The organism is Corallococcus sp. BB11-1, assembly GCF_026626625.1.
Taxonomy (GTDB): domain Bacteria; phylum Myxococcota; class Myxococcia; order Myxococcales; family Myxococcaceae; genus Corallococcus; species Corallococcus soli.
On the sequence record NZ_JAPNJY010000014.1, the window covers coordinates 1 to 102,536 of the forward strand.

The 102,536-nt window shown below is 70.0% G+C and carries 82 protein-coding genes; 33 read left to right on the forward strand and 49 right to left on the reverse strand.

Features of this window, described 5'->3' with window-relative positions; genetic code table 11:
* On the reverse strand, positions 1-1,792 hold a 1,792-nt coding region (locus OV207_RS12765; protein WP_267555352.1), incomplete at its 3' end, for a type 2 lanthipeptide synthetase LanM family protein.
* 100 nt (positions 1,793-1,892) lie between these two features.
* Positions 1,893-2,090: a DUF6229 family protein gene (locus tag OV207_RS12770; RefSeq protein WP_193348798.1), complete on the reverse strand. Its 198-nt coding sequence runs from the start codon at positions 2,088-2,090 to the stop codon at positions 1,893-1,895.
* Positions 2,091-2,465: 375 nt separating this feature from the next.
* Between OV207_RS12770 and OV207_RS12775 the strand changes: the two genes are divergently transcribed.
* Both OV207_RS12775 and OV207_RS12780 read left to right on the forward strand, forming a co-directional pair.
* Positions 2,466-3,923 carry a C25 family cysteine peptidase gene (locus tag OV207_RS12775; protein ID WP_267555353.1) on the forward strand — a complete coding sequence of 486 codons (1,458 nt, stop codon included), beginning with the start codon at positions 2,466-2,468 and terminating at the stop codon, positions 3,921-3,923.
* Between the two features lie 15 nt (positions 3,924-3,938).
* Positions 3,939-5,309: a metallophosphoesterase gene (locus tag OV207_RS12780; RefSeq protein ID WP_267555355.1), complete on the forward strand. Its 1,371-nt coding sequence runs from the start codon at positions 3,939-3,941 to the stop codon at positions 5,307-5,309.
* 3 nt (positions 5,310-5,312) lie between these two features.
* On the opposite strand, the gene OV207_RS12785 is transcribed toward OV207_RS12780, so the two are convergent.
* Both OV207_RS12785 and OV207_RS12790 read right to left on the reverse strand, forming a co-directional pair.
* The gene (locus tag OV207_RS12785) at positions 5,313-6,506 is read right to left on the reverse strand and encodes an MFS transporter (RefSeq protein ID WP_267555356.1); all 1,194 of its coding nucleotides are present in this window, start codon (positions 6,504-6,506) and stop codon (positions 5,313-5,315) included.
* Positions 6,507-6,587: 81 nt separating this feature from the next.
* Positions 6,588-7,499: a glutaminase gene (locus OV207_RS12790; RefSeq protein ID WP_267555359.1), complete on the reverse strand. Its 912-nt coding sequence runs from the start codon at positions 7,497-7,499 to the stop codon at positions 6,588-6,590.
* A 71-nt stretch (positions 7,500-7,570) separates the two neighbouring features.
* On the opposite strand from OV207_RS12790, the gene OV207_RS12795 reads away from it, so the two are divergent.
* The 3 genes from OV207_RS12795 to OV207_RS12805 all read left to right on the forward strand — a co-directional run bounded on the left by OV207_RS12795 (position 7,571) and on the right by OV207_RS12805 (position 9,824).
* A complete protein-coding gene (locus tag OV207_RS12795) occupies positions 7,571-8,968 on the forward strand; it encodes an alpha/beta hydrolase family protein (protein WP_267555360.1) in 1,398 nt (465 codons plus the stop codon).
* Positions 8,969-9,195: 227 nt separating this feature from the next.
* A complete protein-coding gene (locus OV207_RS12800) occupies positions 9,196-9,453 on the forward strand; it encodes a hypothetical protein (protein WP_267555361.1) in 258 nt (85 codons plus the stop codon).
* Between the two features lie 2 nt (positions 9,454-9,455).
* A complete protein-coding gene (locus OV207_RS12805) occupies positions 9,456-9,824 on the forward strand; it encodes a DUSAM domain-containing protein (protein ID WP_267555363.1) in 369 nt (122 codons plus the stop codon).
* Positions 9,825-10,074: 250 nt separating this feature from the next.
* On the opposite strand, the gene OV207_RS12810 is transcribed toward OV207_RS12805, so the two are convergent.
* The 7 genes from OV207_RS12810 to OV207_RS12840 form a co-directional block, all read right to left on the reverse strand.
* Positions 10,075-11,088, reverse strand: a complete 1,014-nt coding sequence (locus OV207_RS12810; protein ID WP_267555365.1) for a phosphotransferase enzyme family protein — start codon at positions 11,086-11,088, stop codon at positions 10,075-10,077.
* A gap of 8 nt (positions 11,089-11,096) precedes the next feature.
* Positions 11,097-12,845 carry a hypothetical protein gene (locus tag OV207_RS12815; protein WP_267555366.1) on the reverse strand — a complete coding sequence of 583 codons (1,749 nt, stop codon included), beginning with the start codon at positions 12,843-12,845 and terminating at the stop codon, positions 11,097-11,099.
* A gap of 6 nt (positions 12,846-12,851) precedes the next feature.
* Positions 12,852-14,348 carry a TolC family protein gene (locus OV207_RS12820; RefSeq protein ID WP_267555367.1) on the reverse strand — a complete coding sequence of 499 codons (1,497 nt, stop codon included), beginning with the start codon at positions 14,346-14,348 and terminating at the stop codon, positions 12,852-12,854.
* The gene (locus OV207_RS12825; RefSeq protein WP_267555368.1) at positions 14,345-16,456 is read right to left on the reverse strand and encodes an ABC transporter ATP-binding protein; all 2,112 of its coding nucleotides are present in this window, start codon (positions 16,454-16,456) and stop codon (positions 14,345-14,347) included. The genes OV207_RS12820 and OV207_RS12825 overlap by 4 nt, the downstream gene beginning before the upstream one ends.
* Positions 16,453-19,182 carry an ATP-binding cassette domain-containing protein gene (locus tag OV207_RS12830; protein WP_267555369.1) on the reverse strand — a complete coding sequence of 910 codons (2,730 nt, stop codon included), beginning with the start codon at positions 19,180-19,182 and terminating at the stop codon, positions 16,453-16,455. The genes OV207_RS12825 and OV207_RS12830 overlap by 4 nt, the downstream gene beginning before the upstream one ends.
* A gap of 2 nt (positions 19,183-19,184) precedes the next feature.
* On the reverse strand, positions 19,185-20,402 hold the full coding sequence (locus tag OV207_RS12835; protein ID WP_193348786.1) for an HlyD family secretion protein: 1,218 nt from the start codon (positions 20,400-20,402) through the stop codon (positions 19,185-19,187).
* 628 nt (positions 20,403-21,030) lie between these two features.
* A complete protein-coding gene (locus tag OV207_RS12840) occupies positions 21,031-21,351 on the reverse strand; it encodes a hypothetical protein (RefSeq protein WP_267555370.1) in 321 nt (106 codons plus the stop codon).
* A 303-nt stretch (positions 21,352-21,654) separates the two neighbouring features.
* Between OV207_RS12840 and OV207_RS12845 the strand changes: the two genes are divergently transcribed.
* Positions 21,655-21,909 (forward strand): DUSAM domain-containing protein, encoded by a 255-nt coding sequence (locus OV207_RS12845; RefSeq protein ID WP_267555372.1) that lies wholly within the window; start codon positions 21,655-21,657, stop codon positions 21,907-21,909.
* A 138-nt stretch (positions 21,910-22,047) separates the two neighbouring features.
* Here the strand turns inward: OV207_RS12845 and OV207_RS12850 are convergent, their stop codons facing one another.
* The 3 genes from OV207_RS12850 to OV207_RS12860 all read right to left on the reverse strand — a co-directional run bounded on the left by OV207_RS12850 (position 22,048) and on the right by OV207_RS12860 (position 24,300).
* The gene (locus OV207_RS12850) at positions 22,048-23,259 is read right to left on the reverse strand and encodes a hypothetical protein (RefSeq protein ID WP_267555373.1); all 1,212 of its coding nucleotides are present in this window, start codon (positions 23,257-23,259) and stop codon (positions 22,048-22,050) included.
* 193 nt (positions 23,260-23,452) lie between these two features.
* Entirely contained in the window at positions 23,453-23,830 is a 378-nt protein-coding gene (locus OV207_RS12855; protein ID WP_267555374.1) for a VRR-NUC domain-containing protein, read from the reverse strand.
* Between the two features lie 209 nt (positions 23,831-24,039).
* On the reverse strand, positions 24,040-24,300 hold the full coding sequence (locus tag OV207_RS12860) for a site-specific DNA-methyltransferase (RefSeq protein WP_267555375.1): 261 nt from the start codon (positions 24,298-24,300) through the stop codon (positions 24,040-24,042).
* A gap of 140 nt (positions 24,301-24,440) precedes the next feature.
* Between OV207_RS12860 and OV207_RS12865 the strand changes: the two genes are divergently transcribed.
* The 3 genes from OV207_RS12865 to OV207_RS12875 all read left to right on the forward strand — a co-directional run bounded on the left by OV207_RS12865 (position 24,441) and on the right by OV207_RS12875 (position 26,445).
* Entirely contained in the window at positions 24,441-25,343 is a 903-nt protein-coding gene (locus tag OV207_RS12865) for a hypothetical protein (RefSeq protein ID WP_267555377.1), read from the forward strand.
* A 473-nt stretch (positions 25,344-25,816) separates the two neighbouring features.
* On the forward strand, positions 25,817-26,071 hold the full coding sequence (locus tag OV207_RS12870) for a hypothetical protein (RefSeq protein WP_267555379.1): 255 nt from the start codon (positions 25,817-25,819) through the stop codon (positions 26,069-26,071).
* Positions 26,071-26,445, forward strand: coding sequence for a DUSAM domain-containing protein (locus OV207_RS12875; protein WP_267555486.1), 375 nt, complete (start codon positions 26,071-26,073; stop codon positions 26,443-26,445). Before OV207_RS12870 ends, OV207_RS12875 begins: the two co-directional genes overlap by 1 nt.
* 12 nt (positions 26,446-26,457) lie before the next feature.
* Here OV207_RS12875 and OV207_RS12880 read toward each other — a convergent pair whose 3' ends face one another.
* A complete protein-coding gene (locus tag OV207_RS12880) occupies positions 26,458-27,219 on the reverse strand; it encodes a ParA family protein (RefSeq protein WP_193348778.1) in 762 nt (253 codons plus the stop codon).
* A gap of 215 nt (positions 27,220-27,434) precedes the next feature.
* Here OV207_RS12880 and OV207_RS12885 point away from each other — a divergent pair, with 215 nt between their 5' ends.
* From OV207_RS12885 to OV207_RS12900, 4 genes are all read left to right on the forward strand, one after another.
* Positions 27,435-28,271: an MBL fold metallo-hydrolase gene (locus OV207_RS12885; RefSeq protein ID WP_267555381.1), complete on the forward strand. Its 837-nt coding sequence runs from the start codon at positions 27,435-27,437 to the stop codon at positions 28,269-28,271.
* The gene (locus OV207_RS12890) at positions 28,268-29,878 is read left to right on the forward strand and encodes a sigma 54-interacting transcriptional regulator (protein WP_227027185.1); all 1,611 of its coding nucleotides are present in this window, start codon (positions 28,268-28,270) and stop codon (positions 29,876-29,878) included. Before OV207_RS12885 ends, OV207_RS12890 begins: the two co-directional genes overlap by 4 nt.
* Positions 29,879-30,086: 208 nt before the next feature.
* Positions 30,087-31,511 carry a sugar porter family MFS transporter gene (locus OV207_RS12895; protein WP_267555387.1) on the forward strand — a complete coding sequence of 475 codons (1,425 nt, stop codon included), beginning with the start codon at positions 30,087-30,089 and terminating at the stop codon, positions 31,509-31,511.
* Between the two features lie 141 nt (positions 31,512-31,652).
* On the forward strand, positions 31,653-33,431 hold the full coding sequence (locus OV207_RS12900; protein ID WP_267555390.1) for a DUF4215 domain-containing protein: 1,779 nt from the start codon (positions 31,653-31,655) through the stop codon (positions 33,429-33,431).
* Positions 33,432-33,486: 55 nt separating this feature from the next.
* Here the strand turns inward: OV207_RS12900 and OV207_RS12905 are convergent, their stop codons facing one another.
* The 4 genes from OV207_RS12905 to OV207_RS12920 all read right to left on the reverse strand — a co-directional run bounded on the left by OV207_RS12905 (position 33,487) and on the right by OV207_RS12920 (position 39,694).
* Positions 33,487-34,383: a hypothetical protein gene (locus OV207_RS12905; protein ID WP_267555393.1), complete on the reverse strand. Its 897-nt coding sequence runs from the start codon at positions 34,381-34,383 to the stop codon at positions 33,487-33,489.
* A 116-nt stretch (positions 34,384-34,499) separates the two neighbouring features.
* On the reverse strand, positions 34,500-36,947 hold the full coding sequence (locus OV207_RS12910; RefSeq protein WP_267555395.1) for a serine/threonine-protein kinase: 2,448 nt from the start codon (positions 36,945-36,947) through the stop codon (positions 34,500-34,502).
* A 13-nt stretch (positions 36,948-36,960) separates the two neighbouring features.
* Entirely contained in the window at positions 36,961-38,634 is a 1,674-nt protein-coding gene (locus OV207_RS12915; protein ID WP_193348772.1) for an adenylate/guanylate cyclase domain-containing protein, read from the reverse strand.
* Between the two features lie 124 nt (positions 38,635-38,758).
* On the reverse strand, positions 38,759-39,694 hold the full coding sequence (locus OV207_RS12920) for a hypothetical protein (protein ID WP_267555398.1): 936 nt from the start codon (positions 39,692-39,694) through the stop codon (positions 38,759-38,761).
* 72 nt (positions 39,695-39,766) lie between these two features.
* Here OV207_RS12920 and truD point away from each other — a divergent pair, with 72 nt between their 5' ends.
* The 7 genes from truD (at position 39,767) to OV207_RS12955 (ending at position 48,449) form a co-directional block, all read left to right on the forward strand.
* The gene (gene truD, locus OV207_RS12925; protein WP_267555400.1) at positions 39,767-41,683 is read left to right on the forward strand and encodes a tRNA pseudouridine(13) synthase TruD; all 1,917 of its coding nucleotides are present in this window, start codon (positions 39,767-39,769) and stop codon (positions 41,681-41,683) included.
* Positions 41,684-41,761: 78 nt separating this feature from the next.
* A complete protein-coding gene (locus OV207_RS12930; RefSeq protein ID WP_193348987.1) occupies positions 41,762-42,352 on the forward strand; it encodes an RNA polymerase sigma factor in 591 nt (196 codons plus the stop codon).
* Entirely contained in the window at positions 42,349-42,849 is a 501-nt protein-coding gene (locus OV207_RS12935) for a hypothetical protein (protein WP_267555402.1), read from the forward strand. Before OV207_RS12930 ends, OV207_RS12935 begins: the two co-directional genes overlap by 4 nt.
* Before the next feature lie 8 nt (positions 42,850-42,857).
* Positions 42,858-44,348, forward strand: a complete 1,491-nt coding sequence (locus OV207_RS12940; protein WP_267555405.1) for a hypothetical protein — start codon at positions 42,858-42,860, stop codon at positions 44,346-44,348.
* Between the two features lie 209 nt (positions 44,349-44,557).
* Positions 44,558-45,904: a 2Fe-2S iron-sulfur cluster-binding protein gene (locus OV207_RS12945; protein ID WP_267555408.1), complete on the forward strand. Its 1,347-nt coding sequence runs from the start codon at positions 44,558-44,560 to the stop codon at positions 45,902-45,904.
* The gene (locus OV207_RS12950; protein ID WP_267555411.1) at positions 45,901-47,388 is read left to right on the forward strand and encodes an FAD-dependent oxidoreductase; all 1,488 of its coding nucleotides are present in this window, start codon (positions 45,901-45,903) and stop codon (positions 47,386-47,388) included. Before OV207_RS12945 ends, OV207_RS12950 begins: the two co-directional genes overlap by 4 nt.
* 293 nt (positions 47,389-47,681) lie before the next feature.
* Positions 47,682-48,449 carry a trypsin-like serine peptidase gene (locus tag OV207_RS12955; RefSeq protein WP_420715208.1) on the forward strand — a complete coding sequence of 256 codons (768 nt, stop codon included), beginning with the start codon at positions 47,682-47,684 and terminating at the stop codon, positions 48,447-48,449.
* Positions 48,450-48,466: 17 nt separating this feature from the next.
* Here the strand turns inward: OV207_RS12955 and OV207_RS12960 are convergent, their stop codons facing one another.
* The gene (locus OV207_RS12960) at positions 48,467-49,339 is read right to left on the reverse strand and encodes an SDR family NAD(P)-dependent oxidoreductase (RefSeq protein WP_267555417.1); all 873 of its coding nucleotides are present in this window, start codon (positions 49,337-49,339) and stop codon (positions 48,467-48,469) included.
* 140 nt (positions 49,340-49,479) lie between these two features.
* Here OV207_RS12960 and OV207_RS12965 point away from each other — a divergent pair, with 140 nt between their 5' ends.
* Positions 49,480-49,947: a universal stress protein gene (locus OV207_RS12965; RefSeq protein WP_267555421.1), complete on the forward strand. Its 468-nt coding sequence runs from the start codon at positions 49,480-49,482 to the stop codon at positions 49,945-49,947.
* Positions 49,948-49,959: 12 nt separating this feature from the next.
* Here OV207_RS12965 and OV207_RS12970 read toward each other — a convergent pair whose 3' ends face one another.
* From OV207_RS12970 to OV207_RS12985, 4 genes are all read right to left on the reverse strand, one after another.
* Entirely contained in the window at positions 49,960-50,640 is a 681-nt protein-coding gene (locus OV207_RS12970) for a Fe2+-dependent dioxygenase (protein WP_267555424.1), read from the reverse strand.
* A gap of 40 nt (positions 50,641-50,680) precedes the next feature.
* Positions 50,681-52,972 carry a TonB-dependent receptor gene (locus tag OV207_RS12975; RefSeq protein ID WP_267555426.1) on the reverse strand — a complete coding sequence of 764 codons (2,292 nt, stop codon included), beginning with the start codon at positions 52,970-52,972 and terminating at the stop codon, positions 50,681-50,683.
* A 343-nt stretch (positions 52,973-53,315) separates the two neighbouring features.
* On the reverse strand, positions 53,316-54,713 hold the full coding sequence (locus OV207_RS12980) for a PepSY-associated TM helix domain-containing protein (RefSeq protein WP_267555428.1): 1,398 nt from the start codon (positions 54,711-54,713) through the stop codon (positions 53,316-53,318).
* Between the two features lie 22 nt (positions 54,714-54,735).
* A complete protein-coding gene (locus OV207_RS12985) occupies positions 54,736-55,611 on the reverse strand; it encodes an energy transducer TonB (protein ID WP_267555431.1) in 876 nt (291 codons plus the stop codon).
* Between the two features lie 194 nt (positions 55,612-55,805).
* Here OV207_RS12985 and OV207_RS12990 point away from each other — a divergent pair, with 194 nt between their 5' ends.
* The 3 genes from OV207_RS12990 to OV207_RS13000 all read left to right on the forward strand — a co-directional run bounded on the left by OV207_RS12990 (position 55,806) and on the right by OV207_RS13000 (position 59,474).
* Entirely contained in the window at positions 55,806-56,309 is a 504-nt protein-coding gene (locus OV207_RS12990) for a hypothetical protein (protein ID WP_267555434.1), read from the forward strand.
* A gap of 457 nt (positions 56,310-56,766) precedes the next feature.
* Positions 56,767-58,860: a cation:proton antiporter gene (locus OV207_RS12995; protein WP_267555435.1), complete on the forward strand. Its 2,094-nt coding sequence runs from the start codon at positions 56,767-56,769 to the stop codon at positions 58,858-58,860.
* An 80-nt stretch (positions 58,861-58,940) separates the two neighbouring features.
* Positions 58,941-59,474: a polymer-forming cytoskeletal protein gene (locus OV207_RS13000; RefSeq protein WP_267555437.1), complete on the forward strand. Its 534-nt coding sequence runs from the start codon at positions 58,941-58,943 to the stop codon at positions 59,472-59,474.
* A gap of 24 nt (positions 59,475-59,498) precedes the next feature.
* On the opposite strand, the gene OV207_RS13005 is transcribed toward OV207_RS13000, so the two are convergent.
* Together OV207_RS13005 and OV207_RS13010 are read right to left on the reverse strand one after the other, a co-directional pair.
* Positions 59,499-60,140: a cysteine hydrolase family protein gene (locus tag OV207_RS13005; protein WP_267555440.1), complete on the reverse strand. Its 642-nt coding sequence runs from the start codon at positions 60,138-60,140 to the stop codon at positions 59,499-59,501.
* A gap of 23 nt (positions 60,141-60,163) precedes the next feature.
* The gene (locus OV207_RS13010; protein ID WP_267555442.1) at positions 60,164-61,165 is read right to left on the reverse strand and encodes a WD40 repeat domain-containing protein; all 1,002 of its coding nucleotides are present in this window, start codon (positions 61,163-61,165) and stop codon (positions 60,164-60,166) included.
* 163 nt (positions 61,166-61,328) lie between these two features.
* On the opposite strand from OV207_RS13010, the gene OV207_RS13015 reads away from it, so the two are divergent.
* The 4 genes from OV207_RS13015 to OV207_RS13030 all read left to right on the forward strand — a co-directional run bounded on the left by OV207_RS13015 (position 61,329) and on the right by OV207_RS13030 (position 65,845).
* Complete coding sequence (locus OV207_RS13015; protein ID WP_193348754.1) at positions 61,329-61,532, forward strand: cold-shock protein; 204 nt, start codon at positions 61,329-61,331, stop codon at positions 61,530-61,532.
* A 164-nt stretch (positions 61,533-61,696) separates the two neighbouring features.
* Positions 61,697-62,344: an SRPBCC family protein gene (locus OV207_RS13020; RefSeq protein WP_267555445.1), complete on the forward strand. Its 648-nt coding sequence runs from the start codon at positions 61,697-61,699 to the stop codon at positions 62,342-62,344.
* Between the two features lie 156 nt (positions 62,345-62,500).
* Positions 62,501-64,993, forward strand: a complete 2,493-nt coding sequence (locus OV207_RS13025) for a hypothetical protein (protein WP_267555446.1) — start codon at positions 62,501-62,503, stop codon at positions 64,991-64,993.
* Positions 64,994-65,470: 477 nt separating this feature from the next.
* Entirely contained in the window at positions 65,471-65,845 is a 375-nt protein-coding gene (locus OV207_RS13030) for a DUSAM domain-containing protein (RefSeq protein ID WP_267555448.1), read from the forward strand.
* Between the two features lie 99 nt (positions 65,846-65,944).
* Here OV207_RS13030 and OV207_RS13035 read toward each other — a convergent pair whose 3' ends face one another.
* The 19 genes from OV207_RS13035 to OV207_RS13125 form a co-directional block, all read right to left on the reverse strand.
* On the reverse strand, positions 65,945-70,369 hold the full coding sequence (locus OV207_RS13035; protein WP_324291525.1) for a discoidin domain-containing protein: 4,425 nt from the start codon (positions 70,367-70,369) through the stop codon (positions 65,945-65,947).
* Positions 70,370-70,662: 293 nt separating this feature from the next.
* Positions 70,663-71,343 (reverse strand): hypothetical protein, encoded by a 681-nt coding sequence (locus tag OV207_RS13040; RefSeq protein WP_267555451.1) that lies wholly within the window; start codon positions 71,341-71,343, stop codon positions 70,663-70,665.
* Between the two features lie 8 nt (positions 71,344-71,351).
* Positions 71,352-71,906, reverse strand: a complete 555-nt coding sequence (locus OV207_RS13045; RefSeq protein WP_193348749.1) for a hypothetical protein — start codon at positions 71,904-71,906, stop codon at positions 71,352-71,354.
* A 13-nt stretch (positions 71,907-71,919) separates the two neighbouring features.
* Positions 71,920-75,231: a glycoside hydrolase family 2 TIM barrel-domain containing protein gene (locus OV207_RS13050; RefSeq protein WP_267555454.1), complete on the reverse strand. Its 3,312-nt coding sequence runs from the start codon at positions 75,229-75,231 to the stop codon at positions 71,920-71,922.
* Positions 75,228-76,598, reverse strand: a complete 1,371-nt coding sequence (locus OV207_RS13055) for a GH1 family beta-glucosidase (RefSeq protein ID WP_267555456.1) — start codon at positions 76,596-76,598, stop codon at positions 75,228-75,230. The genes OV207_RS13050 and OV207_RS13055 overlap by 4 nt, the downstream gene beginning before the upstream one ends.
* The gene (locus tag OV207_RS13060) at positions 76,579-77,574 is read right to left on the reverse strand and encodes an ABC transporter ATP-binding protein (RefSeq protein ID WP_267555457.1); all 996 of its coding nucleotides are present in this window, start codon (positions 77,572-77,574) and stop codon (positions 76,579-76,581) included. The genes OV207_RS13055 and OV207_RS13060 overlap by 20 nt, the downstream gene beginning before the upstream one ends.
* Positions 77,571-79,340: a dipeptide/oligopeptide/nickel ABC transporter permease/ATP-binding protein gene (locus OV207_RS13065; RefSeq protein ID WP_267555459.1), complete on the reverse strand. Its 1,770-nt coding sequence runs from the start codon at positions 79,338-79,340 to the stop codon at positions 77,571-77,573. Before OV207_RS13065 ends, OV207_RS13060 begins: the two co-directional genes overlap by 4 nt.
* Positions 79,333-80,316 carry an ABC transporter permease gene (locus OV207_RS13070; RefSeq protein ID WP_193348744.1) on the reverse strand — a complete coding sequence of 328 codons (984 nt, stop codon included), beginning with the start codon at positions 80,314-80,316 and terminating at the stop codon, positions 79,333-79,335. Before OV207_RS13070 ends, OV207_RS13065 begins: the two co-directional genes overlap by 8 nt.
* Before the next feature lie 2 nt (positions 80,317-80,318).
* Positions 80,319-81,962 (reverse strand): ABC transporter substrate-binding protein, encoded by a 1,644-nt coding sequence (locus OV207_RS13075; RefSeq protein ID WP_267555460.1) that lies wholly within the window; start codon positions 81,960-81,962, stop codon positions 80,319-80,321.
* Positions 81,959-82,819 (reverse strand): glycoside hydrolase family 16 protein, encoded by an 861-nt coding sequence (locus tag OV207_RS13080; protein ID WP_267555462.1) that lies wholly within the window; start codon positions 82,817-82,819, stop codon positions 81,959-81,961. Before OV207_RS13080 ends, OV207_RS13075 begins: the two co-directional genes overlap by 4 nt.
* On the reverse strand, positions 82,816-84,030 hold the full coding sequence (locus OV207_RS13085; protein ID WP_267555463.1) for an ROK family transcriptional regulator: 1,215 nt from the start codon (positions 84,028-84,030) through the stop codon (positions 82,816-82,818). Before OV207_RS13085 ends, OV207_RS13080 begins: the two co-directional genes overlap by 4 nt.
* A gap of 65 nt (positions 84,031-84,095) precedes the next feature.
* Positions 84,096-84,857, reverse strand: a complete 762-nt coding sequence (locus OV207_RS13090; RefSeq protein ID WP_267555464.1) for a hypothetical protein — start codon at positions 84,855-84,857, stop codon at positions 84,096-84,098.
* A gap of 412 nt (positions 84,858-85,269) precedes the next feature.
* The gene (locus OV207_RS13095; protein WP_267555465.1) at positions 85,270-85,650 is read right to left on the reverse strand and encodes a hypothetical protein; all 381 of its coding nucleotides are present in this window, start codon (positions 85,648-85,650) and stop codon (positions 85,270-85,272) included.
* Positions 85,651-85,676: 26 nt separating this feature from the next.
* The gene (locus OV207_RS13100) at positions 85,677-86,042 is read right to left on the reverse strand and encodes a response regulator (protein ID WP_267555467.1); all 366 of its coding nucleotides are present in this window, start codon (positions 86,040-86,042) and stop codon (positions 85,677-85,679) included.
* 2 nt (positions 86,043-86,044) lie between these two features.
* A complete protein-coding gene (locus OV207_RS13105; protein WP_193348737.1) occupies positions 86,045-87,607 on the reverse strand; it encodes an ATPase domain-containing protein in 1,563 nt (520 codons plus the stop codon).
* 143 nt (positions 87,608-87,750) lie between these two features.
* On the reverse strand, positions 87,751-88,530 hold the full coding sequence (locus OV207_RS13110; protein WP_193348736.1) for a lysophospholipid acyltransferase family protein: 780 nt from the start codon (positions 88,528-88,530) through the stop codon (positions 87,751-87,753).
* A gap of 29 nt (positions 88,531-88,559) precedes the next feature.
* Positions 88,560-89,345 carry an exodeoxyribonuclease III gene (locus tag OV207_RS13115; RefSeq protein ID WP_193348735.1) on the reverse strand — a complete coding sequence of 262 codons (786 nt, stop codon included), beginning with the start codon at positions 89,343-89,345 and terminating at the stop codon, positions 88,560-88,562.
* Positions 89,346-89,430: 85 nt separating this feature from the next.
* Entirely contained in the window at positions 89,431-91,275 is a 1,845-nt protein-coding gene (locus OV207_RS13120) for a lamin tail domain-containing protein (protein ID WP_267555469.1), read from the reverse strand.
* Between the two features lie 179 nt (positions 91,276-91,454).
* Complete coding sequence (locus OV207_RS13125; RefSeq protein ID WP_267555470.1) at positions 91,455-92,396, reverse strand: alpha/beta fold hydrolase; 942 nt, start codon at positions 92,394-92,396, stop codon at positions 91,455-91,457.
* A gap of 131 nt (positions 92,397-92,527) precedes the next feature.
* Between OV207_RS13125 and OV207_RS13130 the strand changes: the two genes are divergently transcribed.
* On the forward strand, positions 92,528-93,325 hold the full coding sequence (locus OV207_RS13130) for a phytanoyl-CoA dioxygenase family protein (protein WP_193348732.1): 798 nt from the start codon (positions 92,528-92,530) through the stop codon (positions 93,323-93,325).
* Between the two features lie 20 nt (positions 93,326-93,345).
* Positions 93,346-94,191 (forward strand): WbqC family protein, encoded by an 846-nt coding sequence (locus OV207_RS13135; RefSeq protein ID WP_193348731.1) that lies wholly within the window; start codon positions 93,346-93,348, stop codon positions 94,189-94,191.
* Here OV207_RS13135 and OV207_RS13140 read toward each other — a convergent pair.
* On the reverse strand, positions 94,134-96,056 hold the full coding sequence (locus OV207_RS13140) for an ATPase (protein WP_267555471.1): 1,923 nt from the start codon (positions 96,054-96,056) through the stop codon (positions 94,134-94,136). The two genes, OV207_RS13135 and OV207_RS13140, sit on opposite strands and share 58 nt — an antisense overlap.
* Positions 96,057-96,121: 65 nt before the next feature.
* Here OV207_RS13140 and OV207_RS13145 point away from each other — a divergent pair, with 65 nt between their 5' ends.
* Both OV207_RS13145 and OV207_RS13150 read left to right on the forward strand, forming a co-directional pair.
* Positions 96,122-97,783: an acyl-CoA dehydrogenase family protein gene (locus OV207_RS13145; protein WP_267555472.1), complete on the forward strand. Its 1,662-nt coding sequence runs from the start codon at positions 96,122-96,124 to the stop codon at positions 97,781-97,783.
* 56 nt (positions 97,784-97,839) lie between these two features.
* Positions 97,840-98,589, forward strand: a complete 750-nt coding sequence (locus OV207_RS13150) for a phytanoyl-CoA dioxygenase family protein (protein WP_267555474.1) — start codon at positions 97,840-97,842, stop codon at positions 98,587-98,589.
* Between the two features lie 18 nt (positions 98,590-98,607).
* On the opposite strand, the gene OV207_RS13155 is transcribed toward OV207_RS13150, so the two are convergent.
* Complete coding sequence (locus OV207_RS13155; RefSeq protein WP_267555477.1) at positions 98,608-98,889, reverse strand: hypothetical protein; 282 nt, start codon at positions 98,887-98,889, stop codon at positions 98,608-98,610.
* Between the two features lie 184 nt (positions 98,890-99,073).
* Positions 99,074-99,826 (reverse strand): hypothetical protein, encoded by a 753-nt coding sequence (locus tag OV207_RS13160; RefSeq protein ID WP_267555479.1) that lies wholly within the window; start codon positions 99,824-99,826, stop codon positions 99,074-99,076.
* A gap of 215 nt (positions 99,827-100,041) precedes the next feature.
* Here OV207_RS13160 and OV207_RS13165 point away from each other — a divergent pair, with 215 nt between their 5' ends.
* Positions 100,042-100,572: a hypothetical protein gene (locus tag OV207_RS13165; RefSeq protein ID WP_267555482.1), complete on the forward strand. Its 531-nt coding sequence runs from the start codon at positions 100,042-100,044 to the stop codon at positions 100,570-100,572.
* Here the strand turns inward: OV207_RS13165 and OV207_RS13170 are convergent.
* Positions 100,566-102,536: error-prone DNA polymerase (locus OV207_RS13170; RefSeq protein WP_267555484.1), on the reverse strand; the 1,971-nt coding region annotated here is incomplete at its 5' end. The genes OV207_RS13165 and OV207_RS13170 overlap by 7 nt on opposite strands.

The following is a 102,536-nucleotide window of genomic DNA, read 5'->3' on the forward strand; positions in this document are numbered from 1 at the left end:
CGCCCTGCCCGCTGTAGAGCTCCGCGGAGAGCGGCCGCACCGCCCAGCCGAACTCCGCGAGCACCGGGCTGATCCACGTCACCGTGCCGTCCGGCCCGCGCACGGCCGCGTCGAGCACGCGGCGGACCAGGGCGGACAGCTGCGCCCGTCGCCGCGAGTCCAGCCGCTCCCGCCGAGGCGGCGCCGCGGGGGCCGTGACACGCGGGGGCAGCGACTTCTCGTTGAGGTAGGCGCTCACCAGCGTGCTCCGGATGGTCGCCTCCTCCAGCGCCACGTCCACCGAGCGCCAGACGGACAGCGTCGATTCGAGCAGCACCCGGGACACGGGCACGGTGAACACGGGGATGTCGCCGGAGCACAGGTCGGCGATCTCCTCGTCGATGAGCGGCAGCGTGGCGGGCGCGCCGGGAGACACCTCCGCGTTGCGGCGCATCACGTCCCTCGCGTGCGCCTGCGCCCTGGGGGCGTCATGCAGCGAGGCCGGGTGCCAGAGCATGCGCATCAGCTCCGCGTACGTCTGCGTGGGCCGCAGGATGCGCCGGACCACCGCGCCCATGAACGGCTCCAGCAGCGGGCGCAGGTCGCCGTGCGCATCCAGGGACTTCATGCGGGAGGTGAGCTCGCCAAAGCCCTCGATGACCTGATCCCAGTAGCGGCCGAGCACCGGCTCCCGACTGGGGTGGTTCTTCGCCGGAGGGCGCTCCAGGAGCACCATGCCCAGGTGGGCCCCGTCGGTGCCTCCGCCGACGATGGTGGGACCGGGGATGCGCGGTTGCTGACCGGGGAGCGATCCCGCCGCGGAGATGTCCAGCCCACCCAGGCCCGGCCCGCCGCTGCGCACGGGGAGCAGGCCGGTGCGCAGCACGGTGCCCCGGATGGCCTTCGCGGCGATGTCCACCGCCAGCCCGCGGCCGGCCGGCGGCACGGGGGGATCCGGGGTGAAGAGGCTCTCCACGTCCACCACCACGGGCACGGGCCCCCGCGCGATGAGGTTCTCCGAGTGCAGGTCGGTGCCGCCCAGCAGGCGCATCACCGCCAACCAGTGCCCCAGGTTGCGGTAGAAGCGCGCGAGTTCGGCGTCGCCCTCGCAGGCGCGGTGCTCCACGAACTCCGCCCAGCCGTAACCCGCGCGCACCAGCACGGCGGGGACACGGATCCGCGTGGCGCTGGGATCCGGCGCGAGCAGCCGCCCCAGGAGCTCCTCCAGCGCGCGGTCCACGCGCATGCAGCGGGGCTTGTAGAGCACCGTCCCGTCTTCCAGCTCCAGCAGGGCCACCGTCTGGCCCCCCCGGTGGGCATCCCCCTGGCCCAGCCGCAGGCGGGTGAGCGCGCCGCGAGGCCTGCCCGGAAGGGTGCCGAGCGCGTCCCGGTCCACGACGAACCGGTCCACCAGCCGCTGCACCGCCTGCGTCTGGAGCCGGCCCACGGTGGACAGCCGGGTGAGGAGCGTCGGGTAGCGCTCGCGCAGGTGCGCATGGAAGCCAGGGGTGCAGGCGTGGTCGAGGAACTGCGCCCACCGTCCTGGTGAGTCCGGGGCGTCCAGCCGCCCCTCCAGCCCCGCCGCGTGCAATTCCAACAGCAGCACGCGGTTGAGCTTGAGCTGGGCGCTGAAGCCCAGCGCCTCCCGGGCGGCGGAGTCCACCGCTTCGCGCTCGGAGGACGCAAGGTCCTCCATCCGGGACAGACGCTCCGTCAGCGCATCCAGGTGGGGCGCGAGCAGGACGTTCACCGGGCGCGCCAGCCAGCCGGTGGGTGGGATGTCGGAGGCGACCGTTGCTTCCTCGTGGACCATGCGGTGGGGCTCCCTGGGGGTGGGAACTGGAGAGGACACACGGGAAGGACCTCCGGCGCCGGAACGGGCGATCCGGGCCGGAGGGGACGTCAGCGGGGCGTCAGCAACAGTGGACGTGGAGGGACGCGGTGCAGCTGCTGCAGCCCGTGTCCGCCACCAGCTGGGACTCGGTGAGCGCCTGCTCCGTGCGCGCACCTCCCACGAACAGCGGGCCCGCCGGGTTCTCCATCCCGTGGGACGACTCGGCGCCGGACAGCCAGCCCTTCACCACATCCAGGACTTCGGGATTCTTCGTCATGGGTGTTCTCCCAAGCGGCCAGCCACGAGGGCGAGGGGTGCCATCGCTCCGGACGCGGAACGAAGCTGAACACAGACATTCCCTCCAATGCCAGACGCAGCGGGCCAAAGCCCTGACGAAATCAAAGGCACGCATCCTCACGCCACAACTCCAGCCAGACGCGAACCACGTGCGGGAAGGCCGTAGGGGTTTGCCACGACGCTGACGCGCGCCGGTGCCCCGTGGGGCAGGCAGGATGGTGGGTGCTCGACAGATGGCCCTGGAGTCGGAGGTCGAGGTCGGCGGGCAACCAGGCCCCGCGGTCAAGCGCCTTGAGCCCGACATGGCGGGGGCATCCGCGTTCCCTGGTGGGCGGGACCGCCTAGACTGGGAGCCATGTCCAATCCCGAAGAACCGCTGGTCCTCAACGGCATCGACGGCGTCACCGGTCAGTACCTGGTGCCGCCCGTCGAGCTCCCGGCGGCCGCGGAGGTGGCCGACCCCAAAGGGGATGCCCCCTACTTCGACGCGTGGAAGCAGTGGCTCCAGGTCGTGCCCATGGGCGCCAAGACCTTCCTGCCCTTCGACGTGGACCCCACGAACCCCGTCCAGGCCGGCTGGGGCGTGGTGTTCCACGCGCAGGCGTCAGAGGAGCTCCGCAAGAGCCTGGAGCCGCTCATCGCCCACCGTCGCGGCCTCGTGGAAGCGGACCGGATGCACGTCCTCACCTACCAGCCCGGGGAGACATCCCATCAGTTCCTGGCGCGCTACGCGGTCGGCGTCGGCGACGTGGAGCCCACGCGCGTGCCGGCCTACCTGCTCCTCGTGGGCGGACCGGACGACATCCCGTACGACGTGCAGCACGCGCTGTCCCTCTCCTACTACGTCGGTCGCCTCTCCTTCGAAACCCCCGCGGAGTACATGCGCTACGCGGAGAGCGTCGTCTCCTACGAGACGGCGGCCACGGTCCCCAACCACCGACAGGTGAGCTGGTGGGCCCCGAAGCACCTGGGCGACCGGTCCACGCACCTCAGCGCGGACGAGTTGGTCACGACGCTCGCCCGGGGCGCCCCCGCCAACGAGAAACCCCACTACACGAAGACGATCGCCGCGAAGCTGCGCTACACCAACACCGCCGCCATCGAAGACGACGCGACCAAGGAGTGGCTGCTCGGCGCGCTCCACGGCCGGGAGTCGCGTCCGGCCGTGCTCTTCACCGCCTCTCACGGCCTCGGTTTTCCCGCGAAGGATCCGCGCCAGTTGACGGACCAGGGGGCGCTGCTGAGCCAGGACTGGAGCGGCTTCGGCGCGATGTCTCCCGCGCACTACGTGTCGGCGGCGGACATCCAGGACGACGCCCGGCTCCACGGGCTGGTGGCCTTCTTCTTCGCCTGCTTCGGCATCGGCACGCCCTCCCATGACGAGTTCCCGCTCGACCCCACCCGCCGGGGCGAAGCGCTCGCCCAGGCCGCCTTCGTCGCGGCCCTGCCCCGGAGGCTGCTGTCCCACCCTGGCGGGGGCGCGCTGGCGGTCATCGGCCATGTGGAGCGGGCCTGGGGCTTCTCCATCAAGCCCTTGAACCTGGTGCAGTCCAACGTCCAGCCCTTCAACAACTCGCTCGCGTTGATCATGTCCGGCCAACCCGTAGGCTATGCGCTGCGCGACTTCCGCGACCGCTACTCCAATCTCAACAACCTCCTGCTGACCCACCTGGATGCCAACACGCCCAACGGGAAGATGACGCCCCGCGAGCTCATCCACCGGTGGATTGAACGCAACGACGCGCGCAACTACGTGATGCTCGGCGATCCGGCCGTGCGCGTCCGCCACACCGACCTGCAAGTGATTCCCTGAAAGGAGCATGACCCCATGCGAACGCTCATTCTCAGCGACCTCCACCTGGGCAACGGCGGGCCCTACGACATCTTCGCGGGCGCCGCGGAGTTGCCCGCCCTGCTGGACACGTTCGCCGACATGCCCACCCACGTGGTGCTCAACGGGGACAGCTTCGACTTCCTGCTCAACGACGACCCGCTCGCGGTGGACCTCCAGCGCACCGTCGAACAGGCCCGGGCGCTCGTGAACTCCGCGCAGACGGCGCCGTCACTCCAGGCCCTGGGCCGGGTGCTGGCCGGGGGCGGCCGGGCCACGATGGTGGTGGGCAACCACGACCTGGAGCTCGCCCTGCCGGAGGTCCAGGCCGTGGTGCGCGCCGCGCTCGCCCAGCCCCCCCACGTGGCCTCGAGGCTGGAGTTCCGGGATGGCACCGCGCCCCTCCAACTGGACGTGGGTGGCGCCCGCGTGCTCGTCACCCACGGTGAGCACACCGACGTGGCGAACCGCATCGACTACGACTCGCTCCTGTCCCCGAAGCGCGACAGCCTCTTCCGCTACCCGCCGGGCTCCGTGCTGGTGAAGAGCCTGCTCAACCCGCTCAAGCACCAGCACCGCATGCGGTACATGGACCTGCTGAAGCCGGACTTCCAGGGGGCGGTGATGGTCGCGCTCGGCGTGAAGCCGGACGCGCTCAAGGTCCTGCTGACGTCCGGCACCCTCACCCTCCTGCGCCGGCTGATCCAGAACAAGGGCGTCGCTCCGGCCTTCGCCTTCCCGCCCACGGGCGAAGCACCCGAGGCGTCGGAGGCGGAGTCGCACCTGGCGCAGGCGATCGCGGACGTGAACCTGGAGGACGACGAGGTGGACGCGCTGCTGTCCGCCCTGGATCCGCAGCAGCTCAACGCCTTCGACAGCCCGGGAGCCCTGGGCCGTGCCCGCTTGAAGCTGTGCAAGGCGGGCTTCGCGCTCTACGCCCGCCTGCACCGGACGGTCGCGGGCAGGACGGGCACGGACTACTTCGCGCTCGAACCGGCCAGGGACGAGCTCGCGGAGAGCGAGCGGCTGGGCAAGAAGTTCGGCCCGCAGGCCGTGGTGATGGGCCACACCCACGCGGCGCGGTGGCACGAGGGCGACGGGCGCGTGTTCGCGAACACCGGCACCTGGATCTCCCTGCTGCGACTCCCGGCTCCGGACGCGCCCGACGAGGACTGGAGCGCGTACCTCCAGGAGCTCCAGAGCAACCCCGCGCTGGAGCCCTCGCGCCAGAAGCTGGCCCGGCTGGAGCACCGCTTCACCTGCGTGGAGGTCGCGCCCAACGCTTCGGGAGCGACCCTGCGCCTGGCCCAGTGGAAGGACCAGGGGCTGCACACGCTGGGCAGCGCGGAGCTGAAGGCAGGACGCTGAGCCTCAGCGTGCCACGGGCCTGTCCGCGGACGCGGACAGGATGCCGTGCAGCACGGTCAGCATCACGGCGCACGCGAGGATGTGGGGCGCGACGTACGCCAGCCCCCACTTCTCCGCGATGACGCCCGCGAGGCTCGGCAGCGCGGCCACGCCCGCGGTGGCCGCGCTCACCTGGAAGCCCACCGCGTGCGCGGAGACGTCAGTGCCCACCCGGCGGGGCGTCTCCGACATGAGGCCCGGGAAGATGGGGGCCAGCGCGAACCCCAGCAGCATCAGGCCCAGGACGGGCGGCACGCTGGGGATCGCGAACAGCAGCGCGCCCACCACCGCCAGCGCCGTGCTCCCGCGCAGCATCCGCACCGACCCCAGATGGTCGACGATGAAGCCCGAAAGGACGCGCCCCACGAGCAGGCTGCCCCAGTAGAGGCTCACCCACGTACCGGCCTCCGCCGTGGGCAGGCCCCGGCCCTCCGTGAGCACCGTGAAGCTCCACTGCCCGGCCGTCACCTCCACGCCCGTGTAGAAGAAGAACGTGGCGATCTGCAGCCACACCCGGGGGCGCCGCAGCGCTTCGGCCGCGCTGGCGGTGGGCACCCCCGCGCTGGCCTCGTCGCCGGTCCGCGCCGGGCCATCCCACTGCCGGCGCATCACCAGGAACGTCAGCGCGAGCAGGCCCAGCACCACGCCGATGACGGCGTACCCCGAACGCCACCCGGCGCCCCGCGTGAGCAGCGCCGTCATCAGCACCGGCCCCAGCGCCGCGCCCACGCTGTAGGCGGCATGCAGCCAGTTCATGTGCCGGGGCCCGAAGTTCTGCGCCGCGTAGTTGTTGAGCGCGGAGTCGATGGCACCTGAACCGAACCCGATGGCGCACGCCGCGAGCAGGAACAACGCGAACACCGACAGGGTCGCGTACCCCGCGAGCCCCAGGGCCACCAGCCCCGTGCTCAGGGCCAGCAGCAGGCCCAGCTTGAGCAGGCGCATCAACCGTCCCGCGAGCAGCCCGGAGGTGAAGTACGCGATCGCCGCCGCGGAGAGGATGGCTCCCATCCCCGCCTGCGACAGGCCGAAGGTGCTGCGCAAGGAAGGCCACGCGACGCCGAGCACCGCGTCCGGCAACCCCAGGCTGATGAATGCCAGGTAGGCGAGCGTGAGGAGCGCGGGACGCGGACGGGGAACGGGCACGGAAGGAGTCACGGCCGCGCAACCTAGACCGCGCCCGAGCATTCCCTCCGGGCATTTCCATGGATTTGTTCCCCCACCGCGTCCCTCGCTCCTTCAGAAGATGGACAGGCCCGTCAGCGTCGTGAACCGATCCAACGCCTCCATGCCCGCCACCGAGTTGCCCTGGGCATCCAGCCCGGGGCTCCACACGCACAGGCCGCAGCGGTTGGGGATGACGGCGATGATGCCCCCGCCCACGCCGCTCTTGCCGGGCAGGCCCACGCGGTAGGCGAACTCCCCCGCCGCGTCGTAGGTGCCGCAGGTGAGCATCACCGCGTTGACCTGCTTGGCCTGGCTGCGCGTGAGCAGCCGCGCTCCGTCCTCGCGCTCCCCGTGGCGCGCGAGGAACCCGCACGCCCGGGCCAGGTCCGCGCAGCTCATCGCCAGCGAGCATTGCCAGAAGTAGTGCTCCAGCACCTCCGCGACGGGGCTCTGCATGTTGCCGTAGCTCGCCATGAAGTGGGCCAGCGCGCGGTTGCGGTGGCCGTGCTCCGCCTCCGACGCGGCGATCACCGGATCGAAGTCCACCGACGGGTTGCCGCTCTCCGCGCGAAGGAAGTCGCGCAGCGCGCCGCGCGCGTCCCCGGTGAGCTGCTGCAGGCGGTCGGTGATGACCAGCGCGCCCGCGTTGATGAACGGGTTGCGCGGGATGCCGTGCTCGTACTCCAACTGCACCAGGGAGTTGAATGGATTGCCGGAGGGCTCCTTGCCCACCCGGCGCCACAACGCGTCCCCGTCCCGTGACAGGGCCATGGCCAGCGTGAACACCTTGGAGATGCTCTGGATGGAGAACGGCTCGCGCCAGTCACCCACGCCGTACACGTCGCCCTCCACCGTCGCGAGCGCCATGCCGAAGCGGCGCGGATCCACCGCCGCCAACGCCGGGATGTAGGTCGCCACGCGGCCCTGCCCCAGCACCGGCCGCACCGCATCCCACACGTCGTGCAACACCGCCTGGTAGTCCATGCGCCCCCATCCTCGTCCGGAAAGGGCGCGATGCCTTTCAGAAAATCCGCGTCGCGGTGTCTGCTGGGTTCATGCGCCTCTTCTCGTCCACCCTGCTCTCCCTCGCCCTGCTCGGCACCCTCCCCACGGCCTGCTGCAGCACCACGGATTCGGCCTCCAACTCCTGCCAGGGCCCGGGTCAAACCCCCACCGACCCGGGAGGCGTCCAGGTCACGCGGATTGGCGGGGGCGAGCTGAACGCCGCGGGCCAGACCTGGCCCTACCAGCTCCTGAGGCTGGAGGTGCCCGGCCGGGCCGCCACCTACGCCCAGTGGTTCCCGCCCCGGAAGCCGGGCGTGTCCCCCACGGTGATGCTCACCAAGCCGTATGACGGCATCTCCTGGACCGGTGAGGCCGTGGACGCGAAGTGGGCCTCGCGCGGCAATGGCCTGCACCCGGACGACAGCGAGCCCCACCACGGGCCGGGCTCGTCACCCATCGCCTTCACGCCAACGACACCGGAGATCATCGCCGGCGAGGCGTTCGTCTACCTGTTCCATGACTTCGGCGTGCTCGCCGTCTTCGGCCGGTTCTACGCGGGTGGCGACCTCCAGAACGACCGCGACGACATGAACGCGGGCATGCGCTTCCTCGCCCAGGCCTCCAACGTGGACACGACCCGCATCGGCGTCTTCGGCGGATCCTGGGGCGGCTACGAGGCGCTCTACGCCGCGGCGGATGCACCGGCCACCGTGACGCCGCGCGTGGGCGTCGCCCTGTCTCCCCTGTCCGACTTCGCCCAGGAGGTGGACTACGTGAACCGCGTCGTCCCCTCGCGCGTGAGCGACCCGGCGATGCGCACGCGCTACCAGCAGTTCTTCGAGCCCTACTTCCGCCGCATCTTCGCCACCACCGGCGGCGACCCGGTGACGACGTCGGGCACGGACTACTCGCGCTGGGATGCGGCCCACCTCGTCGACCAGGTCCAGACGCCGTTCCTCATCCTCCACGACGACTGGGACACCCTCATCCCCTTCGAGCACACGCGCGCCCTGGCGTCCCTTGCGCCCCAGCGCTTCACGCCGCTGTACTTCCAGAACACCGGTGCCGTGAACTGGAACACGCTGGCCCCGGACCACGGGCCCACGCTCGCCGCCAACGGCAGCGTCGCCATCACGCTGGGCGTGGGGCACCTCCTCCTGAAGCTGGGCGCGGCGGAGCAGACGCTGCTCATCCCCCATGCGGACGGCGGAGTGCGCGCGTGGCTCCAGGGTGTGCGCGCGCTCCAGCAGCAGGACCGCGACGTGCGCGACGTGGCGCCCCGGCTCCTGGAGCTCACGGATGCGCGCGTGCAGATGTTCGAGGCCACCGTGGGCAGCGTGCAGCCGGGCGCCGCCTTCGTCGCGGCGCAGGTCAATGCCGTCTGGGGCACGACCTTCACCGACGCCACCATCCGCGCGGCGCTGGAAGCCGGTCTGCCCACGCCGTAGCGGGCCAGAGCGGACATGGAGCTTGATGAGGCTCTACCACTCGGAAGCCAGATAGACCGCCATCCATGACCCAATGGAACATCCGTTCATGGAGCACGCGAGTGGTCCTCGGGCTCGCCCTGGCGACGACGGGGCTTGGGGGTACGGCTCGCGCCCGGGCCAGCAACGCGGCGGTGTCCCTGGCACAGGCGCCGTGCACCTCGAAAGACTCCACGGTGAGTTGCTGCGTGAAGACGCACCCGACGGCGCCGGAGCGCTGTGGCGCCACGAAGGTGGAGGCGGCGGAAATCCTCTTCGCCGCCAAGCTATCCGCCGAACTGGCCAGGCCCGACCTTCCGAAATGGAAGAAGCTGTGTCTCGAAACCTACGTCGCCTGCAAGGAGGAGAACTGGAAGGGCTCCTGCTACGACTGCTTCAGATCTTGCGAGGGACAGCAGGGTGAGTGGCCGGAAGACAAATGCCGCCCACGGAAGAAGGGATCGTGAGCATGACCGATGACATCAACTGGGACGGCGTGCGCGAACTCGCAGCCCGCATCGAGGCAGGCGAGGCATTGGTGCTCTCCCCCGACGTACGGGAGCTGCTGTTGCGTACAGCACGCGAGGTGGCGATACCCGCCACCGACGCCCAGGCAGCAGTCCAAGACGTGGCCACCGCGACCATTCTCCTGCGCGAAGCCCGGGCGCGGATCCGCGAGGGCTCCATGCGGCTGATGGTCGTGAGGTCCGAAGTCCGGCGTCTCCGGCAGGAGGGCGACTCCGCTGGCGCGCGGAAGGTGCTGGAGGACCTGCTCGCAGAGGAGGTGGTGCCACTCTATCGCGAGCAGGCAGAGTTGGCGCTGGAGGACCTGGACTGACGGCCGGCCCTCCGCGCGGCACTGGAATCCGGCCGACCGCCAGGTGAGTTGCTGCGTGAAGACGCACCCGACGGCACCGGGGCGCTGCGGCGCCACGAAGCTGGAGGCGGAAGAAATCGGCCCTGTGCGCCTCAACCCCAGGCAGTGGGGTGTTGAGGCTCAAGACAGCCAACAGGCCCAGGCTCCTGCCACGCACCTGATGGGAGCGCGGCCTGGGCAGGCGTGTGCCGCAGGGGCACGCAATTCTGCGCTAGTAGCTCGTGAAATCAATCTGCAGGATGGGTGTGTCCGCTTCGATGTCGCGCCGGAACCGCCCCCACCTGTCGAGCGTGCTCTCGTCGAGCACGGCCGGGTCGCGATACTGGTGGAACAGCGCGTAATTCATCGAGCGCTGGAGCGCGAGCAGGTCCGGCACGGCCGCGAGCCACTCGCGCTCCATCCGTCGGAGCTCCCGATACCCTTCGAGGAACGGCCCCAGGAACGCAGCGGCCGCTTCGTCGCGCGCCTCTCGGGCCTCGCCTCGCGCGATGTAGAAGAGGAGTACCGCGATGTCCTTGACGAACCACGCGTATTCGCAGTTGTCGAAGTCGAACGCGGTGATCTGCCCTTCGGCGAAGCAGAAGTTGTGCATGTGGAGGTCGGCGTGGATCAGCCCGTAGCTCTCCGGTGTTCGCGGTAGCCGGTTCAATCGCGCGATGATGGCCGCGGTGCGCTCGCGAACGAGCTTCTCCTCGGGGGGCGCGAACCGGTCGATGTCGACCACGTCGTACTCATGCCATTCCTGGCGCTTGAGCCTGGGGCTCGAAGGCGCGTAGGTCCCGGCGCGGTTGTGGAGCCGCGCGAACAGCCGGCCCAGGTCGCGGAACAGGGGCGGCTTCCAGTAGCGCTCCTTGAGCGGAGGCGCGTCGTCGAAGACGATGCCCGGCGCGCGCTCGAACGCGGTGGCGACGAAGTAGCTGCCGGGCTCGCGGTCTTCGATCCGCTCCACGAATTGCCCCGAATCGGAGAGGATCGGCGAGGCGATTGGAATGCGCGCGGCGGCCAGATAGCGAACGAACTCGACCTCACCCAGCGTGTAGTCGATCGTTCGCCGCGTGCTGTGCGAGATGCGCAAGATGATGCCTTCGCCGTCGTCGTTCTCCGCCTCGTAGACGAAGTTCTCGAAGGCCGCGAGTTCGGTGAGCTGCTCGGGCGACAGGCCATACCGGCGCGCAGCCTCATCGCGAATCGGTTCGTGGAAGCGGCGGACGAGCTCTGGATGCATCGAATCCTCTAGTCCTTCAACGTGAGGTTGCTCTCACCGTAGCCCAGCACGGTCGAAGCAGAGTCGCTGGTGACCGAGACGCCCAGGCCGCGCGCGAGGGTCTCCGCCAACGGGGGGCCATTGCGCGGCCGCGTGAACACTGCCAGGTCCGTGCCGGTCAGGGGGTGATCCGGGCGCCGGAGCCGCTGATTCAGCATCGCTTGCTCGCGCTCGACGACGCGCAGGCACCGGCGCTCGAGGGCGAACGCGCTGGCAGCGACGCCAGCGAGCTCACCGCAGAGGGGCTCCGCCACGACCTTGTCTCCCGGCAGCCCATGCGCGAAGAACTCGGCCAGCCGCCGCTGGCTCGTGGCCTGCTCGGCGGGATCCAGCTTCGCCAGCTCGTCCAGCGAGGTGCCCTGTGGCGTGCCGGGGAACGCCTCGCCGATGCGCGCGAACAACCAGCGGCTGAGCTTGATCTCGCGCTGGTATGTCTCGGCGAGCGGGAAATCGTCCCGGAGCAACGGGTAATGCGCGACATCGATGGGCGCCTCCACGCACTCTTGCAGCGCGGTGCGCGGGGGGTGTCCGGCGAACGCCGCCCGGAGCCGTTCGTGGAGCAGCCCCTGGGTCGCGCCGAGGAAGCGGACCACCGATTCGACGCGCTGCCCGAGCAGGCCGTAATCGAGCGCGGCGTCGAGATCGCCGAGGCGCGCTGCGATGTCGGGCTGGGCCTCGATGGGTGCCGGGGCCGCGCCGGTCAACACCTGCAGGTATTCGTTGATCAGCGCCGGCGGCCCGGCGCACACGCCGTGCGGACCATGGAAGACCGCGTGACGCTCGGCATAGTCCATGATCGTTTGCGCGGTGACGGGCTGCTCGGGGGCGTCGCGCACCAGGTCGTTGGTGACCAGGCGAACTCCGTCGATCAGCCGGAACATGGCCGCGAGCCCATTGTCGAGCTCTCCGTTCGGCACCGGATGGGTGCCCCGCACCAGCACATACCCGACCGACGCGAGCGTGCAGACGACCATCATGTGGAGTTCGCCCGCAGTGAGCACGCCCGGGGTCCGGGGCGGCATGCGCGCGAGGAAGGCCTTGCGGAACTGCTCGGTCAGCGAGAGCAGGTCTGGCCACTGACGCGCCATGGCCTTCATCGCGGTCACGTTCATCGGGAGCTCGTTCTGGTACCGGCTCCCCGCGTATTGGCACTGCTTGCGCACGGTCGGAAGATCGAGGAACAAGGTGCGCGGTGCGACGTTGTTCTCGCCCACCTGGCGGCCGTCACCGTCGAGCGCCGGATGCGCCACGCGGTAGACCGGCACGACCACCTCGAGGTTCGAGAGCGCGAACGCCCGCCCGAACGCCTGTTCGGTCAACACGGGGCAACGATTGTCGTGGGCGCTGAACGTGAGCGGCTCGCGCCCGGCTGGCACCTCGCCCAACCGCTCAGGGTAGGACACCGTGGTGCGGCCCGTGGGCGCATCCGAGACCCGCCTCAACACCCGCTGTTCGATCAATGCTTCGAGCAGGTCCCGGATCTTGTCCCAGGAATGGGGCGCGCCGTCCGACCACGCCATGGCGTCGGAGGCTTGAAATTGCTCGACCTGGAGCAGCTTCTCGCCCAAGGGCGCGATGTCCGGCTCGTCGAAGATGAGCTCCACCTCGCCATAGAAGAGGTGCAGGACCTGCTGGCCATTCCCTGCGTCGAGCCGGTCGTGCGTGAGCCGCCTTCGGTTGGGAATGTAGAGCATCTCATCCGCTTGCAGCTGTGCCATGGCTTCTCACTCCCGCTCCAGTGTGACGTCGCGCGACCAGGTGCCGCCGAGCGAACGATAGACCTCGACGCGATGGTTGAGCAGCAGCCGTTGCGCTTGCAGACTTGCGCGCTCAAGCCCGACCAGATTCGTCAGGGCGCTGAGCACCGTCAGATAGTCCGACTGCCCCTGCTCGAAGATCCGCCTCGCCTCATCCAGGAGCTGCCGCCCGAGCTGGACCTGCGCGCGCAGGCTGCGCAGGCTCGTCGCCTCGTTCTCCTCCTGGACCACGGCATCCTGCACCCGTCCGATCGCGGTGTGCAGCGCGAGCTGGTATTGGACATGGCGACGCTGGAGCTGGATCGGCAGTCGCAAGTACTCGGTGACCCGCCTTCCATCGAACAGGGCCCAGGTCAGGCCCACCCCGACGACGGACTCGCCCAGGACCGGCTCCTCCGAGAAGCCGAACTTCGAAGCGCCCACGTTGCCCACCAGTTCAATCGTCGGAAGCCAGCTCGCCAGGTTCGCGTTGATGCGGTGCTCGACCTCGGCGACGCGCAGCTCCGCGAGCCGCATCTCTGGCGTGTTCACGTTCAGGTCGCCCGGCGTTCCGAGTTTCGGTGGGGGCGGGAGGTCGGGAAGCCGTCGATCGAGTGGAACGACGTCGTCGGCGGGGCTTGGTACCCGGCCCAGCAGCGCCTTCAGCTCCGAATTCAAGAGCGCGTTCCGGGTGGCGATCAGCGGCACCTGCGATTCGAGGTTCAGCAGCAGCTGCTCCTGCTGCAGCACCACGAGCCGGGGCGTGAGGTGCTGCTCGAACCGCGCTCGAATCAGCTGGAGCAGCTCCTTGTTGTAGTCGATCTGCCGCAGCGTGAGGTCCCGGAGCGCGCGGGCCTCGAGGATGTCGAACCAGATCTGGGTGATCCGCACCGCGAGGTCCTGGACGCGGCCCTCGGTGAGCTGCCGCTGCTGCTCGGCGAAGTTCAATCCCGCGCGCCGCTGCGCATCAAGGGCTCCAAACAGGTCGACCTGGTAGGCCACGCCGACACTGGCGGTGGCGACGCTGTACTCGGTCCGGGTTGGCGGCGCGGGCGGAAGGTTGGCAACGACATGACGCAGCCCCGCCGGGTTCAGGATGCCGACCTGGAGCGGGTACCACCAACCTTGCGGCACGGCGGGGTCGAGCTGGTTCTCATAGATCAGCTCCCGCGCGTCGCGCAGGGCCAAGTTGTCGCCGAAGCACTCCTGGATGGCCGTGTCGAGAGCCGGATCGGCGAACGCCGACCACCAGACTGCGTCCTGGGTGACGCGCTCGGCTGGCTGCGCGGGCACGCCCTCCTCCGACGGCTGCGGGCTTGGAACCCCGCCCTCGGGTGCGCTGGACGGTTGGGGCGGCTGGGTGCGCAGATCGACGGCGGTCGAGTAGCTGCTCGGCGCCAGAGGCGGTTCGACGACGACGGGACGGATCAGCTCGCAACCGGAGCAGAGCGTCGCGAGGAGGGCGAGCGTAAATCGAAGTCTCATGGGTGACTGACGACCACGAGGGCTTTCGCGTGGTTGAGGACGCAGCGCTGCGCGACCCGCATGGTCTCGGGATCGAGGGAGGCGAAGCTCTCATCGAGGATGACCAGCTCGACCCCCTGCAGCAGCGTGCGCGCGATGTAGAGCCGGCTCTTCTCGCCGTGCGAGAGTTGCCAGCCGGTCTCGCCGATCATCTCCTCGAGGCCGGCGGGCATCTTGGCGACCAGCTCGTCCAGCCCGAGCTCCTTGCACAGCGCGGCGGCTTTGGTCCGCAGCTCGGGCGAGGTCGGCCACTCGCGCCCGAGCAGGAGATTGTACGCGAAGCTGCCGGACAGGACGTGGTTCTCGTGGAACTGCGGCGCGGCGGTGATGCGCTTGCGCCAGCCCGAGGAGCCGAACGTCGCGCGGTCCAACGCGTGCAGCAGCATCACACCGCCCTGCGGCGCCCTCAGGCCCGTCAACAGCGACACCAGCGTCGACTTGCCACCGCCCGATGGGCCCTCCAGCAGGATGCGGTCGCCCTGCGCGATCTGGAACGAGCAGTTCTCGAGCACCGGCCGGGTGCGCGCGTCGTGCCGGAAGGTCACGCCTCGCGCCTCGATGAGGGTTCCGCCGGCGGCGTCGGTGGGCTTGCCTCCCTCCATTTCGAGAGGGACTTTCGATTCGAGCTCGGGGCGGCCCACCGCGAGCAACAAGTCGCGGATCTGCTCGAACGACACCGCCGCCTGGGAGACCTGCTGGAAGTAGACGGCGACCTCGTCGAAGGCTCGCAGCGCGAGCAAGATGCCGCCCACGGACACCGCCAGCGCGCTGGCATTGGCCGTACCGCTGCTGAACGCCGGCAGCAAGGTCAGCAGGGCGAGCACCAACCAGCCGTCGCGCAGGAGCGCGGTCAGCTGCATGGTCCGGCGATCCATGACCTTCGAGATCTCGGAGTAGGAGCTCAAGCGGACGTCTTCACCATCATGCCAGCGCTCGAGTGGAAGCTGCGCCAGCCGCGTTCGATGGCCGAGCATGCGCTCGAGCAGGTCGTGGGTGATCTCGACGCGCGCGCTCGACCACGCCCGCTGGACGCCGTAGTGGCGGCGCGCGAGAACGAGCGCGACCACGACCCACAGGGCGAGCACCATCGCCTGGGGCCACCCTCCCGCCCCGAGCACGAGGATGACGCCCGCCAGGATCAAGTCGACGAGCGACAACACCGCGAGCAGGGCGCCGCCGACCGCAAGCTGCTCGACGACCTCGGCCTCGGCGACGCGGCCGAAATGGCGGCCGATGCCGTCGAGCCGCACCTCGTCGGGGGTCAGCTTGAGGGTTCCCGCCAGGAGCTGCTGCTTCAGCAGCGTTCCGAGCCGGATCGAGAACACGCCCTGCCACCACACCTCGAGCATGCGCAGCGGGATCGCGCACGCGATCACGGCGATCCACCCCAGGAACCAGCCGGTCTCGAGGTGGGCCTGGAGCGCGGCGCGGCCGAGCAACCAGAACGAGCCCGCCAGCACCAGCGAGAGGAGCGTGTGGCTCACGAGGATGCCGGCGGCGAGCGACGGGATGTCGCCGAGCAGCGTCCGCCGGCTCGCGGTGCGCCTGGGGCGCATGATCCAGCCGGTGCGCAGCTGCGCCTGGCCCAGCCGCTGCAACAGCATCTTTGAGCGGGCGTGCTCGCGCGCACGGGGCGACATCTCCACGCCGCCGAGCAGCTGGTCCACCTCGGCGACGGTGGCTTCCTGCTCTTCGCGCAGGAGCGCGAGCGCGCTCTTCGTCTGGACCGAAACCACCGTGGCGTCGCGCGCGAGCAGGCGCAGCTTCCCGCGCCGCGTCCCCAGCAGCACCAGATAGGACGGGACGCCGTCTCGCCGGACCTGGAGGATGCAGGGCGCGGCGCGTTCGAGGACGTCAGGCAGCTCGTGGTAGAGCGGCGTGATCGGCTCGAGTTCCACGCCGAGTCGATCTCCGAGCGCGAACATCCAGACCCGGCTCGGCTCGACGGCCGCCGCGGGCGGAGCGATCTCGCCCGCGGCCCTGCCATAGCCTTGCCTCTGCGCCAGCTGCTCCAGCGCGTCGGGCAGTCGCTCGACCGGCCACAGCAGGTCGGAGTGCGAGCGCGTCATCCCACCCGCTCCAACGCGCCTGCGACGGGCTCCGCGACCGGCGTCCCCACCGGCTTCAGCGTCGACCTCTCCACCAGCTGGCCGTCCGAAAGCCACCACTGGCGCCAGCGCCCACCGCCCCAGAGCAGCGTGCGATTCTCCTGGTCGGCGCGAAGGAGCACGGCGTACCGCGACTCCTTGTTCGCGAGCAGCTCCTTCGGCGGCCCGTTCTCGAGGATCCGACCGTTCTCGACCACGAGCACGCGATCGAACTCCTGGGTGTGCTCGACGTCGTGGGTGACACAGAGGAGCGTGATGTCTGCCCAGAGCCGCCGGGACTCGGCGAGGAGCCGCGCGCGCCGGTCGCGATCGAGACCGCGAAAAGGCTCGTCGAGGATGGCCAGGCGCACGCCGGAGCGAAGCATCGCGCGCGCCAGGCGCACGCGCTGGCCTTGGCCGCCCGAGACCAGCCCTCCGCCTTCGCCCAACGACGTCTGCAGCCCGTCTGGAAGCGCCTCGAGGATGTCGAGCATCTCGGCGCCCTTGAGCGCCCCCGACAGTGACCAGCCGTGCGCGCCGTCATTGCCATACCGGAGGTTGTCGATGAGGCTCTGGTTCCAGAGACTGATCGCCGGATCCACCCAGGCCGTGGTGCGCCGCAGCCGCTCGACAGCGGCCTGATCGAGCACCTGCCCGTCGATCTTGATCTCGCCGCGCGCCGGCCGGAGCCAGCCGAGCAAAAGGCCGACCAGCGTCGACTTGCCTGCTCCGGAGACGCCGACCACGGCCACGTGCTCGCCGGGAGCGATGTTCAAGGAAACCTTGTCGAGGATGGTGTGACCGCCGCCCTTCACGCGGACCTTCTCCATCACGATCGAAACGCCGCCTGCGGCGGCCGCGGGCGCGACAGGCTCCTGCACCGGCGCCTCCGGCCGGGCCGGCGGATCCTTGATGTCGCCGATGACGTCGAGGAGCCGGCGAACCCGGTTCATCGCATTCGGGAACGCGCGGCTCAGCATCATCAGCCGCTGGCCGAGGATGGGGAACCGCAGCGCCCAATAGACGACCAACAACACCAGCGAAGCCCGATCGGTGCCCTCGAGGTACGAATAGACGAGCAGCATGACGAGGCCGTAGCTCATCAGCATCAGCCCGCCTTCGAACCCGACCGACAGCGTCTGGAGCCAATAGCGCGCCTTGCTCCAGCTGACGAGCAAGGTCTCCTGCGCGCGGCGCAGCGACCGCTCGGCGCCGTGGATCCGGATCGGCGTGAGCCCGACGAGCGCGTTCAGGGTGAATCCGCTGAGCGCGCCTGAGTGCATCTGCACGCGCAGGTCGGGCTCGAAGAGCAGCTTCTGCGCGATCAGGGGCACGAGCAGCGTGACCGCCGCGAGCGCGAGCACGATGTGCCATGCGTGCGGTGCGGCCCAGATGAGCGCGGCAGTGATGCTCGCGACCTCGAGCGACAGGATCAGGGCCTGCGCGAGCAGGAGCGGCAGCGACCGCATCGCCTGGATGTGGTGCGTGCGAGACGCCATGTCGGAGGCGAGCCGGCTCTGGAAATAGCGGTCCTCCATCTCGGGGAGCTTCTCGAAATACGCCTTCCGCAGCCGCACCTCGAGCCGGCGGCCGATGCCGAGCAATCCCAATGAAATGGGGATTTGGATGAGCATGAAGCAGAGCGCGACGCCCGCCAGAACGGCCATGCCCGTCGCGCGCTGCGCGAACGTGCCGAGGTCGCGCCCCAGGTCGAGCACGCCACGGAGCATCAGCGCTTGCAGGATCCGCCCGAAGGTGGCGAACACCAGACCCACCGCGATCAGGCCCGGAACGACCCACGAATCTTCGCCTCGCAGGCGGAGCAGCGTTCGCGCGGGGCTCACCTGCTTGGCGACGAGCTCCGTCGCCAGGTCGCTCGCGAGCACGGCTCTCGGCGCGTCTTCGCCTGCGCGCGAAGCCTCGCGCCAACCGCGAACCCGCATCAGCACCGCGCCGGTCATCGACACCTCGCCCTCCACCTCCGGGTTGGGGCGAACGGACCAATAGGCAGCGGGAATGGGCACTTCGCCGGAATCGTCCTTCGCAATCATGGATTGCAGCAGACCCGCCGCCGTCCGGCCTCGCCGGACGGCGCCCGCGCGGATCATCGCTTCGGACGCCCGGCATGCGGCGTCGAGCCTGGCGATCGACAGATACCCGGGGTCCTCGAGCGCCCGGGCAACCAGCGCCCGCGCCTGCGTCGCACCCAGGTCCAGCAGGCGGCGCTCGATCGTCGCGACCGCCTCCTCGGACCCGGCCCATTCGCGCCAGCCGGTCGCCGGAACGGACGTGGTGTGCTGGTACAGGTGGCGCTGCAGCGTCGAAATCCGGGTCCAGTGACGGCCCGCCGCCGGGTCCATGACCTGGATGAACGGGCCGACGCGCTTCCACAGCACCACGAAGTGCGGCCGTCCTCCCGCGCTGAGCGTGACGATGATGGCGGGAAGCGCCTTGGCTTCGGGGACCACCACATGATCAAGCGGAAGCATCACCTGCTCGGAGTCGAGCCCGAGCTGGTTCGCGACTTCATCCAAGGTGACGATCGAGGTGCCATCGACGTCCGTCTGACACACTTCGCGAAGGACGCGATAGTTGAGCTCGGCGCCCATCCCCGCGAACAGGCTCTTGAGTGAAGCGGGGCCGCAATCCGTCGCCGAGATCTGGATCACCTCGGGAATGATCGAGCGCCGACGCCTGGGAGGAGCCATGGTCAGCGGGCCTCGGCTTCGGGCCGAAACACGGTCGTGGGCGGTTCTTCAGGCTGCGGATTCCATTCGCCGACCGCCCGCATCAGCAGCGCGACAGGCGACGCCCGCGCGACCTCGACCTCCACCACCAGGGTCATGCCGTGGCGCAGCTGGATGCGCGGATCGTCCGGCGGTGCGAACTTGAGCTCGACGCGCACCGTACCGGGGATGGCCTCGGGCGTGGCGGTCTGGCCGGGCTCGGTCCCGACGGCCGTCACCCTGGCGGGGACCGTCCCGTAGATGGTCATCGGGTAGCCGTCGAGCTTGAGGCGCGCCGTTTGACCGGGCTGGATCAATCCGACGACCTCCTTCGGGAAACGGGCGCGCACCCGGACCTCGGCATCGCTCGCGACGATGGTGCCGACCCGCTGCCCGTCGGCGATGAACGCTCCCGCGCCGAGCTCCGCCACGTCGACCAGGTGGCCCGTGGCCGGCGCCCGATACAGCTTCCGCTCGATCTGGTACTCGAGGCGGTCGATGGTGCCCTGGAGATCCCGGATCCGCCCCTCGGCGCCCAGCTGCTCGCGCTCGAGTTCCAGCAGCTGCGCGGCGAGGGCTTGACGGCGCACGTTCTGCTCGCGCTGCAGTCGGATGAGCGCCAGGCCCTGCGCCGTCTGCGCGAAGCGGAGCGCGTCGACATCGGTCGTGCGCTCGAGCTTCTCCATCTCCGAGACCGAGCCCGTCGGGCTCTTGAGGGCCAGCTGCGCGCGCTCCACCGCGAGCCGGTGCCTGGGCGCGAGCTCCTGCTCCCTCCCCAGCGCCTCCTTGACCGCGACCTCGTCCACCTTCGCCGTCAAAGCCGCCTCTTCATGCTTGTTGGTGATCTGCTGGCGGATGATGGCGAGTTCCTTCTCGGTCGCGGCGAGCGTCGCCTTGCTCCGCTCGAGCTCGAGGCGCTCGGCCCGTGCGTCGAACTCGATGAGAAGGTCGCCCTCCTTGACCTCCTGGTCGAGTTTGAGCCGCGAGAGCACGACCCTGCCCGCGCTGGGCGGCTCGATGCGATGGACGGCGTTGTGTGGCTCGATGCGGGCCTGTGAGCTGGCCTTGACGAGCGGGACCTTGGCGAACAGCGACCAGGCGAAGAGTCCGCCAGTGCACAACACCATCAGAGCGACAAACACGAGGCGCGTGTCCGACTCGTAGTTCAGGGAACGAAGGGTCCGCTCGAAGGGATATGCCATGGTCCGCGAACCAAGGTCGCCTTGATGGTCGCGCCCTGTCAACACCCGGCCACTGTTTTTGTGACTCACGCTCCCATTGCCTGAATACGGTCACATTGTTGCGACGCGGGAATCCGTCCGCGTCGCCGCAATGCGCCACATTTTGTTCTTTGGTTCGATTTGACATCCATCCGCGAGTACACGTAGCGTTCAACTCGATTCAACTCGAAAGGAGGCACAAAATGAAGATCAAGATCCACGTTCGCGGCGGCCCGAAGGCTCGCTGATAGTCTGGCGTTTTGACGCCAGATGTTGTGGTTGGTCGTTCCTCGTTTCCGATTAACAGAGGGGGGTTGATGGGAATCTTCCATCAGCCCCTCCTCTCGTTTCTGGCAACGTCTTGATCTTGCAGGTGCTCGTTCCTGCCAGGTTGCTCCAGAACCTCGGTGGCTGTCGTGCCCGCCTCGTGGCTTCCCGGAGATGGGCGGTACCTCAACCCCAACCTCGCAAGTCGGGCAGGTTCGTCCGCCATCTTCCCTGCTCCGCCGTGTGACGCGCCAGCATTGATGAGCAAATCGGCCTGCTTGAAATGGCTTGGCACCCTCCTCCGACCTGCTGAGTCAGCCATCCTCGGCTGGCCATCATGGTTTCAATGTTTCAATGACAGCAGCTTGCCTCCATCCAGGGGCTGCACGTCACCTTCACCGACGCCAACCAGGACGGCCTCGCCGACGCGCTGCTCTACAGCCCGGGCAGCGGCACCTCGACGCTGTACGCCAACACCGGCGACGGGTTCGTCGCCCAGCCGGTGGACGCCTTCGCGTCCTTGGGCTTCGAGGTGCGCCACGGCTTCCTCGCCGGCCGGTTGGTGAATGTCGCCAGCGGCTACGTCGAGATCCAGGAGCTGACGACCATCATCCTGGCGAGCGCCTTGGACGGCCTGCCCGAGGCTGACGAGGACCTGCCCCACCCGCGCCCCGCCCGGCGTGCGGCCGCCGCCATCGCCCGGCTGCGCAGCCAGCCTCCGGCGTCGGTGCCGGCCGCAGCCAACGACGACGTCCCGCCGCCGCGCTCCGTGCGTGGAGCCAACCGCGGAGCTGCCCGTCTTCGTCGGCTTCCCGGGCGTTGGCTACAACCCGAAGGCCGGGGACACGTTGGGGCTACTGCCAAATCCGGGCGACGAGTTGCCGGCGCTCATCGCCTGAGCGCGTCGCTCCGGGGCCGGTCAGCAGGTGCGGCCCCTGCTCCCTCCCAAGGGGATTGAAGTCCAAGCATGGCCATCCCGGAGTCCGACGCGCAGGCAGCCGTCCAGGACGTGGCCGCCGCGACCGTCCTACTGCGCGAGGCGCACGGACGGATCCGCGAGGGCTCCATCCGGCTGAACATCACGGAGGTAAGGGCTCGGGACCTCGTGCGAGCGGGTGACAGGGCCGGGGCGCGGAAGCTGCGGGAGGACCTGCTCGCCGTGGAATTGGTGCCGCTCTACCGCCAGCAGGTGGAGATTGAGCTGAAGGGCCTGGGCGACTGACACGGCATCAATGTCATCTTCGGGCGAAAAGTGCGCATTGCTGTCAGACCATCCCGCCACGGTGAGCGTTTGGAAAGCGCCTCCGGTTCTCTACGGGCCCGGCGATTCTCTACAGGGTGGCGGATTCTTTACTGGGACTCACAGCACCGCGAGCACAGCACCAGCCACTGCTTCCGGAAGCGGCCCGCGCGCGACGTCTCCTTCAGCACGAGGGCGCCCTCGCGCGGGGCCACCTGGGCGCCGCACCGGCACTTCCCCGCCTTCAGGTTGGGCCGCCTGCCCTGCTCCGCGCCCGCGCACTCCAGGTGCCGCGTGCCGGTGGCGGCGGAGTACTCCACGAACTCGCCCTTCAGCACGCGCCCACCGTACCCGGCAGCCGTGCATGTGCCGGCCCTCTTCGCGACGATGACGGGCACGGCTACGCCTCCACCGCAGTGAGCGCCAGACCGAGCTGGGCGCCCTGCCCCGCCAGACGCGGCCGTGCGTCCCGTGGCGCTGCCGCGCGCTGCCGGCGCACCACCCAGTGCCGCGCGCGGGCAGCTCCGGCCCGTGCCCCAGGGCATCGAGCGCCACGCGCAGCTTCTTCAGTCCCTGCGCGTGCAGCTTGTGCACCCGGGCCACCGGCAGGCGCAGCTCCTGGGCCACCGTCCGCTCCGTGGACTCCTGTCCGCCGGCCCGGCCGAAGCCCGCCAGGGCCTGCACCACCACGCGCCGCAAGCGGGGCAGCCGGTACAGCGCGCCCAGGGCCGCCTCGCGCTGGGCCACATGCGCTAGGCGCGCGGCCGTCGTGTCCACCAGCCCCAGCCGCGCCTCCGCGTTCGCCCCGGGCCCGTCGCCCTCCGCGGCGGCCCCGGCCAGCAGCCCCTCCAGGGAGGTGGTGCGGATGCTGCCGTCGCCCAGCGTCAGCACGGAGGCCTCGTCCAGGCCCTGCGCGCGCAACGCGGCGTCCAGCGGCAGGCCCTCGTCCCGGGCGGCCTTCTTCGCGCGCGCCAGCTTCCGCCGCGCGTGGCGGGTGACGTGGACGGCGCTGCGCTCCGCGGTGGCCGCGCGCACCATGGCCTGCTTGCCCAGTTGGAGGACGTAGGCCGGGTAGAGGCAGCGGCCCGGGACGCGGCCCGGGGTGAAGCCCTGCCACGCCCTGCAGGTGGTCAGCAGCCCCTCCTGCTCCAGGTCCTCGGCGGACACCTTCCACTCCCGGGCGACGACAGCGGCCGCGCGCGCCAGGTGCGGCCGCACCTGCTGGGCGAGGCGCCCTTCCGCGCGGCGCTGCTCCGGGCAGCCATCGGGCAGCTCGCGCAGGAGGTGCAGCAGCGCCTCCATCTCGTCGTTGGGGCTGGGCGCCGGGGGCACGGGGGCCGGGCCGGGCGGGGGTGGCGGGCGGGGGGCAACGTGAAGACGAGGGGCACAGGCGGGCATCGAGGACTCCTGCCCCTGCGCACGCGCGCAGGGGCGGTATACTGGCGTCCCCAGCGGTGCTTCTCCCGGTGCTCCTGGCTTGAGCGGGCTCGACCGTCTTCCCCGGTCGGGCCCGTCGTCTTTCCTGCTACCGCTCCGGCCTGACAACACCCGCCGCCCGGCCCGGCTTCACCGCCGACGTCGCGCGGGCCCGCGACGAGCGCCCTCGCTTCTCCGCCCGGACGTCCAGCGCCGTGCGCGTCACCTCCCCGCGCACCGCCGCCAGCGCTTCCTCCGGCGTGGTGACGATGACGCCGGCCGCGCGCAGGCGGGCGTGGAGCTCCACCTGTGCCGGCTTCATCCTCCCGCCCTTCGACTTCACCTCCAGCAGCACCACCTGCCCACGCCGGCAGCACAGCAGGTCCGGGAAGCCCGGCGCCGAGACGCGCTCCACCGTCCAGCCTGCCAGTTGGAGGGCCTGCACCACTGCGGGCTCCGCGTCGTCCCGCTGCGCCGCCCATCTCACCGGGCACCTGCCGTGCGTCTGTCCATGCCCGGACAGAAGGGGCGCCGCCCCTCCCCCGATATGGGCATCCCCATATCGGGGGAGGGGCAGATCCGTTCTGTCCCTTCGGGACGATGAAGGGTACCCACGCCGTGGGCCCCCTTTCGCGCCCAGGGGGGTTCCTCTTTTGCCGCCTCATTCCAGGTGGCGGAACATGAACCGGGCGCAGCTCACGCAGCGCGCCGGAGCGCAGCGCCCCCCCCCGCCTCCAGCCTGCGCGCGGCGGCCTCGCAGTAGCGCTCCTTGAGCTCCACGCCCACAGCCCGGCGCTCGAGCTGCTGCGCGGCCACCAGCGTCGCACCGGTGCCGGTGAACGGATCCAGGACGAGGCCTCCCGTCGAGCAGGAGCGCTCGAGGAGGTAGGCCAGCAGCTCCACCGGCTTCTCGGTGGGACATGTGCGCCCAACAGGCGCTGTCGAGCGGTCCCCCAAGGCGAAGTCTATAAACTGCCCCCATCAACCCAACAGCATCAGAGCGACTACCGTACCGCAACTTCAGCACAGACGATTGACGGCAGCCTGCGTTCACGCTCGACTCGACGGCTCCATCTGCCAACGGCGATCGGCACACAATGAACAACATCACGCCAAAGGACACCTCTGCAACGGCACTCGACCGCGACTCAAGCCATACAGACAAAACACATGAGACGGCAAATAAACTATACGACATGCTCAGGCGAGTACTTCCGCCGGAAAACTTCAACACAACAACAAGGCTAATCAAACTAAGAGACCGCATCACCACAGGGCTCGCCGAGGCTGACTTTCGATTAATGGCCTTAGCGACAGTCAAGGAACAGTTGTCGTACGACCAGGCGCGAAACAAACAACAAGCCGAGGTGCTCCGAATCGCCAACGTGACGCTTGGCGTCAGGATGAATGCCGCCCGTACCGAGGAGGAGAAGTCGGAACTACAAAGCATCGCAAGCGAAATCGAAGACCAAGCACACGAAATCCTAACAGGCAAGAACCGCATGGCGGAAATGGAGGCCGACATCAGGGAGAAAGAAGATGCCGAGCAGCTATTTGCTGCGCGCTTAAGAACAGCGAAGTATGACCTTAGAGTGGCGGAAGCGAAGAGCTTGGCGACCAGCACTGCTCTTATGGGTGCAGTCGCAGCAACTATCTGGTTGATGTATTCATTGGTCTTCCCGCTGTACTTGGCCTGGATGCAAAGGGCGCAGTCGATCGGACTCGTCGCGGGCGTGCTATCGATTATTCTTGGGGGGATCGGCCTTTACAAACTCAGGGTTCTGCATCGGAGATTGTACGCCGTTGGCGAGTTAAGCTTTGCCCTGCTTGCTGGCATACAGGCAGTGAAGAAAATACAAGACCTGGGCGACACTGCCTCGGTGATTCAAGCGACCGCAGCCATTTACTTGGTTGTTCGCGGTCTTGATAACTTCAGCGAAGGCCAGAAGAAACTACGCCAAGCGTATGAGAGCTTGGAGACAACCAAATCGCCCGGCTGATAACATCTACGGCCCGCCCCAAGGCTCCGGGGCGGGCCGCTGCGCTTCACCAGCCGAACGTCCACCGCACGCCCGCACCGGCCATCCGCTCGCGCTGGTTGGCCTCCGCGAAGGCGAACAGACCCAGGTCCTGCCGAAGCCTCGCCCCACCCTCCAGGGTAACCGTCCGGCCAACGACGTGCCGGATCGCTTGAGGGCGGACGGGAGGCGCGCGGTGTCGAGCGGTGCGACGGATTAAGACGCGAGGCGTTGGGATGCGTCGGCGGCGCGCAGGCGCTTCCATTCGTGCGGCAGCAGTTCGCCGATGCGGGCGTTCGGGTGCGTCTGGACGCGCATGGGGCACGCTGGTGGTCCTCGGACTCGTCCTGGCGACGACGAGCCGTAGCGGTACGTCACACGCCCAGGCCAGCAACGCGACGGTGTCCCTGGCACAGGCGCTGTGCACCCCAAAAGACTCCACAGTGAGTTGCTGCGTGAAGACGCACCCGACGGCGCCGGAGCGCTGCGGCGCCACGAAGCTGGAGGCGGAGGAGATCCTCTTCGCCGCCAAGGCGGCTGCGGAGCTGGCCAAGCCTGACCTGCCGGAATGGAAGAACTACTGCCTGGGCGAGTACGTGGAGTGCCAGGAGAAGGGCTGGCGCAGCCCCTGCTACGAGTGCTTCCGGTACTTTGAGGGGCAGCAGGGCGAGTGGCCCCACGATAGGTGCTCACCGCAACGAAAAGGATGATGAGCGTGGGCCAGGGCATCAACTGGGATGAGGTGCGCGCGCTTGCCGCTCGCGTCGAAGCGGGAGAGTCACTAACGCTCACCCCGACTGTACGTGAGCTGCTTCTACGCACGGCTCGCGAGGTCGCCATCCCTGAGACTGACGCGCACGCAGCAGTCCAAGACGTGGCCGCAGCAACCATCCTCCTGCGCGAGGCCCGCGCCCGGATCCGGGACGGATCCATCCGCCTGTCGCGAACGAGGGCGAGGGCTGACGACCTCGCGCTAGCTGGTGACAAGGTAGGAGCACAGAGGCTGCTAGAGGACCTGCTCTCGGTGGAGGTGGTGCCCCTCTACCGCGAGCTGGCGGAGATAGCGCTGGAGGACCTGGACTGACGGCCGGCCCCTTCAGCGCAACCCCGCGCGCTTCGCCAGCTCCTGGGCCAACGCGCGCAGTTCCTCCGCGCCTGGCGCGTTCGGGCTCGTGTCGAACACCACCTCGTAGCCCAGTCCCGCCTGGTTGATGGACTCCGAGCGCGGGATGCGCGCGCGCAGCACGGGCACCGTCACGTCCTTCAGCGCCTCTTCCATCGCCTCGTTGGTCGCGGGCGTGCGCCGGTCCCACAGGTTCACCGCAGCCACCAGCTGGCCGCCCTCCTCACGCACCTCGCGCCACGCCGTCTCAATCTCCGCCAGCCCCTGCAACGCGAACGCGCCCGTGGGCACCGGCGCCACCACCACGTCCGCGAAGCACATCACCGCCTCCGTGAACGCGCCGATGGACGGCGGCGTGTCCACGAGGATGACGTCCGGCGTCCACGAGAGCGTCTTGAGCGCTCTCGGCAGCGCCTGCAGGCGGTGCCCCCAGCCGAACAGCTCCCGCTCCAGCGCCGCCATGCGCGGGGCCCCCGGCGCGATGTAAAGGTTCGGCCGCTTCGGTGACGCCACCACCACCTCGTCCAGCCGGTGCTTCGGCCGGGGCCCGAAGGCATCCGCCACGCACGGGCCGTCACGCGACTCCAGGCCCAGCACCAGCGACGCGTGCGCCTGCGGATCCAGGTCCAGCAGCAGCACCCGGCGCCCCGCGTCCGCCAGCGCCGCCGCCACGTGCGCGCACAGGGTCGTCTTCCCCACGCCTCCCTTGATGGTGCAGAACGCGATCGTCGCCATGATGTCCCCCGGTCCTACCAGGATTCCGCCGCCTGCTGGGCCGCGCCGGAATGGACCGCCCGGCCCCATCCGGAGCGCCCCAGAATGGTGCAGCCCTCCGTCATCCCCTCCCCCACCCCAATGATTCCAGCCCCTTGGCGCTGGCACCGGACGTGCTCTGTCCCTTTCGCGTCAGGGCGCCTCGCAAGGGTGCCGGAAGCATCAGGAGGCACATCATGGAAATCCGGTTCTTCGGCGTTCGGGGCAGCATCGCGGTGTCGGGCTCGCGCATCGGTGGCAACACGGCGTGCGTGGAGGTGACGAGCCAGGGCGAGCGCCTGATCCTCGACGCGGGCACGGGCATCCGCACGCTGGGCGAGGTGATGCTGCGCGAGGGCGCCCCGCAGAAGGCGACGATGTTCTTCTCGCACCTGCACTGGGACCACGTGCAGGGCTTCCCCTTCTTCACGCCCGCGTACCTGCCCACCACGGCGCTGGCGCTGTACGGCCCGGGCGCCAACGGCGCGCAGGCGCTGGAGTCCACGCTGTCGCAGCAGATGTGCCCGCCGCAGTTCCCGGTGCCGCTGTCCACCATGCGCTCGAAGATGGCCTTCGGCTCCGCGCTGCATGGCCAGACGGTGGAGGTGGGCCCGTTCAAGGTGACGCCCATCGACGTGCCTCACCCGGATGGCTGCATGGCCTACCGCGTGGAAGCGGACGGCCACTCCTTCGTGTACGCGACGGACGTGGAGCTGCCGGAGCGCCTCACGTCGGACGTGGCGCGCCACTTCGAGGGCGCGGACGCGCTGTGCCTGGACGCGCAGTACACGCCCGACGAATACGAGGGCAGGAAGGGCATGCCCAAGAAGGGCTGGGGCCACTCGACGATGATGGACGCGGCCAAGGTGGCCAGGGACCTGCACGCCGGCCGCCTCTTCCTCTTCCACCATGATCCGTCCCACGCGGACGACCTGCTGGAGGACATGGCGCAGCAGGCGCGCGGCCTGTTCCCCTTCACCGAGCCCGCGCGCGAAGGCCAGCGCATGCTGCTGGGCCGCGCGGCGGGCGCATGAGCCTCACGCACGCCGAGCCCTGCGCTACAGTGTCTCGCGAGCCCTTCACGCTGCCACCGCTCCCCGCCGCCATGCCCTCGTCCCCGCCGGATGTGTCCCAGGTCCTGCTTCCCTTCGGCGGCCTCGTCGGGCGCGAGGTGGACCTGGATGCCTTCCTCCAGACGCTCGTGGATCGCATCGCCATCACGCTCCAGGCGGACCGCGGCACGCTGTGGCTGTTGGATCCGGTGCGCCGCGAGCTGTTCAGCCGCGCGGCGCACCTGCCGGAGGTCGCGCAGATCCGCGTGAAGCTGGGCCAGGGCGTGGCCGGCTACGTGGCGGAGGCCGGCGAACCCGTGCACGTCCCGGATCCGCGCGGCGAGCGGCGCTTCTTCGCGGACATCGACCGGATGACGGGCTACCGCACCACCAGCCTGGCCGCGGTGCCCCTGCGCGACGCGGCCGGCGCGGTGTACGGCGTGCTCCAGGTGCTCAACCGCCTGGGCGGCGGCCCCTTCACCGAGGACGACACCCAGAAGCTCACCGCCATCGCGGCCCAGGTGAGCACCGCGCTGCAGTCCACCAGCCTCTACCAGGAGCTCCAGCGCGCGAAGGACCAGCCCCAGGCCCCGGTGGGCTACTTCTTCAACCGCATCATCGGTGAGGCCCCGCCGCTCAAGGCCCTCTACCGCCTGGTGCAGAAGGCCGCGCCCACGGACGCCACGGTGCTGCTGCGCGGCGAGAGCGGCTGCGGCAAGGAGCTGTTCGCGCGCGCCATCCACGTCAACGGCCCCCGGCGCGACAAGCCCTTCGTGAAGGTGGACTGCGCGGCCCTGCCCGCCTCCCTCATCGAGAACGAGCTGTTCGGCCACGAGAAGGGCGCCTTCACCGGCGCCGACCACCGCATGCCCGGCAAGTTCGAGGCGGCCGACGGCGGCACGGTGTTCATCGACGAGCTGGGTGAGCTGCCCCAATCCGTGCAGGGCAAGCTGCTGCGCGTGCTCCAGGACCGTGAGTTCGAGCGCGTGGGCGGCACGCAGGCCGTCAAGGTGGACGTGCGCATCGTCGCGGCCACGCACCGCGACCTGCCGCGCATGGTGGCGGAGGGCAGGTTCCGCGAGGATCTCTACTACCGCATCAAGGTCGTGGAGCTGGTGCTGCCCCCGCTGCGCGAGCGCGGCGCGGAGGACATCGAACGGCTCGCGCGACACTTCATCGCCACCGCCGCCCGGCGCCACCGGCTGACGGCCCCGCGCCTGAGCGTCGCCGCGCTGGAGCGCCTCAAGCGCTACCGCTGGCCCGGCAACGTGCGCGAGCTGGAGAACTGCATCGAGAGCGCCGTGGTGCTGTCCGAGGGAGAGATCCTCGAGGAGCACCTGCCCCTGCCCTCGCTCGACCGCGCCCCGTCGCCCCCGCCGCCCGAAGCGCGGGACGACCGGGACGCCCCCGCCAGCACGCCGGGAGACGCGCCGCTGCTCCTCCCGCTGGCGGAGGTGGAGCGCCGTCACATCCTGCGGGTGCTGGAGGCGGTGAAGGGCAACCGGACGGCGGCGGCCAGGACGCTGGAGATCGGCCGCAACACGCTCAGCCGCAAGCTCAAGGAGTACGGCCTGGCGGACGAGGGCTGAGCGACGCCCGGCCCGTCCTAACGGCGCTCCGTCTCCCAGCGGGCAGCCACACGGGCGGTGCCCTGTTCGAGGGTGCCTTCCGGCGTGGGGGAAGGCCACCTCTCGTGAGGGCCGTTGTGCGAACCGCGAGGACGGACTCTCTGGGAGGCGGTCAGCTTCCTCCCCCCCCGTTCCCGTGCAGGACGTGCCCCCTGGGGAGGAGCACGTCATGCCGGATATCCTGGATGTCCCGACAGACAGACGGCCCACCGCGCAACCGGAGACCCACACCGGCCGGTTCCTCATCATCTCCGTGGTGGCCGCGCTGGGCGGCTTCCTCTTTGGATTCGACACCTCCGTCATCAACGGCACCGTCGGCGCCCTCCAGACCCAGTTCGCCGCGAGCAGCTGGGCCCTGGGCCTGGCGGTGTCCTCCGCGTTGATCGGCTCCGCGATTGGCGCCTTCTCCGCGGGGCACATCGCGGACCGCTACGGCCGGACGCGCACGATGATCATCGCCTCCGGGCTGTTCATCATCAGCGCGCTCGGCTCCGGCCTGGCGTTCTCGCTGTGGGACCTGAGCATCTGGCGGCTGGTGGGCGGGCTGGGCGTGGGCGCGGCCAGCGTCGTGGCGCCCGCGTACATCGCGGAGATCGCCCCGGCGCACCTGAGAGGCCGGCTGGCGTCGCTGCAACAACTGGCCATCGTGGTGGGCATCTTCATGGCCCTGCTGGGCGACTTCGCCATCGCGCGCGCCGCGGGCTCGGCCTCCAACCCGGGCTGGTTCGGCATCACCGCGTGGCGCTGGATGTTCTTCAGCGGCCTGCCGCCCGCCATCCTCTACGGCCTGGGCGCGCTCTTCATCCCCGAGTCGCCCCGCTACCTGGTGGCCAACGGCCGTGAGCAGGAGGCCCTGAAGGTCCTGCGCGACATCGAAGGGGACACCGCACCCTCCAAGGTCGTGGAGATCCGCCGCTCCGTGCGCTCGGACCACACGCCGCACCTGGCGGACCTCAAGGGGGGCCGCTTCGGCCTGCTGCCCATCGTGTGGATCGGCATCGTGCTCGCGATACTCCAGCAGTTCGTGGGCATCAACGTCATCTTCTACTACTCCAGCGTGCTCTGGCAGGCGGTGGGCTTCTCCGAGCAGAACTCGCTGCTCATCACCGTCATCACCAGCGTCACCAACATCCTCACCACGCTCGTCGCCATCGCCTTCGTGGACAAGATTGGCAGGAAGCCCCTGCTCATCATCGGCTCGCTCGGCATGGCGCTCACGCTGGGCCTGATGGCGTACCTCTTCGGCACCGCGCCGTTGGATCCCTCGGGCAAACCCGTGTTGCAGGGCGCCGCCGGCACCACGGCGCTCATCGCCGCCAACCTCTACGTCGTCTTCTTCGGCTTCTCCTGGGGCCCCGTCGTCTGGGTGCTGCTGGGCGAGATGTTCCCCAACCGGATCCGCGCGCTCGCGCTGTCCATCGCCGCGATGGCGCAGTGGATGGCCAACTTCCTCGTGTCCGCCACGTTCCCGTCGCTCCAGGCCATCGGGCTCGGCTGGGCCTACGGCCTGTATGCCGCGGCCGCCGTGTTCTCCCTCTTCTTCGCCGTGCGCTTCATCAAGGAAACGAAGGGCCGGGAGTTGGAGTCCATGTAGTCCCAACACACAGACCCATCACCCTGGAGGCCCGTACACCCGTACAGGGGTACGGGCTTTCTGCACCTTCACGCGCTGACTGGGTGCGAATACACCTGATCCATTTGACACGCGGGGTCAGGGCCTTCCAGCATCCAGTCCATGCTGAAACATTCCCCCTCGCGAAGTCGACTCACGAGCCTCGTGCTCGCCTCCCTGCTGTTGACCCTGACGGCCTGTCCCGGCGACGACACGTCGAACGACGGCGGCACCCCTGTCACTGACGGTGGAACGACGGACGGAGGTCCCATCGACGAAGGCCCGGCCGTCTGTGCCGACGGCAAGAAGCACTCCACTGACGAAGCGTGTGACGACAGCAACAACGTGAGCGGCGACGGCTGCTCGTTCGACTGCCAGGAAGTGGAGATCGGCTTCGAGTGTCCGACGCCGGGCCAGAAGTGCGTGGTCGGCACGGCCTGCGGCAACGGCGTCATCGAACTGGGCGACGTGGACGCCGGTGCGACGCCCGAGGTGTGCGACGACCGCAACAAGGCGGACGGCGACGGCTGCGCGGCGGACTGCAAGTCCATCGAGCCGGGCTGGTCCTGCCCCTTCCAGGGTCAGCGCTGCCGGGCCGCCGAGTGCGGCGACGGCATCATCGCGGGCGACGAGGAGTGCGAGGACGGCAACACCCCCCCCAAGAACGGCGACGGTTGCAGCGACACCTGCCGCCTGGAGCCGGGCTACAAGTGTGACCCGGGCCAGCCGTGCGCGAAGACGACCTGCGGCGACGGCAAGAAGGAAGGCACCGAGCAGTGTGACGACGGCAACAACGACATGGGCGACGGCTGCTCGCCCCTGTGCGTGCTGGAGCCCCGGTGCGTGGACGGCACCTGCGAGGCCCGCTGCGGCGACGGCATCATCCTCCCGAATGACACCACCGAGGAGTGCGACGACGGCAACGTGCGCGCCAACGACGGCTGCTCCGCCACCTGCAAGCTGGAGGATGGCTTCGCCTGCACCCGCGTCACCGAAACGCCGCCGAACACCGTGGAGATCCCCGTCGTGTACCGCGACTTCCGCGGCAAGGCGAACAACGTGGGCGGCGTCTTCCACCCGGACTTCGACGACGCCAACGGCAACGAGCTGGGCATCGTGGGCCCCCTCTACACCGGCCGGCTGGGCACGGATGGAAAGCCCCAGTACGCGAAGGAGGGCGTCACCTCCAACACCACCCACGGCAAGGCGGCCTTCGACCAGTGGTACCGCGACACGCCCAACGTCAACATCACGGAGGTCGGCACGTTGACGCTGAACAAGCAGGGCGCCACGGGCTCCTACCTGTTCAACAACCCGGCCTTCTTCCCGCTCGACAACAAGGGCTGGGTGGCCCGGGGCCTGGAGAACAAGGGCGCCAACGGCCACAACTTCAGCTTCACCAGCGAGACCCGCTACTGGTTCGAGTTCAAGGGCACCGAACTGCTGAACTTCAACGGTGACGACGACGTGTGGGTGTTCATCAACGGCCGGCTCGCCCTGGACCTGGGCGGTGTGCACGGTGCGCTGGAGGGCCAGGTGGACCTGAAGGACACGCAGGTCGCCACGAAGCTGAACCTGCAGAAGGGCAAGATCTACGAGGTCGTCGTGTTCCAGGCCGAGCGCCACCAGACCGCGTCCTCGTACAAGCTCACCCTGAACAACTTCGAAACCCAGCGCACCACCTGCGAGTCCACCTGCGGCAACGGCAAGGTCGACGTGGGTGAGACGTGCGACCTGGGCAACGCCAACGGGCCGGGCTACGGCAAGTGCAGCCTGACCTGCATCTGGAACGCCCGCTGCGGCGACGGCATCACCCAGTACAAGTTCGACGAGACCTGCGACGACGGCAACACGAACGACAACGACGACTGCCCCAACAACTGCAAGGTCGATCCAGGGTGAAGTCGCTTCCCCCCGGCCCCTGAGGGCCGGGGCCCCACGTCCGGGCCCCTGAGGGCTACAGGGTCCGGGCGAGCATGACCGCGGCGGCCAGGGACAGTGCCCCGGCCGCCGCGAAGTGCCTCCAGGCCCGGCGGGACAGCACCCCGCCGACGCCCGTGGCCTCGCCGCCCAGCACCACCAGCGCCGGACGCCCACCGCGACCGCGCAACTCCCAGGTGCCCTCGCGGGGCCCGCGCCGCAGCTCCCCCACCACCAGACACGCTTCGCCCGGGGTGCCCACGCGCTCCCAGGACAGGGCCTCCATGGGCGGGCCCAACAGCTCCTCCCGGGTGAGCGCGGGCGCGGACACGCACCGGCGCACCTCCACCGGGGCCAGCAGCGCCGAGGGCGCGAAGCCCACCGTCGCCCGCGTGCGCTCCCCGCGCAGCAACAGCACCGGCGCGTAGGCGCGCTCCCGCGACAACAGCGGCCCCTTGCGGCCATGGGCGCCCACCGCGTGCACCGCCGCGTCGTAGAAGGCGCACGGCACGCCGCCCGGCGACGTCAGCGTCTCCGGTGACTCCAACTGGCCCCGGTACACGCCAAAGCCCGGCGGGCGCCCCGCGCGCACGGCCGCCACCGCGTCATCCAGGGACAGGGGCGCGGTGCCCACCAGGGCATCCGCCCTCAGCCGCACCCGCGCCGCGCGGGCGCACACCCCCGCGGCGAGCACCAGCAGCACCCCGCCCACCGCCTTGACGAGCACGTCCGGCGAGACGCGCACCAGGGGTTCATCCCCAAGCCACGGGACGAAGAGCACCAGCCCCAGGGCCAGCGCGCCGAAGCCCGCCAGCAGCCACCGGGGCCTGTCCCTGGCGGACATCCGTCCCAGGGTGAACACCGCCAGCAGCAGCACGGTGAGCCCCGCCGCGCACGCAGGCACCCAGAGGATGCGACCCAGCTCCTCGCCCATGCCACCCCCACCCGACGACGTGACGGGCCCGTGAAGGACACGGAGCCCGGCGGGAGCAAGGTGGGACCGGCGGGACGGGGCGGCAAGTGCCGCCGGGGGCGGCGGAGGCGGACGGGCTACTCGCCGCCCGTGGCGAGCCGGCGCGCCGGGCGGGGCTGGAGCGTCCCCGACACCTTCAGGTCGTCGAAGGTGCACTTCAGGTTGCGACACCCCAGCGCCAGCTTGCCGGTGCGGCCCTCGAAGCCGGGGAGCATCTTGGTGGCGAAGAGCTTCTTGTTGAGGAAGGCGTCCGCGCGCACGCCGTTCTTCTGCTTGCGCAGCTGCAGGCGCACCAGGAACGGGCCGTGCCGGGGCAGCGGCATCTCATCCCCGACGAGGTTCCTCGCGTCGTCGGCGCTGTTGCCCACCACCTCCCGCCCGTCCTCGGAGGAGATGTAGCGCCACGACAGGCGCATGCCCACGTCCGGGATGGCGAAGACGGACACCTGCACGTCGCGGATGCGGTACGCCAGCTCCCCGAAGTGCTGCGCGTCCTCCTCCACCAGGTACTCGCGGCCCAGCGGCTTCACGTCCATCAGCGTCTCCGCCGTGAAGTCGTCGCTGGAGAAGTAGCGGTGGGCCAGGTAGGCGCGCGGCACCAGCTTGTTGCCGTCCGTCTCCATGCCGCCCTGGATGGCCTCCAGCTCGCCGTTCACCATGCGCCACGAGCCGCTGTGGACGTTGATCTCCTCGGTGCCCTCTCCGAAGCCGACCTCCAGCGTGGACGCCGTCCCGTTGCCGGTGGGCGGCGTCAGCTTGAAGTCGGAGAACACCTCGCCGTTCGTGTTGGGCGGCCACTGCGCCTGGCCGGGCTTCACCTTCAGCCCCTGCGTGCCGATGACGTACTTGTCGTCCTGGCCCAGGTGCAGGCTCACCGGGCCCACGAAGGCGCGCACCGCGAAGCCCAGCAGCGCCAGGCCCCCCACCACGGACAGGCCCGTGCGCACGCGGCCCCAGCCCGCGTTGAACTTCTCCAGGAGGACGCTCTCGGCCCCCGGAGCCGCCCGACCGGCGGGGACGACCTCCGCGCCGCGCACCCGCGCCAGCTCCGACGCGGGCGCCACGACGTGGGGCGACGACGTGGAGGACACCAGGTCCTCCAGCGCCTCGCACACCTCGGTCGCGGTGGCGTAGCGCGCCTCGCGGTCCGTCTCCAGCAGGCGCTCCACCACCGGATCCACGCGCGGGTCCAGGCCTCGCACGCGCTGGGACGGCAGCTTGAAGCGGCCCACGGGCAGCTCGCCGGTGAGCGCCTCGTACATCATCACGCCCAGCGAGAAGAGGTCCGCCCGGCCGTCCACGTTCTTCGCGTCCCGGCGCTGCTCCGGGGCCATGTAGTTGAGCGTGCCCATGGCCACCGACGTGGCGGTGAGCTGCTTCTGGGAGTCCGGCTGCCGGATGCCCGCGAGCCCGAAGTCCGCCACCTTCGCGTTGAGCCGGCCATCCAACAGGATGTTCTCCGGCTTCAGGTCGCGGTGGATGATGTTCTTCTCGTGCGCGGCCTCCACCGCGCGCGCCACCTGCAACAGCACCTTCAGCGCCTGCTGGGGCGAAATCGGATCCGCGCCCCCCAGCGCGTGGCGCAGCGACTGGCCCTCCACGTACTCCATGACGAAGTAGTAGTGCTCGCCCTCCACGCCCCGGTCGATGATCTGCACGATGTGGGGGTGGCTCAGGGCCGCCAGCGCCGTGGCCTCCTTGTCGAAGCGCGACACGAACTCCGCGTCCTTCGCCAGCCGGGGCGGCAGCACCTTCACCGCCACCGTGCGGCCCAGCGACTGCTGGCGCGCGAGCCACACCTCGCCCATGCCGCCACGGCCCAGCACCTCCAGCAGCTCCAGGCCCGGAAGCCGGGGCTTCGCGCCCGTCAGCATCGTCTCCGCGTGCTCGATGGCGCGCATGCCGGTGTCCACCGGGGCGCGAGCTTCGCCGGCCGCCGGCGTCCGCACGCGCACCACCGTGGCCCCCTCCCCTTCCGGGGCCGCGTCCAGCGCGGCGGGGTCCGACGACGGCAGCGCCACCCCGGACGGCTGCCCGGAGGCCGCTTCCACCGCGGCCGGAACGCCTCCCACCGGCACCGCGCCCTCACCCGACTTCGTCATCCCATCCGGTCGCAGGACGTTCATCTCGGCTCCCCCCGGGGAATCAGGGACGGCTTCCGCCCGCACGGACGTCGGCTGCGACCGGGCCATGGCCGTCGCCTCCGAAGGTCCGCCGTAGGGATCCGTCTCACGTCCCAACCTGCTGTCCTCCCTGCCGGTCCCAACACCCGGAGCGGCGGAAGGTGACATCGACACCGGTGGATTTCCCACCGTGCGCGGCGTGAACGTCACCGCGACACCTGTTTCCTCGTCGGCCCGGACAGGCGGCCGGCTGAGCGACGCGTCGGCCGGGCGGATGCTGGACACGTCCGCGCGCCGCACCTCGAACCGGATGCCGCAGCGGCACACGACCTTCTGGCCGCTCACGTACACCCGGGTGTCGTGCACCGTGCCGCAGTTGGGGCACGACTGCGTCGTGGTCATGGCGCGCATGGCTCTAGCGCACCTTGCGGGAGGCGGAGGTGGTCAGCTCCGCGCCGTGCACGCGGAAGGTCTGCACGCCCTTCTCCTTGCCCTTCACCTGGAGCATGGGCAGCTCCTCCACGTCGAAGCCCGGCCCGGACTTGCGCACCGTCGCCTCCGACGCCAGCACCTCGCCGCTCTTCGCGATGCCGCACAGCCGCGACGCGGTGTTGACGGTGTCGCCAATGGCGGTGAACTCGTGCCGCTCCGCGCTGCCCATGTAGCCCACGACCGCCTGCCCCGTGTTGACGCCAATGCCCACTTCAATGGGCTTCTTGCCGTCCAGCACGCGCTGCCGGTTGAGCTCCGTGACGGCGTCCTGCATCTCCAGCGCCGCCCTCAGCGCCCGGCCCGGATCATCCGGGTGCGACGACGGCGGACCCCACACCGCCATCACGCAGTCCCCGATGAACTTGTCCAGGTTGCCCTCGTAGCGGAACACCACGTCCGCCATCGCGGTGAAGAAGCTGTTGAGCATGGACACCACCTCTTGCGGCGAATCACTCTCCGCCAGGGTGGTGAAGCCGCGGATGTCCGCGAACAGGCAGCTCACCTCCGCGAGCCGGCTCTGGCGCAGGTCCTCCGTGCCGCCGTTGATCACCGCGTCCGCCACCGCCTTGGACAGGAAGCGCGACAATTCCGCGCGCGTCACCGCCTCGTTGCGGATCTGCTCGGCCAGGGCCGCGTTCTCCAGCGCGATGCCGGCCTGCGCGGCGATGCCGGACAGGATGGTCAGGTCCTTCTCCGAGAAGGCGTTGATCTGCTGCCGGCTGTCCAGGAACAGCACCGCCTGGATGTCGCCGTTCACCATCAGCGGCACCGCCATGGCGGAGCGGATGCCCTGCGCCACGATGCTTTCCGCCGCGGAGAAGCGCTCGTCGATGATGGCGTCCGCCGTCAGCACCGCCTTGCCCGTCTCCACCACGCGCTTGAGCACGGTGTCCGACAGCATGACGTTCACCTGCTTGCCCTGCCGGTGGTGCACCGCGGCCGGGATGAACTCCCCTTCCACGCCCACCTTCAGGATGACGCCGTGGTCGGCCGCCAGCAGCTCGAAGGCCACCTTCAGGATCTGCTCGAACAGGTCCGCCTGGTTGCCCTTGAGGCTCACCTGCCGGTGGAACTCGTGGGCGATTCGCAGCTTCTCGTAGTCACGACGCAGCGCGGCGTTGTCCGTCACCTGCTCGGCCGGGCGGAAGTTCTGCGGCACCTGGTCCATCTGCGCCAGGAAGGCCGGCATGGAGACGGCGTTGGCCACCACCGTCACGCCCGGCAGCGTGGGCGGGTTGTTGCCCTGCCCGGCCGCGGCCTCGCCGCTGTGGAAGACGAGCCGGGAGGAGCCCAGGGCGATCTCATCCCCGTCGCGCAGCCGCATCTCCCCCGTCACCCGGCGCCCGTTGACGAAGGTGCCGTTGGACGAGTTCAGGTCGCGCAGGACGAAGTCGCGCCCCACCTTCTCGATGGTCGCGTGCTCCTTGGAGACCTCGCGGTCCACGAGCCGGAGCGTGTTGGACGGGTGGCGGCCGAGCGACGTCGTCGCCCCCAGGGGAAACTCCCCCAGCGTCCCGTCCGCGAACCGCCCCGTCAGGTGCGGCCCGCGCGGGTGCGACCCGGACCTGGGCGGGAATGGGGCGGGTGCCTGGTTCACGCGCGAATCCTCACCGGCCCGGACACTACCAGAGCCTTCCGCCCCAAAGGAACGCTCGCGTCAGCGCCCCACGGCCCGCCCCCCGCCCCCCTGCACGGCCGGTCAGTCCCCCCTGGAATCCCCTTCATAGGGAGGGCGGGGCCACCGTCCCCGGGGCGGCGGGGGCCGCGGACGCGGGCGGACGTGAGCCCGGCGAGCGGAAGGCCAGCCCGATGGACGGCAGGAAGGTCATCCCCCCCAGCTCCCGCTTCGCCCCGAAGATGTCCGGCTTGCAGAACACGTAGCCGCCCGTCAGCTCCGCGTAGACGTGCACGTAGCGGTACCCCAGGGCGAAGCCCACCGTGGAGCCCACGAAGTGGCTGCGGACGGTGGTGGGCAGGCTCACGTCGAAGCCCGTCACCGGGGCGCCCTGCTCGGAGAAGTCCACCAGCTGCGCGTCCAGCCGGGTGTGGCTGTAGACGTACTTGGGGGCCGCGTAGAGCTTGAACACATCGCCGTACTCGGCGCTCAGGTACAGCGGCACCTCCACGTCGAAGCGGTTGAAGTCCCCCAGCTCCACCACCTCCAGCACGTCCAGCACCGCCCCGGAGAACAGGTGCTTGGACACCCCCAGCCCCAGGGCCAGGTCATAGGAGCGGTTCTGGGCCTCCCCGCCATGGGCCAGCCGCACCTTTCCGTCGAAGCGCAGGGCGTTGGCGCTGAAGCGGCCGCCCAGGTCCAGCCCGTCCAGGACCCCCACCCGCACCATCAGCTCCGGGTTGACGCCCGGCGGGGCCACCACCAGGGACAGGCCGGCGGTGAGCAGGCGCTGCTGATCCTCCTCGGAGAGGGAGTAGGGCCGGCCCTCCTCGATGGCGTTGATCGCCTCGCGCCCCTGGTCGATGCCCACGTCCACCACGCTTCCCAGGGTCCCCATCGGGACGAAGACGCCCATGCTGCCCGTCACCTGGACCTGGCCGGGCGACAGCGTCTTCGCGGTCTGCATCGTGGAGAGGGGGGTGGCGCAGCCCGGGGCGACGCCCGCGAGTCCCAGCAGGAGCAGGACGGGAAGAGATCTCATGGTGTTGCAGGTTATGCCCATTTCCGGCGCGAACGCTTCATTCCGCGCGTCCACGCTGCTAAGGGGGCTGTCGTGCGAATCAAGCAAAAACCCGAGGACTTCTCCGTGAAGGAGTCCTACCGCTTCGACGAGTCCGCCAATGGGCGGCATCGTGTCTACCTCATGGACAAGCAGAAGCTGTCCACCTTCGATGCGGTCAACCGCCTCATTACCAAGTTCGGCCTGAAGCCGGGCTCCATCAGCTACTGCGGCCTGAAGGACAAGCAGGGCCGCACCGAGCAGATCATCGCGGTGGATGGCGCCGACGTGGACATGCAGGAGCCCGACCTGCGCCTGAAGTTCCTGGGCCGGACGGACAAGCCCCTGTCCGCGCGCAACATCACCTCCAACCGCTTCTCCGTCACCGTGCGCGCCCTGTCGCACGATTCGCTGGCCCCGCTCAACCTGGCCACCGCCGAGGTCAACCGCCTGGGCGTGGTGAACTACTTCGACAGCCAGCGCTTCGGCGCGCTCAAGCACGGCCAGGGCTTCATCGCCAAGGACATCATCCGGGGCGACTTCGAGGCCGCGCTGCACAACTACTTCGCCCGTCCCTCGGAGCTGGATCGCACCGAGGACGCCAAGGTGAAGGGCTTCTGGCGCGACAACTGGGGCAAATGGGACGCGCGCGTGCCCTTCGAGGGCGCGAAGAAGTACCACCGCATCCTGCGCTCGCTGCGCGACCATCCGGGCGACTGGATGCGGGCCTTCCTGCAGATCGACTCGGACTACCGGGCGATGATCCTCTTCGAGTACCAGAGCTACCTCTGGAACGAGGGCGTCCGGCGCTACCTGCAGCTGCTGCTGCCGCGCGAGCACATGTTCCCCATGCGCTACCAGGCCGGCACGCTGCTGCACTTCCGGGACGCGAGCCCGGAGGTCCTCCAGTCGCTGCGCGAGGCGACCTTCCCGCTCGTCGGGCCGGACACCACCTTCAGCGATCCGAAGGTGGCGGAGGCCATGGCGTGGGTGCTGGGCCGCGAGAAGCTCCAGCTGACCGACCTGCGCATCAAGAACGCGGAGCGGCTGCTGTACTTCAAGGAGGAGCAGCGCCCGCTCCTGATGCACCCGCACAAGCTCGTCGTGGGCCGCACGCAGAACGACGACGTGAACCGGGGTGACATCAAGGTCAACGTGGCCTTCACGCTGCCCCCGGGCGCGTACGCCACGCTCGTCATCAAGCGGCTGTTCCACTTCGAGTACACGGAGGACACGAAGGACGAGGTGCGCGCCTCCCAGCGCCCGCGCCTCGTGGCCACCGAGCGGGCCGAAGCCCACGTCGAGGCGGAGCAGGCCCGCAAGCGCGAGGAAGAGGGCCCGTCGCGCCACCGCACGCTCGCGAGCCACAGCACCCGCGCCCCTGCCCGCGCCACCAGCCGCGAGCCGCGTCCGGGCGGCCGGGGTGAGCGCGTGAGCGTCCCCACCCGCGCCGAACGTCCCGCCCCGCATGCCCGCCCCACCCGCGCCGGGGCTCCCCGTCGCGACGGGGCCACGGCCTCCGAGGGTGAGGGCACGCCGGTGGCGACCCCTGCCAGCGCGTCCGCGCCCAGGACGTCCTCCCGGCGGGATGAGCGCTCCGGCACGGAGCGCAAGGCGGGCCGCTTCGGCACCCCCAGCCGTGAAGAGACGCCCGGCAAGGAGGCCCGCCCGCCCAGCCGCATCGGCCGGCTGGCCCGTCCGCCCCGGGGCCTCGAAGCCCCTGCCGCCTCCGAAGGCCGGTCCGACCGCGCCGGGGGCCCCCGCCGGGAGGAGCGCTCCAGCCGTCCGGCCCGAGCGCCCGCCCCCCTGCCTGCCTTCACGGCGGCGCCGGTGCCCGAGCCGGAGATCCCCCTGGGCTTCCGCGCCAAGCAGCAGAAGCGCAAGGACGTGAAGGCCGAGGCCCGGCAGGAGAAGGCCGAAAAGCAGCGGTTGGCCGCGGCCAAGTCCGTGAAAAAACAGAAACGGAAGTGACATTGGGGGGCGTCGCAATGGCCTGGCGCGACGCCCGTAGGACAAGGCGTGAACGCTCTTGCCCTCGACTCGCTGCCCATGGCCATCGGAATGCTGATGGCTGAGGACACCGCTCCGCTCCCCTGGAAGGCGGACGTGCAGGCCGCCCGCAAGGGGGACCCGTCCGCCTTCGAAGCCCTCGTTCGCAGCGTGCAGCGCCCGGTGTACGGCCTGGCGCTGCGCCTGCTGCAGAACGACTCGGAGGCGGCGGAGGTCGCGCAGGAAGCCCTGCTGCGCGCGTACCAGAACCTGCACCGCTACGACGACGCGCGCCCCTTCGACCTGTGGGTGCTCGCCATCACCCGCAACCTCTGCCTGGACCTGCTCCGCCGCCGCACCAAGGTGCGCACCGAGGAGCTGGAGCCCATGAAGGAGCTGTTGCCCAGCCACGAGGCGTCCCAGGAGGACGGGGCCATCGCGCGCGAGGAGCGGCAGTCGCTGGAGGCCGCCATGGAGACCCTGTCCGTGGACGACCGCGAGGTGCTGGCCCTCTATTACGTCCAGAAGCGCACCACGAAGGAGATCGCCCAGATCATGGGCTGCGCGCCGGGGACCATCATGGCCCGCCTGTTCCGGGCCCGAGAGAAGCTGCGCAAGAAGATGACGCCCGCAGAGGAGGAGACCCGATGAGCCCCTGCCCCGACCTGGAAGTCCTGTTCGCGGAGCTGGAGGCGGGTGAAGGTCCCGGCCTGGACCACGCCGCCGAGTGCGACGCCTGCGCCGCGCTGATGGAGGACCACCGCCTGCTGGAGCAGGACCTGTTCCGCCTGGCGGATCCGCTCCCGCCCCCGTCGCTCGTCGTCAACGTCATGGCCCGCGTCGCCCAGAGCCCCGTGCCGCAGCGGCGCGAGGTGTGGACGGGCCTGGCCATCCTGCTGACGTCCCTGGGGGCGGGCCTGGGCTTCCTCTTCACCAGCGACCAGGCGCTGGGCCGCATGGGCACCGGGTTCGCGTCCACCGTGGGCAACAGCCGCGCGTTCCTGGAAGGCCTGTTCAGCGGCGCGCACGCCCTCTGGAGCACCGCGGGCGTGGCGGTCGCCTGCTTCATCGCCGTCGTCGTCCTGTCCTCGCTGTTCGGGCTGAAGCGGCTCGTCGGTTCCCCTCCTCCGTCCCTCTCCGAAGCCTGAGCGTGACCATGAAGATCCTCCCCCGACTGCTGCTCCCCACGCTCCTCCTCGGCGCCCCCCTCGCGCTCGCGGAAGGAGCCCCGGCGACTCCCCCTGCCGCCACCGCCCCCACGCGCACCATCGACGTGAGCTTCCGCGGTTCGCTGCGCGACGCCCTGAAGACGATCGCGGAGAAGGGCGGCCTGAACCTCGTCGTCACCGGCGACCTGGACACCCCCGCGGAGGTGCGCCTGCGCGGCATTGGCGCCGAGCAGGCCCTGCGCACCGTGGCCCGCGCGTACTCGCTCCACCTGGAGCAGGACGGCTCCATCTTCACGCTGCGCCCGCTCACCGCCCGGGAGAAGGAAGCCGGCGCGGCGCCGAGCGCCCCCGCCGCGCCGCAGCCGCCTCAGCCGCCCATGGTGGCGGCGACGCCCCCGGCCCCGCCCACGCCCGTGGACGCGGAGGAGGCCGCGGAGCTGGAGGCCGCCGCCGCCGCCGCCCACGCCGAGGCCGCGAAGGAGCAGGCCGAGGAGGCCAAGCAGCGCGTCCGCGAGGAGCTGCGCGACTTCCGCGACAGCATCAAGAACAAGCGGGGCCGGCGCGGCGTCCGGGACGTGGTGGCGCGCGGACAGAACCTGGAGGTGAAGCAGGGCGAGTCCGTGGAGAGCGCCGTCGTCTACGGCGGCAACCTCGTCGTGCGCGGCACGGTGGAGGACGACGCGGTCGCCTTCGGCGGCAACCTGGAGATCCACGGCCACGTGGAGGGTGACGCGCACGCCTTCGGCGGCAACGTCATCCTGGGCCCGGACGCGAACGTGGAAGGCGACGTGTCCGCCTTCGGCGGCCAGGTCCAGAAGGCGGACGGCGCCACGGTGGCCGGCAGCCTGGAGTCCTTCGGCGGCGCGGGCCTGGGCCGCATGGTGGCCGGGGAGATCAAGCGCGGCATGACGGAGTCGCGCAACCCCGGCGCGGCGGTGGAGGACTCGGACTCGGACGACGACGACCGTGACGGCCGGGGCGGTGGGCTGGCGTCGTTCATCCTCCAGTTCGCGCTGCTCTTCGGCCTGGGCTTCCTGGGGCAGATGTTCTTCCCGGCGCGCATGAAGGAGCTGGGCGAGGAGATCCGCGCCCGCCCCGGCAAGAACGCGTTCGTGGGCGTCGTGGGCATGCTGGCGCTCATCCCGCTGACCATCGTCCTGTGCATCACCCTCATCGGCATCCCGGTGGCGTTCGCCCTCCTGGTCGCCTCCATGCTGGGCACGGCGCTGGGCTACGCGGCCATCGCGAGCGAGCTGGGCACGCGGCTGCCGGTGATGCGCGGCCGCAAGACGCAGGCGGTGGTGCTGGCCCTGGGCCTGGGGCTGCTCCTGATCATCAGCCACATCCCGGTGCTGGGCGTGCTGCTCAACCTGCTGCTCATCCCCCTGGCGTTCGGCGCGGTCATCCGCACCCGCTTCGGCTACCACTCCCGGGGCATGCCCGAGCCCATCTTCCCCCGGGACGAAGCGTCCGTCTGACGCACCCGGCCGCGAAGCCGACAGGAATTGCCACACCGCATCATGAAGCCCCGCTCCCCGCGCACCGGGAGTGGGGCTTTTCCTTCTCCAACAAGTGCCGCGCCCCAGCGCCATCACCTGCGCTGTCGGCGCGGGGTGTTGACGGGGAGCGGACGGACGCCGACAGGCTTTGACCGCCCGGGTCCGGTGCGCCATTTTGCGCGGCACCCATGCGACGCCTCCCAGACGCAACCCCGCGCGGCAGGGCCATCACCGTGGACCTCGAGGGCGAGAGCATCCCCGCCGTCGAAGGCGAGCCGGTGGCGTGCTCCCTCATCGCCGCGGGCGAGAACGTCCTCTCCCGCTCCGTGAAGTACCACCGCCCGCGCGGGCCCTTCTGCTTCGCCGCGGCCTGTTCGCACTGCCTCATGCGCGTGGACGGCCTGCCCAACGTCTACACGTGCCGCACCCCCGCGAAGGAGGGCATGCGGCTGGAGCGGCAGAACGCGTACCCCTCCGCGGACGTGGACATCTTCGCGACCATCGACTGGTTCTTCCCCAAGCGCTTCGACCACCACGAGATGTTCGCCGGTGTCCCGGTGGCGGAGGACGTGATGGCGAAGGTGGCCCGGCAGCTGGCCGGCCTGGGCCTGCTGCCGAAGGAGGCGGGCCCCGCCGCCCTGCCCCCGCGCACGCTCCACGTCAAGGTCGCGGTGGTGGGCGCGGGCGCCGCGGGCCTGGAGGCGGCGCGGGTGTTCGCCGCGAAGGGCGTCCCCTTCCTCCTCCTGGAGCGCGACGCGCACCTGGGCGGGCGGCTGGCCCACGGCCCCCCGGAGGACGGCGCGCCCTTCGTGCCGGAGCCCACCGCGTTCCCCCAGGGCAGCGTGCTGCGCAAGGCCACCGTCATCGGCCTGTATGACGACGAGCACGGCCGCTACCTGGCGGTGGCGTCGCAGGAGCCGGAGGGCCTGCGGCTGCTCAAGGTCTACGCGGAGCGCTTCCTGCTCACCGTGGGCGGCCACCCGCCCACCCTCCCCTTCGAGAACAACGACCTGCCCGGCGTGTACGCGGGCCGCGCGGTGAGCCTGCTGCTGCGCCGCCACGACGTGGCCCCGGAGGTCGCGACGCTGGTGGGCCACGGCCCGGAGCTGCACGCGCTGGCGCACCTGCTGACCCAGCGGGGCGTGGAGGTCGCCGCGGTGGTGGACCTGAAGGGCCCGCTGCCGGCGAACGCGCACCCGAAGGCCTGCGTGGGCGACGGGCTCAAGGCCCATGGCCTGCGCGGCGTGGGCGCGCTGAGCTTCACCCCGCAGGGGGGCCGCAAGCAGAAGGTGTCGTGCGACGCCATCGTGGTGTCGGTGCCGGTGACGCCGGGCTTCGAGCTGGCGCGCCAGGGCGGCGCGAAGGTGGAGTTCGACGCGCCGGCGGGCCACTTCCGCGTGGACGCGGACGCGGACGGGCGCACGCAGGCCCCGGACGTGTTCGTCGCGGGGGACGTGGTGAAGGCGGGCTCGGCGAAGGACGCCGCGGCCATGGGCCAGCGCGCGGCGCTGGCGCTCGTGGGAGGGCTGTCATGAGCAAGGCGCTCGTCTGTACCTGCGAGGACGTCACCGTCTCCGACATCGAGCACGCGCTGGAGCGCGGCTACCAGGACGTGGAGTCGGTGAAGCGCTTCACCGGCTTCGGCACCGGCATCTGCCAGGGCAAGAGCTGCCACTCGGCCGTCGCCGCGCTGCTCCAGAAGTCGAAGGCGCTCAAGTCCGAAGCGGTGGTGCCCTTCACGCCCCGGCCGCCGCTGTACCCCACGGAGCTGCGCCTGCTGGCGAGCGCCCCGGTGGACGAGTCCGTGCCCCCCATGGGTGGCGTGCCCCAGGAGCTGGAGCACTTCCCTTCCGCGCTCCGGCCCCAGGGCCCGGTGCCCCAGAAGGCCAAGGTGGTCATCATCGGCGGCGGCATCATGGGCCTGTCGCTGGCGTACAACCTGGCGCTGCGCGGTGAGACGGACGTGGTGGTGCTGGAGCGCGGCTACCTGTGCGCGGGCGCGTCCGGCCGCAACGGCGGCGGCGTGCGCATGCAGTGGGGCACCCCGGCGCTGATCGAGCTGGCCAAGCGCTCCATCGACCTGATGAAGGTCTTCGCGCGCGACCTGGGCGTCAACGTGTGGCTGCGCCAGGGCGGCTACCTGTTCCTGGCCAAGCGCAAGGACACGGCGCGGCGGCTGGAGAAGAACGCCGTCCTGCACAACCAGTACGGCGTGCCCACGCGCATCATCACCGCGGACGCGGCGCGCGACATCGTCCCCGGCCTGACGATGAAGGACTGCCTCACCGCGGCCTACAACCCGGAGGACGGCGTCATCTTCCCCTGGGCCTTCCTCTGGGGCTACGCGCAGGGCAGCGTGAAGCGCGGCGTGAAGGTGGAGACGTACACGAACGTCACGGGCTTCGAGACGAGCAACGGCCAGGTGCGCAAGGTGAAGACGGACCGGGGCGACATCGCCTGCGACACCGTGGTGCTCGCCTCCGGCGCGTGGAGCCCCCAGGTCGCGAAGCTGGCGGACGTGGCGCTCCCCAACGAGCCGCACCGCCATGAGATCCTCAGCACCGAACCGCTCAAGCCCTTCCTGTCGCCGCTGGTGTCGGTGCTCGACACGGGCCTGTACTTCAGCCAGTCCATGCGCGGTGAGATTGTCGGCGGCATGGGCGACCCGAAGGAGCCCGCCGGCCCCAACATGGGCAGCACCCTGCGCTTCGTGTCGCGCTTCGCCCGCGCCCTCACCGAACAGCTCCCCCATGTGGGCCAGGTGAAGGTGCTGCGCCAGTGGGGCGGCCTCTACGACGTCACCCCGGACAACAACCCCATCCTGGGCCGCACCCCCGGCCTGGACAACCTGCTCCAGATGTCCGGCTTCGTGGGCCACGGCTTCATGATGGCCCCCGCCGTCGCGGAGCGGATGGCGCAGTGGATGACCTCCGGCGCCTCCGACGAGCTCTTCACCCGCTTCAACCTCCGCCGCTTCGAGAGCGGCCCCCTGGAGCGCGAGGAGATGATCATCGGCTGAAGGCGCCCTCCCGCCCTGTCTCCACTTGGGACAGGGTGGGTCTGATTGTCCGCAAAAACAGCACTCCTGGAAATCCACGTAAGCCCTTGGGATGGCTGGGGTTTCACCCGGGGATGTGACGTTTCTTTACAAACGCAACCGGATTGCGCGGAGCATCCACGCACCACCCCCGGGGCCCGCGCGCGGCGGTTCCCCTCTGGGACAGGCCTTGGCACGCGGCGTGCCTTGCCCTTCGCGCCGCGCAATGCCGCGCGAAGGAGGTTCCCGTGGTCGCGAAGAAGCTCGTGGGTGCGATGCTGGTGATGGGCCTGTCGGCGTGTGGTCCCCTGGAGCCGCAGGACCTGCCGGACGCGGAGCCGAACGGTCCGCTGGCGTCGCAGGAGTCCAACGTCATCGTGGGCACGCTGAACTGGGTGAGCGCCACGTCCCTCACGGGCACGCAGCGCACGAAGTCCAAGGCGGTGGGCTACATCTCCATCCCCGCGGTGGGCAGCCGCTGCACGGCGTGGCTCGTCTCCAACGACGTGGTCATCACCAACAACCACTGCATCGGCAGCGCGGCGGAGGCCGTGGGCGCCCGGGTGTCGTTCAACTACGAGGACGGCGTCGCGTCCGGATCGCGCATCTGGTACCCCTGCGCCACGCTCATCAAGACGTGGAGCGGCGATGACATGACGGCGCTGCGCTGCTCGGCCGTCAACGGCCAGCTGCCCGGCCAGGTGTACGGCTTCCTCACCGTCGCCACCACCAACGCGGCGACGAACAGCGCCGTGTACGTGGTCAACCAGAACTGCGACTACTACACGACCAGCGGCTGCACGCCGACGAAGAAGTCCTCGCCCGGCACCGTGCTGAACGGCAACTACAGCACCACGGACATCTCCTACAACGCGGACACGCTGGGCGGCTCGTCCGGCTCGCCCGTCCTCTCCACGTCGACCAACCAGGTGGTGGCGCTGCACCACATCGGCGTCGGCGGCAACTCGCAGGGCCGCGGCACGGCCAACACGGGCGTGAAGGCCACGCGCGTGAAGGCCCGCCTCGCGGAGATCGGGCTGTAGTCCGTTCCCCTCCCGCTTCACGTCGCGGAGGAAGGCTCCCCCTGGGCCAGCAGCACCGGCCTGGGGGGTGCTTGCGTTCCGGGCCCGGAGGGCGACAGCAGCAGCCTGCGGCGCAGCCCGCCCAGGGCCAGGCGCCCCAGGCCCCGCTTGAAGGAGCGCGGCAGCAGGCGCAACAGGCGCATCATCCACCGGTGGCCCAGGCCCGGGTAGACCAGGGCCTCGCCCCGCTCGAAGCCCGCCAGGGCCTCGCGGGCGCACTGGCGCAGGGACAGCTCGAAGAAGGGCGTCACCTCGCCCTCCAGCGCGGGCTCCAGTGCCAGCGGACCCGCGGCCACGAAGGTGACGGGGATGCCCGCGTCCTTCACCTCCAGGCGCAGCGATTCGCTGAAGCCATCCAGGAAGCGCTGCGTGGCGGCGAACGTCACCGCGCCGGGCAGGAAGAGGCGCGCCGCGCCCGAGCCGATGGTGAGGATGCCCCCCCTGCCCCGCTCCAGCATGGGGCCCAGCAGCCGGTGGGTGAGCATCGCGGGGGCGAGCACGTTCGCGTGCACCAGCTCCTCGATGCGCTTCCATTGTTCGTCGGCGTACATCCCGCTGCTGGAGTGGTCCGCGTTGTTGATGAGCACGTCCACGCGCACGAAGTGGCGCTCCAGGTGGGAGAACAGCTCGTCCACCGCGCGGGGATCATCCAGCCGGCAGGCGCGCAGCATCACCCCCAGGGTGGGGTTGCGCAGGCGCAGCTCCTCGCGCAGCTCCTTCAGCTGCTCCACGTCGCGCGCGACCAGCACCAGGGTCCTGACGCGGGGGGAGAGCAGGCGGGCAAGCTCGCGGCCAAGGCCGCCAGCGGCGCCAATGATGAGCACGGTACCGTGGTCGATGGGAGGGCGCATGGGGGTGAACCTCGGGTAGAAAGCTGCCCACGCCAAGGTGGGCCTGCGGGCCTGCCCGGTTGCTCGGCGACCCGCGACCGCCCGGCCCCCCTCACTGCGAGGGGGCGCCCCAGGTTGCCCACTGTCGGAGGAGGACACGCATGGCTGGCCCTTCACGCATCCTGGTACCGGTGGACCTGAAGGATGGCTCCCGCTCCGTCGTGGAGTACGCGCTGCAACTGGCGCGGCCCTTCGGGGCGGCGGTGGACGTCATCCACGCCTGGGAGCCGCCGCAGTACGTGGCGCCTGATCTGCTGGTGGCCTCGCCGGGCTGGGACACCCAGTCCCTGGAGACGATGGCGCGCGACACCGCGGGCAAGGAGCTGTCCGCGCTCCTGGGCTCGCTGAGCGGCAGCGCGCCCGTGGCCCTGTCCCACCGCGTGGTGATTGGCGAGGCGGCCAACGTGGTGCTGGAGGAGGCCGAGCGCGGCAAGTACGACCTGGTCGTCATGGGCACCCACCAGCGCAAGGGCCTCACCCGCATGCTGCTGGGCAGCGTGGCGCAGAAGGTGGTGGGCCGCGCGGCGTGCCCGGTGCTCACGCTGCACGTCACCCCGGAAGAGGCCTGACGGCGCCTGCGCTCAGGGCTCCGCCCACTGGCGCAGGAGGTTGTGGTACACGCCCGTCAGCATCACGAGCGCGGGGCTCTTCGGCACCTCGCGCGTCAGCTGCATGATGGACGTGTCCATGTCGAAGAGCAGGGCGCGCTGGGCCGCATCCCGCACCATGCTCTGCACCCAGAAGAACGACGCCAGCCGCACGCCGCGCGTCACCGGCGTGACGTGGTGCAGGCTGGTGGACGGGTAGATGATGAGGTCCCCGGCCGGCAGCTTCGCGGAGTGGTTGCCGTAGGTGTCCTCCACCACCAGCTCCCCGCCGTCGTAGCTGCCCGGCTCGCTCAGGAACAGCGTCGCGGACACGTCCGTGCGGATGCGCAGCGACGTGCCCAGCAGCGGCCGGATGGCGTTGTCCACGTGCGAGCCGAAGTCCATCCCCGACTCGTAGCGGTTGAACAGCGGCGGGAAGACGCACTGGGGCAGCACGGCGGAGATGAACAGCGGGCTCTTCTCCAGGCCGGCCAGCACCAGGTCCCCCAGCTCCCGCGCGGCGGGGCTCCCTTCGGGGAGCTGGAGGTTCTTCTTCACCTGCGCGGACTGGCTGCCGGCGGTGGCGCGGCCGTCCTCCCACGCCGCCTTCTGGAAGACGGCGCGGCAGTGGGCGACCTGCTCGGGCGTGAGGACCTGCGGGATGTGCACCATCATGATGACGTCCTCCCATGCCCGGCCAACACCGAGCGCGCGACTAGAACCGCACGTTCGCCGTCAGCACCGCCGAGCGGGCTTCCGCCGGCACGGCCTGACCGCCGTAGTACGCGTCGTAATAGAGCTTGTCGGTGAGGTTGTAGACGTTCAACTGCAGGTCCACCTTCTGGAACGAGTAGCTGGCGAACGCGTCGAGGCGCCAGTAGTTGGGCACCTTGACGAGCTGCGCCGCGGCGGTGGCCGGGTTGTTCACCGGAACGACGTCCTGGTACACGGCGCCGCCGCCCACGGAGAGGTTGTCCAGGATGGCGTACGTCGTCCACAGCGAGAAGCTGCGCTTGGGCGTGTTCACCAGGCGCTGGCCCTCCAGGAAGTCGTTGGTGTGCTCCTGGATGCTCGCGTCCAGGAACGTGTAGTTGGCGAACACGTTCCAGCGGCGCACGGGCGAACCCGCGACGCCGATGTTGTAGCCCTGCACCCGCTGCTTGCCTTCCAGGATCTGCGCGGGCCCCTCCGGGTCGCTGTTGGGCACGCGGGCGTTCTTCTTGTTCGTGCGGAAGACGGCCGCGTTCAGGCTCAGGCGCTCGGCGATGACGTCGGACTTGGCGCCGATCTCGAACGTCTCGTTCTTCTCCGGGTCCAGGCTGACGGTGTCGTTGGACAGCGTGGCCAGCTCCGCGCTCGGGTTGGAGGACGTGCCGTACATGCCGTAGATGCTGGTGTTCGCCGCCGGGTGCAGCACCACGCCCGCGCGCCAGTTGAACAGGCCATTGTCCTGCTCGAACGGCGTCGTCTCACCCGCGGCGTTGGTGGCCGAGTAGTCGCTGTTGAGGCGATCGTAGCGAAGGGTGCCCAGCAGCTCCACGTACTGGCCGATCTGCACCTGGTCGGACGCGTACACGCCCAGGTTCACCTGCCGGCTCTCGTTGGACGACGCGAAGACGCGGCTGACGGCGGACAGGTCCGGGTTGGGGTCCGGGTCGTACAGGTCCGCGGGCAGGTTGTTGCCCGTGGGCAGGCCCACCGCGTTGAGGTTGTTGCGGTCCTGGCTGCGCTGCTCGCGCGACAGGTCCAGGCCCACGTTGGCGGTGTGCTTGAGGAAGCCGGTGGTGAACACGCCGCGCAGGTCGGTCTGGTTCGCAAGGTACGTGTTGTCGTTGTTCGTCTGGAAGCGCTGCCGCCCGATGGTCGTCGGATCGCCCGCGGGCGTCAGGCCGCGCGGCGCGGTGGGCCGGGCGAAGCGGTCCACGCCGCCGTAGCGCAGGGTGTTGGTGAGCTTCAGGCCATGGCCCAGGTCGGCCAGCACGCGCGCCGTGCCGATGTGCACGTTCACGCGCTCCACGTCGGAGTCCTTCACGCCGTAGAAGTTCTCCCGGGGCACGTCCAGGGTGACGGACACCGGGTAGCCGTTGAAGTACGGCTGGCCGTAGTCCGGCACGCTGTTCTCGTGCTGGTAGAAGTAGTCCACCTCCAGCGACACCTTGTCGGACACCTGGAAGCGCGCGGACGGCGCGATGCCCGCCCGGTTCTCCGTCACGACGTCGCGGCCCGCCACGCCCGCCAGCTGCCCCGTCGCGCTCACGCGCAGCTGGAGCTTGTCAGAGACCTCGTGGTTGACGTCCGCCTCCACGCGGCCGGACGGCGCGGTGCCGCCGGACAGGCGCAGGTTCTGGAAAGAGCCCTTGCGCGCCTTCTTCGTCACCAGGTTGATGGCGCCGCCCGTGGAGCCACGGCCGAAGAGCACCGACGACGGGCCGAAGTAGACCTCCACGCCCTCCAGGTTGAACGTGTCGCGGGTGAACCAGCCCAGGTCGCGCACGCCGTCGCGCAGCGTGTCCGTCTGGGCGGAGAAGCCGCGCAGCGAGAACGAGTCACCCTGCCGGCCACCCTCGCCCGCCGTCACCGTGATGCCGGACACGTTGCGAAGGGCGTCGCGCAGCGTCGTCGCCTGCTGCTCCTGGATGACCCGCTCCGGCACCACCGTGATGGTCTGCGGCGTGTCCACCAGCGGCCGGGGCAGGCGCGCGAGGCTGGGCTCCGTCGCGTTGTACTTCGACGCCTCGCCCTGCACCTCCACCTCGGGCAGCACGAAGACGTCGTCCGCGCCCGCGCCCGTCTGGGCCGTGCCCGTCACCGGGGCGTCCGTCGCCGGGGCCGGGATCGCCGGAGCGGCCACCGGAGCTTCGGGCGAGGACGGCGTCGCGCCCTCCACCGGACGGGCCTCCTGCGCGGGCTCGGCGGCCACCGGGGTCTCCTGGGCCACCGCGCCACCGGCGGCGAGCGCTGACGCCAGGCCTACCGCCTGCCCCCAGGGCCAGAGCGCGCCGCGCACGCCTCCAGGGTTGCCATTCGATGAGCGGATTGCAGAACGACCGGGCTTGGCTGTGGACACGGGTCCCTCGGACGGTGTGGTGCGGCTAAATGAGAATGATTTGCATATGCAGGATCCCGTCACATGTGACAAGATTTTTCTTCCCGGAAACGGATGTGATTGAGGGGCCTCGCAGCCACCCCATCACTGCCAGATATCAGGCGCGCGAATGCCACATGCTGGGGGCCAGACACAGAGCGGCCCGGAGCCGCTCTCGCAGTCCGGGCCGTGGTGTTGCCTGATGAAAGCCCCCCTGGAACACAGCATCCGGAATCCCCCGGATACTGTGTTTCACGAGATGAAGTCAGGCCGCGTTTGTCTTGGATTCCGTTGATGCGGGCGTCACGACTTCGGGCGCTTCTGTCTGGGTCCGGCGGCGCGGGAAGAACCGGCGCCAGGACAGCGAATAGCCGGTGTAGACGAGGAAGACCGCGCCGAGCGACGCGAGCCCCGCGACGAGCTGACCCAGCCAGCCCAGCGCCTCGCCGGTGTGCAGGAAGCGCAGCCAGGTGCGCACCTTCCGACCGCTGTTGAAGTCCGCGTACGTCTCCGTGCGCAGCGCCTGCCCCGTGAATGGATCCAGCGATACCTGGACCGTCGAGAACAGCGGCCACCGGTCCTGCTCGCGCACCGTGAAGGTGCTCGCCTGCGGTCCGCCGCGCCCCGCACCACCGGGCCCGCCTGGACGGCCCTCGCCAGCGGCGCCGCCCTTCGGACCACCCTCGCCCCTCGCAGCACCCTCACCTCTCGGTCCACCCTCGCCCCTCGGAGCACCCTCGCCCTTGGGGCGGCCTTCGCCTCGCGGCCCGCCCTCCCCCTGGCCCGCGCCCGGGGCAGCGTTGTCCTTGGGTGGCGTGGGCAGCCGCAGGGTGATGGTCTCCCACGGCTTCGCCTGCGTCATGGCCACCGCGAACAGCGCATCCATCTCCTGGGGCCGCGCGCCGGGCGCCGGGGTGGGCACGGGCACGGGCGGGGACACGCTGGGCCCCTGCGCGTTGGGCGCCGGGTTGCCGGTGAGCGTGAAGACCAGGTTCGAGGCCCACTTGTAGGAGATGACCGCGCCGGACGCCGTCAGCACCAGCAGCACCGGCAGCGACCAGAAGCCGATGACGTTGTGCCAGTTGAAGTCGCGCGCCTTGCCCTTGAGCCCGCCGCGGAACCACAGCGTCGGCCGCAGGGAGCGCAGCGTCCACTTGCGCGGCCACCACAGGAACAGGCCCGTCAGGCCCAGGAAGAAGAAGGCCAGGTTGCTCACGCCCGTGACGGCCTTGCCGATGGCGCGTTGCTCGCCGGAGACCGCGAGCCAGCGGTGCGCGTCCTCCATCGTGTGGAAGAACGCGCGCAGCCCCTTGGCGCCCTGCTCGCGCACCTCGCCGGTGAAGGGGTGCACATAGACGGCGCTGTTGCGCCCGGTGGCCACGGACACCACGCTGTCCGGCTCCGGGAACAACGTCACGGCGGTGGGCTGCGCGCCCGGCCGTGCCTCCTTCACCTTCGCGAGCATCGCCTCCACGGACAGCCGGGGCGTTCCAGGCGGAGGCGGCGCCGCGTGGCGGGCGTCGCGGTCCGCCTGGTCGATGAGCTGCGGCTCGAACGCGAGCGCCACGCCCGTGAAGGACATCACGCCGACGACGAGTCCGACGATGAGGCCGGACGCCAGGTGGATCCAGAACAGGACGGAACGGAGGAGGCCAGGCTTCATGATGTGCGTCTCTTCGAGCAGGTCACTTCAATGCGAACTTCACCGGGATCACGACCTTGACGCGCACCGGGCGCCCGTCGTGTCCCAGGGCCGGCGAGAAGCGCCAGCGCGATACGGATTCCATGGCGGCGTCGTCCAGGCCGGGCACGGAGCGCTGGATGCGCGTGTAGGCCGGCTCCACGCGCCCGTCCGCCCCAATCACCACGTACACCATCACCACGCCCGTGACGCCGTCCTCCCGGGCCCGGCGCGGGTAGTCCGGCTTGCCGTCGAGCAGCACCGGCAGCTTCATCACCTCGCGGGGCGAATAGATGGCAGGCGCCGCGCCCAGCCCACCCACGCGGCCTCCCGCGAGCCCGCCCACCGTCCCACCCTCCACGCCGCCCACCACCCCCTGGGGCACCCCGGGACCGGCCGGAGCGTCCGCCACCGCAGGGGCCACGTCCCGCGCAGGGGCCTCCTCCACGGGCGCCGGGGCGGCCTCCTCCTTCACCGGCTCCGGCGGCTTCGCGGGGATCATCAGCTCCTTCTTCACCGGGCGGGGCTTGCGGGCCAGGGGCCTCACCGGCTCCGTGCGGGCCTGCCGCGCCTGCATCCCCCCACCCAGCGGCGGCGGAGGCGGCGCGTACGCCATCAGCACCAGCTCCGGCTCCGGGGGCTTCACCCGGGCGGGGGGCTCGCGGCCCGCCACCGTCAGCCCCACCACCAGCGCCACCACGTGCGCCGCGGTCGCGGCCATCACCGCCCCACCCCACCTGCCCCACGCCCCATCCGCCGTCGCATCCGCCGACTGGAAGAGCCCCACCGGGGCCCTCACCCTGTTGCCGCGGACGCCCGAGCCTTCCGGTGCCGCCGGACCCAGCCCCAGCCCGTCGTCGAAGTTGAGAATGGTTCTCATTTTCACGTTGAAAGAGCAAATACCCCCTGGAAGGTGGGAACGTCAATCTGCGGCCAGGCTGAAATCATTCCAGCGCGGCAATGCGTCACCATTTCGACGCCAAGGGCATGATTTTCCGGGGTATCTGAGGGGACGGACGCGTATAAAGGCGTTCCGCTGGCACGGTTTCCATTGCCAGGGGGTTGTCGCACCTGATGCGACAATCCCGCCCCCCACCCTTCATGACGACCGTCGCCGCCACCTCCGGGCGCGAAGCCCTCCGCGAGGCCAGGTTCACCCTGGCGGCGGTCATGTGCGCGGTGGCCTTCGCGGCCGTCGTGGGGCTGACGGGTTCGGGCTCCGCCGCGTTGGAGCGGGCGGAGCCGGGGCTGGAGAGCTCCCGCGCCGCGTCGGTGACGCGCACTTCCTCCGGCAAGGGGACGCGGTGGGTCGCGGGCATCCTCCATGAGGATCCCCTGGGCACGCCGGTGCCCGCGTCGCGCGATCAGGTGGGCCCGGGTGGCGGCCACCACCGTCCGGCGACGCCGTTCCTGCCCCGGGTGGACTCCCCGCGCGCGTTGCTCGCGCGCTACGACGCCCGGGTGCTGGCGCAGGCCAGGAGCCTGCTTGCCCAGGCGCTGCCCTCCCGCCTCTCGCCGCTGGCGGACCGTCCCCTGACGGTGAACTGCCCGGCCCAGGGACCGCCAATCGCGGGCTGAGCAGCGCCGCCCCTCCGTCCTCTTTCGCGGGCCCGCATCCGTGAGGCTCCTGGCGTGCCTTCAGGAGCCCGGGCAGGCAGGCCCTTCATCCAGCGTACTTTCTTACCGCGCCTGCTTGTGTGAGCGCGCGAGGCCGTTTCACATGTCCTCCTCTCCTTCTTCCGACCCCACCCCCACCCCGCCCCCACCGGGCGAAACCCCGTATCGGCAGTGGCAGGGCGCGCGCCTGCTCTGGAGCGCACTGCCGCTCGTGGTCATCATCGGTGCGGCCATCTCCCTTGAGCGGTGCGTTTGAGTCCGCCCTGACATCCCGTGAACCCCGGCTCCGCGCGGTCCAGGCGGCGTCGGGATCCTGAACCCGGGGGGCCCCGCCCGAAGCAGGTCCTCCCTCCATCCACGACGGCCCCCTCCCCCACTCGCGCGGGGGTGGACCGCCCCCGTCCCCAAGGCGCCCCCCATGCACGACGCCCACGCCTTCCTCCAAGCCCTCGCCACCGTCCTCTGTGTCGCGGCGGTCACCACGGTCCTCTTCCAGCGCCTGCGCCAGCCGGTGGTGCTGGGGTACATCCTCGCGGGCTTCATCATCGGGCCGCACGTGCCCATCCCGCTGGTGGCGGACCCCAACATCGTGACGACGCTGTCGGAGCTGGGCGTCATCCTGCTGATGTTCTCCCTGGGGCTGGAGTTCAGCCTGCGCCGGCTCTTCCAGGTCGGCCCCACCGCGGGGCTCACCGCCGTCATCCAGTGCAGCGTGATGGTGTGGCTGGGCTTCATCGTGGGCCGCGCCTTTGGCTGGACGATGCTGGAGAGCCTGTTCACCGGCTGCTGCATCGCCATCTCCAGCACGACCATCATCGCCAAGGCGTTCGACGAGCAGAACGTCCGGGGCGCGCTGCGCAGCATCGTGGTGGGCATCCTCATCGTGGAGGACCTCATCGGCATCCTCTTGATGGCCATGCTCACCGCGGTCTCCAGCGGCAGCGGGCTGTCGGCGAGCGAGCTGGCGATGACCGTGGGCAAGCTGGCCGCGTTCCTGGTGGGCCTGGTCGTCATCGGCCTGCTGGTGGTGCCGCGGGTCATCCGCTCCATCACGAAGCTCCAGCGGCCGGAGACGACGCTGGTGAGCAGCATCGGCATCTGCTTCGCCATCGCGCTGCTGGCGCAGGCGTTCGGCTATTCGGTGGCGCTGGGCGCGTTCCTCGCGGGCTCGCTGGTGGCGGAGTCCGGCGAGGGCAAGGACATTGAACACCTGGTGCAGCCGGTGCGCGACCTGTTCGGCGCGGTGTTCTTCGTGTCGGTGGGCATGCTCATTGATCCGGCGCTCATCCGCGAGCACTGGATGGCCATCGTGGTGCTCACGCTGGTGGTCGTCTTCGGGAAGATCATCAGCGTCACGCTGGGCGCCTTCTTCACCGGCAACGGCACGCGCACGTCCGTGCAGGCGGGCCTGAGCCTGTCCCAGATTGGTGAGTTCTCCTTCATCATCGCGGGCCTGGGCCTGACGCTGAAGGCCACGGGCACGTTCCTGTACCCGGTGGCGGTGGCCGTGTCGGCCATCACCACGCTGACGACGCCGTGGCTCATCCGCGCGTCCGGGCCGCTCGCCAACTGGGTGGACCGCAAGCTGCCCGCGCCACTGCAGACGTTCGCGTCGCTCTACGGCAGTTGGGTGGAGAACCTGCGCACGTCGCCGCGCCAGAAGACGGTGGGCGCGAACGTGCGGCGCATGGCGATGATGCTGCTGCTGGACGCGGCGCTGCTCACCATCATCGTCATCGGCACGTCGGTGATGCTGCCCCAGGTGACGGCGTACATCGACTCGCGCATCGACTGGGACGTGACCTTCACGCCGATGATCGTCATCGGCCTGGCGGTCGTGCTGGCCCTGCCCTTCTGCGTGGGCATCATCCGCGTGGCGCGCCGGCTGGGCGTCGTCCTGGCGGAAGGGGCGCTGCCGGCGGTGCCCGGCGGCAAGGTGGACCTGGCGGCGGCGCCGCGCCGGATGCTGGTGGTGGCGCTGCAACTGGCGAGCGTCTTCATGGTGGGCGCGCCGTTGGTGGCCATCACCCAGCCGTTCCTGCCGGGCTTCCCGGGCGCGGTGCTGCTGCTCATCTCCCTGGGCGTGCTGGGGTTCACCTTCTGGCGGAGCGCCACGCACCTGCAGGGCCACATGCGCGCCGGAGCGCAGGTCATCGTGGAGGCGCTGGCGGCCCAGTCCCACGGGAAGGGCGGCGATGAGGAGGCGGCCCCGGACGTGCTGCACGGGGTGCGGAAGCTGCTGCCGGGCCTGGGTGAGCCGGAGTCGGTGGCGCTCGGCGCGTCCAGCGCCGCGGTGGGCCGTACGCTGGCGGAGCTCAACCTGCGCGGCATGACGGGGGCCACGGTGCTGGCCATCCGCCGGGGCTCGGAGGGGGTGCTGGTGCCGTCCGCGCAGGAGGTGCTGCGCGCGGGTGACATCCTCGCGCTCGCGGGGACGCACGAAGCCATCGACGCGGCGAAGGGCGTGCTCAGCGGGAGCCCTGAAGCCACGGCGGATGCCGCGCCGGTGTGAGGCGGTGGATGCAATGGGGGGACGGGGCCGGCCGTAGGCATGGCATGCCGTCCCCCTTCCGCTTCCTGGAGGCCTCTCCCATGCGCCGCTCCTTCCTGCCGACCCTCCTGGTTGCCTGTTCGCTGGCCGTGCCCGCCCTGGCGGCGGAGCCGGCGAAGCCGCCCAAGGCCCCCGTCAAGCGCATCTGCGTCAACGTGAAGGACGGGAGCAAGGCGGTCCAGGGCACGAACCTCGTCGTCGAGCCCGGGGACACGCTCCGGGACGCGGTCGCGGTGGACGGCGACGTCATCGTGAGGAAGGGCGCGGTGGTGGACAACGACGTGGCCGCCATCCGGGGCCGCGTCATCCTGGAGGCCGGGGCCCGGGTGAAGGGCGACGTCGTGTCCCTGGGCGGCGAGGTGCGGGTGCACTCCGGCGCGCGCGTCGACGGCAGCGCCACGGCCCTGGGCGGCAAGCTCAAGCTGGACAAGCAGGAGGACGTGGGGGGCGAGAAGGTCAGCTTCTCCATGGAGTTCAACGGCGAGGACCTGGTGAAGCAGCTCATCGGCAAGGCGCTCGACGAGGATCAGAAGTGCCACATCCTCGACGACGACGATGACGACACGGACGCCTGAGCGGCTCCGGACCGGGGCCCCGCGTCACTTCCACTCAGGCGGGGGCTTCCGGGTCGCGGCGCGCCGCGAGCGGCGCGGGGGCTTCACCTCGTCACCCCGGCACACGCGCACCCGCAGGAAGCGCTGGAGCTGATCGAGGGCCAGGTCGTGGTCCTTGTCGCTCTCCGCGCAGCAGCAGTCGCTGAGCACGGTGATCTTGTACTCGTGCATGTGCGCGTCGTGGGCGCTGAAGAAGACACACAGGTTGGTGGCGATGCCCGCGAGCATCAGCTTCTTCGTGCCCAGGTGCTCCAGCAGGGGCACCAGCGACGTGGCGAAGAAGGCCGAGTGCTTGGGTTTGAGGATGAAGTAGTCGTCAGGTGAAGGCTTGAGGGCCCGGGCGATCATGCGGCCCCGGCTGCCCCTGCGGGTGCAGTGTTTGTAGACGTCCGCGAAGTTGCTGCGCCAGAGGTTGAAGTTGTCGTTGACGTAGATGACCGGCACGCCCGCCTGACGCATCTGCTGGGCGAACGGCGCCAGGCGCTCCACCATGCGCCGTGCCCAGGGCAGCACGTTCTCACCGCCAGGGAAGTCCAGGTCGTTGATGACGTCGATGATGAGCAGCGCGGTGTCGGAGCGGCGCTCGCGTGTCGCCCCCTTCCGGACCGCCTGACGCGGCTTCGCCACGGCCACCTCCTGGAGGCTTCAGGCTAATCACGCTGTCCGCCAGGCCCAAGTGCCCCGCGCGCCGCCCCCCAGATGCCCACCTTGCCGTCGTCCATGCCCCAGCTCACGAAGCGCCCGTCAGGGGAGAAGGCGACGGTGCTGGACTCCATGTCGTCCAGGTCCGAGTCTGAAAACAGCCTGCGGCCATCGTGGACGGCCCGCACCTCGAAGGCGCAGGTGTCCGCGCTGATGGCCAGCAGGGATCCGTCCCGGTTGAACTCCACATGGAGGGCACCGGCACCAGGTCCCTCCAGGCTCCGCAGGACGCAGAGGTCTGGAAGGCCCAGGAACACCACCTGACCCGAGGACGTCCCCGCGACCAGCGCTTCTCCGGACGGAGCGAACGCGACGGTCCAGGTCCGGTTGGAGTGCTCGAAGGCGTGGGTCCCCAGCAGCCTGCCCGTCCGCGCGTCCCAGAGCCGGAGCGAGGCACGGACCGTGTTGCCCTCCTGCTCCTCGGCGGCGCCCGCGGCCGCGAAGTGGCCATCCGGCGAGAGCGCACAGCCATAAAGGTAGGCGGGCTCCTCCCGCCGCCACACCAGCCAGCTGCGTCGCAGATCCCACAGCAGGACGCGACCGCCGGGGGCGCTGAGCAGCAGCTGGGTCCCCTCCGCGGACAGGCACGCACCGGAGACGGACATTCCCGTCTCCACCGTGGACAGCAGCTCGCCGTCAGCCACGGACCACGTCTGCAGGGCCCCCCGGATCGTCACTGACAGGAGGGTCCGCGCATCCGGAAGGAACCACGCCGCCACACCCCCGGCCAGGGGGCGCGTGAAGAGCGGACCGCTGCCGTCCGAGGCGAGGTCCCACCAGCGCAGTTGGGCATCGCCCCGACCCTGGACCGACAGCAGGTGGCGCGACGCCGCGTCCCAGCCCAGCCACTGCAACCTGGCGTGTGGGGAAGGGTCGGGCTCCCCCAGCGTCCTCACGCGGGTCAGGCTCCGCGCGGTGTCGGGGGTCAGCAGGGGGGAAGGTGCATACATTCGCATCCAGGATACGTGATCCGCTCCGAGCGACGCAGGTGGACCTGGAGGTTCCTGGCGCCCTGCCTGCGACTCCAGGCCGGGGTGGCGCCCCGCGCGCCGTTCCTAGATTCCAGGCACCCAGGCCTGGACTTCCCCAGGGGTGTCACTGAAGGACGGCGGTATGGCGACTGGAGTCGTGAAGTGGTTCAACGCGGACAAGGGTTTTGGCTTCATCACCCCCCTCGGCGGTGGCGCCGACGTGTTCCTGCACCGCTCCGCCATCAAGTCGGATGTCTTCAGGGCCCTGGAGGCAGGTCAGAAGATCGAGTTCGAAGTCACGCAAGGGACCAAGGGTCCGCAGGCGACCAGCGCCCGGCCCCTGTAGCCCCCTTGACCTCGCGCCGGGTGTAGGGCCCGCCTGGGAGCGTCACGGTGGGCGCACCCCGGGTGCCCCGCCCCGGCCTCCTGGCAGGGGGACTTGAGCGGCGGAGCATGGTGGACCTAAGACGCCTGCGCCCCTTCCCGGGGCTGCCGTCCCGAGGAACATCCATGCTCAAGAAGATCGCCATCGGCCTCGCCGCCGCGCTCGCGCTGCTGCTCGCCTTCATCGCCACCCGCCCCAGCACCTTCGTCCTGTCGCGCACCGCCACGCTGCCGGGAACGCCGGACATCGCTTTCGGGCTGGTGAACGACTTCCACCAGTGGGAGCGGTGGTCGCCCTGGGAGAAGCTGGATCCGAACCTGAAGCGCGTCTACGGCGGCGCGGAGTCGGGCACCGGAGCCACCTACGCGTGGACGGGCAACTCCGAAGCGGGCGAAGGCCGGATGACCATCGAGGAGAGCCGCGCGAACGAGTCCGTTCGCATCAAGCTGGAGTTCCTCAAGCCCTTCGCCGCCACCAACACCACGACGTTCACGCTCGCGCCCGCGCAGGACGGCGTCGCCGTCACCTGGGCGATGAGCGGCGACAACAACTTCATCAGCAAGGCGTTCTCGGTCTTCTTCGACATGGACGCGATGGTCGGCAAGGACTTCGAGAAGGGCCTCGCCAGCATGCAGGCCGCCGCCACCGCGGAGGTCGCGAAGCGCGCGGAGGCCGAAGCCGCCCACAGGCAGGCCGAGGCGAAGGCCGCCGAGGCTGCTGCCGCCGCCACGCCCACTGACGGCGCTCCCGCCGTGGCCGTGCCCACGCCGTAGTCCCCACGCCAATCCCTTGCGGCTCCCGGCCCCTTGTTGCCTCCCAGGCAACAGGGGCTTCTTGTTTCAAGACAATATGTCATTGCACGGCCCGGGGTCGCACCGGGATTCACTTATGGTATTTGTCATGCCTCTTCGACACTTCGAGGTCTGGCCATGCCTGTGTTTCATGGGGCCCCGCGGCTCGCGCTGTGCCTGCTCACGTTCATTCTTGCCTGTGGTTCCACCGAACCTGATCCGACGCCTGGGGAGGACGACGAGACCGACAAGGTCGCCGCGCTCACCCTGTCGCCCAACGGGGCAACGCTCCTGGTGGGTGAGTCCCTGACGCTGGCCGCCCATGCGGTGGACAGCACCGGCCAGGTGCTCAAGAACGTCCAGGTGACCTGGAGCTCCTACCTGCCGGAGTACGTCACGGTGACGGGCGGCCGGCTGAAGGGTGTGACCGCCGGCGGCTCGGTCATCACCGCCAAGGCGGGGGCGGCGAGCGCGACCCTTTCGGTGATCGTGATGCCCTACGATGCGTCCCGTCCGTCGAGCAGAGAGGTGCTGGCATCCGCGCGTGAAGCCGGCCTCATCAACGACGAAGAGCTGCTGGCCTATCAGGTGTACGCGGCGTTCAGCGATCCCCGCCTGCCTCCCCAGTACAAGGCCCGGGTCGAGTCGGGCTTCGACGACACCACCCTCGAAGCGCTGCGCGAGCGCTTCGATACCCTCTCCGCGCCAATGCAGGAAGCGCTCGGGATGTACCTGCTGCGCCCGGATGATCCGGGGAGCTGGCTCAACGCCCCCCTGCCCGACACCCGGCTGATCAGCCAGCAGTCGCGCCCCGCCTGCCGCGCCAGCTCCGACGGCTGGCACTCCCTGTCGAGGTCCTACGCGAAGGTGAAGGTCTGGTTCCAGGTCGGCGTTGTAACTCAGCGCGAGCAGGCCCTGATCCTCGACGAGGCCCTGGAGAAGGAGATCTGGCCGAAGCTGATGGCGCTGGGGCTCAAGGAGCCGCTCACCGACGAGGCCTACAGCGGTTGCAACGGGGGAAGCCCCCACCTCGACATCTACCTGATGCGCAACATGACCGGTCGGGGGTTGACCGTCCCGGAGGGCTATTTCAACAGCACGCAGGCCCCCACCTACATCCTGCTGTCGGACTCGCTTGTCGAATTCGACCCCACGGACGCGACGAAGATCAAGGACTCGGCGCCCCTCAAGGGCGCGGCGGCGCATGAGTTGATGCACGCCATCCAGTGGTCCTACAAGACGAAGGACTGGCAGACCCGGTACGGGTGGATCCGCGATGCGACCGCGAACTGGGCCATCGACCATGTGTATGAACAGAAACTGCAACTTGAGCACGACTACGCTGACTGCTTCATGAGCACCCCGAACCTGCATCTGGAGGACCGCTCCACGGGTCACTGCAAGCGTCCGGGTCTGAGGGACGCTGGACGCGACTACGGCGCCTACCTGTTCTTCCAATTCCTGGCGAAGAAGCACGGCCCGAAGTTCGTGGTGGACGCGCTGGAGAAGCTGACCACGGAGACCTCCAGCCTCACCGCGGTGGACTCCGTCGTCCCCGGCAAGCTGGAGAAGGCCTGGCCGGAGTTCGCGAAGGTGCTCTGGAACCAGGCGCCCATCGACACCAAGGCAGAGTCCTTCAATACGTGGGACAAACTCTCGGAGAAGGTGAAGTCCAACGCACTCAAGGGCGACCTGGCCGGCGCGCCCGAGCTCAAGGAAGAGCTCGACGATGAGCTGAACAATCTGGCCAACAGCTACGACCACTTCACGTTCAGCGACCCGAACACGCGCTCCCTGCTGTTCCACAACGGGTGGTTCAAGAACATCACCGAGTCGAAGGAGCCGGTGAAGGTGACCGCGCTCTGGAACGACGCGAGCGGGACATGGCACGAGGAGGACTGGAGCGAATACGAGTACGTGGGCCTCTGCCGCGACATGAAGTCACAGCGCGCACAGGACCTGATCATCATCACCAGCAACGCGAAGTTCGCGCCCGGCGGCGGCGGGAGCCTGAAGGCGGCGAAGACGCCGTACCTCAAGCGCAGCAACGTGGGCTGCTGGAAGTACAAGGGCACCACGAAGGCCGCCGAGATGGCACCGGGCTGGTCGGGACGGGGGAAGATCCTCGACGCGAACGTGGAGTACCAGGTGCTGGGGGCCTTCGCGACCGCGGACTATGATCACCCGAGCATCCCGCACACGAAGCGGCTGGGGGCCTTCATGATCATGCCGCCCAGCGGCGACTTCACGCTCGACATCAGCTACGGGTTCGGAGGGTGCAACTACACGTATGGGCCCGCGAAGTACACGCTGGGGACCTCGGGCGGGGTGCTGTTGATGAACCCCTTCAATGAGCTGAAGTCACCGGATCCCGACACCCAGGACTGGCTGTCGCACGCATCGCGCGCGTACAGGTCGGCGCTCGCGGATGGACGCATCGTGAGCGTCGCCGTCAGTGGCAGGGACTGCCATGGACCGGAGCTGGATTCCCCCGGGAACATCCTCTTCACGGACTCGGGTGAACCCTCGGCCACACCGCAGCTCGTGAAGCCCAACGGCGAGCTGTCCGGGACGTTCCGCATGGGAGACACCACCTTCGACTGGACGCTGCAACCGCAGGCCGAACCCTGAGTCGGAGGGCTTCCGCAGGAGCCCCGCGCTCCTGCGGTTGACCACCCTGAGTGAGCGCCCCATCGGCGCCTCATTGTAGGATCGGACTCCATGGCAACCCCGATGACCGCCCCCTGGCGGCACCAGTTTGCGCCCATCCTCGCGGCCCTCAATCTGGGGTGCGCCACCATTGCCATGGACACCGAGACGGACTGCATCCAGCGCCACCCCGGCTTGCCGGAGGCGTGCGGACTCACCACCGCCGAGGCTACCGCCATCCTGGCCGCTGGCGTCGGCTCCACGGGGACGCATACCGACTCCGACGCGGAGATGTACGTTGACGACCCGCGCCTACCTGCGTGGAAGAACCGGTGCCTTCGGTCCTGGAACAACTGCGCGGACGGTAGACTCTTTGGCCCCTGCACCGATTGCCTGCGCATCTGCGAAGGCCAACACGTATGGCCTGCGGATAAGTGCGGCCCGAAGAGGAAGCGCTAGATGACAACCCCACCCAACTGGGACGCGATACGTGACCTATCCCGGCGGGTGATCCGCGAAGGAGCTCCCCTTCTCCGCACAGAAGACACACGCGCGCTCCTGCTCCGCACCGCGGATGAGGTTGCCATCGCTGACGCAGCATCCGCACTCCAGTCAGATGACGGAGCACTTACGCTCCTCCACGAGTGCTCCCGCCGTATCTCGGAAGGCTCCAACCGACTCATGGACGCATTGGACCGGATGTACAGGCACCAGGACGCGGGCAACTACGAGGACGCGCGCCAGGAAATGCGCGAAGTGCTGTCCGTCGAAGTCGTTCCCTACTACCGCGAGGCAGCGCAGGGGCAGCTTGACGACATGGCCGACAATCCGTGACGGGAGATAAGGACCGGCACCGTCCCAGGGGTCGTCAAGAAACAGAAAAGGGCGGCCGTCTTCCGGCCGCCCTCCCCTTCAGCTCAAACCCTCACCCGGCTACTTCGTGAAGGTGATGGGCCCCGTGGACAGCGTGGCGTTGTTCGCGCCGTCCACCGCGCGCACGCGCCACGAGTGCGTGCCCGTGGACAGCCCGTTCACCGTCGTCTGCTCGGTGCCCACGCCGTACACCTCGAACTCCCACAGCGAGTAGCCGTAGGCGGTGGCGCGCTGCACGCCGCGCATGCGCACGTAGCGGCCCACGCCCGTGAGGCCCGTCCAGTCGTCGATGCCACCGTCGCCGGTGTCCACCGTCTTCAGCGCCACCCAGTTGGTGGCGCCGTCCAGCGACGTCTCCAGGACGTAGCGCCGGCCGTACGCGGCCTCCCAGTTCAGCAGGACGCGCTTGAGGGAGTAGATGGCGCCCAGGTCCACGGTGATGGAGTCGGTGTCACCCGTCGTCGCCGTGCCGACGCTCGACCAGCGCGTCGTCAGGACGCCGTCCACCGCGTCGTTCGGGCTGCCGAACTCGGACGAGGTGGCCGCCACGTTCTTGCCCTTCGCCAGGTTCGTCCCGGCGGGCGTCGCCGCGCTGCGCAGGATGGCCGGGCTCCGGTCCGCCCCGTCCACAATGAGCACGTACTGCGCCACGCCCGCGCCCACGTCCGTCGTCTGCTCCCAGATGAAGCGCGTGGACGTCCCCGGCACCGCCTGGCCCGCCGACGGCGACAGCGCCGCGAAGGCCGCCGGAGGCGTCGTGTCGTTCAGCGTGAAGGTGAACGTGGGCGACTGCGTCACCCCGTTGGCCCAGTTGAACGCCTTGACGAACCAGGTGTGCGTCCCGTTCGCCAGCTTCAGGCTCTCCAGCGGGGCGGACGGCGTCCTGGTGATCGCCACCGGCGCGGGGTTGCCGTCGATGAAGACCTCGTAGCGTTGGATGCCCGTCTGCGGGTCGCTGCTCGCGTTCCAGGTGAACGCCGGACGCGTGCCGGTGATGACCACGTTGTTCGCCGGCGTCAGCAGGCTGAACGCCACCGGCGCCGTCGCATCCGTCAGGCCAAAGCCCTGGAGGCCCGCGCCGTACTGGAACAGCGGGTTGCCGTAGATGGGCTCGATGTGCTCGCCTGCGGCGATCTTCGCGCGGATCGTCGCCCGCTCCGCCGCCGTGGCGCCCAGGTCGTACGGCAGGTCCCAGCGCTCCAGCTGGTCGTTCTCCACGTCCGTGCCAATCTGGCTCATGGCGCGCGGCAACTGCCACGGCGTCTTGCCGCGCGGCAGCACGTCACCGAACAGCACGTCCGCCACCGCCAGCCCGCCCATGTCACCGGGGCGGTAGGCGATGAGGAACGCGTTGGAGATGGGCATCACGTTCGTGAGGATGTACGGCCTCGGCATGATCATCACCGTGGTCGTGGGGATGCCCCGCGACCTGAAGCCGTTGATGATGCCGAACTGGTCGCCCCACTTCGCGTCGTGGGCCGGGCCAATCGGGTCGCCGGGCAGGTACGGCTTCTCCTTGTCCCACTCCGTGCCGTGCGTGAAGTAGCTCTCGCCCACCACCACGATGGCCGCGTCCGGCGTCACGCCCGCGGGGGCGTTGTCCTTGTAGACCGTGAGGCCCGCGGCCTCCGCGCGCGCCTTCACCGCCGCGTAGATGGTCGGGTCACCGAACTCGTAGCCGTGGAAGTCCGAACGCCAGGTGACCATGCAGGACATGTCGTCCGCGCGAGGACCCGCGATGACGATCTTCCCGCCCGCCGGCAGTCGCAGCGGCAGCGCGCCGTCGTTCTTGAGCAGCGTCATCGCCCCTTGCGAAGCGCGGCGCACCGCCGCCTTGCTGGACGCCGTGTGCCATTCGGAGGTGCCCGCGGGGCCGTTCTTGTACGGGTCCTCGAAGATGCCCAGGCGGAACTTCAGGTCGAGGATGCGCCGCACCGAATCGTTGATGCGGGCCAGCGGGACCTCGTTCTCGAAGTTGGCCATGGCGGACGGCGTGGCGCCGCCCATGACGTCCGAGCCCGCCGTCGCGGAGCGCACCCACGCGCCGGAGGGCAACCAGTCCGAACAGATGACGCCGTCGTACTTCAGCTTCTGGCGCAGGTAGTTGAGGATGCCCGGGTTGTCACCCGCGCCGTACCCCTCCGGCCCCAGCAGCCAGCTGCCGGCGTAGCCCGGCATGATGCCGCTCGTGCCCGCCTCGATGGCCGCGTGCCACGGACGCATGTGGTAGTGGATGGTGGTGCCGTCGTAGGTGATGCCCGCCTCACCGCCAGCGCCCTGCCCCGGCCAGTGCTTCGTCGTCACCCAGATGGAGTTCGGGTTCACCTCCGGGCCGCCCTGGAGCCCGGCGATCAACGCGCGGGTGATGCCCGACGCCAGCTCCGCGTCCTCGCCGTTGCCTTCCTGGGTGCGCGGATAGAGGACCTTGGTGTTCACCTCCGCCAGCGGGGACAGCGTGCCCCGGCTGCCAATGGCGATCTGCTCCCGGCGCTGGATGTCACCCATCTCATAGACGGTGTCCAGGTCGCGCGAAGCGGCGAGCGCCGGCTGCGTGGGCCAGCTCGTCTTGTAGCCGTGGATGGAGTCACCCGCGTCGATGTGCGGGATGCCCAGCCGCGTCGCCGCGGACGCCCTCTGGAACATCGCGATGTCCGTGGGCGACAGCGGCCCCATCTGGAAGCCCGCCAGCGGGTACTCCTTCGCGTCGTAGAACATCTGCATGGCCTTCTCATGCAGCGTCATGCGGCCCATCAGGTCGCTCACGCGCACGGAGATGGGGTTGCGCCAGTTCTCGTACGGTTCAATCGTGCCGTTCTTGTTCAGGTCGCGTGAGCCATTGATGAGGTTGACGCCGTCCGCCTGCGTCTCCACGGTCGGCAGGTACACGCTGAAGTTGCCGATGTCGGAGCGGGACGTGCTGCCCGGCAGCGTCGCCACCACGTACCACTTGTACGTCCAGCGGTCCGGCAGGTCCTCCGTGAAGGTGAAGGACGTGCCCGTCTGTGACGCCACCTGCGTGTAGCGCTCCAGCAGGCTGCCCGGCGCCATCCAGTCGTAGTCGTTGCGCGTCAGGTTGACGTAGAGCGTGTAGTTCGTCGCGCCCGTCACGGGGGCCCACGTCAGCGTGGGGCGGCGCGTGGTGGTCACCATCGTGTTGTTCGTCGGCGTCACCAGCCGGAACGCCCCCGTCACCGGCAGCGGCGCGGGCGCCACGTACGGGTCCGGGATGATGGTCGGGTCGCGAGGATCCGTGGGGCCGTTGCCCGTGGAGAAGATCTCCACGTTCCAGTCCGCGCCCTGCACCGCCAGCGCGCTGACGGACTGGCCGCGCTGGAGGTTGCCATTGAAGTCCACCACCGCCAGACGGATGTCCGTGTTGGGCTGGGTGGGTGAGAACTGGTTCTTCGACAGCGTCACCGTCGTGTTGGGCGGGAACGTGAGCTGGTAGGTGAACGGCCCGGGCGGGTTGCGCACGGACGGCGTGGTGTTGCCCTCCTCCGGGGCGGGCGTGACGCTGAGGGGCGCGGGCGACACGTTGATCTTCGCGTACGCCAGCTCCGGGAAGTTCAGCTTGATCGTCTGGTTGGTCGTCTGCGTCGGCGGCGGGTTGGTGCCGCCGGACTGGTAGACCTCGAAGGACCACAGCGAGTAGCCGTAGCCGGTGCCGCGCTCGGTCCCGCGCATGCGCAGGTAGCGGTACGTGCCGGAGACGGGAATCTCCCGGCGGCCCGCCGCGCCGTTGGTCACGGTGTTGAGCGTGGTCCACTGCGCGTCGTCGTTGGAGCCGTCAATCGTGTACGTCTTGCCGTAGGCGCCCTCCCAGTCCAGCACCACCCTGCCCACCACCTGGGACGAGCCCAGATCCACGCGGATCCACTGCGGATCCACGGCGGGGATGGAGGCCCAGCGCGTCGTGCCCAGCCCGTCGAAGGCGAAGCCCGGCACCAGGTACTCGGAGTTGCCCTCCACGCTGGACGCCGTCGCCGGACGGTTCCTCGCCAGGTCCGCGTTGGTGGGCGGCGGGGTGCCCCCCGTCTCGTAGATGGCGAACTCCCAGAGGGAATAGCCATACGCGCCCGCGCGCGCGACGCCCTGCATGCGCACGTAGCGGCCCGTGGTCCCCGCGGGCAGCGTCAGGTCGTCCACCGCGCCGTCGCCATTCGTGACGGTGAGCGCGTCCGTGAAGGCCGTGCCGTTGGCGGACACCTGGATCTTGTAGCCCGTGGCGTAGCCGGCCTCCCAGGTCAGCACCACGCGCGAGATCGTGCGCGTCTGCCCCAGGTCCACGGTGATCCACTCGTTGTTCGTGAAGGCGCTGCCCCAGCGCGTGCCGCCGTCGCCGTCCACCGCGTACTGCCCCAGGAAGTTGCCTTCCGCGGAGGACGCCGTGGTGGGCCGGTTCAACGCGACGTTCGTCTGGGCCTGGGCCGGTGACGCGGCCAGCATGGACACCAGCATCGCGACCGCGGCGAAGGCCCGCTTCAACCAGACACCGGGTGGAGCTTCGAGCAGAACGGGGCATGCGCCCGTCCTTGACGATTCCGTTGGATGTAGAGACATTGGGGGACGACTCCTTGTGGAGGAAACACCGTGAGGCATGCGTCCGGACGCACGACCAGGACGCGCGTCAGACGCAGGGGGACTGCCTGGCTGGAGGGACTGCTTCCCGGCCCCGACGACACCGGACGCGAGGGAACGCCGGTGGCGTCAAGACGAGGCTCGGGCGTTCCGGCTGTCAGGTTCGACAGCCGGCCCGCCCTCCTGGCACTGCGTCCTGCCTAGTTCGCGGTGAAGTACAAGTTGTCGAGCAGGAGGGAGTCGCCGGCGGCACCACCTTCAGCGGCGAAGGTGAACGGTGACGAGACGGCGTTGAGCTTCAGGCCCGCCGCGGTGAAGTCCGCGATGGGGATGGCCAGGTGATGCCACTGGCCGTCATTCACGTAGCCGTACTTGGAGGCCGCGAGCTGATAGCCCTTCTCGTCGGCCTTCACGCCGCTGGACATGCCGATCTTCACGCCCACGAAGGCGGGATCCGCGGACTTCATGCTGACGTGGAGCGTCTTCCACGCGTCCAGGTTGCGCACGTTGGTCCAGTGCACGCCGAAGCCCATCCACGGCTTGCCGTTCTGGACGATCTTCGTGGCGAACTTGCCCTCCACGCGGTCCTCCAGGGAGTCGAAGATGTCCTCCACGTAGACGGTGTTGTCGTAGAGGTAGAAGTTGCTCTCCGCGTTGTCGAGCACCACCTCGTCGGAGTGACCCGTCTCGTAGAAGATGCCCACCATCAGGCGGCGCGCGCCGTCCTCATAGGGGAACGGCCCGGGCAGCACGTCCGAAGCCGGGTCCGTCCCGCCGTCGTTGTTGTTCCCGACGGGGCCCTGGTCCGAGTAGTCCGCCGGGCCCGGATCCGGGCGGCAGGCGGCCAGCAGCAGCAGCAGTCCCCACATCGGCTTCGTCATGGGCTTCTTCATGGCTTCACCGCCCGGTCCGCACCACTGGAGGTCTTCACCATCACCCAGCCGCCCGTCACCGTGCCGCCCAGCTCCACCACGCCCTTGTAGGCGGGCGTCACCAGGTCATAGGCGATGGTGCCGGACGCGTCGTACGTCACCGCGTCCGGGAAGTTGTCGAGCACGGACTGGTAGGCCTTCACCGCCATCTCCCGCGTCTGCGGCAGGCTGGCCTGATCCGCCAGGCCCCGCTGGTAGATGGCGGCCAGCTGCACGCCCACGTAGTACTGCGCTTCGCCGTAGGGCCCCTGCGCCAGGACGGTGGCCCACGAATAGAAGCCCGCCACGGGGCTGGCCCCGGACTGGATGTCCCACTTCGTCTCCGCGCCCACGCCCGACAGCCGGAAGGGGTTGTACGGGTCATCCAGCACGGACGTGTTCGGGTAGATGCCCATCTGGGGGTCGGTGACCACGAAGGTCATGTCCTCCAGCGAGCGGCCGTAGATGAGCGTCGGATCGTCGTAGCAGCCGGACAGCGACGCCACGGCGGCCACCAGCAGAGCAGTCCTCATGTTGCGTCGTCCTTCAGAGAGAGAGGATGGCATACGCGCCCACCTCGTATTCGCGACCCTTCAGGCCCTCGGTGATGCCCCGGTCGTTGAGGCCTTCGGAGAACTCATCCAGCATGCGGACCAGCCCGCGCAGACCGAAGCGCGTGGACACCGCGCCCAGCACCGGCTTCTTCAACCCGTAGGACAGGTCCCCGCCCAGCTGCACCGGGTACGTGAGGTTGAAGACGCGGTGGTAGTCGTACGGACCCCAGTCGTTGAAGCGCATCTGGGCCGCGAGCAGCAGCGTGTCGTAGAGCACGGAGCCGTCCAGGCCGAAGCGGTGGATCTGCCGGTCGTCCTCGCCGGAGGACTGGTTGCTGCCCACGAACGCCGTGCCGAACAGGCGCAGGCGCTGGCTGGGGTTGCCCACCATGCGCAGCGTCGTCTCCCACTCGTCGCGGGCCACGGGCGAGCGGCCGAAGGCGACGGTGCTGCCATCCGCGAGGATGGCGATGCCGGCGTCACGCGACGTGGGCTGGTGGCGGTAGACGATGTCCAGGCCCGCGGCGAACGGCGCGTCCTCGCGCAGGTCCCGGTCCCAGGCCCAGAACCAGGTGCCGGGCGTGGGGTCGAAGGTGATGAGCAGCTCCGCGCCCAGCGTCTCACGGTTGTCCAACACGGTGAACGCGTCCACCAGCACGTTGCGCGGACGCACGCCCGCGAAGTACCGGCCGGTGGCGGGATCGAACGCGTCCCCGATGGTCGGGTTCGGCCCGACGAGGGGCTTCTGGTAGAGCACGTTCGGCGACACCTGGAGGGTGCCGAACTGGAGCGCCGCGCCCAGCTGGCCCGCGTAGTGGTTGCCTCGGCCGCTCTCGCGCAGGCTCCAGCCGGTGATGATGTTGCCCTGGTCCGGCCCGCTGTCCGCCACGAGCCCGCGGATGGAGGACTGGACCAGCCAGCGCACCATGCCCATGTCGTAGGTGAGCCGCGCCTTGGCGCCCAGCGTGTCCAGGAACTGCACCTGATCCTGGAGCACGTCGTAGCCGCTGTTGAGGTAGCTGGGCGCGTCCGCCGCCGCCTGGCGCGTATAGGTGAACGTCTCCCCGATGCGCTGGGGCGCGGAGAGCAGGCCGCCCACGTCCAGGACCAGCTTGCCGGTGGCGTACTGGAAGTTCAGCGCCGTCCTGCGCGCGATGCGCTCACGCACCACGGAGGCGGTGTTGGACGAAGCGCCCTGCGCCAGGTCCTCCTGGTGCACCAGGGTGATGTTCACCGGGCCCACGTTGTTGCGGTACTTGGCCACCGCGGACGGGTTGGCGCCCCAGTACAGCTCCGGGCCCACCGCCACCTTCAGGCCCTCCAGGTTGCGCTTGCCGCTGAACACCACGCCGAAGGGCGCGTTGCCGTTGTAGATGTCCAGGTTCGGCCCGTAGTTGGCCTCGCGGTAGATGCCGAAGAAGTCACCCTCCTCGCCCCAGTGGTAGTGGCCGGTGCGGTAGTAGCCTTCGAGCGCGAAGTCCGCCCGGTCCACCTTGAACTCCGCCTGGTAGAGCGCCAGCCTGTCCAGCGGGTTGTTGGACGTCGGCGGTGAGCCGGGGCTCGTGGGGATGTCCGTGCCCACGCCCGGCGCGGAGCGCGCGCCGCGGTTCTCGTAGAACAGGTTGTTGAGCCGGTTCTGCGCCACGTTGCCCACGACGTTGAACGACGCGCGGCCGTAGACGCCGCTGGTCGGCTGCACCGCCAGGTCGAAGTAGACGGACTGGGTGTGGTCCGCGGAGTTCTGGTTGGGCCGCACCGTCGCGATGCTGCCGCGCGACAGGGAGCTGTCCAGCAGCAGCCGCAGGTTGGACACCCGCACCGCGCTCAGCTCGTCCGTGCGCGCCAGCGCCACCGACGACGTGTAGCTGCTGGTGAGCGCGGAGGGCCGGATGCCCGCGAAGAACTGGCGGATGGTGTCCGGGTTCGTCGTGGGCGCGTAGGGGTCCAACCGGAAGGCGGCCTGGAGCACGTAGTAGGCGGTGCGCGGCTGGATGCCGCTGATGCCGTTCTCGTCCGGCGGGCCCAGGGCCGCGATGCCGAACCACTCCTCGTTCATGTTGTTCTGGCCGGGGACGAAGTCGGACGTGTAGCCCCCGTTGGGCCAGGACGCGGTGGTGTCGTGGATGGAGAGGTTGGCCTCCTGGCCCATCTTCCACCAGCCGTCCACCCACTGGAACACGAAGCCGCCCACGGCCGTGCCCGACAGGCCCTGGCCGTAGCTCTCCAGGTAGATCTGCTCCCACTGCGTGCGCAGGTACTCCGCCTGCGCGACGTGGTCCTCGCGGCCCGCCTTGGCGTCGTACGCGTCCGCGCCGAACTCGGAGAAGAACACCGGCTTGTTGAGCTTCTGCTTCACCTCCGCGAACAGGTCGCGCGCGGTGGCGCCGCGGTAGACGTTCGTGCCCAGCACGTCCATGTCCTGACAGTGCTTCGCGATGAGGTCGATGTACTGGAGGTCGCCGTTGGCGATGGACACCGGGTGGTTCGTGTCCCGCCTCTTCACCGTGCGGGTCGCCTCACCGTAGAGCGTGTAGAGCGACTCCGCGCGCGCGGCGTCCTCGTGGCCGGGCAGCGCCTCGATTTCAAACGACGTCCAGTGCAGGCCGTAGTTGTTCTCGTTGCCCAGCAGCCACATCAGCACGCCGGGCACGTCCCGGTAGACTTCGACCTTCTCCGCCAGCGCGTCGAGGATGGCCTTGCGGTGCGCGGCGTTGGAATAGTCGATGTTGGGGACCATCACCCCGTTGACGGCATGGCCGTAGCGGCCCATCAGCGGGTTGAGCATCGTGTAGATGCCGTAGTTCCGGTAGATGTACTCGACCCACAGGGGCGGGATGTCGTCGAACTGGCGGATGGCGTTGATGCCCGCGTCGCGCAGCAGGCCCATCTCCTTGGCCAGCACCTGCTTGATGAAGTCCTCCGGCTGGTTCCAGAGCGAGTACCGGTAGTTCTCACCGATGGGCGTGTAGCCCCAGTTGATGCCGTGGATGGCGAAGTCCTTCCCATCCACCTGGAGCTTGAAGCCGCGCTCGTCGTGGATCACCCGCGTCACCGTCGTCCGCCGGGCGTCGGAGGGCGCGGCGACCACGGGCGGGGGCGCCGGAGCGGCCTCCGCGGCCTGGGGCGCGGGCGTGGCCGGAGCCGTCTCCACCGGGGTCCCCGGCGTCGCGGCGGCGTCCACGGGGCCGGCGGAGGGCGGCTGGCTGGCGGCCGGAGCCTGGACGGGGGCCCCTGCCCCGGGCTGCTGCGCCACGGCCTGCGCGCCGCACAACGCCAGACACGTCGTCAGGAAGAGCTTTTTCAAGCGGCCTGCTCCACGTCCAGGCCGTTCTGGGCCACGACGTCACGGTAGAGGTGGGCGCTGTCCTTCGGGACGCGCTGCTGGGTGGCGTAGTCCACGTAGACCAGGCCGAAGCGCTTCTCGTAGCCGTAGGCCCATTCGAAGTTGTCCAGCAGGGACCAGGCGAAGTAGCCCGCCAGGTTCACGCCCTGCGCGATGGCCTCCGCGCACGCGTCCAGGTGCGTGCGCAGGTAGTCCACGCGCTGGGTGTCGTGCACGCGGCCGTCCGCGCTCAGGCCCGTGGAGTACGCGCAGCCGTTCTCCGTGATGTAGAGGGGGCCCGCCTTGTATTCGGTGTGCAGGTGCACCAGCAGCGTCGTGAGGCCCTTGGGATAGACCTCCCAGTCCATGTCCGTCTTGGCCGGGTTGACGTGCACCGTGCGGGGCGCGTTCTGCTCCTCCGGGATGCGGTTGCTGCGCAGCACGGCGCGCGAGTAGTAGTTCACGCCCAGGAAGTCGGTGGGCTCGGCGATGAGCTTCATGTCGCCGTCCTGGATGAAGTCCAGCTTCGCGTTCGGGATGCGGCCCGCCTTGACGTGGTCCTCCACGACGTCCAGCGGGTAGCCCCGGCCGTAGAGGGGCTCCAGGAACCAGCGGTTGAAGCCGCCGTCGAAGTCGCGGCACGCGTCCGCGTCCTCGGGGCTGGGCGACGCGGGCTCGCCGGGCGTGAGGTTGAGGGTGATGCCCACCTCCGCGTTCTTCACGTTGGAGCGGATGACCTGCACGGACTTGCCGTGGGACACCAGCAGCTGGTGCGACGCGGCCAGGGCCTTGGACCAGTCCTTGTGGCCCGGCGCGTGCTCGCCGTTGCCGTAGCCCAGCACGCTGATGCACCAGGGCTCGTTGTGGGTGATCCACCGCTTCACGCGGTCCCCCAGCGCGCGGCTCATCACGTCCGCGTACTCCACGAACGCGTCGCCGGTGGCGCGCGCCGGCCAGCCGCCCTGGTCCTCCAGCACCTGCGGCAGGTCCCAGTGGTAGAGCGTGACGAAGGGTTCGATGCCCGCGCCCAGCAGCGAGTCCACCAGCCTGGAGTAGAAGTCCACGCCCGCGGTGTTCACCTGGCCCCGGCCGGTGGGGATGATGCGCGGCCACGCGATGGAGAAGCGGTAGGACTTCAGCCCCATCCAGCGCATCAGTTCAATGTCCTCCGGCCAGCGGCGGTAGTGCTCACAGGCCACCGAGCCGTCGGACTTGTCGTTGATCTTCCCGGGCGTGGCGGCGAAGCGGTCCCAGATGGACTCGCCACGACCGTCGACCGTGGTGGCGCCTTCAATCTGATACGCGGAGGTGGCCACACCCCAGAGGAAGTCAGGAGGAAACTGACGCATCGGCGGTAACTCCTTTCGAAGCTTCAAGGTGGCAGCGGACCAGGTGGTTCGCGACCGGCAGGACGTCGGGGGGAGGAAGCGTGGAGCAGCGCGGCTCTGAGACAGGGCAGCGCGGGGCGAAGGGGCAACCCACGAGCGGAGGCAGGCCCGTGGCGGGGCGCACCGGGAGCGCGGCCTGGAGGAAGTCCACGCCATCCGGCACGGCCGACAGCAACAGCTTCGTGTACGGGTGGCGCGGCTGGCCCAGCACCTGTTCGGCGCGGCCCGCCTCCACCACCGTGCCCGCGTAGAGCACGAGGATGCGGTCGGCCAGGTGCCGCGCGCTCGCCAGGTCGTGGGTGATGAACAGGATGCCGATGCCGCGCTCCTGCGTGAGGCCGCGCAGCAGTTGCAGCACGCCCTTGCGCGTGGACACGTCCAGCATCGACGTGGGCTCGTCCGCGATGATGACCTGCGGCTCCACCGCCAGGGCGCGCGCCACCGCCACGCGCTGGCGCTGGCCGCCGGACAGCTCATGCGGGAAGCGCTTCGCGAAGTGCTCCGCGGGCGTCAGGCCCACCGACTCCAGCAGCGACAGCACCTTGGTACGCAGTCCCGACTTCGGCACCCGGCCGTGGCGCAGCAGCGGCCGCTCCAGGTGGTACGCCACCGTGTGCACGGGGTTGAGCGAGGCGAACGGATCCTGGAACACCATCTGCACGCGCCCGCGGTAGTCGAGCGACGCCTGGGCGCCCCCGTCCGCGAGCACGTCCCGGCCCGCGAGCCGCAGGTGCCCCGCGTCCGGCATGTCCAGCCGCGCCAGCAGCCGCGCCAGGGTGCTCTTGCCGCTGCCGGACTCGCCCACCAGCGCGACGATCTCCCCGGGCTGGAGGGAGAAGGACACGCCCTTCAGGATGGGGCGGCGCTCGCGGGAGAAGAAGCCGCCCACGGTGAAGCTGCGGGTGAGCCCTTCGGCCTCCAGCAGGGGCGCGCTCATCGGTGGCCTCCGGGGATGGCGGCGATGCGCGTGGACGGCCGGGCCACCGACAGCTCCGGTGCCGCTGGCGCGTGCGACGTGACGGACACGTCCCCCGCGATGAGGTGCGGGAACGAGGACAGCAGCAGCTGCGTGTACGGGTGGCGCGCCCCGGCGCGAAGCCCCGCGGAGGTGTTCACCTCCACCAGCTTGCCGCCCTGGAGGACGCCCACGCGGTCCGCCAGCGCGAGCAGCAGCGGCAGGTCGTGCGTGATGAAGAGGATGGCGAAGCCCAGGCGCTGCTTGAGCTCCACCATGCGCTGGAGCAGCTCCTTCTGGACCACGACGTCCAGCGCCGTGGTGGGCTCGTCCATGATGACCAGGCGGGGCTCCAGGGCCAACGCCAGCGCGATGCCCACGCGCTGCCGCATGCCGCCGGAGAGCTGGTGGGGATACGCCGTCACCAGGTCCGGCGACAGGCCCACCATGCCCAGCAGCTCCCGCGCGCGGGCGTAGGACGTGGCGCGGGACACGCGGCCGTGCGCCGCCAGCGTGTCGTGGAACTGCTCGCCCAGCGTGAGCACCGGGTTGAGCGCGCTCATCGCGCTCTGGAACACCATGGACACCTGGCGCCAGCGGAAGGCGCGCAGCCCGGCGCCCTCCAGCGCGGTGACGTCCATGCCGTTGAAGAGGATGCGCCCCTGCGTCACGCGCGCGGAGGACGGCAGCAGGCCCAGCAGCGCCGAGCCGATGGTGGACTTGCCGCTGCCGGACTCGCCCGCCAGGCCGAAGACCTCTCCGGGCGCCAGGTCGAAGGACACCGTGTCCACCACGCGGGAGGCTCCCTTCTCCGTCGCGTAGTCGATGCACAGGTCCTGCACGCTCAAGAGCACGCCCGGCGCGGGCCGGTCCACGTGCACCGGCGCCACGGTGCCCCTGGGCAGCGGCGCGGGCTTGTGCACGCGCAGCGCGGGGTTGGTCAGCTCGTCGATGGCGGAGCTCACCAGCGTGAGCGCGAAGCCAACCAGCGCGATGCACAGGCCCGTGGGGACGAAGATCCACCACGAGCGCGTGAGCAGCGCCGCGTCGTTGGCGGCCCAGTACAGGTTCGTGCCCCACGTCACCGCGCTGACGTCGCCCAGGCCCAGGAACTCCAGGCCCACCTGCGCGCCCACCGCGTAGAGCGTGTTTCCAATGAAGGACGACCCCAGGAGCGACGCCATGTTGGGCAGCAGCTCCCGCGACACGATGCGCGCGTGGCTCTCCCCCGTCACCACCGCGGCGGACACGAAGTCGCGCCCGCGCAGCGCCAGCGACTCCGCGCGGAAGACGCGCGCGTTCCAGGCCCAGCCCGCCACCGTCAGCACGGCCACCATGCGCAGGGGGCCGGACGGCAGGTAGGCGCCCAGCACGATGGCCAGCGGCATGCCGGGGATGACGAGGAACACGTTGGTGGTGAGCGACAGCACGTCGTCCACGCGGCGGCCCAGGTAGCCCGCCGTCACGCCCATGAGCGCGCCCACCAGCGTCACGAGCGCGCCCACCGCGAAGCCCACCGCCAGCGTCTCCCGCGCGCCCACCACCGTCTGGGCGAGCACGTCCTGCCCCTGCCCCGTGGTGCCGAACCAGTGCGCCGACGAGGGCGGCTGGTGCGGGCGGCCGACGAGCTCCGTCGGATCCATCACGAACCAGGGGCCCACCAGGGCGAGCAGCAGGAAGAACAAGAGCAGGCTGCCGCCCACCGCCGCCTTCCGGTGGCGGAGGAGCCTTCGCAGGGATTCACGCATGGGCGCGGGTCCTCGGGTCCAGCCAGAGGCAGAGCAGGTCCACGGCGAAGTTCGCCGCGAGCACCGCCAGGGTGATGACCAGGAACAGCCCCTGCATCAGCGGGTAGTCCTGGTTGCGCACGGCGAGGATGAGCAGGTAGCCCGTGCCCGGATAGGAGAAGACGATCTCCGTGAGCAGCGAACCGGAGAGCACGAAGCCCACCGCCATGCCGAAGCTGGTGACGTTGGGCAGCAGCGCGTTGCGCGCCGCGTACCGCAGCATCACCTGCCGGGGCGGAAGGCCCCGCGCGTGCGCCAGCCGGATGGAGTCCGTGCCCAGCGTGGCCACCATCGTGTTGCGCATGCCGAGCATCCACCCGCCCAGCGTGGCCACGACGATGGACGCCGCGGGCAGCACCGCGTGCCGGGCCACGTCCGCGGCGAACGCGAAGCTCAGCCCCGGCTCCATGTCATGCCCGTACGCGTGGCGCAGCGGGAACCACCCCAGCACGAAGCCGAAGAGGTAGAGCGCCAGCATCGCCAGCCAGAAGTACGGAAAGGCGCCCAGGAACGCGAGCGCGGGGGACAGGCCGGAGTCCAGCCACCCTCCCCGGTTCCACGCGGCCAGCACGCCCAGGAAGGAGCCCAGGGTGAAGCTGATGATGACCGCCACGCCCGCCAGCGCCACCGTCCACATCAGCCCGGTGCCAATCACCTCCGTCACCTGGGACGGGAAGTAGGCGTACGACATGCCCAGGTCGCCCTGCACCAGGTGCTTCAGGTAGGTGAAGTACTGGGCATACAGCGGCGCGTCCGTGAAGCCGAAGGCGGCCTTCAGCGCGCCCATGGCCTCCGGCGCCACCTTGCCCTCGAAGCGCGCGAACATGGCGGCGGCCGGGTCGCCGGGCGCGAGCCGCGGGATCACGAAGTTGAGCGTGAGCGAGGCCCACGCGGCGATGAGGTAGAACCCCAGGCGCCGGAGGATGTAGCGACCCATGGTCAGCGCTCCCTCGGGGTGAGCTCCGTCAGCACCAGCAGGCTGTCCGGCTCCGCGTGCGGCGCCAGCCGCGCGTAGGGGTTCTGCTCCGTGGGGAAGCCTGTGAAGCGCAGCGAATTGGACTCGCCCCACGACGGGTTGGGGAACAGCGGGATGGCGGGCGCCAGCGCGGAGAAGCGCCGCTGCACCGCCGACATCAGCGCGCGCTGCTCCTCCGGCGTGCCGGCGCGCTCGAAGCGGATGAGCAGCTCATCCGCCTCCGCGTCCCCCAGGCGGTGCCAGTTGGCCGCCGCCACCTCGCCCACCGGACGCACCGTGCGCGGGGACAGCAGCCACTTGTAGAAGTTGTAGGGCGTGGGCCCGTCCAGCGACCAGGAGATGGCCAGCTGGAATTCGCCCTTCTGCAGGCGCGTGAACCAGGTGCCGAACTCGTACGTCTTGAGCTGCACGGCGATGCCCAGCTTGCGCAGGTCGCGGCTCACCACCTGCCCGGCCCGCACCCAGTCCGACCACCCGCTCACCACCTCCAGGTCCACCGCGAAGGGCTTGCCGTCCGGCAGGCGGCGCAGGCCGTCCGCGCCGCGCACGAGGCCCACCTCGTCCAGGAGCTGGTTGGCCCGCGCCAGGTCGTGGTGCGTCCAGGAATCCTTCGCGACCTCCGGGTCCTTCCAGGCCGTGTACGCGTCGTTGAGGGCGGTGGCGTCCGCGGGGCGGGTGTAGCCGTACATGGCCACCTCCACCAGCCGGGCGCGGTCCAGCGCCATGCTCAGCGCCTTGCGCACGCGCACGTCGTCCATGGGGGGGCGCGTGGTGTTGGGGTACAGGAAGACGGTGCTGCCGTAGAGCGGGAACCAGCGGTGGTGGTGGGCGGGATCGCGGGAGACGAAGGTGCGGTCCACCGCCGGGACGAAGTTGCCCGCCCAGTCCACCTCCCCTTCCACGAGCGCCATGTTGGCCTGGTCGTTGGTGGGGAACGCCAGGAAGCGCAGCGCGGAGACCGCGGGCTTGCCGGGCATCCAGTAGTGCGGGTTGCGGCCCAGCTCGTACACCTGGTTGCGGAACAGCGTCACCTGGGTGAAGGGCCCGGTGGCCACCGGCTCCGGGTTGGTGAACGTCACCGGATCCGCGACGTGCTCCCAGACGTGGCGGGGCACGATGATCTGGTGCGCGAGGTCCGCGAAGCCCGGCAGGTACACGCGGGAGAAGGTGAAGGCCACGGCGCGCGGCCCCTCCACCTTCACGTCGGTGATGAAGCGCCACACGCCGCCGGCGTCCAGCGCCGGGTGCTTCTTCAGGAGGCCGAAGGTGAAGGCGACGTCCTCCGCGGTGAAGGGCTTGCCGTCGGACCAGCGGACGTTCTCGCGCAGGGTGAAGCGCAGCGTCTTCTGGTCCTCCGTCCACGCGTGCTGGGTGGCCAGCCACGGCACCCATCTGCCCTGCGCGGAGCTGAAGATCTGCATGCACTCGTAGACGCCGGCCCGGGTGGGCCAGCGCGCACCGGCGCCCGCGAACAACGGGTTGAAGTTGCGCACCCACGCGCTCTGCTGCTCCACGGAGACGAAGAGCACGCCGGGCGGACGCGGGCGGGGCTCCGAGGAGCACGCCAGCAGCAGCACCAGCGGCAGCAACACGCGGGCGAACTTCACGGCGCGGGCCTCGCGTAGACGCGCACGTAGTCCACCTTCATCGTCTGCGGGAACACCGTCTTGGAGTCCGGCGGACCCACGAACGAGCCGCCCACCGCGACGTTGAGGATGATGAAGAACGGATGGTCGTAGACCCACTTCGCGCCGGAGGGCAGGTTGGCGGGCGTGGCTTCGAAGAAGACGGTGTCGTCCAGGATGAAGCGCACGCGCTCCGGTTCGATCTCCACCGCGTAGAGGTGGAAGTCCGACTGGAGCGTGCCCCCGCCGACGGCGTGCTCGCGGCCGATGTTCTGTCCGCCGGAGTAGCCCGGCCCGTGCAGCGAGCCCCGGGTGATGGAGGGGATCTGCCCGCGGTGCTCCATGATGTCGACCTCGCCGCAGGCGGGCCAGTCCACCTGGTCGATGTCCGCGCCCAGCAGCCAGAACGCCGGCCAGATGCCCCGGCCCGCGGGCAGCTTGATGCGCGCCTCGAAGCGGCCGTAGGTGTGCGTGAAGCGGCCCTTCGTCGTCAGGCGCGCGGACGTGTAGTCGTTGCCCTGGTAGCGCTCCTTGCGCGCGGTGATGGCCAGGTTGCCCTCGCCGTCCAGGGACGCGTTCTCCGCGCGCGCGGTGTTGTGTTCGAACTGGCCGTTGCCGAACCCGCCCCCGCCCACCTCCGGATTCCACTTCTCGCTGGAGGGCAGCGTGCCGGCGGGGCCGTCGAACTCGTCCGACCAGACGAGCTCCCAGCCGGTGCCGGGGAGCTCCGTGTCGGGCTTCGGCGTCTGCGGCTTGTTGACCACCCCGGCGGCGGGATCACACGACATCAGGCCCAGGCCCGACAGGGCCAGGGCGACAATGAGGCGACGCGACGTCATGCGGACCTCCCGACGTGCTGCGTGGGAAAGAGGGAGCGGTCCCGGAGGGCCGCTTGAAGCACCAGGGTGGCCGCGCCCACGGCGATGGCCCGCTCCCCCAGCGCCGACGTGACGATGCGCGTCTCCGCCATGGACACGGACAGGGCGCGCTGGCGCACCGACGCGCGCAAGGGGTCCAGCAGCATCTCCCCGACCGATGAGATCTCTCCGCCCAGGACGACGATGGCGGGGTTCAGCAGGTTCAGCAGGCCGCCCACCGCGATGCCCAGGTATGCGCCCATGCCGTCGATGATCTGCTTCGCGGCGGCGTCGCCCGCGCGGGCCCCGTCCACCAGGTCGCGCACCGTGGGCCCCTTGCGGCCGCGGGTGCCCATGAGCTCGCGCGCGCGCTCGGTGAGCGCCGTGGATCCGATGAGCGTGACGAGGCAGCCGCGCAGGCCGCACACGCAGAGCGGCCCGTTGGAGTCCACCGCGATGTGACCGATTTCACCGGCCGTGCCGCCCGCGCCCCGGTACACGTCGCCGTGGATGATGTGGCCGGCGCCGATACCAGTGGCCAGCTTGATGTACGTCAGGTCTTCGCCCCCGGAGCCGGCGCCCCAGAAGCACTCCGACAGCGCGCCGAGGTTCGCGTCGTTGTCCACGAACACCGGCATGTCGAAGGCGGTCTCGAACCACTCCTTCACGTCCACGTGCTTCCAGGCGGGCAGGATGAGGGGGGACATCTTCCCGGGCGAGGCCGGGTGCACGGGGCTGGGCACCGCCACCCCCATGCCGACCACGGAGCGCCGGGGCACGCGTTCGGCGTCCAGGCACTCCTGCACCAGCTCCTTCGCCTTCTGCAGCGACCCTTCCGGATCGCCGCGCACCGCGTGGCTCGCCTTGCTCTGCGTGCGCACGCGGCCGCGGAGGTCCGTGAGGACGACCGTGACGTGGGAGGCGCCCAGTTCGACGCCCACCAGGCTGAAGGCCTCGTCACAGAAGCCGATGAGGGTGGGACGGCGGCCCCCGCGGGAGACCCCGGCGCCAATGCTGCGCACCAGGCCCGCCTGCTCCAGGTCCGCGACGATGGCGGAGACGGTCGACGGACTGAGCTCCGTGCGCCGGGCGATCTCCGCCCGGGAGATCTGACGCTCGCGCCAGATCATGTTCAGCAGCAGGCCGCTGTTCTGCGCGCGCATGCCCGCCGCATCGACCGTCAGTACCGCCATTCCCGCTTTCATCGTCCGCTCACGTTCTGTGTCTGGAGTGCGCGCCCTTCAGGCGCGTTGGGGCGTCAGTGCCACTGGATGTCGTCGAGGAAGAACACGACCGGCACGTCCTTGCCGGCCGCCGACCAGCCGAAGCCTCCGCTGACATTGCCGTAGTTGATGATGCTGATGTCGATCGTGTAGCGCGTGGGCACCGCGTTCAGGACGATGTCGCCCGTCTCGATCTTGAACTTGTCCAAGGTCTTCTGGCCGTTGCCCACGAAGAAGCCGATGGCCTCTCCCCCCTCGGCGCCCCAGGCATAGAAGGACACCGACTTCGCGCCAGCCGGGACAGCGACGCCTTCCTGGGTGCCCCAGTTGCCTTCCGGGTAGTGCCAGTACACACCGCCCCAGCCGTCAGCCCCCTTGGTCAGGGTGAACTTGTGGCAGGCGCCCAGCCCCGCGCCAGGACGGGGCGTGTGGCAGGTGGGCTCGGTCGTGATGCCGCCGCGGTCACCCATGTACCCACTGGGCGCCCAGGTGCCATCCACCGCCAGGGGGAAGGCTGACTGCGGACCCGCGTCGACGCCCGCGTCCGTCTCCGTGCCCGCGTCCGTGCCGGCATCCACCTGCGCGCCGGCATCCGTCGTGGAGCCCGCGTCGGTGGTGCCGCCCGCGTCCGTGTTGCCGCCCGCGTCGGCGGTGCTGCCAGCGTCCGCCTGGGTCCCGGCGTCGGCCGTGGGCGTCGGCTTGTCCGTCTCTTCGGGGTCACATGCGCCAATGAGCCCCGCGACCGCGAAAACTCCGGCAGCCGCCCACGTCCACGCGAAACGCTTGTTGCGATTCATGCGATCCCCTTCTCGTTGTCTTGCTGGGATGACTTCGTTCTTACGGCGAAGAAATCAGTCGTTGTTGGAAGTCGCTGTTCGCGCGCCGCGCCGCGTTACATCCGCCGCCGCGCGTCAGAGGAGAAGCTCCCTCCCCTGTCACCCTGGGCTCCTGCCGCATGGAGCCGTCCCGCGTCCCCGCCCATCGCGAACACATGCGAGTTCGTTCGATGGCCGAAGGAATACCAGCCCCGTTCACTGGTTTGCAAGCGCGCGACGGATCCGTGCACCCGGTAAACCGGGTAGACGCATCTGCCGCGCTGCGGCGTGTGAAGGGTCTTCAAGCGGCCCGGCGACAGGTGCCGGCAGGCCAGGAGGCGCTCACGCCTGCGCGAGCAGGGGGCCTCGGTGACGGGAACTCCGTCCCTACGAACTAGACCGACATCGCGGCTTCAAACTTGTGGACCACCTGGAAGAAGCCCAGCGCGCACCACCCCACGAGGGCCCAGATCATCCAGTTCCGCCCCTTCTTCATCCAACGCGACGCGAGCAGCGCGTAGACGGGCCAGAACAGCAGGCCACTGATGACGAAGAACAGCCTGAGGTGCTCTTGCTCCAGGACCAATCCCCTTCCAGCAAAGGGCACCATGAAAGGGGAGAACATGAGCGAAAGCAGGACAAGCCCAGGACTGAGTTCGACGCCTCCCGTCAGATGGTCCGTCCAGACGCCCACGCTGAAGCCCGCCAGGGTCACGAGGACCAGCGCAAGGAACCGGGTCTTCACATTGCCCCACGGAAGCAACAAGGCTCTCATCCCCCCACGGTGCTCCCGGACGGGCGTCAGTGCAGCGGCGGGCCGCCGACGATCTGGCGGACCGTGGCGAGCAGCTGGTCGATGTCGAAGGGCTTGGGCAGGAAGCCCGCGCACGGCAGGTGCTGCCAGAACTCCGGGGGGCTGGCGCTCATCATCACGACCGGGACATCCCGCAGGGCGGGGTCGCGCTGCATCGCCTCCAGCACGCCCGGGCCGTTGAGCAGCGGCATCATGTAGTCCAGCAGCACCATCGACGGGCGCTCCCGCGCCATCCGCTCCAGGGCCTCTCGGCCGTTGAGGGCGGTGGCGACGCGGTAGCCCTCGTCCGACAACAGGTCGCGGACGGCCTCCACGATGCCGAACTCGTCGTCGACGATGAGGACGGGACCCATGGTCAGGTCCCTCGGCGCTTGCTGACGTTCCGGCGTGGCTTCGAGGGGGCTGCCTGGGTCGCCGCGCGCTTGCGGACGCTCCGGCGCGGCTTCGGAGGGGACGTCGTTTCCGGCGTGCGCGTGCGCGCGAGGCCCGTCATCAACATCTGGCCCTCCGCGAAGGGCTTGCCCACCCGGAGCCCCTTGCCCGTGATGTGCAACTCCCGCAGCGAAGGGTCGTAGTCGCTGTTGCGCACCTTCAGCACCGTGACGAAGCGGCGCAGCCCGGCGTGCAGCTCCACCAGGCGCAGGAACAGGATGTTCTCCGCCACCATGGAGATGCCCTTGAGCGGGAACTTCACCTCCGGACCGAAGGCGCTGGTGGACTCGGCCGTGTAGACGAGCGTCACCTCGCGCACCCGGCACTCGTTGACGAGCGCCGCCAGGAAGCGCGCCACCCGGGTGTGGCGGGTCGACGCGCGACGCAGCGCCTCATACCCATCCAGGAAGATGCGGCGCACCCTCCCGCTGCGGATGGTGGTGAGCAGCTCCGTGCCCAGCTTGTCGAGGACGTTCTCCGTGGGCGGCCGGAAGCTCACCTCCAGGTCGCCCCGCTCCATCAGGGGCTGCAGGTGCAGGCCCACGCCCGCCGCCTGGGCGAGCATGCGCTCCGGCGCGTCATAGAAGGCGAAGTAGTGGCCGCGCTCACCCCGACGGGCCCCTTCCGCCAGGAAGCTCAGGCCCAGCAGGGTCTTTCCACTGCCGGGAGGGCCCAGGAGGATGGTGGTGGAGCCCGCGGGCACGCCGCCCAGCAGCATCGTGTCCAGGCCAGGCACCCCGAAGGCATCCCGCTCGCGCGTCCCCGCGCCGGGCACCAGGTGCCCGTCCACCATGGACTCCAGGCGGGGATAGACGATGAGCCCGTCGCCGGTGATCTCAAAGCCGTGCTGGCCCATCTTGTAGGCGCTGCCCCGGAACTTGCGCACGCTCAGCTCGCGCAGGGTGCGCACGCCGAAGGTGCGCTGCTGGAGCAGGATGAGCCCATCCACCATCGTGTGCTCGGCGCGCAGGCCCTTCTCGCCCCCGGTGGTGAGCACCAGCGTGGTGCAGCCGATGAGGCTGGTCACCACCTGGAGGCCGTGGATGAACTTCTTGAGCGCCTGGCGCGACGGGGCCAGCTCCTCCGCGGCCAGCAGGCCGTCCAGCACCAGCAGCGAGGCCTTGTGCGCCTTGATCTCCTTGCGGATCAGCTCCGCGAGCGCGTCCAGCCCCCCCTGCTCCAGGGTGGTGAAGGCGCTCAGGTAGCTGATGCTCCCGGGCACGCAGGCCGGGTCGAAGAAGGACAGCGTCTGGAGGTTGCGCACCAGCTCCGTGTGCGATTCAGCCAGGAGCGTGAGGTAGAGGATCCGGCAGCCCTGGGTCGCCTGGTGGAAGCAGACCTGGTTGGCGAGGATGGTCTTCCCCGCGCCCGGCAGCCCCAGGACCATGTACATGCGCCCCTTGCGCAGGCCGCCACAAAGCACCGTGTCGAGCCCCGGGATGCCGGTGGCCACCCGCTGCTCGTCACGTGGACCTTCCAGACCCATCACATGCTTCCTTCCTGGGCGTCACGCGCCGGTCAGGGCCGTGGATGCCGGTCCTGGGGACTCCATAGTCCAGTCACATTTGAAAGGAGCAACAATCTAGGAACCGCTCAGTGCCCAACAGCGCGCACCGATCCGCCGGTCGCCTACCGGGCGACGTTGGGGGCTGGCGCCGGAGCCGGGGCCCCGCTGCCCGTCAGCGGCTTGAGCGCCGCGCGCAGCGCTTCAATCTGGGCGCGCGCCTGATCCTTCAGCGTCTCCACGTCGGCCAGGGTCATCCCCTTCGTGGAGATGGGCGTGCCCACCGTCACCAGCCCGCGCGACGTGGCGAACCGCCACGAGTGCTTGGGCAGCGCGAGCCGCGTGCCGCTCACCGCCAGGGGCAGCACGTCCGCCTGCGCCTCGATGGCGAGCCGGAAGGCGCCGTCCTTGAAGGGCAGCAACTCCTCCGTCTTGGAGCGGGTGCCTTCCGGGAAGATCATCACCGGCATCCCCTTGGCGAGCCACGCCTTGCAGCGCCCCATGGCGCCGGTGGCCGAGTCGCGGTCGCCGCGCTCCACCGGGATGTCCCCCGCCATGCTCATCATCCAGCCCACCACGGGCACCCGGAAGAGGCTCTTCTTGCCCAGCCACTTCATCTCCCACGGCAGGTGGGAGATGAGGAACGGATCCGCGTTGGACTCGTGGTTGCTCACCACCACCGTGTTGGGCGCGATTCCATCCGGGATGACGCCGTGCGTGCCGAAGCGCCAGAAGGGCGTGAGCTTCGCGGCGGTGAAGCCCACCAGCCGGAAGCACCGCCCCGCGACGTAGCGGCGCTTGTCGAACAGGGCGGTGAAGATGAACAGGGTGAGCTGGACGAAGAAGCCCGCCAGGGCCACGAGGCCCACCTCGACCCAGGTCCAGATGGAGAGCAGTGCGTTCATGATGGAGGTCCCTTGGGCACGTTGGGGTTTCAGGTAAGGACGGCCGGATCCAGGTCCACGCTCACGGGGCAGTGGTCCGACCCGTGGACTTCCGGGTGCACCGCCGCCTTGCGCACGTAGCCGAGCGCCGCCGGTGTCGCCAGCACGTAGTCGATGCGCCAGCCGATGTTCTTCTCTCGCACGCCGGCCCGCTGGCTCCACCAGGAGTAGTGGCCGCCCGCGGCGTGGAAGTGCCGGAAGGTGTCCACCCAGCCTGAGCGGATCCACCGGTCGAACTCCTCGCGCTCCTCCGGGCGGAAGCCGCTCGTCTCGCGGTTCTCGCGCGGGCGCGCCAGGTCGACGTCGCGGTGCGCCGTGTTGAAGTCACCCATCACGAGCACGCGCTCGCCGTCGCGCAGCGGCTTCTCCAGCCGGGCGAAGAGGCGCTGGTAGAAGTCCAGCTTGAAGGGGATGCGGCTCAGGTCCCGGTCCTTCCCGTTGCCGTTGGGGAAGTAGCCGTTGACCACGGTGAGCTTGCCGAAGCGGGCGAACTGGAGGCGCCCCTCCGCGTCCATGGCGGGGGCACCCAGGAGGGTATCCAGGTCGTCCGGTTCATGGCGGCTGAAGAGGCCCACGCCGCTGTAGCCAGGGCGCTCCGCGGCCACGAAGTGGGTCTTCCAACGGCGGGGGGAGCGCACCTCGGCGGGGAGCTGCTCCACGCGGGCACGGACCTCCTGCAGCCCCACGATGTCCGCCCGGGCCTTGGACAGCCACGGGAGGAACCCCTTGCGGTGGATGGAGCGCAGACCGTTGACGTTCCAGGAGACGACTCGCACGCCCCCGCTTATGGCGAAAGCGCGCGGGTATTTCCAGCCCCCACCGTCCCTGGAGGGGCGATGGGGGCCGGTCCTACTCAGTGCGTCACGGCTGTTCGGTGCCGCTCGCCTTGTTCTGCGGCCCGCGCGTGGTGCGGAGGATGAAGTCCGCGCTGTTCACGTTCGTGTCGTAGCTGTTGCCCTTCGCCGCGTCCGCGCCGCTCTCCATGGTGGCGGAGGAGGAGCCGGCGTTGGCCTTGCGCTCGTAGCTGCCGGCCTTGGCGGCCACGGTCTTGATGGCCTCGCCTTCCGGGCTGTCGGCCGATCCGTACCCCAGCGTGTCCACCGCGTTCGCGTCCGTGATCGCGGTGCCGAGCGAGGCCGGACCCACGCGCACATGTCCACCGCCAGCGCCCATGGAGAAGGCCGTGGCCCAGCTATGGTCAACGGTGACGGTCCCCAGATAGCCGGTACGGCCCAGCAGGTAGAAGCCGTGGGCGGCGATCCGCGCGGTCGTCGGCAGCGTGACCGTGCCGGAGTAGGCCGGCCCTGTCGCGCTCTTGTACTGGACCTTCCAGCCTCCGATATCCACTTCCGCGTTCGTCGGGTTGTAGAGCTCGATGAACTCGTCGTTGTCGCCGGTGGGGCCCGTGGCCGGTCCCGCTGCGGCGACCTCGCTGATGACGATGTGGTTCGTCGTGGGCTCGGCGGTGACCTTGGCCTGCGCGGAGACGGACTGGGCGCCGAGCGTGGCGACCACCGTGCCCGTCGCTCCGGCCGTGCCGCCGGTGAGGGCGAACTTCGCGGAGATCTCGTTGGCCGGCACCGTCACCGACGTAGGCACCGTGCCCACGCCACCCGTCGTGGAGAGCGTGATGATCGTGTCCGCCGCGGGCGGCACGTCGAGCGTCACGGTGAGGTTGACCGTCTTGCCCGGAGCCACGTCCACCGTCTCCGGCGACAGGAGCGCCAGCGAGGCCGCCTCCGTCTCACCGAGGACGCGCACCGTGGCCGCGCGAACCTCCGCGCCCAGCGTGGCCGTCAGCGTCGCCTTGGCCGCACCGGCCGCCGCGTCCGCCGTCACGATGACCGCCGCCGAACGAGCCCCCGCCGGCACCACCACCTGGCCGTTGTTGGCCACGGTGACCGAGGGGCTGGACGAGGTGACCTGCACCACCACGGCCGTGTCGGACGAGGTGCTCAGCGTCACTTCCAGGGACTCCGGAATCGTCTCACCCGTGGTGCCCGAGCGCGCGAAGGTCGCGGCCGGCTCCAGCGCGGTGAGCGTCACGGGGCCCGCGTCCGTCGTGCCGCCATCCGTCTCCGTGCCCGCATCCGGAGCAGGACCCGCGTCGATGCCGCCGTCCGTCTCGGTACCGGCGTCCGTGCCCGCGTCCGTCTCGGTGCCAGCATCCGTGCCGGCATCCGTCTCCGTGCCGGCGTCCGTCTCCGTGCCCGCGTCCGTCTCCGTGCCCGCGTCCGTCCCGGTGCCCGCGTCGACCGTGCCCGCGTCCGTCTCCGTGCCCGCGTCCACCGTCGTGCCGGCGTCCACCGTCGTGCCGGCGTCCGTCTCGGTGCCCGCGTCCGTCCCGGTGCCCGCGTCGACCGTGCCGGCGTCCGTCTCCGTGCCGGCGTCCGTCTCCGTGCCGGCGTCCGTCTCCGTGCCGGCGTCCGTCTCCGTGCCGGCGTCCGTCTCCGTGCCCGCGTCGGTGCCGGCATCGTCGCCGGGGATCACGCCGGCGTCAGTGCCTGCATCGACCGTCGGGGTCGTGATCTGGCAGCTGTTGTTGCAGCGATCGCCTTCGGTGCGATTGCCGTCGTCGCACGCTTCACCGCTCTCGACGATGCCGTTGCCACAGACGGGATCCTTCGGGTCATCACCACCGCACGCGGACAACAGCAACAGCACCGCTGACATAGGGGCCAGCAGGTGCCGGAAAGACAAGGACATGGAGACTCCGTGTTGAGTACAGAGCCTCTTCCAAACCACAAAATTACAGGCCGACGCAAATCCGGCCCGGCACTTTCCGCCCCTATTTTCTTGACGACACGGGCCTTCGCCTTCTCAAAACCTGACAACCCTGGAGAGGTGCCTTCCCGGGCGTCGCTCCCATCTGGAATGACGGGGGTTTAGCGGGGGGCTGGCGCCTCCAGGCCGTGGATCAGCAGGAAGCGCCGGACGGCCTCGGAGATCTCCGTCCCGGCCTCCAGCAGGCCCGCGTGGCCGGCGTCGTCCACCTGGAGCCAGTCGGCCTGGGGCAGCGCGCGGTGCAGCCGCTGGACCTCGCTCAGCGGCACGAGCACGTCATCGCGGGCGGCGATGATCAACACGGGCACGCGCACGGTGGGCACCACGTCCCAGGCGTGGCCCTCCGTGAGCCCGCGCAGGGTGTGCCAGTAGGCCTGGGGGCTCATGCGGTAGAGCGCGTCCAGGAACTCGGCGATGTCCTCGCGCGGCGCCCGGGCCCGCAGCGCGCCCACGGCCCGGGCGAGCGGATCCGCGAAGCGGCTGGCGATGACGGCCTTCACCGCGGGCGCCACCACCGGCACCCAGGGCGTCCCGGCGCGCAGGGCCTGGCGCGTGGCGGACAGCGCCAGCTTCGAGCCCCAGCGCGGATCCCCCGCGCCCGGCACCCCGGGCGTCCCGGCGATGAGCGTCATGGACGGCACCAGCTCCGGGCGGCGCCGGTACAGCTCCAGGAGGATGCGCACGCCCATGGAGAAGGCGATGTGGTGCGGCGGCCGGCCGTTGCCGCGCACCATCGTCTCCTCGGTGACGCGCTCCAGGTCGTCCACGTGCACCTTCACGCGGTAGTCGCCGTCGCGGGACTCGTCGCTGCGGCCGTGGCCCCGGTAGTCCCAGTGCACCACGCGGTGGTCCTGCTCCAGGTTTCCGACGATGTGGCGCCAGAAGTTCTCCGACGTCCCGATGCCGTTGGTCAGCAGCACCGGCGGCCGGCCCGCGAGCGTCCGCTCCCGCGCCGCTTCCGGCAGGTCCGCGCCGTGGTTGTGGACCGCCACCCGGGTGCCATCCGGGGCGGAGACGAAGTGCGTCGAGCAACGGTAGGGCATTCCCGCCCACCATGCGGCCGGGCTGGCGCGGGTGCAAGGGTTCCCCGCCCCTCCCCCGCCCCGAAGACGCCTCAGCCAGGGGAGCGCACGAGGCTGGACGCGCGCCCGCCGCCAGGAGATCGTGTCCGCGAATGGTCAGCGTGGAGGCCGAAGGGTTGGACGTGGCGGCCGTGCTCGCCCACTACGAGGCGCATGGCTTCGCACGGCTGGGCCGCGTCCTGGACGACGCGGGCGTGGAGTCCCTGCGCGAGCGGGCGGACGACCTGATGCTGGGCCGCGTGGTGTACCCGGGCCTGTTCTTCCAGCCGGATGCGCCCTCCGGCCGCTACGAGGACGCGCCGCTGGGGCTGGGCTGGCAGGGGCCGTCGCTGGACTACCGCAAGCTGGAGAAGCTGGAGAAGGATCCGCGCTTCCTCGCGTGGCTGGAGAACCCGCTGTTCGAACGGATCGCGCGCGCCCGCATCCCGGGCGACATCGTCCTGTACCGGGCCATCCTCTTCCACAAGGGGCAGGCGGGCGGCAGCAACCTGCCCTTCCATCAGGACGGCGGGAAGCTGTGGGGCCTCACGCGGGAGCCCGACCTGCAGATCTGGACCGCGCTCGACGACGCGCCGGAGGGCGGCGGCTGCCTGGAGGTCGTCCCGGGCAGCCACCGGGCGGGGCTCGTGACGGCGCTGGGGGGCGTGATTCCCCCGGACCGCGTGGCGGCCGAGGACGCCGAGGCGCGCGTGGTGCCCCTGCCCGTGCGGGCCGGAGAGGCGCTGCTCGTCCACAACCACGTCTGGCACCGCTCCGGCCGCGGTCGTCCCGGGCAGCGGCGGCGCGCGTTCTCCGCCTGCTACATGAGCGCGGACACCACCTGCGTACGCAAGAAGAAGGCCCCGCGCGTCTTTCCTCCGGTGTTCCGTCACCCGGTGCGCGGCGGCTGAAAGGCCCTATCATCCGGAGCGTGTCCGGACACCCGGGAGTCCTTGTCGCCGAGCAGCCCCACTACCTGCCGTGGGTGGACTTCTACGAGCAGGTGGCCCGCGCTGGCACGCTGGTGGTGCTGGACGACGTGCAGTGGCTGCGCCGGGGCTGGCAGCGCCGCACGCGCGTCGCCCTGCCCCTGGGCGTGCCCACGCCACCGCCCACCGAGCCGGGCTTCCAGTGGATGTCCATTCCGCTGGAGGATCCGCACCGCGACACGCGCATCCGCGACCTCGCCGTGGACGCGCGCCAGCCGTGGGCGCGCAAGCACCTGCAGACGCTGGTGACGCTCTACGGCGGGCGCCCCTTCTTCCGCGCGCAGGTGCTGCCGCGCCTGGAGCCCTTCTACGACGCGGCGGCGCGCGAGTCCGGGCCGGGGTCCCTGCTGCGCGTGCTGCTGTCCAGCATGGCGCTCTTCTACGAGCCGCTGGGGCTCGCGCCGAACCTCGTGTGCGCGTCCACGTTGGAGCGCCGGGGCGAGGACAAGACGCAGCGGCTGGTGGAGTACTGCCTGCAGACGGGGGCGCATACGTACTACTCGGGGACGGGCTCCACGCTGTACCTGAAGCCGGAGCGCTTCCGCGCGGTGGACGTGCGCCTCTTGTGGCAGCGCTTCCGTCACCCGGACTACGCGCAGGGGCGCGAGGGCCGCTTCGTGACGGGGCTGTCGGTGGTGGACGTGCTGGCCAACGTGCCGCTGGAGACGGTGCGCGCGTGGCTCCAGCCGTCGCCGTGGGGGCCGTTCGCGGGGGACGGCCCCCAGCCGCTTCAGCGAGCGGACGCGGAGGTGGGCCCGGACGGAGGCTTGTCGAAGCGCACGAAGTAGCTGCGCACGGCGGCGTCCAGCAGCGAGGGTTCCAGGCGCGGGGAGCTGCCCTGGTAGTTGGCCATGTCGATGACCTGATCCAACAGGTCGCGAGGCTGGCACGCGGCGAAGGGCCGGCGCGTCGGCTTGTAGTGCTCGTCGATGAGGTAGTCGATGGCGCGCGCGTCGTACGGCACGCCGCGCTTCTTGCACATCATCTGGAAGATCTCATGGAACTGCTGCTCGTCCGGGCGCTGCACCTCCAGCTTGTAGCGGACGCGGCGCAGGAAGGCGTCGTCCACGAGGTCGCTGGGATCCAGGTTGGTGGAGAAGGCGGCGAACACGTCGAAGGGCACCTGGAGCTTCTTGCCCGTGTGCAGCGTGAGGATGTCGATGTCGCTCTCCAGCGGGACGATCCACCGGTTGAGCAGGTCCTTGGGGGACACCTTCTGGCGGCCGAAGTCGTCGATGAGGAGCATGCCGTTGCTCGCCTTCATCTGGAACGGGGCCTCGTAGTACTTCACCTCCGGCGTGTAGACGAGGTCGAGCATCTCCAGCGTCAGCTCACCGCCCACCACCACCAGCGGCCGGCGGCAGCGCACCCAGCGGCGATCATACGCGGGCGCGCCGGGTTCGTCCTCCACCGCCTTGTGGATGTTGGCGTCGAACATCTTCACGACGAAGTCGTCGATGAGCAGCGCGTGCGGGATGAAGATGTCCCCGTCGTAGCAGTTCACCATGCCCTGGCAGATGGCCGTCTTGCCGTTGCCCGGGGGGCCGTAGAAGAAGATGGCGCGTCCGGAGTTCATCGCCGGGCCGATGCCGTCGAAGATGTAGTCGCGGATGATGAGGTCGCCGAACTTGTCCTGCATCCGCTGGCGGGTGATGCGGTTGCCGCGCACGGTCTGCTGCTTCACGGCGGCGACCCATTCGTTGAAGGGCACCGGCGCCGGGCCGTTGTAGCGGTTGCGGTCCAGGATCTGCCGCAGCACCTCCGTCACGAACGTGGTGAGCTGGTAGATCATCGTGGAGCGGCCCACGCCGGAGCCGCCACCGCCGCGGATGTCGATGTACTTCTGCCGGCGCAGACCTTCGATGATCTCATCCACCAGGGTGGTGGGCAGTTGCAGGCGGGCGGCCACGTCCATGCCGCGCATCTCGCCCGCGAAGAAGATGGCCTTGAGGACCAGCTCCTCCACGAACGTGGCGTTGAGTCCGCACTCCTGGAGGTTGCGCGGCTGCACGGGCCAGAAGCGGTTGGGGGTCGGGGCCTCGGAGGCTTCGCGACGGGAGCCGCGGCGGTCCGGGCCGGAGTACGCCTGGGGGGGCACCGTGCCGCGCCGGTCGGGGCCCGTGTAGGGCTGCTGCGAGCCGCCCCCGCGACGGTCCGCGGCAGACCCCCGCCGCTCCCCGTCTCCCTGCGGGGCAGCGCCGCGCCGGTCGCCCTCCGCCGGGGGCCCGCCACCGCGACGGTCGAAGTCGGGAGCCACGCCACCGCGGCGGTCCGGGTCCGCGGGAGGACCCGGGGGCGCGGTGCGCCGCTCGGTCTGCACGTCCACCAGGTCGTCGTGGAAGGGCGGCGGCGCGCCCGGGGGGGCCACGCCGGTCCCCGGCGCGGGCAGGCGGGGGCGCGGCATCGGGTCGAAGATGACGGACGGCAGCGGCGCGGGCGGCGGCGGGCGGGGCTTGGCGAACGCCTCCGCGGGCGGCGGCGGGGCTGCCGGAAGCGCGGTGGTGGGCACGCGCGGACGGGGCGGCGGCGCCAGGATGGGGCTCACCGGCGCGGCGGGCGTCTCCAGGGGGGTGACGCTGCGGTTCGGATCCTGCTCGGCGTCCGGGGAGGCTGGGCCCGCGCCAGGAGGGGGCCTGCGGAAGAAGTCGGTCATCACGGCTCCGGCAGAGGGGAGGTCACTCTACCCCACCGCCCGCAGCGGGGTGTTAACTTCGGGGCATGAGCTTCTTCCAGGCGCCCCCCGGACTTGGCAACCAGTACGACGACGACGCGTTCCTGCAGGGCTACCTCGCCCGGACCCTGCCGGAAGACCTTCGTCGTTCGATCACCGACGACCTCCGGGAGCTGGGAGAGCTGGGCGGCAAGCACTTCTACGAGTTCCAGCTCCGGGACCGGCTGAACGAGCCCGTGCTGACGCAGTGGGACGCGTGGGGGCAGCGCATCGACCACATCGAGGTGACGCCGCTGTGGAAGGAGGCGGAGGCGCTGACGGCGAAGAAGGGCCTGGTGGCGGTGGCCTACGAGCAGAAGAGTGGCGCGCTCAGCCGCGTGCACCAGTTCGCGCTGAACTACGTGGTGCAGCCGTCGTTGGATGTCTATTCGTGTCCGCTGGCGATGACGGACGGCGCGGCGCGCTCGCTGCTATCGCTGGGCAACCCGCAGCTCATCGACCACGCCCTGCCCCACCTGACGTCGCGCGACCCGGCGACGTTCTGGACGTCCGGCCAGTGGATGACGGAGCGCACGGGCGGCTCGGACGTGGGCCTGACGCTGACGGAGGCGCGCCAGTCCCCCGAGGGCTGGCGGCTGTACGGGACGAAGTGGTTCACGTCCGCGACGACGGCGCAGATGGCGCTGACGCTGGCGCGGCCGCAGGGCAACGGCCCCGGCGGCAAGGGCCTGGCGCTCTTCTTCGTGGAGACGCGGGACGCGGCCGGCAAGCTCAATCACCTCCAGATCAACCGGCTGAAGGACAAGCTGGGGACGCGCAAGGTGCCCACGGCGGAGCTGACGCTGGACGGGACGATCGCGACGCCGGTGGCGGGGCTGACGGACGGCATCCGCAACATGGCGATGATGCTCAACGTGACGCGCACCTGGAACGCGATGGGCGCGACGTGGAGCATGCGGCGCGCGCTGGCGCTGGCGCACGACTACGCGAAGCGCCGGGTGCAGTTCGGCGCGCCGCTGTCGGAGAAGCCGCTGCACGTGGACACGCTGGCCGGGCTGGAGGCGGAGTTCCAGGCGGGCTTCCTGCTGGCGTTCCGGGGCGTGGAGCTGCTGGGCAAGCTGGAGACGCGCACGGCGACGGAGCAGGAGCAGCTGTTGCAGCGGCTGGTGACGCCGCTGGCGAAGCTGACGACGGGCCGGCAGGTGGTGCACGTGACGTCGGAGGTGACGGAGTCCTTCGGAGGCGCGGGCTACGTGGAGGACACGGGCCTGCCGCGCATCCAGGCGGACGCGCAGGTGCTGTCCATCTGGGAGGGCACGACGAACGTGCTGTCGCTGGACGCGCTGCGGGCGCTGGCGAAGGAAGGCACGCTGGAGGCGTACTTCCACGAGGTGGAGGGGCGGCTGTCGAAGGTGGCGGACGTGGGCCTGCGCCCGTGCGTGAAGACGGCGCACGACGCGCTGGAGCACGCGCGGGCCTGGGTGTCCGGCGCGATGGCGAACCCGGCGACGATGGAGGCCGGGGCGCGGCGCTTCTCCCTGACGCTGGGGCGCACGCTGGAGCTGGCACTGCTGAGCGAGCACGCGCAGTGGTGCCTGGACCACGGGCACGGGCCGCGCACGCGCGCGGCGGCGCGGCGCTTCCGGCAGAACGGCGTGGACCTCATCCAGGATGAGATCGACCTGGATGATTCGCGGCTGCTGGGGTGAGCGGAGGACGCGGGACAGGTGCACTTGGAGGGCGCGCCCATTAAGAAGCGGGCGCCATGCCCTCCGTCCTGAGTCCCGAGCAGTGCCAGCGCTTCGCCGCCGATGGGTACCTCATCCTGCCGTCCTTCGTGGACGGCGGGACGTGCGCCCGGATGCGGGCCTCCATCCAGGAGCAGCTCGCCTCCGGAGAAGGCCCGGTGGAGTACGAGGCCGACGTGGCCTATCCGGGCTCCCCGGCCAGCCTGACCGTGGAAGGAGGCCGGACGGTGCGCCGGTTGCTGCGCGCCCACGAGCGTTCCCCCCTCTTCGCGGCGTGGTTCGACGACGCGCGGATGCGGGAGGCCCTGGGGCAGTTGCTGGAAGGCCCGGTGGTGCAGGCCCGGGCGCACCACAACTGCGTCATGACCAAGCAGCCTCGCTTCTCGTCGGACACGGGGTGGCACCAGGACGTGCGCTACTGGTCCTTCACCCGGCCGGAGTTGATCTCCACCTGGTTGGCATTGGGCGTGGAGACGCCGGAGAACGGCGGACTCAAGGTATTGCCCGGGACACACCGGATGGCCTTCGCGTCAGAGCGCTACGACGACCGTCTGTTCTTGCGGCCGGAGCTGCCGGAGAACGCGGCGCTCATCGCGGATGCGCAGTACGTGCGGCTGGCGCCAGGGGACGTGCTGCTCTTCCACGCGCGGCTGTTCCACGCGGCGAGCCGGAACCATACGGTGGACACGAAGTACTCGGTGGTGGCCACGTACCGGAAGACTGACAACCTGCCCATTCCCGGTTCACGGTCGGCGCAGCAGGACTGACAGCAGACATCGGGCGGATCAGGGCATGTATTGATACCGCTCGATGATCTTGCCCTCGGGAGAGACGGCATAGAGTTCGAACCAATCGAACTCAAAGTTGCCGCCGGGGCCAATCCCTTCGCAGTGGTCGACTCGACGATTCACGCGAACGATGTAGACGCCCTTCCCCTTCCCTACGACCACATCCAGAGCCCGGGCCGTGAAGATGCACTCCCCCCGGCGGGACTTCGGGAAGCGGCTCACGACATCCTGGAGGGCGGCGTAGGAGGCCAGAATGGCAGGGCCATCCAGGGTCGCCATGGGCTGCAGATGCTCTGGCCACTCAATGCCGCTGGAGTCAGGGCCGCTTTCAACAGGGCCCGTCCGTCTCCCCGAGGCTGCACACGCCACTGCGGCAGCGATCGCTGCCCATGCCCAAACGCGAAGCAGACCGCGTTGGGGTGGGCAGCGGAGCCGCGACATGCCGTTCAACTGGCCTGCCTCTTCAGCCCTGACCGCTCAGCGCGTCTTCCACGTACCGGACGCCCTTGGCCGTGATGGCCTTGCCCTTCTTGGTGTCCTGCGCGTAGCCGGCGTGCAGGCGCAGCGCCTTGGCGGCGTTCGGCGCGGCGTACGTCACGCCCAGGCCGCTCCAGAAGCGCGACGTGGTGCCCGACGTGACCTCCACGTCCAGCGACTTCGCCAGGTACAGCGGGATGAGCGAGCGCAGGAGCTGGTCCTTCTCCTTGCCGGCGGAGACCAGGTCCTTCTGGCGCGCGTGGCCTCGCAGGGCCGCTTCCAGCATCCCCACCGCGTCCTCGCTCGCGGGCTGCGCCGCGGACTTCCTCGCCGGAGCCTTCTTGGCGGCGGCCTTCTTCGCAGGGGCCTTCTTGGCGGCGGCCTTCTTCGCAGGGGCCTTCTTGGCGGCGGCCTTCTTCGCAGGGGCCTTCTTCGCCTTGGGCGCCCGCTTGCGCAGGGCCGAGGGCACCAGCTCCATCCGCCCCTCGAACGGAATCTCCACCACCGTCCCGTCCACCTGCCGCTCGGGCATGGCGTTCCGCATGGACGCCATCACCTCGTGCACGGAGGCACGCGGCGGCTCGGAGTGCATGGGACGGGAAACACGGGTCGGCTGCGGCTCACTCGCGGGCGGCTTCCCCTGCGCGTAGTACCGCACCCAATCGCTCGCCTCTTCCACTGCTTCCTTGAGGCCCACGCGATCGAGCAGCGACCCCAACCACTGAAGACTGTTGCGCACTTGGAGAACCCTCCCGTTCTGATCCACGCTACTACACTCCAGACGGACGCCACCTATATCGCCAGCAATACGGGTTCTTCCATGCCCTCGTGGGTATCCCCGGCGCTTCGCACCCGGCTCCGTCACGCATTCACGGGAACAGACGTGCAGATGTAGCGCCTTGATCCAGCGCTTCACTGACGCACCGACACCACCCCGAAGGACGGAGCCGAGTCTTGCGCCTGGCACCCACTTCCCACCGAGTCGCCGGCATCGGGCTTGCCCTGTTGCTGCTCCCTGCCTGCGCGACCATGCCAACAGCAACGACCGTGGAAGCAACGGCCGTCGCGCGGCCGCTCATGGAACTTCAATCTCCGCGATACGACGGCAACGGGCTCTCCGGGCGCGTCCTCGTCGGCTCCGAAGAAGGGACCCTCACACTGGATCGACGGTTCGTGGAGTCCAGTACGTTGGACATCGTCGCGGTCCTGGACTGCGCGACAGCACAGCCGCTGGAGTTCCTGGTCGCGGATCGATTCCCGCCGCCTTCCCGCGAAGAAGACCTCCTCCAATTGGCCCCCGGATACTGGTTTGGGGCAGAGGTCGACTTCCCACTGTTCGATGAACAGCTCAACGGCAAGCCGGGACCGGACTGCATTGATGTCACCCTCACCTTCCACCCGAAGCCTCCGACCCCGGCGGTCACCATCACGGCTCGCGTACTCCGTCCCCCGGACGTGCCCGATGCAGGGGCAGCGCTTCACTGACGCACCGACACCACGCTGCGCGTCTTCACGTTCGTCACCTTTCCCGAACGCTCCAGCATTCCCTCCCCCACCAGGAACAGCGCGCCGTGGATCTCCTTGCGGCACTGCGCATACACCTCTGACGGCACCACCAGGTTCGCGATCCCCGTCTCGTCCTCCAGTGAGATGAAGCAGATCCCCTTCGCCGTGGGAGGCATCTGCCGGCAGATCATCATCCCTCCCACCTTCACCCGCCGCCCCGCGGACACCTGCTTCAACCCCTCCGCCGTCACCGCCCCCATCCGCTTCAGCGTCGGCCGCAGCAGCTCCAGCGGGTGCTTCTCCAACGACAGCCCCACCGTGTCGTAATCCGCGCAGACCCGCTCGTAGACCCCCATGGGCGGCAACTCCACCGCCGTGCCGTCCATCGCCATCCCGAAGAACAGGTCGTCCGCGTCCAGCGGCCCCAGCGCTTGAATCTCCCACAGCGCCTGCCTGCGCGCGCCGCACAGCGACGTCAGCGCCCCGGCCAGCGCCAGCCGCGTCAGCTCGTGTCTGGGAATGCGCGCCCGGCGCGCCAGGTCCCCCACGCTCGCGTAGTCCCCGTTCCTGCTCGACACCACCGCCCGGCCCGCGGACTCGCCCAGCCCCCGCACCATCCGGAGCCCCAGCCGGAGCGCCCCGTCCTCCAACGTGCAGTCCCAACTGGAGCGGCGCACGTCCACCGGCCGCACCTCCACGCCATGCCGCTGCACGTCCGCCACCAGCGTGTGCGGCGCGTAGAACCCCATCGGCTGGGAGTTGAGCAGCGCCGCCGTGAACGCCGCCGGGTAGTGACACTTCAGCCAACTGGACGCATACGCGATCAACGCGAAGCTCGCGGAGTGGCTCTCCGGGAACCCGTAGTGCGCGAAGCCCCGGAAGTGGTTGAACCACTCCTCCGCCTGCGGACGCGTGTAGCCGCGCGCCTCGCAGCCCTCCACGAACCGGCCCCGGTACGGGAGGATCCGCTCGTCCGCGTGCTTGTGGCTCAGCGCCCTGCGCAGCCCGTCCGCCTCCCCCGCGCTGAACCCCGCCGCCACCATCGCCAGCCGCATCGCCTGCTCCTGGAAGAGCGGCACGCCCAGCGTCTTCTGGAGGATGCCCCGCACCGCCTCGCTCGGGTACGTCACCGGCTCCTGGCCATTCCGGCGGCGCAGGTACGGGTGCACCATGTTGCCCACGATGGGCCCCGGACGGATGAGGGCGATCTGCACCACCAGGTCGTAGAACTCCCGGGGCCGCAGCCGGGGCAGCATGTTCATCTGCGCGCGGCTCTCAATCTGGAACACCCCCACCGTGTCCGCTTCGCACAGCATGTCGTAGACCTTCGGATCCTCCGGCGGCACCGTCGCCAGGGACAGCTCACGGCCGTGGTGTTCGCGGATCAACGCGAAGCACCGGGACAGCGCCGTCAACATGCCCAGCGCCAGCAGGTCCACCTTCAACAGGCCCACCGCGTTGATGTCGTCCTTCTCCCACTGGATGACCGTGCGCCCCGGCATCGCCGCGTTCTCCACCGGCACCAGGTCCACCAGCGGCTCGCGCGTCATCACGAAGCCGCCCACGTGGATGGACAGGTGCCGGGGCACTCCCTCCAGCTCCTTCGCCACCGACAGCGTCCGGAGCACCCTCCCGTCCGTGGGCGAAAGGCCCGCCTCCCGCAGCACCTCCGGCGTCACCTGGAAGCCATGCGATGAGGCGACCCGCGACAGCCGGTCCACCTGATCCAACGACAGCCCCAGCGACTTGCCCGCCTCCCGGAGCGCCAGCCGGCCCCGGTAGCAGATGACCTCGCACACCATGCCCGCCTTGTGCCGGCCGTGCTTCTGGTAGACGTACTGGAGCACCTCCTCGCGGCGCTCGTGCTCGAAGTCCACGTCGATGTCCGGCGGCTCCCGGCGCTCCATGCTGAGGAAGCGCTCGAACAGCAGCCCCATCCGCAC

What these genes read in the sequence shown, in the direction of transcription:
- OV207_RS13080 (WP_267555462.1), bottom strand. Translation starts at nt 82,819, where the DNA reads ATGACGTCGCGTCGCCTCATTGTCGCCCTGGCCCTGTCGGGCCTGGGC.
- OV207_RS13130 (WP_193348732.1), top strand. Translation starts at nt 92,528, where the DNA reads ATGGTCAGCGTGGAGGCCGAAGGGTTGGACGTGGCGGCCGTGCTCGCC.
- OV207_RS12980 (WP_267555428.1), bottom strand. Translation starts at nt 54,713, where the DNA reads ATGAAGCCTGGCCTCCTCCGTTCCGTCCTGTTCTGGATCCACCTGGCG.
- OV207_RS12890 (WP_227027185.1), top strand. Translation starts at nt 28,268, where the DNA reads ATGAGCCTCACGCACGCCGAGCCCTGCGCTACAGTGTCTCGCGAGCCC.
- OV207_RS12900 (WP_267555390.1), top strand. Translation starts at nt 31,653, where the DNA reads ATGCTGAAACATTCCCCCTCGCGAAGTCGACTCACGAGCCTCGTGCTC.
- OV207_RS13030 (WP_267555448.1), top strand. Translation starts at nt 65,471, where the DNA reads ATGACAACCCCACCCAACTGGGACGCGATACGTGACCTATCCCGGCGG.
- OV207_RS13120 (WP_267555469.1), bottom strand. Translation starts at nt 91,275, where the DNA reads ATGTCCTTGTCTTTCCGGCACCTGCTGGCCCCTATGTCAGCGGTGCTG.
- OV207_RS13140 (WP_267555471.1), bottom strand. Translation starts at nt 96,056, where the DNA reads ATGACCGACTTCTTCCGCAGGCCCCCTCCTGGCGCGGGCCCAGCCTCC.
- OV207_RS12770 (WP_193348798.1), bottom strand. Translation starts at nt 2,090, where the DNA reads ATGACGAAGAATCCCGAAGTCCTGGATGTGGTGAAGGGCTGGCTGTCC.
- OV207_RS12965 (WP_267555421.1), top strand. Translation starts at nt 49,480, where the DNA reads ATGGCTGGCCCTTCACGCATCCTGGTACCGGTGGACCTGAAGGATGGC.
- OV207_RS12815 (WP_267555366.1), bottom strand. Translation starts at nt 12,845, where the DNA reads ATGGCACAGCTGCAAGCGGATGAGATGCTCTACATTCCCAACCGAAGG.
- OV207_RS13110 (WP_193348736.1), bottom strand. Translation starts at nt 88,530, where the DNA reads ATGAACGCACTGCTCTCCATCTGGACCTGGGTCGAGGTGGGCCTCGTG.
- OV207_RS12930 (WP_193348987.1), top strand. Translation starts at nt 41,762, where the DNA reads ATGGCCATCGGAATGCTGATGGCTGAGGACACCGCTCCGCTCCCCTGG.
- OV207_RS12910 (WP_267555395.1), bottom strand. Translation starts at nt 36,947, where the DNA reads ATGACCACGACGCAGTCGTGCCCCAACTGCGGCACGGTGCACGACACC.
- OV207_RS12780 (WP_267555355.1), top strand. Translation starts at nt 3,939, where the DNA reads ATGCGAACGCTCATTCTCAGCGACCTCCACCTGGGCAACGGCGGGCCC.
- OV207_RS12790 (WP_267555359.1), bottom strand. Translation starts at nt 7,499, where the DNA reads ATGGACTACCAGGCGGTGTTGCACGACGTGTGGGATGCGGTGCGGCCG.
- OV207_RS12995 (WP_267555435.1), top strand. Translation starts at nt 56,767, where the DNA reads ATGCACGACGCCCACGCCTTCCTCCAAGCCCTCGCCACCGTCCTCTGT.
- OV207_RS13010 (WP_267555442.1), bottom strand. Translation starts at nt 61,165, where the DNA reads ATGTATGCACCTTCCCCCCTGCTGACCCCCGACACCGCGCGGAGCCTG.
- OV207_RS13065 (WP_267555459.1), bottom strand. Translation starts at nt 79,340, where the DNA reads ATGCGTGAATCCCTGCGAAGGCTCCTCCGCCACCGGAAGGCGGCGGTG.
- OV207_RS13090 (WP_267555464.1), bottom strand. Translation starts at nt 84,857, where the DNA reads ATGAATCGCAACAAGCGTTTCGCGTGGACGTGGGCGGCTGCCGGAGTT.
- OV207_RS12805 (WP_267555363.1), top strand. Translation starts at nt 9,456, where the DNA reads ATGACCGATGACATCAACTGGGACGGCGTGCGCGAACTCGCAGCCCGC.
- OV207_RS12885 (WP_267555381.1), top strand. Translation starts at nt 27,435, where the DNA reads ATGGAAATCCGGTTCTTCGGCGTTCGGGGCAGCATCGCGGTGTCGGGC.
- OV207_RS13040 (WP_267555451.1), bottom strand. Translation starts at nt 71,343, where the DNA reads ATGACGAAGCCGATGTGGGGACTGCTGCTGCTGCTGGCCGCCTGCCGC.
- OV207_RS12845 (WP_267555372.1), top strand. Translation starts at nt 21,655, where the DNA reads ATGGCCATCCCGGAGTCCGACGCGCAGGCAGCCGTCCAGGACGTGGCC.
- OV207_RS13145 (WP_267555472.1), top strand. Translation starts at nt 96,122, where the DNA reads ATGAGCTTCTTCCAGGCGCCCCCCGGACTTGGCAACCAGTACGACGAC.
- OV207_RS13155 (WP_267555477.1), bottom strand. Translation starts at nt 98,889, where the DNA reads ATGGCGACCCTGGATGGCCCTGCCATTCTGGCCTCCTACGCCGCCCTC.
- OV207_RS12955 (WP_420715208.1), top strand. Translation starts at nt 47,682, where the DNA reads ATGCTGGTGATGGGCCTGTCGGCGTGTGGTCCCCTGGAGCCGCAGGAC.
- OV207_RS12990 (WP_267555434.1), top strand. Translation starts at nt 55,806, where the DNA reads ATGCGACAATCCCGCCCCCCACCCTTCATGACGACCGTCGCCGCCACC.
- OV207_RS13020 (WP_267555445.1), top strand. Translation starts at nt 61,697, where the DNA reads ATGCTCAAGAAGATCGCCATCGGCCTCGCCGCCGCGCTCGCGCTGCTG.
- OV207_RS12825 (WP_267555368.1), bottom strand. Translation starts at nt 16,456, where the DNA reads ATGACGCGCTCGCACTCCGACCTGCTGTGGCCGGTCGAGCGACTGCCC.
- OV207_RS12970 (WP_267555424.1), bottom strand. Translation starts at nt 50,640, where the DNA reads ATGATGGTGCACATCCCGCAGGTCCTCACGCCCGAGCAGGTCGCCCAC.
- OV207_RS12945 (WP_267555408.1), top strand. Translation starts at nt 44,558, where the DNA reads ATGCGACGCCTCCCAGACGCAACCCCGCGCGGCAGGGCCATCACCGTG.
- OV207_RS13105 (WP_193348737.1), bottom strand. Translation starts at nt 87,607, where the DNA reads ATGGGTCTGGAAGGTCCACGTGACGAGCAGCGGGTGGCCACCGGCATC.
- OV207_RS12880 (WP_193348778.1), bottom strand. Translation starts at nt 27,219, where the DNA reads ATGGCGACGATCGCGTTCTGCACCATCAAGGGAGGCGTGGGGAAGACG.
- OV207_RS13055 (WP_267555456.1), bottom strand. Translation starts at nt 76,598, where the DNA reads ATGCGTCAGTTTCCTCCTGACTTCCTCTGGGGTGTGGCCACCTCCGCG.
- OV207_RS12920 (WP_267555398.1), bottom strand. Translation starts at nt 39,694, where the DNA reads ATGAGATCTCTTCCCGTCCTGCTCCTGCTGGGACTCGCGGGCGTCGCC.
- OV207_RS13125 (WP_267555470.1), bottom strand. Translation starts at nt 92,396, where the DNA reads ATGCCCTACCGTTGCTCGACGCACTTCGTCTCCGCCCCGGATGGCACC.
- OV207_RS13060 (WP_267555457.1), bottom strand. Translation starts at nt 77,574, where the DNA reads ATGAGCGCGCCCCTGCTGGAGGCCGAAGGGCTCACCCGCAGCTTCACC.
- OV207_RS13095 (WP_267555465.1), bottom strand. Translation starts at nt 85,650, where the DNA reads ATGAGAGCCTTGTTGCTTCCGTGGGGCAATGTGAAGACCCGGTTCCTT.
- OV207_RS12775 (WP_267555353.1), top strand. Translation starts at nt 2,466, where the DNA reads ATGTCCAATCCCGAAGAACCGCTGGTCCTCAACGGCATCGACGGCGTC.
- OV207_RS12865 (WP_267555377.1), top strand. Translation starts at nt 24,441, where the DNA reads ATGAACAACATCACGCCAAAGGACACCTCTGCAACGGCACTCGACCGC.
- OV207_RS12950 (WP_267555411.1), top strand. Translation starts at nt 45,901, where the DNA reads ATGAGCAAGGCGCTCGTCTGTACCTGCGAGGACGTCACCGTCTCCGAC.
- OV207_RS13085 (WP_267555463.1), bottom strand. Translation starts at nt 84,030, where the DNA reads ATGGCGGTACTGACGGTCGATGCGGCGGGCATGCGCGCGCAGAACAGC.
- OV207_RS13045 (WP_193348749.1), bottom strand. Translation starts at nt 71,906, where the DNA reads ATGAGGACTGCTCTGCTGGTGGCCGCCGTGGCGTCGCTGTCCGGCTGC.
- OV207_RS12940 (WP_267555405.1), top strand. Translation starts at nt 42,858, where the DNA reads ATGAAGATCCTCCCCCGACTGCTGCTCCCCACGCTCCTCCTCGGCGCC.
- OV207_RS13150 (WP_267555474.1), top strand. Translation starts at nt 97,840, where the DNA reads ATGCCCTCCGTCCTGAGTCCCGAGCAGTGCCAGCGCTTCGCCGCCGAT.
- OV207_RS12835 (WP_193348786.1), bottom strand. Translation starts at nt 20,402, where the DNA reads ATGGCATATCCCTTCGAGCGGACCCTTCGTTCCCTGAACTACGAGTCG.
- OV207_RS12875 (WP_267555486.1), top strand. Translation starts at nt 26,071, where the DNA reads ATGAGCGTGGGCCAGGGCATCAACTGGGATGAGGTGCGCGCGCTTGCC.
- OV207_RS12830 (WP_267555369.1), bottom strand. Translation starts at nt 19,182, where the DNA reads ATGGCTCCTCCCAGGCGTCGGCGCTCGATCATTCCCGAGGTGATCCAG.
- OV207_RS12960 (WP_267555417.1), bottom strand. Translation starts at nt 49,339, where the DNA reads ATGCGCCCTCCCATCGACCACGGTACCGTGCTCATCATTGGCGCCGCT.
- OV207_RS12895 (WP_267555387.1), top strand. Translation starts at nt 30,087, where the DNA reads ATGCCGGATATCCTGGATGTCCCGACAGACAGACGGCCCACCGCGCAA.
- OV207_RS13070 (WP_193348744.1), bottom strand. Translation starts at nt 80,316, where the DNA reads ATGGGTCGCTACATCCTCCGGCGCCTGGGGTTCTACCTCATCGCCGCG.
- OV207_RS12795 (WP_267555360.1), top strand. Translation starts at nt 7,571, where the DNA reads ATGCGCCTCTTCTCGTCCACCCTGCTCTCCCTCGCCCTGCTCGGCACC.
- OV207_RS12905 (WP_267555393.1), bottom strand. Translation starts at nt 34,383, where the DNA reads ATGGGCGAGGAGCTGGGTCGCATCCTCTGGGTGCCTGCGTGCGCGGCG.
- OV207_RS13000 (WP_267555437.1), top strand. Translation starts at nt 58,941, where the DNA reads ATGCGCCGCTCCTTCCTGCCGACCCTCCTGGTTGCCTGTTCGCTGGCC.
- OV207_RS12985 (WP_267555431.1), bottom strand. Translation starts at nt 55,611, where the DNA reads ATGAGAACCATTCTCAACTTCGACGACGGGCTGGGGCTGGGTCCGGCG.
- OV207_RS13025 (WP_267555446.1), top strand. Translation starts at nt 62,501, where the DNA reads ATGCCTGTGTTTCATGGGGCCCCGCGGCTCGCGCTGTGCCTGCTCACG.
- OV207_RS13015 (WP_193348754.1), top strand. Translation starts at nt 61,329, where the DNA reads ATGGCGACTGGAGTCGTGAAGTGGTTCAACGCGGACAAGGGTTTTGGC.
- OV207_RS12810 (WP_267555365.1), bottom strand. Translation starts at nt 11,088, where the DNA reads ATGCATCCAGAGCTCGTCCGCCGCTTCCACGAACCGATTCGCGATGAG.
- OV207_RS13100 (WP_267555467.1), bottom strand. Translation starts at nt 86,042, where the DNA reads ATGGGTCCCGTCCTCATCGTCGACGACGAGTTCGGCATCGTGGAGGCC.
- OV207_RS12820 (WP_267555367.1), bottom strand. Translation starts at nt 14,348, where the DNA reads ATGAGACTTCGATTTACGCTCGCCCTCCTCGCGACGCTCTGCTCCGGT.
- OV207_RS12935 (WP_267555402.1), top strand. Translation starts at nt 42,349, where the DNA reads ATGAGCCCCTGCCCCGACCTGGAAGTCCTGTTCGCGGAGCTGGAGGCG.